Origin of the sequence: Cognatundibacterium luofuense, from assembly GCF_018139685.1 — a bacterium.
In the GTDB taxonomy this organism is placed as follows: domain Bacteria; phylum Pseudomonadota; class Gammaproteobacteria; order Burkholderiales; family Burkholderiaceae_D; genus Undibacterium; species Undibacterium luofuense.
In genome coordinates this window covers 692,059-778,215 of record NZ_JAGSPN010000001.1, presented here as the reverse complement: position 1 = coordinate 778,215, position 86,157 = coordinate 692,059, and the positions used below count along the sequence as shown (strand labels likewise).

The 86,157-nt window shown below is 50.6% G+C and carries 82 protein-coding genes (1 of these 82 only partly in view); 34 read left to right on the top strand and 48 right to left on the bottom strand.

Going from position 1 to position 86,157, the window contains the following annotated elements:
* Positions 1–332 (top strand): ExbD/TolR family protein (locus KDM89_RS03515; RefSeq protein WP_212686527.1); only part of this gene is annotated, 332 nt, incomplete at its 5' end.
* A gap of 106 nt (positions 333–438) precedes the next feature.
* Here the strand turns inward: KDM89_RS03515 and KDM89_RS03510 are convergent.
* The 7 genes from KDM89_RS03510 to KDM89_RS03480 all read right to left on the bottom strand — a co-directional run bounded on the left by KDM89_RS03510 (position 439) and on the right by KDM89_RS03480 (position 11,941).
* On the bottom strand, positions 439–720 hold the full coding sequence (locus KDM89_RS03510) for a hypothetical protein (RefSeq protein WP_212686526.1): 282 nt from the start codon (positions 718–720) through the stop codon (positions 439–441).
* Positions 717–1,547 (bottom strand): DUF6348 family protein, encoded by an 831-nt coding sequence (locus tag KDM89_RS03505; protein ID WP_212686525.1) that lies wholly within the window; start codon positions 1,545–1,547, stop codon positions 717–719. The genes KDM89_RS03510 and KDM89_RS03505 overlap by 4 nt, the downstream gene beginning before the upstream one ends.
* A gap of 52 nt (positions 1,548–1,599) precedes the next feature.
* Positions 1,600–3,453 carry a glucokinase gene (locus KDM89_RS03500; RefSeq protein WP_212686524.1) on the bottom strand — a complete coding sequence of 618 codons (1,854 nt, stop codon included), beginning with the start codon at positions 3,451–3,453 and terminating at the stop codon, positions 1,600–1,602.
* 89 nt (positions 3,454–3,542) lie between these two features.
* Positions 3,543–5,954: a glycoside hydrolase family 31 protein gene (locus KDM89_RS03495; RefSeq protein ID WP_212686523.1), complete on the bottom strand. Its 2,412-nt coding sequence runs from the start codon at positions 5,952–5,954 to the stop codon at positions 3,543–3,545.
* Positions 5,951–7,669 (bottom strand): alpha-amylase family glycosyl hydrolase, encoded by a 1,719-nt coding sequence (locus tag KDM89_RS03490; RefSeq protein ID WP_230427629.1) that lies wholly within the window; start codon positions 7,667–7,669, stop codon positions 5,951–5,953. The genes KDM89_RS03495 and KDM89_RS03490 overlap by 4 nt, the downstream gene beginning before the upstream one ends.
* Before the next feature lie 55 nt (positions 7,670–7,724).
* Positions 7,725–9,044, bottom strand: coding sequence for an MFS transporter (locus tag KDM89_RS03485; RefSeq protein WP_212686522.1), 1,320 nt, complete (start codon positions 9,042–9,044; stop codon positions 7,725–7,727).
* A gap of 221 nt (positions 9,045–9,265) precedes the next feature.
* Complete coding sequence (locus KDM89_RS03480; RefSeq protein ID WP_212686521.1) at positions 9,266–11,941, bottom strand: TonB-dependent receptor; 2,676 nt, start codon at positions 11,939–11,941, stop codon at positions 9,266–9,268.
* Between the two features lie 378 nt (positions 11,942–12,319).
* Here KDM89_RS03480 and KDM89_RS03475 point away from each other — a divergent pair, with 378 nt between their 5' ends.
* A complete protein-coding gene (locus tag KDM89_RS03475; RefSeq protein WP_212686520.1) occupies positions 12,320–12,676 on the top strand; it encodes a hypothetical protein in 357 nt (118 codons plus the stop codon).
* A gap of 408 nt (positions 12,677–13,084) precedes the next feature.
* Here the strand turns inward: KDM89_RS03475 and lnt are convergent, their stop codons facing one another.
* From lnt to KDM89_RS03440, 7 genes are all read right to left on the bottom strand, one after another.
* A complete protein-coding gene (gene lnt / locus KDM89_RS03470) occupies positions 13,085–14,677 on the bottom strand; it encodes an apolipoprotein N-acyltransferase (protein WP_329604611.1) in 1,593 nt (530 codons plus the stop codon).
* The gene (locus KDM89_RS03465; RefSeq protein ID WP_212686518.1) at positions 14,661–15,542 is read right to left on the bottom strand and encodes an HlyC/CorC family transporter; all 882 of its coding nucleotides are present in this window, start codon (positions 15,540–15,542) and stop codon (positions 14,661–14,663) included. The genes lnt and KDM89_RS03465 overlap by 17 nt, the downstream gene beginning before the upstream one ends.
* Positions 15,543–15,662: 120 nt before the next feature.
* Positions 15,663–16,514 (bottom strand): ion channel, encoded by an 852-nt coding sequence (locus tag KDM89_RS03460; RefSeq protein ID WP_212686517.1) that lies wholly within the window; start codon positions 16,512–16,514, stop codon positions 15,663–15,665.
* A gap of 59 nt (positions 16,515–16,573) precedes the next feature.
* A complete protein-coding gene (gene ybeY / locus KDM89_RS03455) occupies positions 16,574–17,044 on the bottom strand; it encodes an rRNA maturation RNase YbeY (RefSeq protein WP_212686516.1) in 471 nt (156 codons plus the stop codon).
* Complete coding sequence (locus KDM89_RS03450) at positions 17,031–18,128, bottom strand: PhoH family protein (RefSeq protein ID WP_212686515.1); 1,098 nt, start codon at positions 18,126–18,128, stop codon at positions 17,031–17,033. Before KDM89_RS03450 ends, ybeY begins: the two co-directional genes overlap by 14 nt.
* Positions 18,125–19,465 (bottom strand): tRNA (N6-isopentenyl adenosine(37)-C2)-methylthiotransferase MiaB, encoded by a 1,341-nt coding sequence (gene miaB / locus KDM89_RS03445; protein ID WP_212686514.1) that lies wholly within the window; start codon positions 19,463–19,465, stop codon positions 18,125–18,127. The genes KDM89_RS03450 and miaB overlap by 4 nt, the downstream gene beginning before the upstream one ends.
* Before the next feature lie 20 nt (positions 19,466–19,485).
* Positions 19,486–19,863 (bottom strand): hypothetical protein, encoded by a 378-nt coding sequence (locus KDM89_RS03440; RefSeq protein WP_212686513.1) that lies wholly within the window; start codon positions 19,861–19,863, stop codon positions 19,486–19,488.
* A 171-nt stretch (positions 19,864–20,034) separates the two neighbouring features.
* On the opposite strand from KDM89_RS03440, the gene KDM89_RS03435 reads away from it, so the two are divergent.
* Both KDM89_RS03435 and KDM89_RS03430 read left to right on the top strand, forming a co-directional pair.
* On the top strand, positions 20,035–20,544 hold the full coding sequence (locus KDM89_RS03435; protein ID WP_212686577.1) for a flavin reductase family protein: 510 nt from the start codon (positions 20,035–20,037) through the stop codon (positions 20,542–20,544).
* Positions 20,541–20,801: a SemiSWEET transporter gene (locus tag KDM89_RS03430; protein ID WP_212686512.1), complete on the top strand. Its 261-nt coding sequence runs from the start codon at positions 20,541–20,543 to the stop codon at positions 20,799–20,801. Before KDM89_RS03435 ends, KDM89_RS03430 begins: the two co-directional genes overlap by 4 nt.
* A gap of 38 nt (positions 20,802–20,839) precedes the next feature.
* On the opposite strand, the gene KDM89_RS03425 is transcribed toward KDM89_RS03430, so the two are convergent.
* From KDM89_RS03425 to KDM89_RS03385, 9 genes are all read right to left on the bottom strand, one after another.
* Positions 20,840–21,874 carry an L-threonylcarbamoyladenylate synthase gene (locus KDM89_RS03425; RefSeq protein WP_212686511.1) on the bottom strand — a complete coding sequence of 345 codons (1,035 nt, stop codon included), beginning with the start codon at positions 21,872–21,874 and terminating at the stop codon, positions 20,840–20,842.
* Positions 21,871–23,088, bottom strand: coding sequence for a 5-(carboxyamino)imidazole ribonucleotide synthase (locus KDM89_RS03420; protein ID WP_212686510.1), 1,218 nt, complete (start codon positions 23,086–23,088; stop codon positions 21,871–21,873). Before KDM89_RS03420 ends, KDM89_RS03425 begins: the two co-directional genes overlap by 4 nt.
* A gap of 114 nt (positions 23,089–23,202) precedes the next feature.
* A complete protein-coding gene (gene purE, locus KDM89_RS03415; RefSeq protein ID WP_212686509.1) occupies positions 23,203–23,697 on the bottom strand; it encodes a 5-(carboxyamino)imidazole ribonucleotide mutase in 495 nt (164 codons plus the stop codon).
* A complete protein-coding gene (locus KDM89_RS03410) occupies positions 23,694–24,596 on the bottom strand; it encodes a phosphoribosylaminoimidazolesuccinocarboxamide synthase (protein ID WP_212686508.1) in 903 nt (300 codons plus the stop codon). The genes purE and KDM89_RS03410 overlap by 4 nt, the downstream gene beginning before the upstream one ends.
* A gap of 80 nt (positions 24,597–24,676) precedes the next feature.
* The gene (fba, locus tag KDM89_RS03405) at positions 24,677–25,741 is read right to left on the bottom strand and encodes a class II fructose-bisphosphate aldolase (protein ID WP_212686507.1); all 1,065 of its coding nucleotides are present in this window, start codon (positions 25,739–25,741) and stop codon (positions 24,677–24,679) included.
* Between the two features lie 84 nt (positions 25,742–25,825).
* Positions 25,826–27,256: a pyruvate kinase gene (gene pyk / locus KDM89_RS03400; RefSeq protein ID WP_212686506.1), complete on the bottom strand. Its 1,431-nt coding sequence runs from the start codon at positions 27,254–27,256 to the stop codon at positions 25,826–25,828.
* A 37-nt stretch (positions 27,257–27,293) separates the two neighbouring features.
* Positions 27,294–28,487, bottom strand: a complete 1,194-nt coding sequence (locus tag KDM89_RS03395) for a phosphoglycerate kinase (protein WP_212686505.1) — start codon at positions 28,485–28,487, stop codon at positions 27,294–27,296.
* A gap of 181 nt (positions 28,488–28,668) precedes the next feature.
* The gene (locus KDM89_RS03390; protein ID WP_212686504.1) at positions 28,669–29,013 is read right to left on the bottom strand and encodes an AzlD domain-containing protein; all 345 of its coding nucleotides are present in this window, start codon (positions 29,011–29,013) and stop codon (positions 28,669–28,671) included.
* Positions 29,006–29,707, bottom strand: coding sequence for an AzlC family ABC transporter permease (locus tag KDM89_RS03385; protein ID WP_212686503.1), 702 nt, complete (start codon positions 29,705–29,707; stop codon positions 29,006–29,008). The genes KDM89_RS03390 and KDM89_RS03385 overlap by 8 nt, the downstream gene beginning before the upstream one ends.
* A gap of 245 nt (positions 29,708–29,952) precedes the next feature.
* Here KDM89_RS03385 and KDM89_RS03380 point away from each other — a divergent pair, with 245 nt between their 5' ends.
* The 4 genes from KDM89_RS03380 to KDM89_RS03365 are packed head-to-tail and all read left to right on the top strand — an operon-like array spanning position 29,953 to position 32,143.
* The gene (locus KDM89_RS03380; RefSeq protein ID WP_212686502.1) at positions 29,953–30,150 is read left to right on the top strand and encodes a zinc-finger domain-containing protein; all 198 of its coding nucleotides are present in this window, start codon (positions 29,953–29,955) and stop codon (positions 30,148–30,150) included.
* 7 nt (positions 30,151–30,157) lie between these two features.
* Positions 30,158–30,598 (top strand): YybH family protein, encoded by a 441-nt coding sequence (locus tag KDM89_RS03375; protein ID WP_329604610.1) that lies wholly within the window; start codon positions 30,158–30,160, stop codon positions 30,596–30,598.
* The gene (locus KDM89_RS03370) at positions 30,598–31,548 is read left to right on the top strand and encodes a YheT family hydrolase (protein ID WP_212686501.1); all 951 of its coding nucleotides are present in this window, start codon (positions 30,598–30,600) and stop codon (positions 31,546–31,548) included. The genes KDM89_RS03375 and KDM89_RS03370 overlap by 1 nt, the downstream gene beginning before the upstream one ends.
* A complete protein-coding gene (locus tag KDM89_RS03365; RefSeq protein WP_329604609.1) occupies positions 31,460–32,143 on the top strand; it encodes a DUF2946 family protein in 684 nt (227 codons plus the stop codon). The genes KDM89_RS03370 and KDM89_RS03365 overlap by 89 nt, the downstream gene beginning before the upstream one ends.
* Positions 32,144–32,152: 9 nt before the next feature.
* On the opposite strand, the gene KDM89_RS03360 is transcribed toward KDM89_RS03365, so the two are convergent.
* The 10 genes from KDM89_RS03360 to KDM89_RS03315 form a co-directional block, all read right to left on the bottom strand.
* On the bottom strand, positions 32,153–33,160 hold the full coding sequence (locus KDM89_RS03360) for an aromatic ring-hydroxylating oxygenase subunit alpha (protein WP_212686499.1): 1,008 nt from the start codon (positions 33,158–33,160) through the stop codon (positions 32,153–32,155).
* The gene (locus KDM89_RS03355) at positions 33,160–33,807 is read right to left on the bottom strand and encodes an acetyltransferase (RefSeq protein ID WP_212686498.1); all 648 of its coding nucleotides are present in this window, start codon (positions 33,805–33,807) and stop codon (positions 33,160–33,162) included. Before KDM89_RS03355 ends, KDM89_RS03360 begins: the two co-directional genes overlap by 1 nt.
* A 6-nt stretch (positions 33,808–33,813) precedes the next feature.
* Positions 33,814–34,572 carry an SDR family NAD(P)-dependent oxidoreductase gene (locus KDM89_RS03350; RefSeq protein WP_212686497.1) on the bottom strand — a complete coding sequence of 253 codons (759 nt, stop codon included), beginning with the start codon at positions 34,570–34,572 and terminating at the stop codon, positions 33,814–33,816.
* Positions 34,572–35,633 carry a ketoacyl-ACP synthase III gene (locus tag KDM89_RS03345; protein WP_212686496.1) on the bottom strand — a complete coding sequence of 354 codons (1,062 nt, stop codon included), beginning with the start codon at positions 35,631–35,633 and terminating at the stop codon, positions 34,572–34,574. The genes KDM89_RS03350 and KDM89_RS03345 overlap by 1 nt, the downstream gene beginning before the upstream one ends.
* Position 35,634: 1 nt before the next feature.
* Complete coding sequence (locus tag KDM89_RS03340; RefSeq protein WP_212686495.1) at positions 35,635–35,862, bottom strand: acyl carrier protein; 228 nt, start codon at positions 35,860–35,862, stop codon at positions 35,635–35,637.
* A 10-nt stretch (positions 35,863–35,872) separates the two neighbouring features.
* Positions 35,873–36,907, bottom strand: coding sequence for a 3-oxoacyl-ACP synthase III family protein (locus KDM89_RS03335; RefSeq protein WP_212686494.1), 1,035 nt, complete (start codon positions 36,905–36,907; stop codon positions 35,873–35,875).
* The gene (locus KDM89_RS03330; RefSeq protein ID WP_212686493.1) at positions 36,904–38,028 is read right to left on the bottom strand and encodes a DegT/DnrJ/EryC1/StrS family aminotransferase; all 1,125 of its coding nucleotides are present in this window, start codon (positions 38,026–38,028) and stop codon (positions 36,904–36,906) included. Before KDM89_RS03330 ends, KDM89_RS03335 begins: the two co-directional genes overlap by 4 nt.
* Positions 38,018–40,060 carry an O-linked N-acetylglucosamine transferase, SPINDLY family protein gene (locus KDM89_RS03325; protein ID WP_212686492.1) on the bottom strand — a complete coding sequence of 681 codons (2,043 nt, stop codon included), beginning with the start codon at positions 40,058–40,060 and terminating at the stop codon, positions 38,018–38,020. The genes KDM89_RS03330 and KDM89_RS03325 overlap by 11 nt, the downstream gene beginning before the upstream one ends.
* A gap of 65 nt (positions 40,061–40,125) precedes the next feature.
* Positions 40,126–40,425, bottom strand: coding sequence for a hypothetical protein (locus tag KDM89_RS03320; protein WP_212686491.1), 300 nt, complete (start codon positions 40,423–40,425; stop codon positions 40,126–40,128).
* 124 nt (positions 40,426–40,549) lie between these two features.
* Positions 40,550–42,151, bottom strand: a complete 1,602-nt coding sequence (locus KDM89_RS03315; protein WP_230427627.1) for a beta-barrel assembly-enhancing protease — start codon at positions 42,149–42,151, stop codon at positions 40,550–40,552.
* Positions 42,152–42,163: 12 nt separating this feature from the next.
* Between KDM89_RS03315 and moaC the strand changes: the two genes are divergently transcribed.
* Positions 42,164–42,664, top strand: coding sequence for a cyclic pyranopterin monophosphate synthase MoaC (gene moaC, locus KDM89_RS03310; protein ID WP_212686490.1), 501 nt, complete (start codon positions 42,164–42,166; stop codon positions 42,662–42,664).
* Between the two features lie 30 nt (positions 42,665–42,694).
* Here the strand turns inward: moaC and KDM89_RS03305 are convergent, their stop codons facing one another.
* The 11 genes from KDM89_RS03305 to recA form a co-directional block, all read right to left on the bottom strand.
* Positions 42,695–44,407 carry a PglL family O-oligosaccharyltransferase gene (locus KDM89_RS03305; protein WP_212686489.1) on the bottom strand — a complete coding sequence of 571 codons (1,713 nt, stop codon included), beginning with the start codon at positions 44,405–44,407 and terminating at the stop codon, positions 42,695–42,697.
* A gap of 9 nt (positions 44,408–44,416) precedes the next feature.
* On the bottom strand, positions 44,417–45,196 hold the full coding sequence (locus tag KDM89_RS03300) for a pilus assembly protein (protein ID WP_212686488.1): 780 nt from the start codon (positions 45,194–45,196) through the stop codon (positions 44,417–44,419).
* Positions 45,197–45,226: 30 nt separating this feature from the next.
* Positions 45,227–45,688: a pilin gene (locus KDM89_RS22365; protein ID WP_329604607.1), complete on the bottom strand. Its 462-nt coding sequence runs from the start codon at positions 45,686–45,688 to the stop codon at positions 45,227–45,229.
* Between the two features lie 153 nt (positions 45,689–45,841).
* Positions 45,842–46,303: a pilin gene (locus KDM89_RS03290; RefSeq protein WP_329604606.1), complete on the bottom strand. Its 462-nt coding sequence runs from the start codon at positions 46,301–46,303 to the stop codon at positions 45,842–45,844.
* Between the two features lie 70 nt (positions 46,304–46,373).
* Complete coding sequence (locus KDM89_RS03285) at positions 46,374–46,823, bottom strand: pilin (RefSeq protein ID WP_212686487.1); 450 nt, start codon at positions 46,821–46,823, stop codon at positions 46,374–46,376.
* 165 nt (positions 46,824–46,988) lie between these two features.
* Positions 46,989–47,579 carry an FHA domain-containing protein gene (locus tag KDM89_RS03280; protein ID WP_212686486.1) on the bottom strand — a complete coding sequence of 197 codons (591 nt, stop codon included), beginning with the start codon at positions 47,577–47,579 and terminating at the stop codon, positions 46,989–46,991.
* A 23-nt stretch (positions 47,580–47,602) separates the two neighbouring features.
* Entirely contained in the window at positions 47,603–48,409 is an 807-nt protein-coding gene (locus tag KDM89_RS03275) for a Stp1/IreP family PP2C-type Ser/Thr phosphatase (protein ID WP_212686485.1), read from the bottom strand.
* Positions 48,410–48,651: 242 nt separating this feature from the next.
* Positions 48,652–49,533 carry a succinate--CoA ligase subunit alpha gene (sucD, locus tag KDM89_RS03270; RefSeq protein WP_212686484.1) on the bottom strand — a complete coding sequence of 294 codons (882 nt, stop codon included), beginning with the start codon at positions 49,531–49,533 and terminating at the stop codon, positions 48,652–48,654.
* Between the two features lie 18 nt (positions 49,534–49,551).
* Complete coding sequence (gene sucC, locus KDM89_RS03265) at positions 49,552–50,730, bottom strand: ADP-forming succinate--CoA ligase subunit beta (RefSeq protein ID WP_268977842.1); 1,179 nt, start codon at positions 50,728–50,730, stop codon at positions 49,552–49,554.
* Positions 50,731–51,346: 616 nt separating this feature from the next.
* Complete coding sequence (gene recX, locus KDM89_RS03260) at positions 51,347–51,805, bottom strand: recombination regulator RecX (protein ID WP_212686482.1); 459 nt, start codon at positions 51,803–51,805, stop codon at positions 51,347–51,349.
* Between the two features lie 47 nt (positions 51,806–51,852).
* Positions 51,853–52,890 (bottom strand): recombinase RecA, encoded by a 1,038-nt coding sequence (gene recA, locus KDM89_RS03255; RefSeq protein WP_212686481.1) that lies wholly within the window; start codon positions 52,888–52,890, stop codon positions 51,853–51,855.
* A gap of 197 nt (positions 52,891–53,087) precedes the next feature.
* Between recA and KDM89_RS22350 the strand changes: the two genes are divergently transcribed.
* The 6 genes from KDM89_RS22350 to KDM89_RS03225 are packed head-to-tail and all read left to right on the top strand — an operon-like array spanning position 53,088 to position 60,405.
* A complete protein-coding gene (locus tag KDM89_RS22350) occupies positions 53,088–53,597 on the top strand; it encodes a type IV pilin protein (protein ID WP_212686480.1) in 510 nt (169 codons plus the stop codon).
* Complete coding sequence (locus KDM89_RS03245; RefSeq protein ID WP_212686573.1) at positions 53,591–54,115, top strand: GspH/FimT family pseudopilin; 525 nt, start codon at positions 53,591–53,593, stop codon at positions 54,113–54,115. The genes KDM89_RS22350 and KDM89_RS03245 overlap by 7 nt, the downstream gene beginning before the upstream one ends.
* Positions 54,109–54,537: a type IV pilus modification protein PilV gene (gene pilV, locus KDM89_RS03240; RefSeq protein ID WP_212686479.1), complete on the top strand. Its 429-nt coding sequence runs from the start codon at positions 54,109–54,111 to the stop codon at positions 54,535–54,537. Before KDM89_RS03245 ends, pilV begins: the two co-directional genes overlap by 7 nt.
* Positions 54,534–55,598, top strand: a complete 1,065-nt coding sequence (locus KDM89_RS03235; RefSeq protein ID WP_212686572.1) for a PilW family protein — start codon at positions 54,534–54,536, stop codon at positions 55,596–55,598. Before pilV ends, KDM89_RS03235 begins: the two co-directional genes overlap by 4 nt.
* Positions 55,595–56,200, top strand: coding sequence for a pilus assembly PilX family protein (locus tag KDM89_RS03230; RefSeq protein ID WP_212686478.1), 606 nt, complete (start codon positions 55,595–55,597; stop codon positions 56,198–56,200). Before KDM89_RS03235 ends, KDM89_RS03230 begins: the two co-directional genes overlap by 4 nt.
* Before the next feature lie 17 nt (positions 56,201–56,217).
* Positions 56,218–60,405 (top strand): pilus assembly protein, encoded by a 4,188-nt coding sequence (locus KDM89_RS03225; protein WP_212686477.1) that lies wholly within the window; start codon positions 56,218–56,220, stop codon positions 60,403–60,405.
* Positions 60,406–60,643: 238 nt separating this feature from the next.
* Here the strand turns inward: KDM89_RS03225 and KDM89_RS03220 are convergent, their stop codons facing one another.
* Complete coding sequence (locus KDM89_RS03220) at positions 60,644–63,967, bottom strand: TIM-barrel domain-containing protein (RefSeq protein ID WP_212686476.1); 3,324 nt, start codon at positions 63,965–63,967, stop codon at positions 60,644–60,646.
* A 358-nt stretch (positions 63,968–64,325) separates the two neighbouring features.
* Here KDM89_RS03220 and KDM89_RS03215 point away from each other — a divergent pair, with 358 nt between their 5' ends.
* The 8 genes from KDM89_RS03215 to KDM89_RS03180 all read left to right on the top strand — a co-directional run bounded on the left by KDM89_RS03215 (position 64,326) and on the right by KDM89_RS03180 (position 73,143).
* Positions 64,326–65,039, top strand: a complete 714-nt coding sequence (locus tag KDM89_RS03215; RefSeq protein ID WP_212686475.1) for a response regulator transcription factor — start codon at positions 64,326–64,328, stop codon at positions 65,037–65,039.
* A complete protein-coding gene (locus KDM89_RS03210) occupies positions 65,039–66,535 on the top strand; it encodes a sensor histidine kinase (RefSeq protein ID WP_212686474.1) in 1,497 nt (498 codons plus the stop codon). Before KDM89_RS03215 ends, KDM89_RS03210 begins: the two co-directional genes overlap by 1 nt.
* Positions 66,522–66,806 (top strand): DUF4212 domain-containing protein, encoded by a 285-nt coding sequence (locus KDM89_RS03205; protein WP_230427626.1) that lies wholly within the window; start codon positions 66,522–66,524, stop codon positions 66,804–66,806. Before KDM89_RS03210 ends, KDM89_RS03205 begins: the two co-directional genes overlap by 14 nt.
* Positions 66,803–68,842 carry a sodium:solute symporter family protein gene (locus KDM89_RS03200; protein ID WP_212686473.1) on the top strand — a complete coding sequence of 680 codons (2,040 nt, stop codon included), beginning with the start codon at positions 66,803–66,805 and terminating at the stop codon, positions 68,840–68,842. The genes KDM89_RS03205 and KDM89_RS03200 overlap by 4 nt, the downstream gene beginning before the upstream one ends.
* A 159-nt stretch (positions 68,843–69,001) precedes the next feature.
* A complete protein-coding gene (locus tag KDM89_RS03195) occupies positions 69,002–70,420 on the top strand; it encodes a circularly permuted type 2 ATP-grasp protein (protein ID WP_212686472.1) in 1,419 nt (472 codons plus the stop codon).
* A gap of 1 nt (position 70,421) precedes the next feature.
* Positions 70,422–71,372: an alpha-E domain-containing protein gene (locus KDM89_RS03190; RefSeq protein WP_212686471.1), complete on the top strand. Its 951-nt coding sequence runs from the start codon at positions 70,422–70,424 to the stop codon at positions 71,370–71,372.
* A gap of 35 nt (positions 71,373–71,407) precedes the next feature.
* Entirely contained in the window at positions 71,408–72,220 is an 813-nt protein-coding gene (locus KDM89_RS03185; protein WP_212686470.1) for a transglutaminase family protein, read from the top strand.
* A 122-nt stretch (positions 72,221–72,342) separates the two neighbouring features.
* A complete protein-coding gene (locus KDM89_RS03180) occupies positions 72,343–73,143 on the top strand; it encodes a proteasome-type protease (protein WP_212686469.1) in 801 nt (266 codons plus the stop codon).
* A gap of 18 nt (positions 73,144–73,161) precedes the next feature.
* Here KDM89_RS03180 and KDM89_RS03175 read toward each other — a convergent pair whose 3' ends face one another.
* The 3 genes from KDM89_RS03175 to purM all read right to left on the bottom strand — a co-directional run bounded on the left by KDM89_RS03175 (position 73,162) and on the right by purM (position 76,803).
* The gene (locus KDM89_RS03175) at positions 73,162–73,716 is read right to left on the bottom strand and encodes a DNA-3-methyladenine glycosylase I (RefSeq protein WP_212686468.1); all 555 of its coding nucleotides are present in this window, start codon (positions 73,714–73,716) and stop codon (positions 73,162–73,164) included.
* 429 nt (positions 73,717–74,145) lie between these two features.
* Positions 74,146–75,591, bottom strand: a complete 1,446-nt coding sequence (locus tag KDM89_RS03170; protein WP_212686467.1) for a S41 family peptidase — start codon at positions 75,589–75,591, stop codon at positions 74,146–74,148.
* 168 nt (positions 75,592–75,759) lie between these two features.
* A complete protein-coding gene (gene purM, locus KDM89_RS03165) occupies positions 75,760–76,803 on the bottom strand; it encodes a phosphoribosylformylglycinamidine cyclo-ligase (protein ID WP_212686466.1) in 1,044 nt (347 codons plus the stop codon).
* A 152-nt stretch (positions 76,804–76,955) separates the two neighbouring features.
* On the opposite strand from purM, the gene KDM89_RS03160 reads away from it, so the two are divergent.
* The 11 genes from KDM89_RS03160 to kdpB all read left to right on the top strand — a co-directional run.
* Complete coding sequence (locus KDM89_RS03160; protein ID WP_212686465.1) at positions 76,956–78,038, top strand: AI-2E family transporter; 1,083 nt, start codon at positions 76,956–76,958, stop codon at positions 78,036–78,038.
* Entirely contained in the window at positions 78,038–78,712 is a 675-nt protein-coding gene (gene hda, locus KDM89_RS03155) for a DnaA regulatory inactivator Hda (protein WP_212686464.1), read from the top strand. Before KDM89_RS03160 ends, hda begins: the two co-directional genes overlap by 1 nt.
* Positions 78,713–78,719: 7 nt before the next feature.
* On the top strand, positions 78,720–79,394 hold the full coding sequence (locus KDM89_RS03150; protein ID WP_212686463.1) for a histidinol-phosphatase: 675 nt from the start codon (positions 78,720–78,722) through the stop codon (positions 79,392–79,394).
* A complete protein-coding gene (pcnB, locus tag KDM89_RS03145; RefSeq protein WP_212686462.1) occupies positions 79,391–80,773 on the top strand; it encodes a polynucleotide adenylyltransferase PcnB in 1,383 nt (460 codons plus the stop codon). Before KDM89_RS03150 ends, pcnB begins: the two co-directional genes overlap by 4 nt.
* Positions 80,770–81,243, top strand: a complete 474-nt coding sequence (gene folK / locus KDM89_RS03140) for a 2-amino-4-hydroxy-6-hydroxymethyldihydropteridine diphosphokinase (RefSeq protein ID WP_212686461.1) — start codon at positions 80,770–80,772, stop codon at positions 81,241–81,243. The genes pcnB and folK overlap by 4 nt, the downstream gene beginning before the upstream one ends.
* Positions 81,244–81,266: 23 nt before the next feature.
* On the top strand, positions 81,267–81,614 hold the full coding sequence (locus KDM89_RS03135; RefSeq protein ID WP_212686460.1) for a DMT family protein: 348 nt from the start codon (positions 81,267–81,269) through the stop codon (positions 81,612–81,614).
* Between the two features lie 49 nt (positions 81,615–81,663).
* Positions 81,664–82,476, top strand: coding sequence for a 3-methyl-2-oxobutanoate hydroxymethyltransferase (gene panB / locus KDM89_RS03130; protein ID WP_212686459.1), 813 nt, complete (start codon positions 81,664–81,666; stop codon positions 82,474–82,476).
* Positions 82,477–82,726: 250 nt separating this feature from the next.
* Complete coding sequence (locus KDM89_RS03125; protein WP_212686458.1) at positions 82,727–83,491, top strand: TorF family putative porin; 765 nt, start codon at positions 82,727–82,729, stop codon at positions 83,489–83,491.
* Positions 83,492–83,755: 264 nt separating this feature from the next.
* Complete coding sequence (gene kdpF, locus KDM89_RS03120; RefSeq protein WP_212686457.1) at positions 83,756–83,845, top strand: K(+)-transporting ATPase subunit F; 90 nt, start codon at positions 83,756–83,758, stop codon at positions 83,843–83,845.
* A 1-nt stretch (position 83,846) separates the two neighbouring features.
* Entirely contained in the window at positions 83,847–85,670 is a 1,824-nt protein-coding gene (gene kdpA / locus KDM89_RS03115; RefSeq protein ID WP_212686456.1) for a potassium-transporting ATPase subunit KdpA, read from the top strand.
* 12 nt (positions 85,671–85,682) lie between these two features.
* Positions 85,683–86,157 carry the start of a potassium-transporting ATPase subunit KdpB gene (kdpB, locus tag KDM89_RS03110; RefSeq protein ID WP_212686455.1) on the top strand. Its footprint extends 1,607 nt past the window's final position, so the window shows 475 of its 2,082 coding nt (coding positions 1–475); its start codon is at positions 85,683–85,685; its stop codon lies beyond the right edge, outside the window.

The window sequence follows — 86,157 nt, the reverse complement described above, 5'->3', positions numbered from 1 at the left end:
TCATGTTCATCATTACGATCCCGATTCAGAACCACTCGATCAACCTGAATCTGCCGACCGGACCATCGAGCCCGCCGACCACAGAACCAGTCGTGATTAACATCGACGTGGACTTTGACGGCACGGTGTTGTGGAACGGAGCAGCAGTACCGACCCGTGGTGAACTGGAAGCGAAGCTGAGTGAAGTAGCAGCGCAGCCGAATCAGCCGGAAGTGCATCTGCGCCCGAATGCGGTCGTAGAGTACAAATCGGTTGCTGCGGTGATGGCCTCGGCACAGCGTCTGGGTGTAACCAAGATCGGTATGGTGGGTAATGAGCAGTTCCTGAAATAAACCATTTCAGGCGACACAATAAAAAAGGCAGAGTTTTTACTCTGCCTTTTTTATTGCCTGCAATTCTTAACAAACTTCCTACTCTCGATACCTGATGCAAACACAACTACGGAGTTAGATAATCTGCATTGTTTTTCTTGCGCTTTACACTGCTGATGATCTGAAAAAGCCCGGCTAGCACCGCAAAAATACCGAGTGAAGGAATCAGCACACGCAGAAGCCACAATATCGTCTCTTGCCGCTCATGCGAAAGGCCGCTGTACCATTGATCGGCGAACGGCAACGCATACTGCACAAACAAAGAAGGCAGAAGCGCAAGCAACACTGCGACGAATGCTGATACAGCGAGGATCACAAAGCGCATCAACAAGAGATTTACTTTATTCATTTTGCCGCAGGATGTTCAGCAGTTTTCGAGCTGAGTGCGGACGTACGAATCACCACAAATTGCTTACGAAATTCAAGCCCCTGTTGCGGCCAGCCTTCAGCATATGTGGTCAACGCTGGCACCAGCGCATCCAGATTTTCACCGTTTGCGCGACAGTCTACCGCCAGTTTTCCACTCTGATCACGCGAAACAAAAAAACGTATTTCAATCGTTGTCTGACTCTGCAACTCTTTGTGCAGATGGTCCATGGCTTCTGTCATAAAACAGCAGGGACAAAACGGATGCGCTTCTTTTTTTCCGGATGGCTTTTGAACCAAATGTGCGACCGGTCCCAGCAATATCTGACGATATCCGGCAATCTGCCCCTCTGTCGATCCGCTGACTGGTAATTCAATCACCGCACAATCTCCTGGCGTCTCACGCACTGCATCAGCGATAACGATCCAGTCCTGCGCCAGCCATTGCTGAATGCAGGCGGCGAAAGCGTCTGCTTCTGTTTTACCCAGCGCATGCTGATATTCGGTCAACCCATCAGGAAACCACTGTGGATGCGATACAGTTACACGAATCGCAGTGCGATACCGGTCTGCACCAAGTGCGACCGATTCCTTTGCCAGCATACTGACCGAAACCTGATTGGACGCCGTCAGGAATCCATCCGCCAGCGTTACAGAATCGCCTTGTGCAGTCAGTGCAGTACGTAACATTTCCAGCAATAAGGGGTCGCCTGCCTGATGGCAAACTGACTGGCTGATGTGCTGGCTTGCAGGGCCGGATTCGCTGCGCTGTTTTCCTAACAGCGCCTGGATAAATCGTGGAAGACGCATAATCGTCAGATCAGATAAAAGTGCGTCATTGTATGCCACTAACGCATTCGCGTCAGTTATCCAGATGTGAAATCAACAGCTGGCTGATACGGCCACTCTCTGCGACAACATTTGCGGATGCATTATCCATCGATAAGCCAACCGCCAGAATATCAATCAGCAGTAGTTGTAATATCCGTGAAATCATTGAAAGGAAAGTGGCATTATCTTCTGTATGATTCACTGCCAGACATACCGTCGCCAGCTTTCCCAGAGGTGATTGCTGCGGCGCGATCGCAATTACGCTGGCACCTGATTTCAGCGCAACTTCTGCTGCTTTGACGATTTCGGGTAATTTACCTGAATTAGATACGGCGATGACAACATCTCCGGGACCAAGTATCTCCGCGGCCATCATGAACAAATGCGCGTCACCATAATTAGCAGTCGGAATCCGGAAACGGAAAAATTTATGCTGCCCGTCAAGAGCGACGGCACGCGCATTTCCCATCGCATAAAATTCGATTTTGCGCGCCTGACGCAGCAGAGACAACGCATGCTCTATCGCGTGCACTTCCAGCTGATCGCGAAAACTCAGAATGGCGGAAACCGTATTATCAATAACTTTCGCGCTTAGATCATGGGTACTGTCACTGCGCCTTACCTGACTGTGACGAACCGGAATCGTGCCTGTCAGGCTGCTGGCGAATTTCAGTTTAAAGTCTGCCAGACCCGCAAACCCTAAGGAGCGGCAAAAACGGATTACTGTGGGCTGACTGACATCCGCCAGACGTGCAATCTCAGCAATCGCTTCGTTCAGCACGGTACGCGGATTATCGAGCACGAGTGACGCAACTCTTTTCTCTGCCGGCGTCAGTTCCGGCAAAATTTGCTGAATCCGGTCCAGCAAACCGTTATCACCGGATTTACCACGCAAATGCTCAGACAGAATCGCTGATACCCCGTAAAACGCCGGGATTTGTGTAGTAATCACATACACCGGAATCTGGCGCAGATACTGGCTGAAACGCCCTTTGGCTTCAAACCGCTGCCGGAACTGGGATTGTTTAAACAGCGACAAAATGCGGGGTACGATGCCGCCACCAATATAGATACCGCCAAGTGCACCAAGCGTCACCGCAAGATTTGCAGCAAAACTGCCAAGCATACCGCAGAAAACCTCGATCACTTCCATGCACAAAGCATCCTGATCGTGCACGGCTTTTTCAACGATATCGCGCGAAGAGATTGCGACATCCGGTTGCCCCTGTAATTGCGCAAGCGCACGATAAATCAGCTCTATCCCGGGACCTGAAATCAAACGTTCAGCCGAAACGTGCTGCCATTCCTTCCATGCAAATCGCAACACCCCGTATTCACGTTCGTCACATGGAGCAAAATTAACGTGACCACCTTCCGAACCCAGCGTGACAAAACCGTCCGCTGTCGGAATTAAGCCGGATACCCCGAGTCCGGTTCCGGGCCCGAGCACGCCGATCACCGATTTTGCCACGGGTGCTTCGCCACCAATCTGCAAAATGTCGTTGGCTCGCAGCTGAGGCAGCGCCATTGCCAGCGCCGTGAAATCATTCACAATCAACAGCGTATACAGCCCGAATTCACGGCGCACGGATTCAATCGAGAAACGCCAGTCACGGTTTGTCATTTGTACCGCGTCGCCATCCACCGGATTCGCAATCGCGAAAGCGGCGTGCTGAATTTTGACGTTCGGCACCTGTAATAAATACGATTTAATCAGCGGAACAATGCCTGCATAGTCCGCGCAAGGCAGCACCTGCACATGTTCGAAATGACCGACCGAAGTTTCCAGCGCAAAGCGCGCATGGGTAGCGCCGATATCGGCAATCAGCCGAGGGCCACCGGATAAAGCAACTACTGGTAAAAGCGGATTCTGATGTTCGGTCATACAACGGCCCTGATGAAACTGAGATGTGCCGGACAACTTGCCGGAATGAAAACTGGCAGCAATTTACCACAGTGCTGCCAGCATGCCTATCAACCCCGCGCCTGCTGCAGACCAGGCAACCGGATCTGATGCTGACTACCGGGTGCAAAAGTCAGCGTAAAACGCAGCGTTTTCTTTTCTTTGTCGTAACTGAACGGCTGAGACTTTTGATCAACGTAGACTGCCCGTGGCGGTTGCGTCACACCGTGCAGATACATGGTCCACTTGCGGGGAACAGAGCGGTAGCGCTTCCCGGCCTTTTCAGATACTGACAGCACCACACCCTCTGCTGTCAGTTGTTGGATAACATGCGTCAGCGCATATGCCTGCTGCTCCCAAGCCATTCTGGTTTTACCATCGTCGTCATAGAACTGACTTGTGGCTGCTTGCACCTGACCGGCGGCCACAGGGTAAATATGCCAGTTAAGATCCGCAACACGAAAATCTTCTGTACTCTGCAATCCTTCTGCCATCGGTATCATTGCACCGGATTTCACGAATACCGGAATGGTATCCGTATTCAGTGTCAGCTCATGCTGACTACCGCCCTTGTAACGAACACCGCTGTAAAAATCTATCCAGTCATGACCTTGGGGAAAGCTAACCTGCATCGTTTTCTGACCTGCGTTCAGAACAGGAAAAACGAGAAAATCATTACCCCAGAAATACGCACTGGCAGTGATCTGCGTCGTGGCACTGCCAGCTTCGGTAAAGAACAGTGGTCGCATCAGCGGCATACCGCTGCGATGATTTTCAAATGCCAGCGTATAGTTGTACGGCAGCAAGCGGTAACGCAGTTCGATAGCAGACTTTGCAAGCGCTTTAGCTGCATCACGACGGTACACCGGTTCCGCAGGAACCTCTTCCTGAGCATGAGGACGGAATACCGGCTGAAAAACGCCGTACTGCAGCCAGCGCGTATACAGTTCGTCATCATCTGTAGCACCGGCAAAACCACCGAGATCCGAATGCATATAAGCCATACCCTGCATCCCCATTTGCAAAGCAATTTCCGGCTGAGAACGCAATCCTCCCCAGCTGCGATTCACATCGCCTGACCAAGGAATCATGCCAAAGCGCTGCGAACCGGAATAGCCCGCACGCATTAAAATAAACGGACGTTCTTTCGGCTCAGACTGCGCGGTTTTTTCTGCAATCAGCTTCGCCCATTCATGGCCGTAGATATTGTGTATCTGTGCTGCAGAGCCGCCTGCATGCTGAATATCATCAGGATGTACTTCGGGCTCGCCAAGATCGCCCCACCAGCCATCGGCACCGAGTTTTTTTAACTCCGCGTAGCGCTGCCAGAACCAGTCGCGCGCTGCAGGTTTTGTGATATCGATCAGGCCGGTATGTCCGAAATAAAAATCATATTCGTATGGCTTACCATCTTTGCCTGTTGCGAGAATAGCGTTCTGCTTCGCTTCCTCCCAGCGCTTTGATGAGGTCAGAATAAATGGTTCTGTAATCAGCACGGTACGTACCTGCTGTTTTTTCAGCTTCGCCATCATGCCGGCAGGATCAGGAAAGTTATCCGGGTCAAATGCCAGATTCCCCATTGTCCCCTTCACTTCTTTACCAAACCAGAACAGATCAAACACTATCGCATCCAGCGGAATTTTCTCTGCACGGAACAAAGCCACTGTACGCAAGGCTTCTTCAGCCGAGTGATATCCGAAACGGCTCGCAAAATTGCCCAGCGTCCAGCGTGCAGGCAACGGCTGGCGGCCGGTCAGGGCGGTGTATGCCTCCATCAATTGCGGCCATTGCTCAGCGGCGATAACCTGATATGTTCTGACATCTCCGCTGGCAGCGTATGAAACACGATTATCTTTCTTGCTATCCAGATCCAGAAAGCCAGTTGCCGGATTGTCGAAATGCACTGCATATTTTTGTGATGACAAAAATAAAGGCATCGCAAAATTCATTTGCAGCGAATGCTCTTCGTAGCCGTAGTGAGCTTTATTGTATAAAGGCAGACGATGTCCGCGCCGGTTCATGCCAAGTGCGCGCGCCCCACCACCGTACAATACCTCATCCGGACGTACCATCAGTTCAGTGACAGGCATCCCCTCTTCGCTACGGTCTGAGACCATATCTTCAAACAAAAATCTTCCCTGCGCGTAATAACGCAAACGCAGCGGTGCTTTCTGCACTTCCACCGTCATTTGTCCTGCACTTAAGCGAAGTACGGCGGCGTCCTGGCGTAACTGCATACCACTGAGCGCGGTACTCAGTTGCACTGCGTGTGAAGGCTGTGCGACGGATGTGAATTTGCCTTTCGGAACAAACCGGTTTTCCAGAATATCCTGGCGTAACATGCGTATCTCAATACTGCCTTTTTGCGTCTGCAAAGACAGCACATTATTTTTCAGAGCAAAATCCTGCAGAACCTGATCATCCGCAACTGCTGTTGTGCAGATTGCCAGTCCCGCGATACTCAGTAATACAAATTCTTTCATTCATTCACTCCTTCCAGCAACACAGCACGACTGGCGGATAGCACAGTAAGGTAACCATCTTTTACCGGTAGTAATTGTTTGCTGTAAAAATCCTTTAATCTTTGCGCTGCCGGAAAAACATCTCCGACAAAAATGCGCTGACCTGCATTTACATCCAATGCGATCACTACCGCATCTTTCGTATTTATCGTGCTCAGACGTCTGCTGAACACATACGGCAAAGAAGAAATTTGCTGATGCACGCCAGCCCCGATTGCCGGATGACGCTGGCGGAATTGCCCCAGCAACTGCCAGTGCTTGAGTATTTGCGGTGCAGGTATGCCGGCAATTCTGGTTTTCTGCGTCAGATCATCCCAGTTCATCGGCGAGCGCAGTTTTGCATCGCCGATTGCTTCCGGATCGTCCATATTGCGGCCTGACTCATCACCATAATAAATTTGTGCAGCACCGGGGCTGAGCAGCAGCCGTTCCGCTGCCATGAGAGGAAACTTGCGCTGACGATCAAACGAATGTTCATCATCATGCGATGCGAGATAATTCAGAACCGAGACGCCCTGCAAATCCTTTGATAAGAATTGTTGATATTCAGAAAACTGAACTTCGGCGTCTTTGCTGATATCACTGCGGAACGAAAAGTTAATCAATGCATCAAATCCGGCATCAAACAATGCCAGCTTGCTGCCACCATCCATTTGAAATAATTTCCTTTGCTGAATGCCATAGCCGTAAGCTTCACCAACCATGTAAAACGGTGTCCCGAAGCGGACTTTTTGCGGATTATTCTTTTTCCATTCAGCATACGCATCACTGGCTACCCGCTTCAATTCCGCCCACAATTCCGGTTCTACATGCTTGACCGTATCAGCACGAAAACCGTCGATACCAAAACGGCGAACCCAGTCCGCATGCCAGCTCATCAGGTAATAGCGCGGTGCACGGGCAAACTGGTAGCGCTGAAAAAAAGCATCGAGACTCTGCATTTGCTGCTGCAAACGTCCCTCTTCCTGCCATTTTTTCAGCAGAAAAGGCGGCAGGGCGACATTGGTCAGCATTTCTGTACGGATGTCGGGTAAGCCTTTCACCAGTGCGCATGACACCGTGGTCGGAATATCACGGTAGCTGCAAACCGGTTCATCCCTGACCCACTCCTGCGGCCAGGCGCTGTCCTGCGTTGTGACCGGCCCGACATGGTTCATCACCACGTCCAGTAATACCCTGATCCCTTTTTCATGCGCAGCATCAACCATTTCACGGAATGCTTCCTCGCTACCGAGCGCACGATCGGTTGTGGTGAAGTCACGGGCCCAGTAACCATGAAAGCCATACGATTTCCCCGTACCTTCATCGGTATAACCGTGGATCTGCTCGACTGGCGGCGTAACCCATAATGCAGTAACGCCAAGCGCATTAAAGTAACCTTCGCGGATTTTTTTTGTCAGCCCGGCGAAGTCACCGCCCATGAAGTAGCGTAACGGTGCGCCGTCTTTTTGCCGGCCATATGCGGCATCATTACTTTTATCACCGTTAACAAAACGGTCCGTCAGTACAAAATACACCGTACCGTGTTTCCACCAGTCTGCATCGGTATTTATCTCCATGCTTCCGGTATTAACAGAAGCGGCGACGGGCGCAGAAAAAGCGGCGGAATGCGACAGCAAGAGCGCAAGCGCAATCGCCCGCAGTGGCTGTTTCAGCCAGACTCGATTGAACATCATTGCATCATCCAAAAAGAAACGGTGATCCGCAGATCACCGCATTACACAAGCTGGTTCAGTTTTGTTCCGGCTCCGTGATCAGCGCACTGATCAGACCAGCAATCAGCATGCAGCCGCCGCCAAGCACCAGCGTTTTAATCGTTTGTCCGGCAAACCAGTGTCTGGTCACCCAGCCCAGCAGCAAACCGCTCAGGATTTGCGGAATGACGATGAAGAAGTTAAACACGCCCATGTAATAACCCATACGGTCTGCAGGCAGAACCGATGCCAGCATAGCGTAAGGCATGGTCAGAATGCTGGCCCAAGCCAGACCGACCGCTACCATTGGTACCCACAGAAAATCTGCTGCGCCAATCAGATATAAACTCATCAGGCCAAGTCCACCTGCCATCAGACACAATGCATGAACCAGACGCTTAGCGATAAACTTCGCGAGCAATGGCAACAGGAATGCAGCAATTGCAGAAACACCGTTATACACAGCGAACATGTTACCAACGCGGTTTGCAGCATCCTGAAAGCTTTGTGAGCCAGCGTCAGTTACGTGAAATAAATGATCCGCGATCGCTGTCGTTGTATAAATCCACATCGCAAACAATGCGATCCAGGTAAAAAACTGTACCACCGCCAGCTGACGCATCAGCTTTGGCATACTGAGTAAGCCTGCAACGATTTCTTTTACTGCGTGCGACACCGACCCGGCCTGCTGACGATTACGTTCAAATGCCTGCATATCAGCTGGTGGCGCTTCCTGAGAAGTCAGCACTGTCCACATCACTGCAGAAAAATAAATAGCGCCGCCGGTGTAAAACGCAAAGCGCACACTGTCGGGAATGCCACCGTTCACCGGTACATTACTGACGTACATGACATTGGTAAAAAATTCCGGCAGTAACGAAGCAATCACCGCGCCGCAGCCGATGAAAAATGTCTGCATGGCATAACCGGCTGTTTGCTGCGAACTGTCCAGCTTATCGCCGACGAAAGCACGGAAAGGTTCCATCGACACATTAATCGCGGCATCCATCATCCATAACACCAGTACCGCCATCCAGACGGCAGAAGCGTTCGGCATCAGGAACATCGCGATGCTGGCCAGTAAAGCACCGATAAAGAAAAACGGACGACGGCGTCCCCAGCGCGGATGCCAGGTATGGTCGCTGAGATAGCCAATCACCGGCTGCACCAGCAAACCGGTAACCGGTGCCGCCAGCCAGAACAGTGGCAAATCATCCGGGCTGGCGCCCAGCGTCGAAAAAATCCGGCTGGTGTTCGCATTTTGCAAAGCAAAACCAAACTGAATGCCGAAAAAACCAAAGCTCATATTCCATAACTGCCAGAACGTCAGTTTTGGTTTCTGAATTGAATTTTGCATCTCTACCGTCTCCAAGGATTCCCGCCTGTTTCGCAAACTGCCAGGCAGCGATCACCGCCATGCGGTCTTTTTGTGGTGTCAGTCTGCACGACTGAGGTCTGCCGGACAACATCAGAATACCTGCTGTTTGCTGTTCCGGCAGCCATTGTTTCTGCTGCATGCCAACAAAAAACCCTCCTCAGACTGGGTCAGAGAAGGGTCAAAGGACACACTGGAGTGAATTACATTTTGTAGTTCAGGCCAACAAACATCTGACGTCCGTATTGCTGATAGCCACGTGGACGATCAGGAGAACCGGAGTAAGTCTGGAATGCAGTGTCAGTCAGGTTATTTACCTGGAACAGCACGGACATCCCTTTTGCCCAGCCAGAGTTAAAGTCGTAACCCAGTTGCATGTCGACGACGCGGTCAGATTTCACGAAGGTCAGTTCGTTTTGTCCACCCGGACCACCGATTTCACCCACGAAGTCAGAACGGCGACGCTGGCTGATACGCGCAGAGAAACCGTCTTTTTCATAGTAGGCGGTTATATTCAGTACATTTTTCGACAGACCCGGCAACGGCACATTCATGCTGCCGAAGCGCTGGTCTTTAATCGCGATCGAGCTGTTGGTCAGCGCCAGATTCGCGGTCACACCAAAGCCACTGAGTACCGGTGTTGCCAGATCCAGTGGCAGCGATGCCGCCAGTTCCAGACCCTGCAACTTACCACCCTGACCATTGACTGGCTGAGTGAATGTACCTGTATTGGTTGTTGCGCCCGGAATTGCCATCGATGAGAAATCGTATGGTGTGGTCTGACGATAGATATAAGATTTCAGTTGCTTGTGGAAAATCGCCGCTGCAACGTAAGCCTTTTTACCGAAGTATTTTTCGTAAGACAGATCGACATAATCTGCACGCCACGGATCGAGCTGCGCATTGCCGCCGTTACCACTTGGTGTACCGGTTTTACCGTTAGACAAGCCAACTTCACGTGCTGCATTCAGTTCATCCAGCTTGGCACGTGCCAGCGATTTACCGAAGCCCAGACGAACGATTTGTTCGTTCGACAGCGTGGCTGCCAGATTCACGCTCGGCAAGACATCGGTGTACACCTTGCCGTCTGTGACCGGTACCAGTGCAGCGATTGGCCATGCCAGCAAGGCATTCGATGTGGAAGACTGATCGGTACGGATCACTTGCAGACCAACATTACCTGTCACAGGTACGCCGGACACATTCGTATCAATATTCAGTTTAGAATAACCGGTAGTGACTTTTTCAGTCAGTGTCCAGTTCTTCGTTGCACCCCAAGGGTTCAGCAACACCGGTGTGAACGGGCCAAAGTTCGCAGCCAGAACGCCAGGGATATCCCATGCCAGCGTACCCGGCATATTGATAAACGACAGACTCTGTGTACCGTAAATGACCGTTGGAGAGAAAGAACCATCGCCTTTTTTATCGAAACCGGTTTCCAGATGTTCTTTGGTTTTATCGCGTTTCGCGTAGTTCACGCCGAATTCCAGACTGGAGAACATGCCGTCAGAAAATTCACGCACTGCGCTCAGGCGAATCGCATTCAGTTTGTCATCCAGCGAAGGCTGGTTCACATAACCGTCACCGAACTTACCGCCAATTTTGATCGCGGAAGCATCCGCCAGACTGTTCGCAAATGTGAAGGTCGGAATCGGATTACCGTTCAGGTAGTTAAAGCCGATATCCATTGCGCCACGGCTGGAGTTAATTTCCACCAGACGTTCGCGGATTTTTGCTTTGGAGTGGCTCAGATCTGCGGCCAGCGTCCATGCATCCAGCTTGTATTTATTGTTCCAGCCGATTGCAGTGATTTCGCTTTCTTTAGTGAACCAGTTATTACGGATCACAGGGCTGGCGTTAACCGTGCCTGCCAGTGCCATACCGTTCGCAATCGTCAGATTGGTGAAGTTCGCGTCAGACCACGATTCAAACGGCACTTCAAAGCCGCGGCGTACTTCATCCTGTTTCAGTTTGGAATAATAAGCATCAACGGTCGATGTGAAGTTTTTGGCTGGTTTCCATTCCACCACACCAATCAGACCATCACGCTGAGAATTACCGGTGATTGCCAGCGCTTTGATACCCTGCGGTGCTTTCACGCCCGCTGGCACGCCTTTGTTACCTTCAACCCAGTTCCAGGTTTCAAAGAAATTATTCACGTTCGGTTTGTCGCTGTGGGCGAAACCCAGTGCCACACCGACGGTGCGGTCAGCAAACTGATCAATATACGATGCACTGATGCGATTACCTGTACCTGGCGCACCAACGCTTTCGCTGCCGTAAGAGTTACGTTCGCCGCGTACATTCACAGCGATGGTACGACCCGGAAACGCCAGCGGCTTCACGGTTTGCAGATCTACTGTACCGGACAAACCTTGTCCGACCAGAGAAGAATCACCTGTTTTGTACACAGTCACATTGCTGATCAGCTCAGACGGATACTGATCGTATTCCACAACACGGCTTGCGCTGGTACTGGCTTGTTCACGGCCGTTCAGCGTCACAGTAGACAGATCGCCGGAAGTACCACGGATACTGATTTGTTGCGCCTGACCATTCACGCGCTGCGCGGACAAACCCGGCAGACGTGCAATCGATTCTGCAATACTGGTATCCGGCAGTTTGCCGATATCTTCTGCAGAAATAGTTTCAACGATGGCGTTGGCATTCTTTTTCGCGCTGATCGCGTCTTCAATACCCTTACGGATACCGGTCACGACCACGGTATTCGTTTCTTTTGTTTCTTTCGCTTCCTGTGCAAATGCGGCTGCAGATGTTGTCATCATCAGAATTGCGCAACCCATCGCTACCGGATTGAGTCGAAACACTTTCTGCTGATGTGCAGCACCGCACATCACACCTTCTGTAGTTTGTTTCATTGCTGTCCCCTCGATCTTGTTTGACTGCTACTAAAGCTACATATCTACCTGTTCAGAACTGCAAGACCCCTGCGTCCCAAGAAGAATTTTGTACTAAAACTAGATTCTCAGTCAAACCTCAACTACAAAAAACTACATAAATATGTACGTTTATTGTGCAGTGTCGTCTTTTTTACGCACACTTTTTCAGCACCAAGCCTCATTTCGATGCACAAATGTAACTCAACTACCTTATGTAGTTTAACTACCAAACCGATGAATACCAGTCGGCCGGTCGTACCGGTGCGCAGCATCAACTGAACAGCAGAAAGCGAGGATTCACTCGCTGCATGTGATATGCTCCGTCCTCCGCAATACAGCTTCACTCACCCACCACTTATGAATTTCAAACTGAATCAGGACGAGTTCCGGATACTCCGCCGCATCTACGCCGCAGGCCGCAAAGCCAAAGCGCCCAGCGGCATGCACATCCAGTATAAGAAACTGGCAGCCCAGAAGCTGATCATCTTCCGCCGCGACGGCAGCGCCGAACTGACTGCACAGGGCGAACAGGCAATTTTTGCCGATTTGTGCCTGACCGCACTGAAAGACCTCAGAGATGGCAAGCCGGTACAACTGACACCGGAAATCCGCGATTATTTGTCGCGCAAATCCATGATCTGCCGCGATGAAGAAAACAACTGGAAAGTGACCGACAAGGCACTGGAAATCCTGACCGACGCCGGCATGGTCTGACCCGCACGGCGGGCTCGTCCCGCCTGCACCACCTCTGCATCGCCCTCCCCTCTCCCGTATCACCCTCACTGCAAGCAGCTCAGCACATATGCGCCGGATAAGTCATTGGCACTGCCTGTGAATCACCGCTGCACTGCCAGCGGGATGCCCGCAAACGCCGAAAACTGCCCTTTTTTGCCTCAAATGCGGACTTTGGCACAGCACCCCGGCGGTCGTCGGCAGAAAGTCTGGCTCTCCGAAAATGGCAGATGCGGATATCTGCACAAGCATGGGCTTTTACGCCTCGCATTGGATGCTGACGGACAGCAGCTTTGGCTGCGTACATCCAGTACGAAAAGCAAAAAGCCACACCGGAAACTGGTGTGGCTTTTTCTGTTACTACGAAGGACTGCGTTGTGAAACCAGATCTCAGACTGAAATGCCCTGATTTCTGAAGCGCAGAATCGCCGCTGCCAGCATCAGCACGCTGACCATCAGCGCAATCAGATTACCGAAACGGATATACGGCGTGGCGCCGCTGTAGCCCTGCACGCTGGTTTCCAGCACGCCCTGCGTCAGGTAAGGTAGTTGCGCATAGACTTTGCCGTCCGCATTAATCGCGACCGTTGCACCGGTATTGGTGGTGCTGATCATCGGGCGGCCGGTTTCCAGTACCCGCATCTGTGCAAACTGCAAATGCTGGGGCATCGCAATCGAATCGCCGTACCATGCCAGATTGGAAGCATTCAGAAGAATGGTCGCGGCGGGAGCGCCGGTTTGTATCTGATGGCGAATCTGGTGAGCGATTTCCTCACCGAACAGACTTTCATAGCAAATATTCGGCATCACCCACTGCTCTTTGACCGGCATCGCCATCTGCAATTCACCGGCACCGGTAAAGTCACCGATAGGAATTTGCATCATCCTGACGAACCAGCCGAATCCGGCAGGCACAAACTCACCAAACGGCAGTAAATGATGTTTGTCGTAACGGTAATAGCTGTTCGCTGCAATGGCGGGACCGTAGCCGATCAGACTGTTTGCATATTTTTGCGGGCCGTCGTGCATGCCCAGCCCCAGCAATACGGCGGTTCCGCTGCGTTCAGAAAACTGGCGCACCGAAGACAGATAATCCGGCGGCAGCATCGATGACAATACCGGCAGCGCCGTTTCAGGCATGGCAACCAGATCTGTTGCTTTGGCGGTCGCCATCTGGTGATACAACGCCAGTGAATCATTCACATGCTGCTGATCAAACTTAATCGTCTGATCCACATTGCCCTGCAATAAACGTACTTGCAACGGTTGCCCGCTGGCCTGCGTCCAGTGCTGATGGCGCAAAGCACTGCCCGACAGCGACAAGACACACAAGGCAGCTACCGCGCCCTGACGACAGCGCGCAGGTGCATCACCGATCAGGAACAGCGCCAGCACCGCGGCGGCAAATGCCGCGATCAGACTCAGTCCGTACACACCGGCGACCGGTGCGAAGCCTGCAAATACACTCTGACTGTGTGCATAACCGGAAATCGCCCACGGGAAACCGGTCAGCAACCAGCCGCGCAACCATTCGGACAACATCCAGACAGGCGGTGTCAGTAATAGCAGCGCGGGTGCAAGCGGGATACGAAACCGCAGACGCAGCTGATGAATCAGTAATGCAGCCAGACCGGCATACAAAGCAAGGAAAGCACACAATACCACCAGCGCCAGCACCGCCAGCACCACGGGCATGCCGCCGTAACGCGACATCGCAATCACCAGCCAGGCGATTGTGCACAGCATCCAGCCGAAACCGAATGCCGCACCGGTCAGAAACGGGCGTTTCTTTTCCGTGCTTTCCGTCATGCTCAGCAACTGTGCAAACAGTATTGCCATACTGACGACCTGTACCGGCCAGACGTAAAACGGCGCGAAAGAAAACACAGCGCTGCTACCGGCTGCCAGCGCCAGCAGCAGTGTTTTCGGAAGCGAGAGTTGCTGGAGTTTTTGCCCTATACCCAGCTCAGTCTTCACTGTCACGCTCTTCAGGGATAATCTGCTCAATTTGCAAAAGCTGCACTTCGGTAGCATCGGCCCGCAGTACTTCGATATGCAAATCTTCCCAGTCAAATTCATCGCCTTTGTGCGGAATTTCACCGAGATGTGAGACGACAAACTCACCCAGCGTACGGTCGCTGGCTTCTTTTAACAGCTCGCCGGTTTCTTCGTAGAATTGCGCCAGCGTGGTTGTGCCTTTCACGCGCCAGCGCTTGGCATTACCTTTGTAATCCAGCGCAATGACGTGATCTTCTTCCTCTGAATCGTACTCATCATCAATATCACCGACAATTTGTTCGAGTACGTCTTCGATGGTGATCAGGCCAGCAACGGCACCGTATTCATCCACCACCATCGCCATATGATTGCGGTTTGCGCGGAAATCACGCAGCAACACGTTCAGGCGTTTGGATTCGGGAATATAGGTGACAGGACGCAGCATTGATTTCAGCTCAAACGTTTCACCGGCGTAATAGCGCAGCAAATCTTTGGCCAGCAGCACGCCGACGATCTTGTCCGGATCATCATCAATCGCAGGAAAGCGGGAATGTGCGGTATCGAGGACCTGATGCATCCATTCTTCAATCGGACGTGAAATATCAATCACATCCATCTGTGCAAGCGGCACCATGATGTCGCGAGCGCATAAATCGGATACCTGAAATACGCCTTCGATCATTGCCAGTGCATCGGCATCGATCAGATTGCGTTCTTGTGCTTCAGTCAGGATTTCAAGGAGTTCTGCCCGGTTTTCCGGTTCCGGAGAGATCAGTGCGGTCAGTTTTTCAAACAATGTCCGCGGAGGTTTAAGGTCAGCCGGTCTGACCCTGCGCGAGTGCTCTTGCATAGCGGGCTTTAAAGCCGTAGTTGGAATCCTACAGGATACAACAAATCAGACAGAATCCCAAACCGCCACCAGCCGGTGTTCTGACTGACAACAAATCCGGCAGTCAGTGCCCTGATGTCATCAGGGTGTCATCGCAGAATGCTTCTCCGCAACGGGTTCCACCAGTTCCACTTCATGAAAATGTTTGTAATGCAAATGCGGTGTGTGCATCAGACCAGACATGATGTCCTTATACCGGTAACCCCATTTGATATCCGTCACCGGATAATGGTGACGCGCATGCTGCACCAAAGCGGTGGCATCATCCAGGCCATTAATAGTCACGATCAGTGCAGCACCGGCACTTTCCAGTGCTTCAGGACTCAGGCGTGCCAGCGGACTATCGTCATCGAGTACATGGATCAGCGTCCAGCCCAGCATGAAATCCGGATGCACCGAGCGCTCCAGCTTCAGATCATAAATCCGCCGGAATAAGCCCATGTCCTCCGTCTTTTCATTCAACATCAGATACAGACTGGCGTTGGCTTGCGAAATCACATTCAGCCTCGCATTTGCCAGACGGATCATCAGCAACCGGCGGTTTTTAGCCTGATAGCAAACGGGATGGCGCGCGAAAATAACACTGGAGCGAGGGCGGGAAAAACGTGCAAACACCACACCGGTTGCCAGCGCAACGCTGGCCATTCCGACAAAAATCTCGATGGTGGCAACAACGTGGGCATACATGGTCTGAGGATGCATATCCCCGTAACCCACTGTCGCCAGTGTTTCGACACTGAAAAAGAAAGCACCGAGAAAGTTATCCGGCGCCATATTGGCAATCGGCGCAGCGCCCAGCACATAGAGCGTGGCGAAGACCAGATTAAAAATCAGAAATACGATACCGACAACAACAAAAAAAGCTGGCCAGCTGGAGGTCAGCGCGTAGTAATACACATCCTGCCAGATAGGGTGTTCAAGCCCGAAGACCATGATTTCACGGTCTCTGACTCGCACCCGCCTGCCGCGTTGCCGGTTCAGCAAATCTGGCCTCACTGTTCCAGATAAGGATTTGCTACACCCAGCGTAGCCAGCATTTCCGCTTCCAGCGCTTCCATTTCATCGGCCTCGTCATCATCCAGATGATCGTAACCCTGCGCGTGCAGAACACCGTGCACAATCAGATGCTGCGCATGGGCAATCACCGTTTTATTTTGCTCGGCGGCTTCGCGTAACAGCACATCGGTACACAGAATAATGTCGGCCTGCGTGACTTCCGCTTCTTCGTCTTCGGTATAGGCGAAAGTCAGCACGTTGGTCGCGTAGTCTTTGCCACGATATTCGTGATTCAACTGCTGACCTTCTTCCGCATCGACAATCCGCAGCGTAATTTCTGCCGGAAATAACAATGCAGCCTGAACAGTTTTGCGAATCAGCGGACGTGTCAGCTGATCCTGCAAGCGTGTATCCGCATACTGTACCGACAGGCTGAGTTTTGGTTTGACTGCTTTATTTTCTGCCATGATGTAATTGCTCAAATCGTTTACTGATCAGGCTTTTTGCCGGTTCCGTGTTTTCATTCAGTCTGGCGCTTTGCTCGTAAGCATCCACGATACGGCCAACCAGGGGATGACGCACCACGTCAGCGCTGGTGAAACGGGAGAATGCAATACCGCGCACATCTTTCAGCACCTGCACCGCATCGGTCAAACCACTGCGTTGTCCGCGCGGCAAATCGACCTGCGTTGCATCACCTGTTACCACTGCTTTACTGCCGAAACCAATCCGTGTCAGGAACATTTTCATTTGTTCCGGCGTGGTGTTCTGCGCCTCATCCAGAATAATGAATGCATGATTCAGTGTGCGACCACGCATGTATGCGAGCGGCGCAATTTCGATTACCTGTTTCTCGAACAGTTTCTGTGTCTTATCGAAACCAAGTAAGTCGTACAGCGCATCGTATAAAGGGCGCAGATACGGATCGACTTTTTGCGATAAATCACCGGGCAGGAAACCCAGCCGCTCGCCAGCTTCCACCGCCGGGCGCGTCAGAATAATGCGCTTGACCTGATCCCGTTCCAGCGCATCTACAGCACAGGCAACTGCCAGATACGTTTTACCGGTTCCAGCAGGTCCCAGACCGAAGGTCACATCATGCTCAATAATGGCGCGCAGGTACTTAATCTGATGCGGGGTTCTGCCACGTAAATCACTGCGCCGTGTTTTCAGCAGCGGGCTTTCAGCAGAATCAGAATCATCCGCAGCGACTTCATCTACCTCTGCAACAACGGGCGCAGCACCCGGAATTTCATTAGCAGCACCTGCTGATACCCCCTGGTGCGCACGCTGCTCAACCAGTGCCAGCTGTACTTCATCGACCGATACCGGTTTCTTCGCGACTGCGTAAAACTGTTCGAGTAACTCCAGTGCACGCGCGCACTGATGTCCGCTGATAATGAATTTTTCACCGCGGCGAAAAATAGTCACATCCAGCGCTGCTGAAATCTGACGCAAATTTTCATCCAGCGGGCCGCACAGGTTTGCCAAGCGATTATTGTCCAGCGGTTGCGGGACAAAGTGCAGCACAGGAACCGGCGTTTTGATCATGATGCGGAGGTTTCCTCAATCAGTTCGCCACGCAGCGAGTAGTTATAAACCTCGGTAATTCTGGTGTGCGCGAACTGTCCGATCAGCGATTCAGGGCCGACAAAATTGACTACGCGGTTATTTTCCGTACGTCCCTGCAATTCAGCAGGATTACGTGCCGACGGACCATCAACCAGAATTCGCTGTACGGTTCCCAGCATTTGCTGACTGTATTTGCGGGTGTTTTCATCGATCGCTGCCTGCAGGGTTTGTAAGCGGCGCAGTTTGATTTCCGGCTCTGTATCGTCAGTCAGATTTGCCGCAGGTGTGCCGGGGCGCGGACTGAAAATAAAGCTGTAGCTGTTGTCGAAACCGACATCTTCGACCAGTTTCATCAGGGCACGGAAATCTTCATCGGTTTCGCCCGGGAAGCCCACGATAAAATCTGACGAGACCAGAACATCAGGACGAATCTGACGCAGCTTACGGATTACCGATTTGTATTCAATCGCCGTATAGCCACGCTTCATCGCAGACAGAATACGGTCTGAACCATGCTGCGCCGGCAGATATAAATGGCTGACCAGCTTAGGTACTTTGGCGTAGCAATCGATCAGACGCTGGGTAAATTCTTTCGGATGGCTGGTTACAAAACGGATACGCTCAATCTGCGGAAACTCTGCGATGTATTCAATCAGCAACGCAAAGTCGGCGATTTCGCCATCCGCCATTTGTCCGCGATACGCATTTACATTCTGTCCCAGCAGGGTAATCTCTTTGACGCCCTGCTCGGCCAGTCCTGCAACTTCTGCGAGTACGTCTTCAAACTTACGTGAGACTTCTTCACCGCGAGTGTATGGTACTACGCAATAACTGCAGTATTTGCTACAGCCTTCCATAATCGAAACGTAGGCAGTTGCACCTTCTACTTTTGCCGGTGGCAAATGATCAAACTTTTCAATTTCAGGGAAACTGATATCCACTTGCGGACGGCCGGTAGTACGACGCGCGTCCATCAGCTTTGGCAAGCGATGCAGGGTTTGCGGGCCGAATACCACGTCCACATACGGCGCACGTTTGATAATGGCTTCACCTTCCTGTGAAGCGACACAACCACCAACCCCGATCAGCAAATCCGGATTTTTACGCTTCAGCTCACGGATACGTCCGAGATCAGAGAATACTTTTTCCGACGCTTTTTCGCGCACACTGCAGGTATTCAGCAGGATCACGTCGGCATCTTCCGGCGTGTCGGTTTTCACCAGACCTTCGGATATATTCAGAACATCTGCCATTTTGTCTGAGTCATACTCATTCATCTGGCAACCAAATGTTTTAATAAAGACTTTCTTTTGCATTTCTCTGACTGACTACTTAATTATTTAATTTCGGTATTCTTATACGGCACGGGCTGAAATACTTGCTCCACCGGCAATTGCTTGCCGATTTCCGAGCGTGTCAGTATCCAGATACGGTCAACATCACCCATAACATTCAGCGTGTAATTGACGATAATTTCTTTCTCATCCAGCGAAGCAGGTACGACAAACATATTCTCTGCATTAAAGATTCTGCAGGACGGAGCGAGGTAGACGGCTTTGCCATTCAGCCTTACGTCCGGGTAAGCAGACATGTCCAGCTTGCCGCGCTGTGTACCTTGCGGAAACTGCCTGTCTGCGGCGACCTGCGCAAAGCTCAGCGATTGCATTTGTGCAAACAACAGAAATATGACCAATTGGCATAACTTGCGAAACATATGCATCCCTGCCCCTGTCAAACAAAAAATATGTGAAGAATCAATTACTTAAAACCGCCAGATGAAAGGCAGCAAGTTTAACACAGAGCTGCACGGCAAACAGATTTCCAATCCACGGATCAAATTCGCGGGTATTTTCTGGGATAATGGCGAAAAAAACGCTATTTCATGATGCAAAACAAACACATACTTACCGAACTCAGTCCGTTTGACGAAAGTTATTTCCGCAAAGCTTTGTCGCAGTTTGCTACCGGCGTCACGGTGATTACCGCACGCATCGCTGATGAACATTACATCGGACTGACCGCAAGTTCGTTTAACTCCGTTTCACTGGCCCCGCCGCTGGTACTCTGGAGTCTCGGCAGCCGTGCAAACAGCATGCCGGTGTTTGCATCGTGCAGTCACTATGCGATTAATGTGCTGTCGGCAGGACAAGAATGGATTGCCCAGCAATTTGCCAGCAAACGTGAAAACCGGTTTGAAGGCATCAGCTTCAGTCTGTCACCAAACGGCTTACCGGTGCTGGACGGTGTTTCAGCCTGGTTTGAGTGTCAAAACCGCAGCCAGTACCCGGAGGGCGATCACGTTATTTTTGTCGGTGAAGTTACCCACTGTTTCGCAGACCCGAAAAACGCCATGGTATATCACTCCGGTCAGTTTATTCAGGCAGGCCAGCAATGAACTGGCTGAACAGCGATCTGGTCGGCTACATCGCCGCCACACTGACCACCAGCGCATTTATACCGCAAGCCCTGATGACCTGGAAAAACAAACGGGCAGAAGGCGTTTCTCTGAGTATGTATGTGATTCTGATCACCGGAGTTATTCTGTGGCTGACTTACGGCATCATGCTTTCGGCCTGGCCCGTCATCATTGCCAATGTAATCACACTATTTCTGACGATCTTCATCCTACTGATGAAGATCGTCTATAAATAATACTGCAAATGGACGGAATGGCTTTCGTCAGCACACCATCACGAAAGCCACTCTCCGAGTACATGCCTGGAATCAAAAGCAGCACGACGCAAGCGGTCATTCACACCCTGCCATGCCGGATCAGACGGTAATTGCTCAACCAGAATCAAATCAGCCGCAACCTGATCGAGCTCACGCAAACCCGCATACAATCCGAACGCATAGCCTGCCGGATCGGTTGGCAATTGCGTCCAGGCTTTTGCCTGCAATTCAGGATGCGACTGGCAACTCATCAGCGCGATCGTTTTACCCTTATTTTCCAATACCGCTACAACCTGATCCAGCTCATCAGGATTGACCAGAATAACTGGAGTACGCGGTGCATAATGCGACTCCAGCGTACCTGACGCACGCGGCGCAGCGGCATCCGGCGTTGCCGGAACAACACCGAGCACTGCACTCAGTTGATCTACTGAAATATGGCCAGGACGCAGTAACACTGGTCCGTGTGTTGCCAACCGGCTCAGGTCGATGATAGTAGATTCAATACCCACATCGCTCTGTCCACCATCCAGTACGCTGGCTATCAGCCCGCCCGGACCGAGTTCCTGCTCAAACTCTTCAATCACATGCTCTGCTTTTGTCGGGCTGACTCGTCCGAATTTATTTGCTGATGGTGCAGCAATGCCGCCGCGTCCGGCTTTAAAGCTTTTCAGCAGCTCCTGTGCAACCGGATGCGAAGGGCAACGTAAGCCTACCGTATCCTGTCCGCCGGACACGGCATCGGGAATGTGGTCTGCACGTTTCAGTATTAATGTCAGCGGACCCGGCCAGAATGCTTTGACAAGCAAATGCGCAGCTTCAGGAATATCTTTCGCCCAGTAAGACAGATCAGCACCCGGAGCAAGATGCACGATCACCGGATGATCTGAAGGACGCCCCTTTGCTTCGTAGATACGGGCAACTGCTGCCGGATTTTCAGCATCAGCGCCGAGGCCGTACACAGTTTCCGTCGGAAATGCGACCAGCAAACCTGATTCCAGCGCTTCTGAAGCCTCTGCAAGATTACATGGTGTACAGTCTGCTGCCCTCATACCCACTCCGGCTCCTGAATACCCAGAATTCTGCATGCTTCAACCAGATGTTTTTGTGCCTGTGCAAGCTCAGGTGCAACAAACGTAATATGTCCCATTTTACGTCCGTGGCGCGCCTCTGCCTTACCGTACAGATGCAATTTTGCCCCCGGCAAAGCGAGTATCTGATCCCACGGAGGATCGACAGGCTCGGTATCCGAAAGACGGAACCAGATATCACCAAGAATATTCAGCATCACTGCCGGCATATGCTGTGCCGTACTGCCCAGCGGCAATTGTGCCGTAGCACGAACCTGCTGTTCAAACTGGCTGGTGACGCAAGCGTCAATTGTATAGTGACCACTGTTATGCGGACGTGGAGCCATCTCGTTCACGACGAGTGAACCATCTTTCAGGACGAAAAATTCGATACACAGAACACCGACATAACCGAGCTCACTGATGATATGCAGCGCTGCTTCCTGCGCTTTCTTCGCAACATCAGCAGTCACATTCGGGCTTGGTGCCAGCGTGACAAACAAAATACCATCGCGATGCATATTTTCCGCGATCGGATACACAACAGACTCACCGTCGACTCCGCGTGCAACCAGCACCGAAACTTCGTAAGCCAGCGGGAGCATTTTCTCGAGTACGCAGGTCTGATGCTTTAACGTATCAAACGCTGCAGATAACTCTTCGCGTGTATTCACACGAATCTGCCCTTTACCGTCGTAACCCATCCGGACAGTTTTCAGAATACCTGGCAGTAACTCATCTTTTACCGCTGCAATATCCTTGGCATTGGAAATGCCCCAGTGCGGTGCCGGATAAACACCGGTGTTTGTGCCGCAACGGGTGAAAAAGTGCTTCTCAGCCAGACGATCCTGAGCAACCGAAACGCATGCTGCGGAAGGTGCTACGGGGCCTTCATAGCCCAATAACTTCAGGCTTTCAGCCGGTACATTTTCAAATTCAGTCGTAAAATGCCGCGCATATTTGACCAGCTCGCGCAATCCATCCTTACTGGTGTAGGCCGCACTGACATGATGCTGCGCAATTTGTGCCGCAGGACACCCTTGTTCAGGTTCAAGCACCGCAACCTGATAACCCATGGCATTTGCCGCCTGGGTAAACATACGCCCGAGCTGACCGCCACCCATCATGCCCAGCCATGCTCCGGGCTGGTTCGGCAACAGCGGCTTGCGTGGCAATACCTGTTTTTCTATCGTCATAATTTGTCAAACTTTCGCTAATTCGCGGAATTACACCATAGTCTATTTTTCTGATAGCGGAAACCAGAAAGCCGGAGCAAGTCCGGCTTTCGGTGTTACCTGCTCTTCTGAAAATTAAACAGGTAACGTCATGTCACGTGCAGCCTGTGTCTGCTTTACACGGAATGCTTCCAGCTTTTCTGCCAGAGTTTCATCGGTCGTTGCCAGCATCGCAATTGCTGATAACGCAGCATTTGCTGCTCCAGCCTCACCAATTGCAAATGTTGCGACAGGAATACCCTTTGGCATTTGCACGATGGATAACAATGAATCCTCTCCGCGCAGATAGCGTGAAGGCACAGGAACACCAAATACCGGAACAATCGTTTTCGCAGCTATCATGCCAGGCAAATGCGCCGCACCGCCCGCACCGGCGATAATCGCACGGATACCACGGCTGCGCGCTGTTTCCGCGTAATCAAACATTTCATCCGGCATACGGTGCGCAGAAACTACTTGAGCCTCAAACGGGATACCAAACTCTTTCAGAACGCTGACCGCATTCTGCATCACGTCCCAATCCGAAGATGAGCCCATGACTACGCCTACAACCGGTGTGCTCGAATTCATTGTGCATCCTTCAGAGTTTCACCAGTCAGGCGCTCCAGTGCCTCGCGATATTTCGCTGCAGTTTTTTGCACGACTTCATCCGGCAGTGCAGGAGCAGGTGCCGTTTTGTTCCACTCCGTAATTGTTTCCAGATAGTCACGAACGAATTGCTTGTCAAACGATGGCGGAGAAATACCCACTGCGTAAGAATCCGCTGGCCAGAACCGGGAAGAATCCGCAGTCAGCGCTTCGTCCATCAGATGCAATACACCCTGATCATCCAGACCGAATTCAAACTTAGTATCCGCGATGATGATGCCGCGTGTTGCAGCATATTCAGATGCTTCTTTGTACAAACGGATCGAGATTTCACGAATTTTTTCCGCGAGTTCCTTACCAATACGGCTTTCCATATCCGCAAAACTGATGTTCTCATCGTGTTCGCCGACATCTGCTTTGGCAGCAGGCGTAAAGATTGGCTCCGGCAGTTTTTCAGCCTGCTTCAAACCTTGTGGCAAGGTAATTCCGCAAACAGCACCAGTTTCCTGATAGTCCTTCCAGCCGGAACCAATGATGTAACCGCGCACAACCGCTTCCACCATAATCGGTTTCAGGCGCTTCACTACTACACCACGTCCTTTGACTTGCTCTGCTTCGTCTGCTGACACAACAGATTCCGGTGCCATACCAGTTGTGTGATTCGGAACAATGTGTGCCAGTCTGGTGAACCAGAAATTAGCCATCTGGTTCAGCACCTTACCTTTATCAGGAATTGGCTCTGACATGATGACATCAAACGCAGACAGGCGGTCACTGGTAACGATGAGTAATTTATCATCGCCAACCGCGTAGTTATCACGAACTTTTCCACGGCCCAGCAACGGCAGGGAATGCAAAGAGGATTGAATCAGGGTAGTCATAAAAATATCAATTTATTACTGCAAATGTCGGCATCATAAGCACACAGGGCGCATGACGCGCCCTGTGCTGTTTTTGCTGATTAGTTCACGATCTGTGACAACAAACCTTTTTTGTACTGTTCTGCGACTTTTTCCAGCGAAACCGGTTTGATCTTGTAAGCCTGACCTTCGCAACCAAAGGACAGATAGCGTGCTTTACAAACTTCTTTCGCTGCTGCACGTGCAGGTTTCATGTATTCACGCGGATCAAACTTGCCCGGATTTTCGAACATGAAGCGGCGGATTGCACCGGTCATTGCCAGACGAATATCGGTATCAATATTGATTTTACGCACACCGTGCTTAATACCAGTCACGATTTCTTCAACCGGTACACCATAGGTTTCTTTCATGTCACCACCGAACTGGCGAATTTCTTCCAGCAGCTCTTGTGGAACGGAAGAGGAACCGTGCATGACCAGATGCGTATTCGGAATACGTGCATGGATTTCTTTAATGCGGTCGATCGCCAGAATATCGCCGGTTGGCTTACGGGAGAATTTGTAAGCACCGTGGGAAGTACCGATAGCAATCGCCAGCGCATCACACTGAGTTGCTTTCACAAAGTCAGCGGCCTGATTGACGTCCGTCAGCAATTGTTCACGGGTCATTTTACCTTCTGCACCGTGACCATCTTCTTTATCACCCATCATCGTTTCCAGCGAACCAAGAACGCCGAGCTCTGCTTCTACTGTCACGCCGATTGCGTGAGAAAACTCAACGACTTTACGGGAAACTTCAACGTTGTATTCATAGCTGGCGACAGATTTACCGTCTTCCATCAGAGAGCCGTCCATCATGACAGATGTGAAGCCGGATTTGATCGCAGCCATACAAACTGCAGGAGACTGACCGTGATCCTGGTGCATCACCACAGGAATATGAGGATATGCCTCGACCGCAGCCTCAATCAGGTGACGCAGGAATGCTTCGCCAGCATATTTACGTGCACCAGCGGATGCCTGCATGATGACTGGAGCGCCGACTTCATCGGCTGCTTCCATAATGGCTGTAACCTGTTCCAGGTTGTTGACGTTAAACGCTGGCAAACCATAACCATTTTCAGCAGCATGGTCCAGCAACTGGCGCATGGAAACGAGTGGCATATATAACTCCAAATATAAAATAAAAAATAAAAACTTTTTCAGCAATCAGCAACTTCAGCACCCGGAAAACTCACGGGTAACGGCTTACTCACCAACTCTGACGATCTTCAGTGCATTAGTGCCGCCAATTTGGCCCATCGGCTCGCCCCAGGTCATCACGATCATATCGCCACGCACTACCACGCCTTTCGCCAGCAAAACACTTTCTGCTTCACGCAAAACGAAATCACGATCCGTGGATTGCGGCAAATCGAAAGTTGTCACGTTGCGGTACAGTGCCGCTTTACGTCGTGTCGCATTGCTCGGGGTCAGCGCGAATAAGGGAACGTTAATATCATGGCGACTCATCCACAGGGCTGTTGAGCCGGACTCTGTCAGTGCGACGATCGCTTTTACGCGCAGATGATGCGCCGTAAACAGTGCTCCATAAGCAATCGACTGGTCAATGCGGGTAAACGTCTGATTCATGAAATCCGCATCCAGCCGGGACTCCTGAAATTTTTCAGCTTCCAGACAGATTGCCGCCATGGCCTCTACTGTCTCGACAGGATATTTGCCGGACGCTGTTTCGGCAGAGGTCATCACGGCGTCCGTTCCATCCAGTACAGCGTTTGCAACATCTGAAACTTCCGCGCGCGTAGGCACAGCATTAACGATCATCGACTCCATCATCTGCGTTGCAGTGATGGCGACTTTGTTGGACGCACGCGCCATGCTGATCATACGTTTTTGCAATGCCGGAACAGCGGCAACACCAACTTCAACAGCCAGATCACCGCGTGCCACCATAATGCCATCAGACGCATTCAGGATATCCTGCAACACCGGAATTGCTTCGGCGCGCTCAATCTTTGCAATCATCATCGGGCGATGGTTATATGGCTCGCCGGCAATATTCGCCAGTTGACGTGCCATTTCCATATCAGTCGCATTTTTCGGGAACGATACGGCAACATAATCCGCCTGAAACGACATCGCTGTTTTGATGTCTTCCATGTCTTTGGCTGTCAGCGCAGGCGCCGACAGGCCACCACCCTGGCGATTGATGCCTTTATTGTTCGACAATTCACCGCCAATTTTTACAACAGTATGTATCTCGTTACCTTTGACCTCTTCAACCACCATAACAATCAGGCCATCATTGAGTAACAAGACATCACCGGCTTTTACGTCACGCGGCAATGCTTTGTAATCCAGACCAACGCGCTCCTGATTGCCAAGCTGACAGTCTGCATCGAGTACAAACTTATCACCGTTAGCAAGCTGAATGCGCGAATTTTCAAACTTTCCGATCCGGATTTTAGGACCCTGCAGATCCGCCATGATGGCGATCTCACGACCACATTCCGTTGCTGTCTGACGAACCATCGTTGCACGATCAATATGATCCTGTGCTTTTCCATGGGAAAAATTCAGACGTACTACGCTAACGCCTGCCATGATCATTCGTTTAACGATTTCCGGATCACTGGATGCCGGACCTATCGTTGCAACAATTTTTGTGGCGCGTGACATCGGGTCTCCTGTTGTTATGGTTTAAGTACGATGAAAATTACTGCGCTGCGCGTTGCAAAAGGACTTCAACTGCAGGCAAGGTTTTGCCTTCCAGGAACTCCAGGAAGGCGCCGCCACCGGTGGAAATGTATCCGACTTGTTCAGCGATCTTATATTTTGCGATTGCAGCGAGCGTATCACCACCACCGGCGATCGAGAATGCAGGCGACTCAGCAATTGCTGCTGCCAGTGTTTTTGTGCCGTTAGCGAACTGATCGAATTCAAATACACCAACCGGGCCGTTCCAGACGATCGTGCCGGCTTTTTTCAGTTGCTCCGCCAGTTTTGCAGCGGTCACAGGACCGATATCAAGAATCATGTCGTCTTCTGCAACGTCTGCCACTGCCTTCACGGTTGCCGTCGCGGTCGGGGAAAATTCTTTCGCACAGACAACATCTTCAGGAATCGGAACGACCGCACCACGGCTTGCCATCATATCGATAATCGCCTTTGCGTCGCTGACCAGATCCGCTTCAGCCAGGGATTTACCGATTTTCAGGCCGGATGCCAGCATAAATGTATTTGCAATGCCGCCACCAACGATCAGATGATCGACTTTGTCTGCCAGGGATTTCAGGATCGTCAGTTTTGTGGATACTTTGGAACCGGCAACAATCGCAACCAGAGGGCGTGCCGGTTGTCCCAGTGCTTTTCCGAGAGCATCCAGCTCCGCTGCCAGCAACGGACCCGCACAAGCGATTTTTGCGAATTTTGCGATGCCGTGGGTTGTCGCTTCTGCGCGATGCGCGGTACCGAAAGCGTCGTTCACATACACGTCACACAGCGCCGCCATTTTCTGCGCCAGCGCGTCGTCATTCTTTTTTTCACCTTTGTTGACGCGGCAGTTTTCCAGCAATACAACCTGACCAGGCGCAACATCAACACCCTCCAGCCAGTTCTGGCGCAACTCAACCGGTGCACCCAGTAACTCAGCAAGACGTACAGCAACCGGTGCCAGAGAATCCTCTGCTTTAAATTCACCTTCAGTCGGACGTCCGAGGTGTGAAGTCACCATCACCGCAGCGCCAGCTTTCAGTGCTTGCTGAATCGCAGGAACAGAAGCACGGATACGGGTATCTTCGGTGATATTGCCGGCGTCATCCTGAGGAACATTCAGATCTGCACGAATGAAAACACGTTTACCCTGAAGCTGATTAGCTGCGACCAGGTCGCTGAGTCGATTGAATTGCATCGTTGTCTATTGATAAGTTAGTAAAATCTGCGACCTGCAAGGGTGAGCAATATTTCAATATACCCAGGAGGTTAATAGCGCGATATTTTACCAAAGCAAACGCTGCCGCCCCAAGGGTTTCTTATGCAGATACCACTTTCCTGTGCAGCGACAACTCAGCAGCAGGAAAAAACCGTCTTTCTCAGTGCGGAAGCACACCAGCCTGCATCAGCAAGCGCAGCACTGTGAATACCAGCATACCGAACAGAATGGTCTGCAGCATATTCTTTCGCCACTGAAAAAAAACTGCCGCAACTATCCCCGCCAGCAAACGGGGATTATGCAAACTTAGCTCGGGCTGACCCTGCACAAGAATCAGATCGGGAAAAATAATCGCTGCCAGCGCGCAAGCCGGAGCATAACGCAGTGCTCCTTGCAAAGTTTCCGGCAAGCGTACGCGTGCACCCGCGAGCCAGAAGCCGCTGCGCGCAATAAAAGTCGCGAGAGTCAGCAGAATGATGGCGCTCCATATTTCAAGATCACTCACGGTTCGCTCCCTTTTTTTCCAGCATCATTGCAACCACCACACCCGCTAACACCGCACACAATAAACCCAGCTTGTAAGGCAATGCATGTAAGGTCAGACTCACAACGCCTGCGACCAGAACACCGGCGGCAGCGATACGTCCAATCATCAGCGGCAACATGACACACAAGATTGCCAGCGTTCCGGCGAATCCCAGTCCCCAGTTTTCCGGCACCTGACTGCCTGCAAGAATTCCCGCAACAGAACCAATCTGCCAGGCAGTCCAGTTGGGAAAAACAAGGGCTTTCAGATACGATAATTTGTATTTCCCGTTCTCCAGTTCAGGATATTGCTGAACAAACAAACTAACGGAAACGTCGCCGGTCAGAAAGCCCAGCCATGCCCGTGTCCGTAACGGCAAATGCGCGAAGTGCGGGGCGAGAATTGCCGAAAAAATGACAAACCTTAAATTCACCACGAGCGCTGTGGCAAAAATTACCCAGAGCGGTGCGTGCGCGGCGATCAAGGGCAAGGACGCAAGTTGTGCTGATCCGGCAAAAACCAGCAAAGTCATACCCAGCGCCTGCGGGACGGACAGCCCTGCCTTGATCATGGCAACGCCAACAACCAATCCCCAGGCTCCGATCCCGAACAAGGTGGGAGCACCGGCTTTCAGTGCATGCTGCACTGCTTCTTTTTCAGTTTGAAACGACATAGAGGAGTAGGACAGACCGGAAACCTGTCTGGAGCCTGTTTTTTACGGAAAATGCGGCAAACTGCACAGGGGCTTCTGGAAGTCCAGTTGTTCTGCGGGCGTCCGGGGTGGTCGCCGTTTTTGCCATGCGGAAAACAGCACATATTGTACCCAGATTCGCTTTTCCTTGCCGGATACTGCCGGGAAACAGTCAAATCCGCTAAAATCGCGGTTTATTGTTTCAATCTAACAATGCGGAGTTTTTTATGACCACCAATAACGCACAGGCGCCAGTCGAGCTCAAAGCAGAAGATCTGCCGGCATATTGCCCTAATCCGAACATGCCGCTCTGGTCATCACACCCGAAAGTTTTCCTGGATATGTCTCACGGTGGCAAAGCGACCTGCCCTTACTGCGGCACACAGTATCAGCTTGCGCCGGGCACCGTTATCAAAGGCCACTGATCTCCGAATGCCGATCATGCCGGATAAAAAGCAACTCAACAGTACGCCCGACGAGGCCGAAGCCGCTTTTTATGAAGCCATCAGCAAAGCGGACATTGACGCCCTGATGGCGCTGTGGGCTGATGACGAAGAGATCGTCTGCATACATCCCGGCGCACCACGCCTGATCGGCCATACTGCGATCCGCGCATCCTACGAGGCAATTTTTGAACGCGGCACGGTCAGCATACAAGCCACGCAGCTTCACTCAGTGCAGCAACTGATGAGCTCAATACACAGTGTGGTTGAGCATGTTTCCCGTCAGAATGACGACTTACCTGACATCCACATCATTGCAACGAATGTGTTTGTCAAAACCCCGCACGGCTGGCGCATCGCCATGCACCATGCTTCTGTGGCCGCAGGTAAAGCTCCGCTCGATTTATTCAAAGCAAGCGTTTTGCACTGATGTCTGAGTACCGATCACCGTTCTGGATGCCCGGCGGACATCTGCAGACCATTCTTCCAGCCCTGCTCAGTCCCCGCCCCGCTGTTGCTTTCCGCAGAGAACGCTGGCAAACACCGGATCAGGATTTTATCGATCTGGATTTTGTCGATGGGCAGGCTGGCAAGCCTGTACTGATTTTATTTCACGGCCTTGAAGGTTCGAGTAACAGTCATTACGCCCGTGCATTGATGGCGCAGGTGCAGTCGCTGGGCTGGCACGGTGTTATCCCGCATTTCCGGGGGTGCTCCGGTGAGCTGAATCTTGCGCCGCGCTTTTATCATTCCGGGGACTCTCAGGAAGTTGGCTGGATATTGCAGAAGTTACGTACACAGTTTCCTGCAGAACAGCACCGGCGTTTTTTTGTCTGCGGTGTTTCACTTGGCGGCAACGCTTTACTGCGTTATCTGGGTGAATCTGGCAGCGAAGCGAGCTACATTGATGCGGCCTGCGCAGTCTCAGCTCCGTTGAATCTCAGCGCAGGCGGCGCTGCATTGTCGCGAGGATTAAACCGGATTTATACCCGGATGTTTCTGAATACACTGAAGCCAAAATGTCTGAAGAAACTTCACCAGTATCCGGAATTATTCCCCCGCGACCGAATGCTGAGCGCACGCAATCTTTACGAATTCGACAACGTCGTTACTGCGCCGTTGCATGGCTATAAAAATACCGACGATTACTGGCATCGTGCCAGTGCCTGCCACATCCTGCCAGATATACGTGTGCGGACGCTTGTGTTAAACGCCCGCAATGATCCGTTTCTCCCCGGCATCCATTTACCGGCAGCATGCTCTGATTCCGTCACACTGGAATATCCGGATCATGGAGGACACGTCGGATTCGGCACTGGATTCCTCCCGGGTAATCTGGACTGGCTGCCACAAAAAATTCTGTCTTTTCTGGAGTCCTGACATGGATGACATCGTCAAAGCTGCCATGCTGAAATGGCCGGACGTACCTGACTGTTACGGCTGGCTGGCACTAGATGCCCGTGGACAGTGGCGAATGCGGGATGAGGCATGTCAGAGAACGGGCGGCGCCGGAGACATTATCCGTAACCCGGCATTGCAGGCCTTTATCGGACGTAATTACCAGTCTGATGAGGCGGGAAACTGGTACTTTCAGAACGGTCCACAGCGTGTATTCGTAGAACTGGAAGTGTGCCCGTGGATTTGCAGCCTGACTCCTGAAGGGATTCGTCTGCATACCGGTGCGGCACTCACCTCGATATCAGCCGTTCTGATCGATGAACAACAACGTTTTTACCTTACCGGTGAGAACAAACTGTGCCTGCTGGACGATAGGGATACTGAACTTCTGATTAACTGCATACAGGCAGAATCACCTGAAAATGCTCTCGAAGTATTGGATATTTGGCTGGAGAATCCTGCGGGGGGCTCGCTGCATGTTCGTCTTCCGGGGCAGCGAAACACACTACCCGTCCAGTTTGCCAAAACTACCGAAATGCAAGCGCAGTTCCCGTACATCCGGAAACCTGCGCCTTAATCAGTTGCCTCAATTCGGCGCTATAGCTTGCAAACTGCGACGGAAATGGGCGATTTTTTCTTCATCCTCAGACAATCGGGATAAGTCACGCCAGTCGTAGCGGGAAAAATCTATCTGACGGCAAACAGCGTGATCTTCCTCAAATACCATCCGGTTAACTTGCGCCGTTGAGTCAAAAAAATGCTGCAAGGCTGCAGCATCCAAGCCTGGGCGCAATACTCCCTTTAGTAAACGACTGTAAAACCCGGTCTGGCCGGATTCCTTCGCGGGAAAAAAGTGCTGCAACGAATAAGAATAGCCAAAAGTTGATGTCAGCATCGTAAACGGGAATATGAACATGCTCATATAACCTTGAAACTGTTCCGATAGCTGGAACAGTTTTCCGACAGTCTTCAGGCGCCGCAACATTTGTGGGTCAGCGATTTCGAAGCATGCAAGTGAGTTTGCAGCTTCATAATAGTTGACAGGATCAGACAAGTGCAAACGCCCAAGAGAGTTCGTATGAACGAATGGTGTGTGCAGCGAATCAAGGCCATTCTCAATTGCGATTTTCCAGTCACAGTTGTAAGTGTAAGCATTCCAGTCGTGACGTCCGTAAATGTCCATTGAGATTGCTGCAAGCCTGTCAAACATGCCTGCCAGTTGACTCTCCAGTGACTTAAGCGGCTTCACCGAAGCAAACAAAAAATCGCCACACCACGCGAGATTCAGCGAACCGATATGCAATCCGTTAAGCTCTTGCTCACGAAATTTGTGGCGACACGGAATATGCAACTCGCCGCCACGAAATGTCCAGCCGTGATACGGGCAACTGACAGGTCCATTACCGGAGTCATTCGAAAAGAAACGCGCTCCACGATGGGGACAAACATTATCAAATACGATCAGGTCTCCCTGATCATTGGCCACGACAACATCTTCACCCAGCCACTGTAAGCGAAGGTAGTCACCACTTTCCGGAAGCTCAGTGCGGTGACACAGCAAATGCCAGTAACTGTCACGCAAAAAACGATTCATTATTCTTCTGCCTGTTTTAAGGTACGCGCAGGCTGGGCAAAAACCGTTGCATGTGCTCTGACGCTTCGTACAACAATAGAACCCGCGCCAATCTTTGCGCAGTCTCCGATACGTACTTTGGGAAGCACAGAAGCATGAGACCCGATCAGAACTGCTTCACCAACCTGCACAAAACCTGTTAAGTCAACGTGCGCACAAATAACACTGCCGTCACCAATCACAACATCATGTCCCGCACCAGAATGCACATTAATCAGCACAAAATCACCCAGTCTGGTATTCGCCGAAACCAGTGAATACGGATAAATGACGACTCCGGCCCCCAGCTTCGCATCAGGAGCAACTATGGCGGTTGGATGAATAAAGCTAAAGAAACGGCAACCGCGTGTACTCAATTCCCGGCCCAGCTTCAGCCTTGCAGCCGGATCGCCGATGGCCAGCAACAATAAATCGCTTTCCTGCGGTTTGAAAGTAGCGATATTCCCGAGGACCGGATACGGATATCCAGGGAAAAAATCCTCACCCAAAGGCAATGTATCATCAATGACACCGCGAATCCTCACCTGACCACTCTGAATCACCGGATTCATCAAGGCGATGACTTCGCGGGCCATCCCCCCGCCACCAACGACCACAATTTGTTTCATATACCCTTACCTGACGGTATAGCCGCCATCAACTACAATCGACGTCCCTGTAATCCAGCGTCCGCCCTCACCGATTAAAAACGCAACCGTATTTGCAACATCATCAGGCACGCCAAAACCGAGCAAATGCTTGTCTTCGTATTCTTTGACAGACTCTGCACTGAGTGAGCTCACCAGTTTTTCGTGCATCGGTGTATGCACCGCACCGGCGCACAATGAATTCACTCGGATACGTCTCGGGGCAAATTCAACTGCGAGCGACCGCGTCATTCCATCAATCGCGGATTTAGCTGCGGAATATAATGCCATGCCTGCCTGACCACGAAGAGATGCCACAGAAGACATCAGGACTAATGCACCACCATCTTCTAGCACGCCACGTAAAGATACAGCCCGTGCAATAGCCATGGCAGACTGAACACTGCTAGAGAAAACATCATGAAACTGTTTTTCTTTACATAACTTTGCAGGCCTGACCATGCTGATGCCTGCACCGTGGAAAACACCCCAAAATGCACCCGAAACCTCAGCATCATTTCGGATAGCATCTGTCACAGCATCCGATCCATTCAAGTCCAGACACAGAACAGAATGACCTTCACCGTATAAATCCTTCTCCACCGAATGCAAGCGTTCAAGATCGCGTCCCGTTACGCAAATTTTTGCACCACAAGCGGAAAGCACGAGCGCAACCTGCCTGCCGATGCCGGATGATGCACCAGTCACTAATATGCGCTTCCCCGAAAGATAACCGTTGCTGAACATCACGACTTTACCTCAAGTAAATCACATACCTCCAGACCGTTCAGCGAAAGCTGAACAGCGGCCCATGAATATCCGACACCAAAACCAGCCAGCACAACATCATTCGCCGTTCGCACTTCACTTCCCAGAGATGCCAGTAGCAACGGAATTGAAGCGCTCGAAGTATTTCCAAAACGATCTATATTCATTGGAAACTGATCCGCACGCAGCGACAATTTCTTTGCAATATGCTTCAGCATAAATGCGTTTGCCTGATGAAATAAAACATATGTCAGGTCAGAAATATCCTTATCTGAAACTCTTAAGACCTGATTGATGAGCGGAGGAACACTCCGAATCGTAAAATTAAACACTTCCGCGCCATCCATGTACAAATGATCAGGTGAGGCAGCAGACAATTTTTCACCTGCTGGAAGTGCACTACGATATTGGCTTCGCGGAAATATCAGATTTTTTTCGCCTCCGCCATCTGTCCCTAATACATACCAGGATGGCGCCGCAGTTTCATCAAATTCAATTGCAGTCGCAGTTCCTGCGTCACCAAAAAGCATTGATGTAGCGCGATCTTCCGGATTGACCAGTTTGGTTGATGTGTCGCCTGCGAGTAACAGCACACGGCGAACACCTGCGCCATCAATTAATTTAGATGCAACCCATAGTCCGTACACATAACCGGAACATCCTAAATTGATATCAAACGCAGCACAATGTGCAGGTAATTGCAACCTTGCTTGTAAGGCACATGCGGTGGCCGGTAATCGATAGTCCGGTGTCTGGGATACAAATACGATTGCATCAACGGACTCGGAATCCCATTGGAGTTTTTGCAGCAATTGCCTTGCAGCTGCTTCAGCGAGATCTGCTGTTGTTTGATTTGCAGATGCAACTCTCCGGCTTTGAACACCTGTCATCCGTGAGATTTCAGCAACGGCTTTTGCACCGAACTTTTCCTCGAATACAGCATTTCCGACGACGGCATCAGGAACTGCACTGACAATCCCGCGCAAGGCGACACACTGAACATTCAGTGCCTTGCCAATATCGGTAACAGGGTTTTCCATTTTAATTACCACTTGCGACTGCAATTAAATTCTGTATATCTCCGACAGTCTGACACTTTGCCAGGGCTTGCCCATCGAGCATGACCGAATACACATCATCCACGAGTGCCATAGTTGAAACTACGGCAAGCGAATCCCAGGCAAAGTTACCCAGCAATGTGTCAGGCTGAATATTTTCAATCTCAGTTTCAAGAATTTCAGCAAGTCCTTCAATAAATTCATTTAACATTTTATTTTCCTTATATAAAAGCACGGATTTCACCTGAATGAATCACGCAACCTGCCCATGAATATCCCACGCCAAACCCGGCAAGTATGGAAGTCATACCAGGCTTTAAGCTTCCTTTGCGTATGCATTCGATCAGCGCAAGTGGAATTGTGCAGGAAACAGTATTCCCAGTGAGTTCAAGTTCAATCGCAAATTTCTCTTGTTTCACTTTCAGTTTTTTTCTGAGCGCATCCAGCAAGAACCGGTTGGCCTGATGCAAAACCACCAAATCAATCGCATCTAAATCCAACTGCGATTTTTCGAGGATGGTCTGACACAGCACGGGAACCTTCTGCAGAGTGAACTGCAGAATTTCAGGCCCATCCATATATAAATATTCAGCCGATCGATACTCTCCAGAATTATCACGAAACACCGATTTCTCTGAATATTCTTTTTTACAAGCACTGTGGTGAACAATCAGATTCTTCGCGCCATTTCCTTCTGTACCAAATGCAAATCCGTGAATACACGGTTTTTCAGATTCGACCAGCTCGACCATCACTGCTGCCCCCGCATCACCGAAAAGAGGCATAACACTACGATCACCTGGCTGTATCAATTTACTGTATGTATCAGCACACAACACAAGTACGCGCTGAACCATACCGGATTCAATCATAGAAACAGCAACAGACAAACTGTAAACAAATCCTGAACACCCCATATTGATATCAAGCGCACCACAATCGGATCTCAACGCAAGCCGCTGGTGAATAAGACAGGAAGATGAAGGAAGTAAATAATCAGGCGTCTGAGTGCAAAACAATAGAAAATCTACAGAATCCGGAGAGATTCCCGTGCCGTCAAACAATTTGACTGCAGCCTGTGTCGCGAGATCCGACGCCATCGTATTTTCTGCAGCAATACGGCGCTCAAGAATTCCGGTTTTCTCATAAATTTTCTCTGCACTCCACTCTGGAAAAATCTCTGACAATTCAATATTTGTCAGTTTTGCTTCCGGTAAAAAGCGGCTAATCGCAGTAATACCTGCATATCGTTTCATTTATTCCCACCGGTAGGATTTTGAACCAACGAAATAATTCGCTGCAGATCCTCATCATTCAGTTCCGGATAGATCGGAAGACAAAGCACTTGGCGGGCAACCTGACTAGCTACCGGAAGATTTGCCGGATCCGCTGATGGAAAATGCTGGTACATAGCAAAATTCGAAATCAGCGGAAAAAAATATCTGCGCGCGAAAATACCGTTTTCACGTAGCAACGCATACAAAGCATCCCGCGAAATCGGATAAGCATCATTGATCAGCACAGGAAAATAGGCGTAATTGGATGCTGCATCTTTAAACACTGCCATACAGTTAACACCCTCAACCCGGTGCAGCGCTTCCCGATAGCGAGTATCAATTATTCTGCGGCGGGACAATGCATCATCAAGATAACTCAGCTGATGCAATCCGATTGCGGCCTGCATCTCATTCATCTTGCCGTTAATACCAGCTTCTACAACCGTTACTTCATCGACGAAGCCAAAATTTTTTAAATGATCAATATGACGCTTCATTTCAGGCGTACGACAAACGATAGCGCCGCCTTCGAGGGTATTAAACACTTTGGTCGCATGAAAGCTCAGTACAGAGATATCACCCTCAGCAAACAAATTTCCCGAATTTCGCTTTACGCCAAAAGCATGCGCAGCATCATAAATCACGCTTAACTTGTACTTATCTGCAATCTTCTGAATAGCTTCAGTATCACAGGGAACACCATAGCAATGAACGGGCATAATTGCCGTTGTATGTTCGGTGATTGCGCGCTCAATCGCATCAGGATCAAGATTCAGTGTAACTGGATTTATATCTGCAAATACCGGACGTATATTATTCCAGAGCAGCGAGTGTGAGGTTGCAACAAACGAATAAGGAGTAGTCACAACTTCACCACTCACCTTCAACGCTTGCAAAGCCGTAACTAATGCGATAGTTGCATTGCAAAAAAGGCTCACGTATTCGACTTCAAGATATTCGGCAAGTGCCTTTTCCAGCGCCTGATGATACGGACCACTGTTTGTCAACACCCGGCTATCCCAGATTTCTCTGAAATCCGGCATTAATTCATCCAAAGGTGGCAGGTACGGACGGGTCACATACACTGGATCATGACTCATCTTTCACTTCCTTATCAGATTTGTCCTGTATCGTACAAAACTTAGTACCATCCCATTGAACAGAAAAATGTTCAGGTGTCTGTTCATTGGTCCATCGCTCCATCATGTATACAAATGCATGCTTAAGTGAGGCGGCAACAATATCCGGACGACAAAATAAGGATTCTTCAAACTTAGAGCGTAATGTCTTTCTGAGCTCAGATAACCAATCTAACCTGGTTGAAAGTACTACAGCCTTACGAATAAATTCCTCGTGACTGGAAGCATAAAATTCATCGCCTAATCCGACATGGCGCATATTTGCATATGATTGCCGTCCCGGCGCAGTAGTACCTACAAGAGTCAGCGTCGGTACGCCCATCCAAAGCGCGTGATTTGTTGTGGTGCCGCCCGTATAGGGAAAGGTGTCGAGACAAACATCTACACGTTGATGCAGTTCAAGATATTTGCCCATATCCATACGATGATGAAATTCGATACGATCAGCACTGATTCCTGATGATTTAAACAGCTCTGCAAATTTGCTCGTATCCATTTTTTCCGGCAGACCAGCCAGAATAAGTCTGCTTCCCGGAATCGCTTTTAAAACTTCTGCCCAAAGCATCAGCACATGGTCGGACAATTTTTCGATCCGGTTAAAACTACCGAACGTCAATATTCCGCCTCCTTTCGCTGGCAGATCTTTGACAGGATCAGCATAAGGAACTGGAGAAAAAGTCGTCGTAATCGGAAGTCTGGCAAATTTTTCCGTAAATTGTTTTTTTAGACTGTCATCAACAAAGAATGGATCACAGAGAAAGTAATCCATTGAGTGCATACCAGTAGTACCCGGATACCCAAGCCAGCTGATCTGAACCGGCGCAGGACGACGCGCAAATACTGGTAACCTGTGCCCGCTGGTATGACCAGACAAATCGACAAGCACATCAATCTCATCGGATTCAATCTTAGTCGCGAATTCCTCATCGCTAATCGACACAACATCAAACCAACGACGATACTTCTCACGTAGCCGCTGGTTCACTTCATCTGCTACGACGTTATTGTAGTAAATAAAAACTTCAATATCCTGATCTGCTTGCAACTGATCAAGCAATGGCTCCAGAAACTGCATAACAGCATGCCGGAAAAAGTCGGCGCTGACGAAACCAATTCTCATGACGCGACCAGAAGCTGGTTGTCGTAACGCCCTTTTCCAAGTATCCGAAAACGGAGACTCCATTTGCAATCCGAGTCGACGATGAGCATCAAATAACTCAACGGGACTAACCTTTTCGCTGTGGGCCATACAAAACAACAATAAAGTTGCCATCATGGCGCTGTGTGGATTACGGTGTAAATATCCGCGACATATATCCATCGCTTTGTTCAGCAGACCCAACTCACGATAAACGACTGCCAAATTCCCGTAAGCTTCAAGAAACTCATTATCTCGCTCAAGAATTAACTCATATTCAGCAACCGCAGCCTCTCTGTCTCCCAGCTCTCTTAAAGCCAGCGCAATATTACAGCGAACGTTGTGATAATCGGGAATCAACTCTAACGCTTTTCTGTAACTGATAATGGCAGCATCTTTACGACCAGTATCGCTTTGCACATTTCCAAGACCGACATATGCATCTGCAAAATCAGGCTTGTGGCGAATCGCTTCCAGATAGCTGATCTCAGCATCAGATTTCTGATTGAGCATATCCCGTACATTTCCCAGATTAAAATGGGCTGCCGCATATGCTGGATCAAGGCGAACGGCGCGTTTGTATTGCTCGCTCGCAGCATTCAGATTTCCCTGATGCAGAAAGCTATTACCTAAATTCAATGCCACCTTCTGGAACTCTGGCGCAAGCCTGTCAGCCTGCAAATAACACTCAAAGGCACCGGCGAAATCACCTGCCGATTCTTTGTCGTGCCCACTCGCAATCAACAACTCTGCTTGATGTATTTTTACTGCCAAAAGGCTTCCGTTACTTGTGTCTGACTCATCTTTCGACTCAGCATGCTGGCGTGCAATCAGAACCTCCAGTCGACGATTCATCAACTTTTGCAGCTTGGCGCTGAATCTTGCAATAATTGACATATTTAGGCGATATATGTGGGTATTTAGAGGCCGCGAACCAACCAGGCTGTCAGCTCATCAACATGAGATCTTTCTAATCCAGCTTCCAGCAGGCGCCATTTAAAAGCATTGCAAAGTTGTGCTTTCTTATAGATGTTTAACTTCTCTTTTTCTTTAAAAGATACAACCCTGTTGACCACCTGAACCAGAACTTCCTTTTGTTTTTTATCATTCTGCTTTAGGGAACGTTTGACCTGATCAAATTTCATTCCGCTTAAATAGTAGTCGGCAAGCGCCGCACCAAAATTCTTGGACTCTTTTGCATTAAACCAACCAAATATCATATAAACACTCTCTAACCTGATCGAATCAGGGCTTCAACAACAAATGCGACAGAAGGAAATGAATTGCTCGGTACTGAAAAAGCAAAGATAGTGCCAGAATAAAGAATTCCATCAAGACATTACGCTATTGCGACAACTGTTTCGACTGTTTCTTCTCTGCGGCTAGTTCTTCTTTATGCACTTCTTTCCACTCACGCTCTTTAGCATCAATGACTGACATATCATAATAACCTGCGTCTTTTTGCTGTCTTGCAATCTCAAGTTGATGGATTGCAGCGCTCCATGCCCCTTGCACAGCAGCCTCATCTGCCAATGCGATATGTTGCAATGATTGCTTTCCTAACTGAGCATAGGTTTTTGCCAACAATTTGTGCAATTTCGGCTCAGTACGATAAAGTGAAATCTGATCCCGAAGAAAACTTTCTGCTCGTCCAGCTGCCCCCTTACCCATTAATGCTTCCGCATAGATATATGCAATGCCACGTGACAATGGCAACTCTGTCATCGCGCGCTCCGCTCTTTGAATAACATCTTCGTAGGACTTTGCAGCAAATTTTATTTCAAGCTCCAGGCATGCAAACATACAACTCGCCCTGGCCTGAAGTGAAAGCAAATCATTTCCTTGTACGATATCCAAAGATGTCTTGTGATATTGAAGTGCTTCAGAGTACCTACCTTGCTTCATTGCAACAAATGCCAGTCCATAATTTGCCATCACAAGATCTTCAATGCGCCCTGTGCGCTTCACTTGCTCAAACCATGCGCGCGCATCAATAAGACCTTGTGTCCCAGGGTCCTGTAAAACCTTGATTCTCGCCTTCGCCAACAGGAAATCGAGGCCGTCCGGGACCTGTTTATACCGCTGATCCGCAACACGCCCTTGAATATCGGCAATTCGTTCACTGGTAAGTGGATGACTTCTCAGAAATGCGGGCGCGTTATCCGAATAATTTCGCATCGAGCTTTGAAGACGTCCGAAAAAACTCACCATTCCGTTAGTATCAAATCCCGCATCTCGTAGAATTAAAAAACCAATTCTGTCAGCCTCCCGCTCAGCATCGCGGGAAAAGTTAAGTTGTTTCTGAATAGCCAACCCTTGTCCACCACTAGCAACTGCGATCGCTGCATCCGGACTGCTTCTGGCAGCAAGGATGGCCAGCGCCAATGCTGCAATCGGAATAAATGCGTCATATTTTTGAGCTGCCAGCATTCGAGCAATATGCCGTTGTGCGACATGTCCGATCTCATGCCCCATAACAGAAGCAAGCTCAGACTCAGACTGGGCGGACAAGATAAGCCCAGAGTGAAACCCAATAAATCCACCGGGAAATGCAAATGCATTCAGCACCGGATCGCGAACCGCAAAAAAGTCGAAATTAAAATTAGCTTCACCTCTGGCATCAGGCCTAGCCTCAAGCATCTTATTACCCAACCGGTTCAGATACTCCGATACCGCCCAGTCATCAATGTAATCGGGATCACGGCGCACAATATACATAATTTGCTCGCCAAGACGCCTCTCCATTAAAGGTGAAAGCTCTTCACGTGCGGTATCACCGAGCACAGGTAAATTTTGAGCAACCGCATCTTCGCATATCGACGCCGGAACAACCCCAATGAGCCAAGCCAGCCCCAGACTTAACAATCCCCGTTTCCAGATCAAGAATTTATCACCCGAGCTGGTAACAAAAAAATTCTGCCGATATACTCCGGACATGACTTTCATACTCCCGATACGATGAATAAAACTCAAACGAACCACAATGAACTCACGCATTTCGACCAAGCTGGCCAAGCGCATATGGTAGACGTGGGTAACAAAGATGTCACCCACAGGATCGCAAAGGCTCGCGGGCTAATCCGTATGTTACCGGAAACGCTGGCGTTAATTCTCAGTGGAGACCACAAGAAAGGTGATGTGATCGGTATTGCCCGAATTGCAGCCATTATGGCAACGAAACGCACGTCAGAGCTAATCCCGTTGTGCCACCCACTTGCCCTGACAAAAGTCGCGGTTGATTTTGAAACGAGTCAGGACACATCAACCATCAGTTGCGAAGCTCGTGTAGAAACGTTCGGAAAAACCGGTGTTGAGATAGAAGCGTTAATGGCGGTACAAGTTGGCTTGCTGACAATTTACGACATGTGCAAAGCTGTAGACAAAGGCATGACAATCGCCGAAGTGAAGCTTCTCGAAAAATCGGGCGGCAAATCCGGCACTTGGCGTGTAACTGAATAGTTCTAACTGGGTCAATAGTGTTTGGAATAGCTACAGTGCGCTTCGCCCCGGAATTTTTGCCACAACCTTTGCATATTTCGGGTCTGACAGTCCCTTCGCATACCAATAATCGTAATATTCGGCGTAACGTTCTGGATGCAATTTTTGCAACGTAACCATATCTCTAACCGCTGCGTCCTCCATGCCATTTAATGCATGTACTTCAGCAAGCTTGTTAAGGATGTGAACAAATCCGAACCGCAGGCTCCAGCGTTCAAGAAACCGAATATCCGACGGAGTCATACTTTCCGTCGGCTCAATTCTCATCATCTCAAAATATCGATAAAAATAAGGCAATACTGTTAAAGTTGGTTGCTCAACTATGGATGGTGCCTTTAGCCTTTCAGAGCCCACATTTCTTAGCTGATTAAAACCAGCAACTACATTGCTGTGATCATTAACCAAAAACACAGAACAAATAATAACGACTAAAGATACTGCAATTCCTGAAACTCTACTGATCTTAAATTCACTGCATTGCCAAATGTTGCTATGCGCAGCTCCCATCAACACAGTTACCGGTATCAGAACATATGCATACCAAAGTGGGAACTCAACCATACTATGTACGCCAACGGCCATCAGGCAAGCAAATACAAACATGAGTCCGTCAGATTTTTTCGCTTCAACAAAGACCTTTAAACTCCAATATCCAAGGGTGCCCAGGATCATACATGTTGGTATTAACCCTAACTCGGCAACAAATTGAAAAACAATATTATGCGCGTGCTCTGAATACGTCGTCGCAGGGAACTGACTGGCAATCATTACCTGATGCTCACCGAACTGTCCCCATCCCACCCCCAGAAACGGATGCTCCCTCAACATTGCCAAAGCATGTAAATATAATCCGAGTCGCTCCGACCTCCCGCCAATCCGTGCAACAACACCACTCGCATTTTCCTGACTGAAGTACGAAAGCAAAACAGGTAGTCCGAACACACAGAAGAAATAAAACATCAAAATGAATATTGCACTCAACCGTGCGGCTTTCCTATCAAGATTAGAAAATACAAAGAATAGAAAAAACATTACGGGAAGAATGATCCAGCCAATTCGAGACTGGGTCAGTGCAATACCGAACACGAGGAACATAGCAATAAGGAATGCGCTTGCGCCTGAAAACTTCTTACTTTGAAATAAATACCAGGTTCCGCTCAAACCGAAGGCAATCCAAAGTGCAAGTTGGTTCGGTTGACCTAAATTTGCATATGGCCGGATATTCCAGCCTGAGACCGGCATTGCCATCATCCACGGAGAGAATCGAATACCAGCGATCTGCGTAATTTGAATACCAACCGAACAAAATGCCGATATAACGAAGGCATAACTGATAATACGAGCGAAAAAGCTGAACTCTTGGTCACTTGATGAGATGGTTGCCCCGAACCCAAAGGCAAACGGCAAGGCGAGAAAGTAAAGTGCTGGAAGAACCAAATCCCAGCCGAAGATTCCATCAATAAAAACACACTGGATAGTTAACAATCCAGTCAGTGCAATTGGCAAAAGGGACAAGCCAGTCCACTTCCATCTCTTCAACCCCGAAAACAACAATAAAAGAAATGCACCGAATAATGCATAGAATGCTACAAAATCATTCCAAAAACTTCTCAAAGGATGAATATGAAATGGAATCAACACAGAAAGTGCTGCACCAAGAGAGAAAGCGACTACAGCACTTCGTGAGATAAAATGGCTTTTCATTGCAACTGCTTAAGATTTTGCTGCAAGGTCGAAAAAACCATCTTTGGGAACAAAAGCCATTGGAAGAAGAGTACTGGCAGACAAGACTACCACCCAGTCTCCGGTTCTGGTGATGACAGGTATAAAGATCAATTGCTTCGAATCATGCCCGAGTAAACCTGGTAATTCGCGTACTTTTGTATCCGATGGATATTTTTTGATAAGCACATCGTAAGGACGTGCAACCTTCCTCAATTGCATATCAGCCTTTAAATATGGTTGCCAGAATTTGGGCTGTACACCGACATCCGCACCTGCAAGACCTTTCTCAACAGCCGCAGACTTTTCACGATCATCCTTAAAATCCCGAACGGACAATAACACCGGACCGGACAGAGACAAATACGGAATCTCGCTTGCCGCATCCTGCGGCTCAGACTGATCAACCTGAATAAAACTAACTACCCTGAATCTGGACTGTTCGAAAACGAGGGCCACAGGTCTTGCAAGATACACAGTATGAACACCATAAACCAATCCGCTCACTTGCAACATGCAAATAATAAACAAATCGCGAATCAGTTCTGTACGTGGCTTAGAAATGTTGAATGCCACAAACGTCAGTAGAGGTCCCAAAACGACATCTACGCTAATAATTAGAAACAACAGGTGATTTCCACCGGCTATTTCACTGTACTGCCCGGGAAACCAGAAATATAAGATCAATATCGCACAAGATGATGCAACAACAACCGATGCAATCAAATGAATCAATGCCGCCTTGAGCCTGATGTATGTCTCACTTTTCATGTTTAACTTCTGTATTTCAAGTTACTGACATTACTGACAAGCAACCGGACGATATTTTTTGTCGACAGTTCCGCCACGGCAATCCCAAGTATTGCCACCATCTGCAGTCGACATTTGTATGGTTTTTCCAGTTGCCTGGCCAGCATTCATTGTGGCAGTCATTGTGCCAGATGGATAACTTCCTGTCATCGGAGAATTTACGGTACTGTATTTACCGTTAATCGTGGCAATAATTTCAGTTTGTGCAGGTGTTGAACTCGACAGTACAAATGCTGTAGGCCAGGCATTACGCTGAGCGGCAAACTCCGATGTTGTCTCCTTCATTCCACTAAGCAAATTCACCGCCTCAATCACCTGAGTCCTTGTCACATAATCATTATATGCTGGCAACGCAATAGCTGACAAAATGCCAATAATTGCCACGACAATCATTAACTCGATCAACGTAAAGCCTGACTGAACAATTTGATTGAATCGTCTGTTATTTTCCATAGCAATTTTCCGGAAAAGAAATGATGACTCCTGAAATGGAATCAGTAAATGTGTTGATCTCTAGCATATTTTGTTCCATCTAAAGAGAATTTCCCTGAAAACAAATAAAAAAGCCACAACCTTCGTTGTGGCTTTTTTCACATTGGCTAAAAATTACTTACATGCAACAGGACGATATTTGTTAGCAACAGTACCGCCGGTACAGGTCCAGGTATTTCCACCATCAGCTGTTGCCAGCGTAACAGTACTACCATTTGCCTGACCGGAAGTCATCGTCGCGGTTAACGTGCCAGAAGGAAATGTCCCAGCAACGGAGTTAGAAACTGTCGAATACTTGCCGACTAACGTTGCGGTTAACTGAGTAGCTGTTGGTGTGCCAGTGGACGCCACCAAACCTGTAGGCCAGGCATTCTTTTGATATCCATACTCAGCGAGGGGTCCTTTTAAACCACCCATCAATTCGATACCTTCAGAAACTTGGGCACGTGTTGTGTAATCATTATACGCAGGCAATGCGACGGCCGCCAGAATTCCGATAATCGCAACAACAATCATTAATTCGATTAAAGTAAAACCTTGCTGCAATTGCAAAGAACGCTTATTTAATTTACTCACTGAAAATCCCCCCGGAAAAAACAGATAAATAAAAGGCGCCGCAAAGGGCGCCTTTTAAATTCAAAACAAATTATTTACATGCAACTGGGCGATATTTATTTGCAACTGTACCACCAGTACAAGTCCAAGTATTGCCGCCGTCAGCTGTTGCCAGAGTTACTGTACTACCATTGGCCTGGCCGGAAGTCATAGTTGCTGTCAGTGTGCCGGAAGGGAAAGTACCAGCGACAGAGGCACCAATTGATGAATATTTACCAGTCAGCGTTGCTGTCAACTCTGTTGCTCCCGGAGTACCGGTAGAAGGGATCAAAGCTGTTGGCCATGCATTTTTTTGATATCCGTATTCAGCGAGTGGGCCTTTCAATCCACCCATCAATTCGATACCTTCTGAAACTTGGGCACGAGTTGTGTAGTCGTTATACGCAGGCAATGCAACTGCAGCCAAAATACCGATAATCGCAACAACGATCATCAGCTCGATCAAGGTAAAACCTTGTTGTACTTTTTTTGCAACTTTCATATTTGCTCTCCAAAAAATGTAGAAAGAGGATTCCCCCCAGACATTTAAGAGAGCAACTCTTATGCCAGCTATGCAAAATGCATATTTTTGCTCAAGTCTCTTTTATTGACATTTGATGTCACAAATTAATGCCATTTTTTGTCAATTAACTTGCCTGAATTTGGCTCAAGAGAGAAAAAATTGCATCTGTACACCCAACATTTCAATAATGTCACCACCTTTTAGCAAAACAGGCTCAGAACCAACTAAAACTCCATTTAACTTTGGAGCATCGCGACCTTCCACGTGTCGCAAAAAAAACTGATCCGTCTGTTTTGAAATTGCCATTACCAAAGTTGCTGGTGAGCCAATCGTCGTTAATGGTTTTGTGAGCGCAAGCTCCTTACCGGCATTTGGTCCGTTAAGCACCTTTATTTTACCTGTTAGAGCATTATGAGCAGTTACCGGTATATTGTGCGCCTGAGCAGAAGCATCCTGCTGAAATCTCAACTTATATTTTCCAATGTCAATTACGTCACCATGTTGCAACAAGTGCTTTTTAACTGGCTGATTATTGACCATCGTTCCATTTGTACTACCTAAATCCAATACGAAAGATCCACTACTGGTAGTATCAATCGCCGCATGCTGTCCGCTAACCGTCAAATGATCAATCACCAGATCATTCCCAGGACGACGCCCAACTGTAACTCTGGATTTGGTAATGCCGTACTCTTGCTGCACCAACCCGTTAAATGTGACGATAATTTTCGCCATAGCACTCTCTGAAAACGTTCAATTTATCGTTTAAAAATACGCCGAACCCATGATCTTTCCGGCAAAGGTTCCGCTTTAAACAGAACGACAGAAATGTTGTCGGCCCCTCCAGCAGCATTTGCCTTGGCAATTAATGTGGAAGAACATCGATCCAGATCATCTTGGTTTTTGATGAAAATTCGTTCAATTTCATCATGATTGAGCATATCGGTCAATCCGTCAGAACAGACTAAAAACAGGTCGTGCTCATGTGCGCCATGCAAATGCAGCTCAGCTTCCAAATCCGGTTGAGTCCCGACGGCTCGTGTAATCAAATTCTTTACTGCTGAAAATCTTGCCTGTTCTTCACTAATGTATCCGGCATCAATCTGATCCTGCAAAACTGAATGATCATGCGTCAACCTCGTTAGCCTCCCCTGCCTGAATACATATGCGCGAGAATCCCCTACATGCGCTACCAGTATTTTTTCTTCAAATAAGCATGTGGCAACAATTGTCGTCCCCATCCCCGAACATTCCGGATTTAATAGTGATGATTCGAGAATCTGACGATTTGCCTCGGATATTGCCTCACTCATCCAACGCTGCAATGGCTTAGCACGAATACCAACATGTCGCAGCCAAAGCGTATCCAGTTTTTCACAAAGAAAATCTGCAACAATCTGTGTTGCCATCGCACTTGCGATTTCACCGGCATTGTAGCCCCCCATCCCGTCAGCAAGCACAACGCAGCCATATTCAGCACAAACAATGATTGCATCTTCATTGTGCTCTCTGACTTGCCCGGTATCGGACCGCGCTGAAAATTCAAGGATTTGTCGGTGACTCATTGAATGGAGTGAAAATAGAAACTTGCTTATGATTAGCTAAACCGGAAAAAGTTTCCAAAATTCAACATTATCTCTCTTTGAAATAGCTTAACACTAAGAGAGTTGCTTTGCACTCCGCTTGATCTGAAAGTTGCCCGCAAGCCTCACGCAGCCAATACAATCCATGTCAACACGACCGATTTTTAATATTTGTAAAAAAAAACGGCTTCCAAATGGAAGCCGTTTTTCTGAAATTACAGCTATTACAACATTGCTTTCAACAAACGCGCCATTTCTGACGGGTTTTTAGTAGTGCGAATACCGCAAGCTTCCATAATTTCCAACTTAGCTTGCGCAGTATCTGCTCCACCGGAAATCAGTGCACCTGCATGGCCCATACGTTTTCCCGGAGGTGCTGTTACACCTGCGATGAAACCAACAACTGGTTTTTTCATGTTTTCTTTGATCCAGTAAGCAGCATTTGCCTCGTCCGGACCACCAATTTCACCAATCATGATCACTGCATCAGTATCCGGATCATCATTGAACATTTGCATTACGTCAATGTGCTTCAGTCCGTTGATCGGATCTCCGCCGATACCAACAGCAGAAGACTGACCCAGACCCAAAGCTGTCAACTGACCGACTGCCTCATATGTCAGTGTACCTGAACGTGAAACAACACCGATACGGCCTTTTTTATGAATATGGCCAGGCATGATACCGATTTTGATTTCATCAGGAGTGATCAGACCTGGGCAGTTAGGGCCGAGCAGCTTGGTTTTGCTGCCGGCTTTTGCCATACGGTCCTTCAGCATCATCATATCGCGGACCGGAATGCCTTCTGTAATACAGATAGCCAGATCCAGCTCAGCTTCAACTGCTTCCCAAATTGCGGCTGCAGCACCTGCTGGCGGAACATAAATAACGGAAACAGTCGCGCCAGTTTCTGCCTTAGCGTCTTTTACAGTCGCATAAATCGGAATGCCCTCGAAATCTTCACCAGCTTTCTTAGGATTAACACCTGCTACGAAACACTCTTTGCCGTTTGCATAGTCACGGCACATGCGGGTATGGAACTGACCAGTTTTACCAGTGATACCTTGGGTAATAACTTTTGTATCTTTATTAATCAGGATGGACATGTTATTTCCTTGCAAATATTAAGCTTTAGCCGCTGCGACAACTTTTTGTGCAGCTTCTTCCATCGTGTCTGCAGAAATAATCGGCAAGCCGGAATCAGCCAGCATTTTCTTACCGATATCTTCGTTTGTACCTTTCATGCGTACGACCAGAGGTACTTGCAACGAAACTGCCTTCGATGCAGCGATCACGCCTTCTGCGATCACGTCACAACGCATAATGCCACCAAAAATATTGACCAGAATAGCTTTCAGGCCTGGGTTTTTCAGCATAATTTTGAAAGCTTCGGTCACTTTCTCAGTTGTGGCACCACCACCAACGTCCAGGAAGTTTGCAGGCTCACCACCAAACAATTTAATTGTGTCCATTGTTGCCATCGCCAGACCAGCACCATTTACCAGACAGCCGATATCACCGTCGAGGGAGATATAAGCCAGGTCGAATTTTGATGCTTCGATTTCGGCAGGATCTTCTTCATCTAGGTCACGATAAGCAACGATTTCCTGTTGACGGAAGAGCGAGTTTGCATCGAAGTTAAATTTTGCATCCAGCGCGATTACCTTACCAGAGCCTGTCAGAATCATAGGATTAATTTCCGCCAGAGAGGCGTCAGTTTCCATGAATGCTTTGTACAAGCCGTGCAATTGGGTGCGCATATCTTCAACAGATGCGTCCGGAACGCCGATTTTACGTGCGATATCGTCGGCTTCCTCATCTTTCAGGCCGACACCCGGATCAATCGCGATAGAGTGAATCAGTTCAGGATGTTTTTCAGCAACTTCTTCAATATCCATACCGCCTTCAGACGAAGCCATCAGGACAACGCGCTGGCTAATACGGTCAGTCACCATAGAAATGTACAATTCTTTTTTGATGTCTGCGCCTTCTTCGATCAGAAGACGACGCACTTTCTGACCTTCCGGACCAGTCTGGTGGGTCACCAGTTGCATACCCATGATTGCGTCAGCGTATTCACGAACTTGCTCGATAGACTTCGCAACTTTAACACCGCCACCTTTACCACGGCCGCCGGCGTGGATCTGTGCCTTGACGACCCATACCGGTCCGCCCAGGGTTTCTGCAGCCTTTACTGCTTCATCAACGGACAAGCATGGGATACCGCGCGGTACAGTCACTCCGAATTTACGGAGGATTTCTTTACCCTGATACTCATGGATTTTCATACGACTTCCCTTCAGACACTGAGGTATAAATAGTTAATAACAAACAAACTTATTGAGCACTACAATTCCCGACTTGATCAGAAACTGATAATGACGGAATGATCAGCAACAGCAGTCCAGCATTTATTGATGTTCCCGGATCACGCGTTCCCCTGATTTACCGGCTGCATTATAGACTGTTGATTCGATAAATTGAAAATCGTCAGTACATGCAAGCGGTATTCGTTCAGAACTGGTTGTTTGGGTATTATGCAGAATTGAAAATGGATTGAGCTGCGAGGGAAGAAGACAGTTAACTTCACTTTTCTGAAAATGAAAAGCAAAACAACTGTCAGAACGCGCATCCTGAAAGCACGCACTTTTCTCATGCGAAAAACCTGACCTGCGCAATGTAAAACATAAGCGCCGGTAGCGGAAGTGAGCAGAAATAACTGCAGGCTTAACGATGTAAGTGGTTCTGATGGCATAAAGCCTTCTGGCGGCTAATCTTTTCTAGCCACAATTGCGTGTCGTCTCCACAGTTTCTATGAAGACAGCCGCTCCTGCGGCGCTGCAAAACTTCGAAATTCTAGCACAGCTGCAAACGGTTCTGACAATTCGCAAAAACTTTCCTGATTCCGGAACCGAACCTTTATTCCGGTTGATTTTCAGCGATCCAGCTCTTTATTGCTCGCTGTACAAGATTACCTGAAAAACCCCTTTGCGCTAAAAAGCGATACATTCTGGCTTTTAGTTCCGGTGTAATACTTTGCAATGCAAATTTTCTCTGCAATAGCTGGAACGCACGCTCATACTCCGACTCTGTAAGAGTCATACGACATTCAGCCATTAAATCCAAATTCAAATTATGCTGCGTCAGTTCATATAATATGCGCTGATTGCCATACCGGTTTTGCATACGATGCACCAACGACTCAGCAAAACGCTGATCTGACAGATATCCGCACTTTTGCAACCATCCGAGCACTGTTTCAAGTTCATCCTCTGATTCAGCGTAGGGCCTTAATTTTTTATATAGCTCAGGCCGGCTATATTCCCTTCCGGAAAGGTAACGCAAGGCTCTTGCCTTCAAACTAAGTTTCTGACGCATAAAACAAAGGCCGGGAACTACCCCGGCCTGTATTCATTATTCGGTTATCACTCAGCACTCATTGGTGCCAACAACGGCACACCCAAGTGAGCTCGTACTTTGTTTTCGATTTCACGTGCGAGTTCAGGATGTTCTCTGAGGTAAATACGTGCATTATCTTTACCCTGACCGATTTTCTCGCCACCATAGCTGTACCAGGCGCCGGATTTATCAACGATTTTCGCTTCCGCACCCAGGTCCAGAATTTCACCTTCGCGAGAAGTACCTTCTCCGTACAGAATATCGAAGTGAGCCTCTCGGAATGGTGGCGCAACTTTGTTTTTAACGACTTTTACTTTTGTCTCATTACCAATTACCTCATCGCCTGACTTAATAGAGCCGACGCGACGAATGTCCAGACGGACAGAAGCATAAAACTTTAATGCATTACCCCCTGTTGTGGTTTCAGGGCTACCGAACATCACACCGATCTTCATACGAATCTGATTAATGAAAATTACCAGAGTATTGGTTCGCTTGATACTACCGGTCAGCTTACGCAGTGCCTGAGACATCAGACGTGCTTGCAAACCAGGCAGACTATCACCCATATCGCCTTCGATTTCGGCGCGCGGGGTCAGTGCCGCAACCGAGTCAACGACCACCAAATCAACACTACCGCTGCGAACCAGTGCATCGGTAATTTCAAGCGCCTGCTCGCCAGTATCTGGCTGAGAAATCAGCAACTCAGAAATATTTACTCCCAGCTTCTGTGCATAACCAACATCGAGTGCGTGCTCTGCATCGATAAATGCGCAAGTTCCGCCGAGTTTTTGCATTTCAGCGATCGCCTGAAGTGTCAGCGTCGTTTTACCGGAAGATTCAGGACCATAAATTTCTACAACGCGACCGCGCGGCAAACCGCCCACACCTAAAGCAATATCAAGCCCGAGTGAGCCCGTAGAAACAACCTGTACTTCCTCTTTCGCTTCATCGTCGCCCATACGCATGATAGAACCCTTACCGAACTGCTTTTCAATTTGCGCGAGGGCAGCCGCCAGAGCCTTACTTTTTTCAGAAGCATTATCAGGTTTTTTATCGTCCATGATGTCTTTCGTCGGTTAATGAGCAGAAAAGTCTGGCGGCAAAATCGCCATGAACAGCACTGTATAAAAAATCAGTGATTTTTGCAAGCGTTTGTTCGAGTGTTTGCTATCACGCTGACTGACGGCGAATTGAGAGCTGTTGTCAGTATCTTCGTCGGCTGAAAACGACCTTTTATCAATGTCATAACAACAGGCCGGTGGAAGCGTGCTACATTCATAAAATTCAAATATATTTAAAACATATTTATGGAGAGCAACTTATGATGCCGCTCAAATCAAAAGGATTTACGCTGATCGAAGCACTGGTGACAGTTGCACTGATTTCAATACTCAGCAGTTTTGCATACTCGAATTACAAAGAGCAGATGGTGCGCGGCAAGCTGATGGAGGCAACCAAAGGCCTGACTGAAGCCCAGATGAGACTGGAACAACGTTTTCAGGACGCGCGCACCTACCTTAATTATGCAAAGGCCGATTGCAGTCCTGAAAACAGCGCCTTCGGAACAATCATTCAGCCAAGTCAGTATTTCAGTTTTGAGTGCACTACTACTGACATGACTTACACGATCACAGCCCGGGGTAAGGCCACAGGTGGCATGAAGGATTACGTACTGACCGTCGATCAGGACAGGCAAAAGAGCAGCCAGTTTCCCGGCATGACATCTACTCAACCCTGCTGGATTTCAAAGGCTAGCGAAACATGCTGATTGCAAGACACAAAGGCTTCACGCTGATTGAAATGCTGGTTGCCATTGCAATTTTAGCGATTTCCATGGCGTTTGCCGCACCTGCATTTCAAAGCTGGATCGGTAATTCACAAATCCGGTCTGCCGCCCAGCAAATAACAACTGGCGTTCAGTTGGCAAAAAGTGAGAGTCTGCGCCGGAATGCGTTGGTCAAATTCACCATTGATGCATCCAATTCATGGACCATTTCCTGTGTCACGGTGACCCCTGACTGTCCTGCAGTTATTCAATTGCAAAAATCCGGCGAAGCAAAAACCGGACGGCTGGTGACTCAATTCAGCGAAGGCAATATCGTTGTTTTCAACTCCCTCGGCCAACTGGCTACCACTCTCGTGAATCCCGGCCCTCTGTTTATCGCGGTCAAAAGTCCGGATGCAAAAATTAACAGCCAGATTCGTATTCAAATTTCCCAAACCGGAAACATTCGCCAATGCCCGAAAGAACCTATTCCTTCGACACCTGTTACAACGCCATGCTGATAAATCACGTACAAACGCACAATGCGCAACGCGGTATCGCGTTGATTGAATCTCTGGTTTCGCTCCTTCTCGTTGCGATCGGCATTATTGCACTACTCAATATGCAATCACTGAATGTCAGAAATACATCTGACGCGAAGTATCGCTCTGAAGCTGCGCAGTTGGCTCAGAAACGTATCGCGGAAATATTTGTAAATCAGGAAAATCTTAACAATTATCTCGAGTCGGACACCGACATTTCAACTCAGACCACACTTCCCGCGGCGAAGCGAAGTACTCAGCGCGCTACTGCTGACTGCGACTCAGACGCATCGAACACAAAAAATGCTGAATGCTTTGTTGTCACGATTCATTGGAAAATTCCCGGCTCAGCAGAAACCCGCACTTTTGTGCGTACGGCCTACATGACAGGTGGTGTATGAGCAATCGCCTGTATGTCAACAGATACAGTGGATTCAGTCTGATTGAACTGATGATTGGTCTGACGATAGGCCTCGCTGTAGTGTTAGTCAGTACCAGTCTTTATGTCAGCTTTATACAAAGCCGGGAACGCAATAGCGGTGTGACCAATGCACAGACCAGCGGCAATATCAGTCTTTATCTGATACAGCGACGGGTAGCAAATGCCGCTTTCGGATTGCCACTTCAAAATAAAAACAATCCGGCAATGCGTTGTGCATTAGGCACTGGTCTGGATCACGATAATAATCCGGGCACAGATGCAATCGACTATTTTCCGGTTTCGATTATTGATGGCGCCAATGGCGCCAGCGATACCCTGATCGTCCATCAGGGCGATGCTGATACCGGCGGCATTCCAGCCCGTATTAACAGCATGGTGGGTAACACCCTGACACTGAACAGTAACTTTGGTTGCAAGAACGGTGATGCAGTCATGATCAGCAACGGGTCAGCCTGTTCGATGACCAAAGTGACGAGCGTGCCAACTGGCAACAATACCGACATTGTGACGACAGCAGCAACGAACGCTGTAATTGGCGCATCAGTCGCCTGCTTAGGGAATTTCAGTGAATTTCGTTTCGCCACCACTGTTTCACAAAAGCTCACCGAAAATCAGCGCGAAATTGCCAGCGATGTTGTCAGCCTCCAAGCGCAATACGGTCTTGCGAATGATGTCAATTCGAATCAGGTCACCAGTTGGGTAGATGCAAAAGGTAACGATTGGGCGTACACCGCAACGACCCCGACACTCGCCAACCGGAACCGGATCCGCGCCGTTCGGATTGCACTCGTCGTTCGCAGCGGCCAGCCCGAACGTGAAGAGATTCCGGAAGTGGTGAATTGCAGTTCACTGACTGCTGCAAAACCGAACGGTATCTGTGCATGGGCTGGGACATCTGCAGATCCGGCACCACTGATGAATCTTGCATTACAGGACCCTGACTGGCGTCACTATCGTTATCGCGTATTCGAAACCATTATTCCCTTACGCAACGTCATTTGGGCGAGAGGAAATTTATGAATATTTTACTTAAGCCAATCCATCATCAGAGCGGCATTTCGATGTTCTTCGCGCTGATTATCCTGGTTATTATTTCTATCTCGATGGTTGCGCTGGTCAGAATGACCGACATCAACGCAATTATCGCAGGCAATCTTGCTTTCCGGGAATCTGCGACCAGCGGCGGGGACCGCGGCATTGAGGTAGCAATACGCTGGCTGCGCGCGTCGGATAACGGTGCGACTGGCCTGGATCCCTGGCAAAGCACTGCTCATCCGCTGAATACGGACCGTGCTGCGAACGGTTATTACTCCAGCATGGATCTGCAAAAAAACCTGACCAGTATGTCCTGGGATAACACCAATAGTGTTGATGCCGGAAAAGATGCGGCGGCAAATCAGATTCGCTATGTCATTCAGCGCATGTGTCGTAGCCCCAACCAGGTGTTGAGCGATTCCAACTGCCTGTTCAGCGATTCTGCTGAAGATAACGACGGTCATAACGTCATCAATGCAACGCAGGCGGGTGCCGTCAAAAACGGCAAAAGTCCGGTCTACCGGATTACCGTCAAAGTCAGCGGCCCGCGTAACACCATCAGTTATGTACAGGGCTTTATTTACTGATCATGGATAAAATCGCTATGAAGAAGTCTGTTTATCTGCTGTCTTTTTCTCTGGTTACTCAACTGGTTCACAGTCAGCTGGTATTTGCTGCGACGCCACTGACTGTTCCACAGGCGCCTCTGTCAACAGCAGCAATCAGTCAGGTTAAGCCAAACCTGATGTTCATTCTTGATTCGTCCGGAAGTATGGGCGAAAAGTATTTACCGGACTGGGCCGGGTGGGTGTACTGCTCTTATCAGTTGGACGGAACTGTTTACTTCGGTCAGGATTGCCGTCAGCTCCCTCCTTACTTCAGCGGAGACTTCAATGCTGTCTATTACAATCCGGAAATTCGCTACCAGCCACCGATGGACAGCTCAGGCGTTGAGTATCCGTCAATTACAAGTTACAACAGTGTCAGACAAAACGGGTTTGATACAAATTCTGCAGCAACGAATCTGCTGACCGATCTGGATGATTTTGTCTGGTGTGACGACAATAATCCCAACAACTGTCTGCGGAATAACAATTTTGTACTACCGGCGACCATTGGTGGAAAACGCTATGCAACACAGAGTGCCGTAAAAGCGACCGGAACATCAAAATTTGTATCTGGTACACCGGCAAATCCCGTTATTAGCGCATCATCTGCCGTTGGCCCGTACTACTACCGCATCAACCCCGGAGAATATTGCGCGGACGATGCACTGACTGACTGCATCCTTAGCAGCGGACCCAGTGCAGCCTATCCTTACCCCGCGCGGGTTCGCTGGTGTGATTCTGAGACCAATGCAAAAACAGCGATTCCGCCTGTCGGTGCATGCCGTGCAACCCAGTCAGCAACCTTCTATAACGTTCGCTATCTGACGGGCCAGTTCAACAGTGGCGCACCCGCAGCAGGTGCCAGCGCAGCCAGTGTCACTATTCCGCTTGCTCTCAGCAACTGCAGCGGATCAGATCAAACTGGCGTGGATCGTATTGAAGTTGATGGTGTAGGCAATATTCTGAAGGCGGCAACCCGACTCAGAAAAAATGCGGCAAATCTGATCAGTGACATCATCAGTGGTGGTGCGAGTTCCGGCTACAGCTTCAGCAAAGATAGTGCCGGCAATCTGGTCATCGCCGCGCCGCTGACACTCACTCGAGATACCAGCGTCAAACTGGTTAAGTCTGCAGCCTCTACCGGAAACTGTGGTGTTACTCCCGATCAGGTGGTGCTGAGTGGCTATCGTGCAGCAAGGGCAGCAATCCCGGCTGGGAATTATGGCAACTTCAGCCGCACAGATATCGTGCCGGGCAAAACCTATCCGCGCTACCCCGGACGCTCGGATTGCATCAGCAGTACAACAAGTTGCAGTTACACCGAAGAAATGACCAATTTTGCCAACTGGTTCACGTATTACCAGTCTCGTATGCAAACGATGAAAACTGTGGTCAGCCGCAGCTTTAAACCCATTGATAACCGTTTCCGTGTCGGATTTATTGATATTTACGGACAGAATTATCTCGCACCTAAAGTATTCAACAGCGGCACAGGCAGTCAGAAAGAGGCATGGTATTCACAACTGTTCGGTGTCACACCTGGTGGAGCAACACCTTTGCGCTCCGCACTCGCCCGCGTCGGCAGAATTTTTGCGGGCAAAGGTCCTGCCGGTACCGGCGATCCGGTGGAATACTCCTGCCAGCAGAATTTCGCACTACTCACAACCGACGGTTTCTGGAATACCGATAAAGAAGCGGATGTGCAGAATATCAGCGGTGGACAAATCGGCAATCAGGACGGCGGTGTAACAGCAAGGCCAAAATATGAAGGCCCTGTTGCCAGCACCAATTCTTTAGCAGACGTTGCCAAGTATTATTACGAAACCGATATCCGGAACAGCAGCTTCAACAATTGCACGGGCGCACTGGGCAACGACGTCTGTACCGATAACGTATTCACTTCGGCCAAAGATCCGAACAATAAGCAGCATATGACTACTTACACGCTGGGCCTTGGTGTGGATGGCGAGTTGCGTTACCGTCCGGATTATGCCAGTGCCGGCACCGGTGATTTTGCAAAAATCAAGAACGGTTTGCTGAACTGGCCGGAACCGGTCAGCAATACCAATTCGGCAGTTGATGATCTGTGGCATGCTGCCGTCAACGGTGGCGGCAGCTACTTCAGTGCCAAAGATCCAGCCCAGCTGACACGTTCCCTGACGGCCTCTCTGAATGAAATTTCGGCAAAGACTGCCAGCGGTGGCGGTGCCGGCACAAGTAGCCTGAATCCGGTTGGTGGCAATAACTATGCGTATATCTCAAGCTACACTTCGGTCAAATGGCAGGGAAATATTGAGCGCAGAACGATTGATACGATGACCGGCCAGATTAGTAAAGCGGCGGGACGTTGCGTGGAGAATGTGGTGCCGGGCAACTGCCCGCTACCCGGTGCTGTGCAGCAATTCGTGGAAAATGACAGTGTGATTTACCGCTGCGTCACCCCCGGATTGCCGGATGTGGAATTGCCGGTAGGATGCACTGGCAGTATGAATAATAAAGTCCGCCCTGACAGTGATACACGAAACATTTATATCGCAGGCGCAGGCAATACATTGCTGCCGTTCACCGCCACAGGATTGCAGACAGCAGGCAAAAACAGCAGCTTTTTCAGCGCAGCCAATCTGAGTCAGTACAGCAACCTTGATCCTGTCACACAGCAACCGGCTGTTTCACTGACGAATCTGGTCAATTATCTACGCGGGCAATCACAGTATGAGGACAAACTGTCTAACCCGCAGCTGAATCGCTTATTCCGTGCACGCGAAGCAATCCTCGGCGACATTACAGAGTCACAACTGGCTTATGTCGGCAAACCGACTTTCAGTTATATCGACGCTGGTTACGATGCCTTTAAGACTGCGCAGGCAAGTCGTACACCAATGATTTATGTCGGTGCTAACGATGGCATGCTGCATGCGTTTGATGCAGATTCGCTGGAAGAAAAATGGGCGTTTATTCCCAGTGCTGTATTAGGAAATTTATGGAAGCTGGCAGATATTAACTATGGCGGAAATCACCAGAATTTTGTCAACGGATCGCCGGTGATTGCGGATGTGTATGACGGCACTACCTGGAAGACCATTCTGGTGGCAGGTCTGAACGGTGGTGGACGCGGTTATTTTGCGATGGATATTACTAATCCGCTGTCACCTTCATTGCTGTGGGAATTCGGTGCGACGAATGATAATGACATCGGCTACAGTTTCTCGCCACCGGTGGTTACCAAAACAGCCAGCGGACAATGGGTAGTGTTACTGAGCTCCGGTTACAACAACGGCAATCCTGGTTCGGGTAACGGATGCGTCATTGCACTGAACGCCAGCAGCGGTGCAGTCAGCAAGAAAATTTGCAATGGTTCCGGCTCGGCAGTGGCCCCTAGCGGTCTCGGTCCGTTGGCAGCATGGGCAGACAGTCCGCAAACGAATAATGTGACCGAACTGGTCTATGCCGGTGATCTGAACGGTGACGTATGGAAATTCAATCTGACGACAGAAGCGGTCAGCCACCTCGCTACACTGAAAGATAAAAATGGAAACCGTCAGCCGGTCACCACGGAACCTGCTCTCGGCAACGTCAGAAATGCCAAAGTTATTTTTGTCGGTACCGGTAAATATCTGGAACTGGCAGACATCAGCAACCGTTCGGCGCAATCGCTGTATGCACTGAAGGATGATCCGGCACTGGACAGTCCGGCCGGTGTCAGCGCACGTACCAAGCTGGTTCAGAAAACCATTACGCAGTCCGGCAGTACACGTACTATCAACAGCAGCAACGTGGATTACAGCACGGATCTTGGCTGGTATCTGGACTGGCCGGACAGCGGTGAACGGATCACCTTATCGCCTAAACTGGATATGGGCACGTTGATTGTGCCGAGCAATGTTCCGTCCGACGAAGCTTGTTCGCCCGGTGGTTATGGCTGGCTGAATCTGCTGGATTACGCCAGCGGCAATAACAAGTTCACCACCTCTGGCGGTGTACTGGCGGGAAAAATGTATTCCAGTCAGATCGTCGGCTACAACGTGGTGTACACCAAAAATGGCAAACGTGTTATTTCGATTATTAAGGAAAATGATCCGAATCCGGAAAAAGCCAGTGAAGATGATGCCGGTACGCAGCGCTTCATCGGTAAGCGTATTGTCTGGCGCGAACTAGTGCCGGATCTGGTGATGCCTAAGCCTTAACACGCGACTGAGCAGCATCCGCAAAAACGCCCCGGATTCAATGTCCGGGGCGTTTTGTTTTGGCAGTATCAGAAGCATGCAGTGAGCAGTGCCGACTCAGATGCCATCCGGGGCCGCAAAACCACCCGAAAAGGGCTCAAATGCGGTGTTCAGCATAGCGATCCGGCTGTCGTCGGCAGAAACTCCGGCTCTCCGAAAAAGCAAGATGCGGAGTTCTGCACAATGCTGACCATCAGACTCAGTCTTTGCGGCTGGCGCTGTCACCTTCGTAGCCGGTCAGTATTGCGTTCGCCCAGTTAGCGCAGGCGCTGGCAGCCGCCTTGTCGCTACTGACCGTGCGCAATTCCAGCTCACGCACACCGCGCACATCCAGTTCCGGCTTCACCACGGCCGGTGCTTTGATCAGGCCGCTGCTGAACAGCAAACGCCCGTCGCCGAAAATGCGGAACTGTACGCCGCTGTGCGCGCTGCAACGGTCATCAATGCCAACATCCGCACGGAACCATTGCCAGTTCCCGTTCAGCGTATAACGCTGGCTGGCATTACCGGTCATTTGCAAGCCCTGACGGAATTGCAAACCATTCATACTGATCTGTGGTACCGGCAATACTTTGCCGCCGCTGACAGGCAAAGTATTCAGCGCCAGCTGCAGTGCCGGTTTTTGCGGCGCTGCAGCTTCAAGGACCGCGAATTCAGAAATCGTGACCGGTGCCACGGTTTTCGGAATCTGTGCATTCACCGCCTTGGCCTGATCTGCATTGCCGGAGGCATTCAGTATCATCGGGTCTGCTGCGACGCCATCGTCATTCTGATCATGCGTGCTCAGAATACGCAGACGCAGTAAGCGTCCGGCCACCGGTGTAAATGTGCCTTGCTGTTTCTCTTTTTGTTTTTTCAGCTGTCCGCTGAACACCGGCTTACCCCATTCGCCATTGCTGTCGCCGACATAAATCTCGATTGCTTTCGGCTGACCGTATTCCCAGTGCTGATCGGTGCGTCCGGTGATTTCTATTCCCTTCACCATGCGACGCTCGCCCAGCGCCAGCGTGAACTCATGCGCACCGGTTTTCTGTGCCTGATCACGCACGGTGCGGAACCAGGTTTCCGGTTTGCCATCGAAGGCGTTTTCCAGCGGATGTCCTGGCTCTTCTGCCGGACGGCTGATAACCAGCAAGGCATCCGGCGGAATGGTTTCGCCAAGCGCAGGTGCAGCCGGATAGTCTGCTGTTGCCGTGAGTTGCGTACTGGCGGCAATATCGAACGTGAATTCCTGAGCCTGACGGATATCCAGCGCCGCCGTCTGCACATGCACCGTACCGTAACGCTCATCCGCCGCATACCACCAGCCGCTCTGCCCTGCCTGTGCCTGCGCTGCGTCCAGCTGCGCCAGCACTTTTCCGTTTTGCATGACTTGCTGCGGCAAAGCGCGGGTATGCACTTGCAGGCTCAGGGCACGCTTCGTTTCCTGCCCCTGATAACTGCCAGTCACCGCACCGACCTGAATCTGCACTTTGCCCGCGCCTTGTGGAGGCGCATCGACACGGATTTGTTGATGACTGAACGCGCCTTTTTCAAACTGACGGGTTTCGCCATCATCTTCATACAAATCGAACTGCGAACTACCTTTTGGATAGATATCCAGCGTCAGCCGGTCTTTCGGTTTTTGTCCGTCATACAGTGATTCCGGGTACATCGGCAGAATCGCACCGGCACGCACCATCACCGGTAAGCGATCCAGCGTAACCTGCTGATCAATCAGACGTCCCGCCGCCCCCGCCTGCACCACGCGACCATCCCAGTAATCAATCCATTCACCCTGTGGCAGATAGATATCGCGCCGCCAGCCACGGCTGGCCGCCTGACTCTTGTACACCGGTGCCACCAGCAGATCACGGCCTAAGAAAAACTGATAGCGGTAGCGTTCGTCCATCGCATGCGCATCCTGCGGGTGATCCCACATCAGGCCACGCACCGGCGGCGCACCGGTTTGCTGCGCTTCACGTACCAGGGTGTACATGTACGGCATCAAGCGCATTTTCAGTTTCAGATAACGGCGGTTAATGCTGCGGTAAGGTTCATCGAACCACCACGGATGTTTGCGCTCTGCTTTAGACCAGCCCGACATTCCCATCAGCACCGGCGTGAAAGTTTTCCATTGCAGATCGCGGGTATAGGTTTCCGGACTGCCGCCGAAAATGCCATCCACATCGCCGGTGGCATACGCTTGTCCCGACAAGCCGGAACCGATCAGCGTCGGAATATGCCAGCGGATATAGTCCCAGCTGCCGGACTGATCGCCGGTCCAGGTCACGGCATAACGCTGTACGCCCGCCCAGCCCATCACAGTCCACACAAACGGACGACTGTCAGAGGCAGACAAAATACCGTTGGCTGCAGCATGATTTGCATCCATCGCAAACTGATACCCTTTACCAGTCCACGCCACATCCAGCTTTTGCGCACGCGTTCCGGCAGTACCGACTTCCCACTGAATTTTATCGACACCGTTTTCTGTCCACAGACCGGTGCGGAAGCCATACTGCTTCAGACCCTTAACGGTTTCCGGTAATCCGGTATAGCCGCAGCCGTAACCGTCATTCGGCAAAATCCAGCCACCCGGCATATCGTGTTTACGATATTGCGCCGCAACCGACTGCACCACGTCGGGCGTGGTGCCGGTCGGGCCATCGCTCCAGCCGGCTGGTACTGTCCCCGGTTTTTTACGGTTATCGCCATCGTTATAACAATCCGCATCACCGTACTCCAGCGCCCAGCGCGGCAGCAAAGGCACGCGTCCGGTCAGCGCTGTGTACTGGCGCAGTGCATCGTGCAAACCGCCGACCATGTAATAGGCATCAAAACCGCGCTCCTGATGGCTGGCGGTCAGATAGTTTTGCTGACGGAAATCATAGACGCCCGGCGCAAAGGTATTGCGCAACACGGCGTAACCCTGCGAGCTGATAAACACCGGAGCCGGATTCGGGCGGTCGCCCTCTTCCCAGCCGCCGGAGTACGAAATATCGAGCTGCTTGCCCTGAAACGCGAACTGACCGTTCTGCTGACCACCGCCCCAGAATGCCTCACCTGCTTTCGATGATAAAGTCTGATAGCTTTGCTTCTCGCCCAGATCCAGCGGCTGCAGTTCTTCCCAGATACGCTGCTGATTCCCGGCCTGATAAAGCGCCAGCCTCAGCGGCTTTTTATAGATGCGCAGTGCGAAGCGCGTACTTTCCCACAACAGATATTCACCCTGATCACGCAAATTCACTGCTTCCGCAGTCGCGGTTTGCGGCAGCACAATCGGTGTGCTTTGCGGCTTCACGCTGCTCCAGTCCCCTTTCCATGCCGCTTCGACGCGGAAGATACCATCCTGTATCAGACTGATACGCAACTGATGGCCCTGATCCGTATGCAGAGTCAGTACCCGGTTCGCTTGCGCAGCCGGTGCCTGCCAGCTTTGCAGCGTACCGATAGCAACAGCCTGTGCGGGGGAAGAATAAGCCAGTGAAACCGCTGCAGCGATAGTCAGCAGCGGGACGGAGAGCAGGTTCAGGGATCTCATAGATGCGGGAAAAAGTGAGGAAACTGCGGTTGTGGAATCGCGATTTTGCATTTAGTTCCGGAGAAAACAGGGTTTTATGCACAAACCGCGTTTTATACGGAAAACACCCTGCTTTGAAAATTTTTCATGCAAACAGCATCACCAAAAACCGGGATTGCCCGACTGCAAGAGCAGAAAATCAGGTAAAGTTAGGTAAACATCAAACTTCGGTGAATGGCATAACAGGCAACAGGAGTGAACTCACTACAATCATTCCTGCACCGGGCCTGCCAGCGCCTTCCGCCGGGGGATTCAAAACAAACGGACAGGCTGCCGCAGACACCGGTGCAGCACTGCCACCGGAGACAAGAAGTTCACCATGCGTATATTGCTTGCCGAAGATGACAGCGTGCTGGCCGACGGCCTCACGCGCTCACTGCGACAGTCCGGCTATGCCACCGATTGCGTCAGCAATGGTCAGGAAGCCGATTCCGCGCTGTCCACACAGGATTTCGATTTACTGATACTGGATCTGGGCTTGCCCAAGATGAACGGGCACGAAGTCCTGCGTCGCTTACGCGCACGGAATTCACATATCCCGGTGCTGATCCTGACTGCAGCGGATTCCGTGGAACAACGGGTCAAAGGTCTGGATCTGGGCGCCGATGATTACATGGCCAAGCCGTTTGCTCTGTCCGAACTGGAAGCAAGGGTACGCGCACTGACGCGGCGCGGCGCTTGTGGTGCGCCGACCATGATGAAGCACGGCCCGCTCAGCTATGATCAGGTCGGGCGTATCGCCTACAAACACGAGCAAATGCTGGACTTATCCGCGCGAGAACTGGGTTTGCTGGAAGTCTTACTGCAGCGCACCGGACGACTGGTTTCCAAAGAACAGTTAGTCGATCACCTGTGCGAATGGGGCGAAGAAGTCAGCAACAATGCGATTGAAGTTTACGTTCACCGGCTGCGCAAAAAAATCGAAGGCGATGGTGTTCGCATCGCAACCGTACGCGGCCTCGGCTATTGTCTGGAAAAAATCCAGCCTGCCGGTAACAGCCGCCCACAGGATCAGGTCAGCGGGCAGGAATAATGGCAGCAGCGCCGGGCGAACCCGATCAGGATACCCTGAACAGCCTGCTGCAACAGCCGGACGAACCGGCGCAACGCTCGCTGTTCGGTGAGATTCTGGACTGGATGCTGGCCCCCTTGTTATTGCTATGGCCCGCCAGTATTGTCATCACCTATCTGGTGGCGAAATCCATCGCCAACCAGCCATTCGACCGCGGACTGGAAGATAAGGTACTGGTACTGGCTCAACAGGTCAGACAGCATGACGGGCAAATTCATATCAACCTGCCACCGGTAGCCAAAGATATTCTCAGGGCAGATGACGCTGACCACATTTACTTTCAGGTGCGCAATCAGAAAGGCGAACTTCTGGAGGGCGATGCCCAGTTTCCCGCGATCAGCGAAGAAGAAAAGCCGCTGGCAGGCGGTATTCAGTTTCGTAATTTCAGCCTGAACGGCACCGAAATGCGTTCAGCCTATACGCTGATTGAGTCCGTATCGAAAAATAACCAGAACCCTGTCCTGATTGAAGTGGCAGAAACGCTGGAAAAACGCGGCGTACTGGCGAACGAAATCATCAAAGGCGTTGTGCTTCCGCAGTTTGTTATCCTGCCAGTGGCACTGGCTCTGGTCTGGTTTGCACTGACCCGTGGCTTATCGCCGGTGACGGAATTACAGAAACGGATTCACGCGCGCCGTCCCGACGATCTGAGTCCGGTGGATACCAGTCAGGTACCCGAAGAAATCACGCCGCTGGTGGAATCCATGAATGAAATGCTGCAACGGGTGGAGCAATCGATCGCCGTACAGAAAAGCTTTATCGCTGATGCGGCACACCAGATGAAAACACCGTTAGCCGGTATGCGCATGCAATCGGAACTGGCGCTGCGGCAGGATGATCCCGAAGAAATCCGGCGCTCCCTGCAGCAACTGGCGAAAAGTTCAGAAGCAGCCACCCGTCTGATTAATCAGTTACTGACACTGGCTAAAGCAGAAAACCGCGAAGCCGCCGGACAAATCCGTGAATCACTGCAACTGAACGATTTTGTGCTCGATATCGTCAGCGACTGGCTGCCGGCAGCATCGCAAAAAAATATTGATCTCGGTTACGAGCAGTGCGACAGCCAGCTGACACTGTTTGCCAGCCCGGTCATGCTGCGTGAAGTGATCAGCAATCTGATCGACAATGCAATTCGCTATACGCCGTCAGGCCGCAGCGTGACCGTGCGACTGGATCTGGACAGCCAGCAGGCGCTGGCAATACTCGAAGTGGAAGATGAAGGTCCGGGCATTCCCGAAGAACACCGCGAAAAAGTGTTCCAGCGTTTTTACCGCATTCTCGGCAGCAATACACAGGGCAGCGGGCTTGGTTTAGCGATCGTGCGTGAAATTGTGCAGCAGCACGGCGGCAGCATCAGCATCCGCGATCACCACCCGGGTGCAACACCGCCGGGCTGTATTTTCCGCATCGTGTTCCCGATCAATCCATTTAATGAGCTTCAGTATGACGAACAGTAATATTCCGGCGGGGTCAGATACCCCGCAACTGATGTTCTGGAAACGGACCTGCCAGCTGACAGGCGGGCTACTCCTGATCTGGTTTTCCCTGATTATGGCCGCGCTGTTTTTTGCACGTGAACTGGCAAACGTACAGTGGTTTGGCTGGAATTTGTCGTTTTATCTTGCAGCGCAAGGGCTGACCTTATCCTTTGTGATCCTGATCGGCATTTACGCACTGGCCATGCGGGCACTGTCGCGCCGGCTTGCGGACAGCAGGGAGCATGCATGACTCAGAAACGCTTCCGTCAAAAACTCACACTGTACTACCTGTGGTACACCCTGCTGTTCATGGTATTTCTGATCAGTTTGTCGATTCTGGAAAAAGAAGGTGTACCGCGTGTCTGGATCGGCTACCTGTTTATGTTTGTGACGGTAGTGATTTACGCAGGCATAGGTCTGGTCAGCCGCACTTCAGATCTGGCGGAATATTATGTGGCTGGCAGACGTGTTCCCGCCGTCTTTAACGGCATGGCAACCGCGGCAGACTGGATATCCGCAGCGAGTTTTTTAAGCCTGGCGGGCGGTTTGTATCTGCAGGGGTTTGATGGCCTCGCGTATCTGGTTGGCTGGACTGGCGGATTTTGTCTGGTGGCGATGCTGATTGCGCCCTACATCCGTAAATTCGGGCAATACACGATTGCCGATTTTCTCGGCACGCGCTTTCGCGGACCGGAAGAAACCCATCTGGTACGTATTCTGGCGGTAGCTGCAACCGTATTTATTTCTTTCATTTATGTGGTCGCCCAGATTTACGGCGTGGGACTGATTACTTCACGCTTTACCGGTGTTGATTTTTCTGTCGGCATTTTCCTCGGCTTGGCCAGTATTCTGGTTTGCTCATTTCTCGGCGGCATGCGGGCAATTACCTGGACGCAGGTGGCGCAGTACATCATCATCCTGATCGCATTGATGATTCCGGTCAGTTGGTTATCGCTGAAACATGCAGACAGCCTGCTGCCGCAGATCAGTTACGGACAGTTTTTAAATAAACTCTCTGACAAAGAACAGCAGTTCCGGACAGACCCGCATGAGCAACAGGTACGCGACCTGTACATGCAACAGGCAGCGGCTCTGAAAACCAAAATTGAACAATTACCCGAGTCCTGGCTGAATGACCGCGCAGCCTTACAGCGCCGTCTGGATGAGCTTAAATCCGGCAAAGGATCGCTGATGGACATCCGGAAAGCAAGCAGTCAGCTGGCACGTTATCCGCAAAGTGCAGCAGAAGCGGCGCAGCGCTGGAGTGATGCGCGTCAGCAGTTACTGGTAAAAGCCCAGCCGCCGCTGTCGCAATTTGCGCCATATGCCGCGGCAACACCCGCCGACTCTGTCATTAAACGGAATAATTTTATTGCACTGGTGATTTGTCTGATGCTGGGCACGGCTGCATTACCGCATGTCCTGACGCGCTACTACACCACGCCCAGTGTGACGGAAGCGCGCGACTCGGTCTTCTGGTCGCTGTTTTTTATCATGTTGCTGTACGTCACCATTCCTGCACTGGCGGTGCTGGTTAAGTACGATTTGTACACCAATCTGGTTGGCAGCAGTTTTTCTCACCTTCCTTCCTGGGTCAGTTACTGGGCGCACATTGATAAAACCAATCCTCTGGTCAGCATTACCGATATCAACCATGATGGTCTGGTACAGCTCGCAGAAATCACGCTGGATGGCGATATTATCGTCCTCGCGACACCGGAGATTGCCGGCTTGCCGTATGTGGTGTCGGCGCTGGTGGCTGCGGGTGGTCTGGCGGCGGCATTGTCCACGGCAGACGGTTTATTACTGACGATTTCGAATTCACTGTCCCACGACATTTATTTCCGCATTATTGACCCGCATGCATCCACGCAAAAGCGCGTCACCATTTCGAAATTGTTTTTGTTACTGATTGCCTTGCTGGCGGCGTATGTGGCATCGCTGAAACCAGCCGATATTTTGTCGCTGGTTGGTGCTGCATTTTCTGTTGCGGCATCTACTTTATTCCCCGCACTGGTATTGGGCATTTTCTGGAAACGGGCGAACCATCAGGGTGCAATCGCTGGCATGATTGCGGGGTTTTCCATGTGTGTGTTTTACATGCTTTACACCCATCCGCTGTTTGGCGGCAGCGTCAGCCACCAGTGGTGGAATATCGCACCGATCTCGGCCGGTATTTTCGGCGTACCTGCCGGATTTATCGTCATGCTGGCCGCCAGCCTGATGACACCGGCACCGGATAAGCACGCAGCTGAATTTGTGGATTACATCCGGATTCCGGATTAAGCCGCCTTCATTCCGGCTTTGCCACTTTTTTTGCGAGTGCAGCAATAAAACACCAAATGCAGGCACAGTTCTTGATATAGTCAGAACCGTGCCTGTTTCATTTTCCCCGATGAAGCATTCTGAACGGCACCCAGACTGTCTTTTTCCGGAGAGTTTCCTATGCCCGGCTTTTTCGATGAAATGTATGCGGATGACCGCCAGACCGAAGTCCGCGCCCATTACCGACGCTATACCGACTGGCTGGCTCAGCAAAAACCTGAACGGCTTTCCAGAAAACGGGCCGAAGCTGACCTGAGTTTCCGTCGCGTCGGCATTACTTTTGCGGTCTATGGCGATGATGCCGGGACTGAACGCCTGATTCCGTTTGACCAGATTCCGCGCATTATTCCGGCACGCGAATGGGCCACGCTGCAACGCGGTCTGGCGCAGCGGGTGCAAGCGCTGAATATGTTTATTCACGATATTTATCACGACCAGCATATTGTGAAAGCAGGTCTGATTCCTGCCGAACAGATTTACCGCAATGCGCAATACCGTCCGGAAATGCAGGGCATTCATGTCGCGGAAAACATTTATGCGCACATTGCCGGTGTGGATATTGTGCGTGTCGGTGAAGGCGAATTTTACGTACTCGAAGATAATCTGCGGGTACCTTCCGGCGTGTCTTACATGCTGGAAGACCGCAAAATGATGATGCGGCTCTTCCCTGAATTATTCAGCCAGAATCAGATCGCGCCGGTCGATCATTATCCGGACATGCTGCTCGATCATTTGCGTTCAGTCGCTCCGCAGGGAACCGATGATCCTACCGTGGTCGTGATGACGCCGGGTATGTTTAACTCTGCGTATTTTGAGCATGCGTTTCTGGCGCAGCAAATGGGCGTGGAACTGGTTGAAGGCAAAGACTTATTTGTCAACGACAACACCGTGTATATGCGCACCACACGCGGCCCGAAACGGGTGGATGTGATCTATCGTCGTGTCGATGATGATTTTCTCGATCCGCTGGCTTTCCGTCCGGACTCATCGCTGGGCGTACCGGGTTTACTGGCCGTCTACCGTTCCGGTCGCGTGACCTTAGCGAACGCAATCGGTACCGGCGTGGCCGATGACAAATCGATTTATCCGTATGTCGGTGATATGGTGCGCTTCTATCTGGATCAGGATCCGGTGCTGAATAATGTACCAACGTATCAGTGCCGCAAAGCGGATGAACTGACATATGTGCTGGCAAATCTGGACAAATTAGTGGTGAAGGAAGTCCACGGTGCCGGTGGTTACGGCATGCTGGTCGGCCCCGCTGCCAGCAAGGACGAAATCGAACAATTCCGTCTGCGGGTGAAAGCGAATCCGTCTGCCTATATTGCACAACCAACGCTGGCGCTGTCCACCTGCCCTACTTTTGTGGAACAGGGGATTGCACCACGCCATATCGATTTACGGCCGTTTGTCTTGTCCGGAAAAACCACGTCCATGGTACCGGGCGGACTAACCCGTGTTGCGCTGAAAGAAGGTTCACTGGTCGTCAATTCGTCGCAGGGTGGCGGCACCAAAGATACCTGGGTACTGGAGAATTAAGATGCTGAGTCGCACCGCTGACCATTTATTCTGGATGGCCCGTTATATTGAGCGCGCCGAAAATACAGCACGGATGCTGGATGTGCATGTACAAAATTCGATGGTACCGCAACCGGTGGAAGTCGCCGAGCGCGGCTGGCGCGCGCTGCTCAGTATTTCTGAATTACTGGAAGCCTTTGATCATAAATACGGCTTACTGAGCCGCCGCGACGTACTGGATTTTATGGTACGCGATCCGGATAATCCTTCTTCGATTGTGGCCTGCATTGAACAGGCACGTGAAAATGCGCGCGCGGTACGCGGCACGCTAACCACCGAAGTCTGGGAAACCCAGAACGCGACCTGGCTGGAACTGAAAGAAAAATTAAGCAGTGGCGTACTGGAACAGGATCCTGCGCAGTTTTTTGAATGGGTGAAGTTCCGTTCGCATCTGGCGCGCGGTGTGATTCAGGGGACAATGCTGCGCGATGAAGCCTGGAACTTTTTGCAGCTCGGTGCCAGTCTGGAACGGGCGGATAATACTGCGCGTATTCTGGATGTGAAATTCCACGGCGCATCGGATAAGCAAATCAGTGATCCGCTGCGCATTCCGCGTGATTTTTATTACTGGGCAGCCCTGCTGCGCTCGGTATCCGGCTTTGAAATTTACCGCAAAGTGTATCGCGATGTGATCACACCGGAGCGTGTGGCTGAATTGTTGATGCTGCATCCGGACATGCCGCGTTCCCTGCTGGCTTGCATGGATGATGTGATGTTTCAGCTGTCCGAAATCAGAAACGATGTTTCCTCAGATACCGAGCGGTTTGCAGGCCGCTTACATGCGCAGCTGAAATTTTCCCGCATCGAAGAAATTCTGGACAGCGGCCTGCACACCACGCTGACTGAATTTCTTGAAAACATTTATGAACTGGGCAATCGTATCAGCCGCGACTTTCTGGTTCCTTTAGCCTGAGCCTGCCGCCTGCTCCTGACCTGTGAAATGACATTATGGATTTATACATCGAACATCTGACGCGCTATCGCTACTCTCAGGCTTTCAGCTATTCGATACAACAGCTGCGCCTGACACCGCGACAGGAACAGTTTCAGCAAGTCAGACAATGGTCTGTGCAGACGCAGGGACGGCAGAATGCGTTCCGCGATGCGTATCAGAATCCTTCTCATTTGCTGACCATGACCAGCTGGCATGATGATATTTCGATTATAGCTCGCGGCACTGTCAGTACCAGCACGCCACCGCAAGGCAGAGTCAGCGACGGCACCGGCTTGTCTCCGCTGATTTTCATCAACGAAACAAGGCTGACCTGCGCAGACGATGCGATTCGTGCGCTGGCGGCAAGCTGCAGACCACCGCAGCACTTTCGTACCGAACATGCGCTGCAACTGGCAAAAGCCATCGAAGCCGCTGTCAGTTATCAGCCGGGCAGTACGGAAGTCAGCAGTACCGCTGCGGAAGTGCTGCAACAGGGCCAGGGTGTTTGTCAGGATCATACCCATGTCTATCTGGCATGCTGCCACGCACTGGAAATTCCGGCGCGCTATGTGTCCGGTTATCTTGATCCGGAAACCGGTGAAACCGCGCAAACGCATGCCTGGGTGGATGTCTGGGTGGAAGACCATGATTACGCTGGCTGGATCAGTCTGGATGTCACCCATACACGGCTGATGAACAGCTCTTATTGCCGCCTCGCCATTGGCCGTGATTACGATTCCGCTTCACCGGTGCGCGGTGTGCGCCGTGGCGGTGGCAGTGAACAACTGGAAGTGCAGGTCAGCGTTGCCCATTTCGACGGGCAGTGATGACCTGTGGCACTCATCACAATCTGTGTTCGCCATACAAACACGTGTTGCAAGTGTTGCAGACACTGACAGCGCCGGATGATCTCGCTACAATCAGATCAGTCTAACTTTGAAAGTGCAACATGACGTATTGTGTGGGCATGCGCTTGCATGCCGGTCTCGTATTTTTGTCGGATTCCCGCACCAATGCCGGTGTCGATCACATCGGCACCTTCCGAAAAATGTCGGTCTATGAACAGCGCGATGACCGCGTGATGGTACTGATGACTGCCGGTAATCTGTCGATCTCGCAATCGGTACGCGAATTGCTGAATACCTATACCGATGCGCAGGGTTTGTCAGTCTGGAATGCGCCGAATATGTATGAAGCGGCACGCATCCTCGGCGAAACCGTGCGGCTGGTGAATCAGCGCGATGCCAAAGCCTTATCCGGCTTCGGGATAGACTTCAATGTCAGCCTGATTTTCGGTGGTCAGATCGGTAATGAGCGCTGCCGTTTATTTCAGATTTATGCAGCCGGTAATTTCATCGAAGCCCATGATGAAAATACTTACTTCCAGATCGGCGAAGCAAAATACGGCAAACCGATTATCGACCGCGTCGTGAATCCGGATACAAGTCTGGACGATGCTGCCAAATGCGCGCTGATTTCAATGGATTCTACCCTGCGCTCGAATATCTCGGTCGGCCTGCCGCTGGACTTGCTGGTGTATGAAGCCGGCAGTCTGAAAGTTGACCGCTTCGCCATCATTGATGAAAAAAATCCCTACTTCCAGATGATACGCAGCAGCTGGGGTCAGCAACTGAAAACCGTGTTTGAAGGCATTGAAGCACCGGACTGGGAACCGCATAACGATGCTTCGCAAACCGAAACACCGGGCCAGCATCAGCCGGTACGTGTTACGCCACCGGCAGTGGAATAAGCAGCAGCGAGAAGCGAATCAGGCAGGCGTGCGCCAGTCACAACCGGCATCGTGATCGCAAATGATGCCGGTCGCCTGCAGATAGGCGTAAATAATCGTAGAGCCGACGAATTTGAATCCGCGCTTTTTCAGGTCTTTGGAAATCTGATCCGACAAAGGACTGGTGGCGACATGCACGCCATCGGTATGAATGGTTTTGCCCTCCGTCCATCGCCACAGATATGCATCCAGCCCGCCGGTTTCCTGCTTTAACTGCAGATAGCAACGGGCATTGCTGATGGTCGCTTCAATTTTGCGCCGGTTGCGGATAATGCCGGCATTCTGCATCAGCGCTTCCACCTTCGCTGCATCATATTCAGCAATCAGCTCTGCATTCCAGCCATCAAACGCCACGCGGTAAGCCTCGCGCTTGTTCAGCACGGTTTCCCAGCTCAGTCCGGCCTGTGCGCCTTCCAGATTCAGCATTTCAAACAAGCGTAATTCATCATGGCAGGGCACGCCCCACTCTTCATCGTGGTAACGCAGGTACAGCGGATTCGCCGGATTGGCCCAGCGACAGCGTTGCTTTTGCATACAGAGTCCGTTCGTCAGTGATGGCAATCGCAGCATGATATCGCGTCATGGCGCGTCACGACCAGTCACGGCACACCAGCGACAGTAAGGTTCGCATGCTGGCTGGTAACGAAAACCACGGCGCAAGCACCGCTGATTGTGCAAATATCGTCATTTGCCATTTTCTGAGGCCCGGACTTTCTGCCGACGACCGCCGGATTGGTATGCTGAACTCCGCATTTGAGCCTGTTTTGGCCATTTTCAGGCTTTTTCCGGACATGTTCAGCGCCCTGCGGACAAAGCTGGACTGCGTGCCATGTATTCGTGAACTTTGTCCGCGTACTTTCTTCGTATATAAAAAAACACCGGCATGAGTGACACACCGGTGTTTTTGATGGCACAGCCAGTTTGCTGCCACAGCGCTGATGCGCTGAACAGCCTGCAGGCAGGTCAGCGCGCGACTGACGGGCTCAGCAAACGCATTTCTTTCGACAGCGGACGTACCAGCGTAAAGTCTGTCCACGCTGCAGGAATAGCACGCGCTACGCTGACCGGACAAACGCCGGTCTGACGATAGCTGAGCGCAGCAGACAGCATGGATTCCGCTGTATCACCGCGCTGGCGGGTAAAGTCATCAGCGACAGTACAAGTTGCAGCAAAACCGTCAGGATAATCGCCGAAGCCTTTCTGATTCACGCCTTTGAACTGAATCGCGAAATAGGTGTAGCCACAGTTATCCTGCGGAACAAAACCGTAAGGCTTACCACGGGTGGTGTTACCGATCAGATTCACAGAAACATCGACGCCGCGCAGCGAGTTAATCAGAGATTCACTGGCAGAGGCCGTACCTTGCGACACCAGCAGCGTGACTTTGTTCAGACCGAGGTAAGGCAATACCGTACCGTTGACTGCGGTGTTATAGAAAGGATACTGCTTGTTCAGATAAGTCAGTTTGTCGTTATACGTCAGCTGCTCAAACACTTTGCCGGATGTCGGGCCAGGTCCAGCAACCATATAAGCCAGTTCGCTGGCTACATACAACAAGCCACCACCGTTGTAGCGCAGGTCAATCACCAGATCCGTGACATTCTGTGCTTTCAGCTGGCTGATGGCGCTGATCAGTTCCGTTTCGGACTGCGCGATATGCTGGTCAAACACGAAATAGCCGACATTGCCATTCAGCGTAGGAATTACTTTTACCTTGCTGACGGTGGCAACAGAATAAGTTGCCGGTGTCAGGCTTTGCGCTGCTTTACCGGAGAAAGCCAGCTGGTGCGCCGCTAACACGGATGGGAATAATGCTTCATTGATTTTAGCAATGCCGGTGGAGGTAGCGTCATTCACAAAATCGACGCCGTCCACTGCCAGCAATCTGTCACCGCGTTTGATACCGGCTTTGTCGGCAGGCGAACCGGCAGCCACTTCCGCCACAACCCAGTTACGCGGTGGCGCACTGGCTTGCGCCGCCCACTGAATACCGTAATCCTGTGCAATACCCTGCGATTGTGCCTGCCATGAGGCGGTGGTTTGCGACCAGTGGAACTGATCGACCGGCTTGCCGGAAGTTGTCAGCTTAGGAGTTTTCAATACATCGAAATACGCCTGCGGCGTTGCGTAGCTGGCCGGATTGATATTGGCTGGCACGTCCTGATACCACAGATAAGTGTCATTGACGAAAGCCTTCAGATAAGCTTTTTCGGTATCCACCGAACCCTGACGGTCTGCTGTACCGGCTCGCGGCGCAGCGCACTGATTCGCCAGTGCGACAGTGCCATCGTTCTGACCGGCATTGGAACCGCTGCTGTCACTGCTACCGCCTCCGCCGCCACACGCACTGAGCAATGCGCTGACCGCAAGTAAAAGAACCCCAGACTTCAATACAAATTTCTCATTCATCATCGTTTCCTGATTTACTGCACTGAAAAAATCCGTCGCCGGAACGACAGCCACACTTCGCACACATACCAGCACCGGACAGGTTACCGGAATTTTAATTTATAACTTATTAATAAAAAAGCCGCTTCCGAATGAACGGAAGCGGCTTTCACAGTCATACTGTCAGTATCAGACAACAATCGTCTGATGCTCATCACCTTCACGCGCACGGATTTCACCGATACGGGAAACAGTTTCACCGGCAGCCTGCAGATGGGCAATCGCTGCATCCGCATCCTGCTGCGATACAACCACGATCATACCGATACCGCAGTTGAACACGCGGTGCATCTCAGCGTCAGCCACACCACCGTGCTGTTGCAGCCAGGTGAACAGCTTAGGCATTTCCCATGCATCTTTGTGCAATACCGCGGTCAGCTTATCGCCCAGTACACGCGGTACATTTTCCACCAAACCACCGCCGGTGATGTGTGCCATGCCGCGTACTTCGATTTTTTCCATCAGGGACAGCAAAGGCTTCACGTAAATGCGGGTTGGTGCCATCAGTGCATCACCCAGTGTGCGGCCGTCGAATTCTGCGCTCAGATCCGGATTCGCGACTTCGATGATTTTACGTACCAGCGAGAAACCGTTGGAGTGGATACCGGATGAAGCCAGGCCCAAAACAACATCACCCGGCTGAATTTTGGTACCGTCGATAATGCGGGATTTTTCTACCGCACCGACTGCAAAACCAGCCAGATCATATTCGCCGTCAGGATACATCGAAGGCATTTCAGCGGTTTCACCACCGATCAGTGCGCAGCCAGCCTGTTCGCAACCTGCAGCAATACCTTTGATCACAGTGGCTGCAGTGTTGACTTCCAGCTTGCCGCAGGCAAAGTAATCGAGGAAGAACAGTGGCTCAGCGCCCTGTACCAGAATGTCGTTCACACTCATCGCCACCAGATCGATACCGACGGTGTCGTGTTTGTTCAGGTGGAAAGCCAGTTTCAGCTTGGTGCCCACACCGTCCGTACCGGAAACCAGAACCGGTTCCTTGTATTTTTTACTAACTTCAAACATCGCGCCGAAGCCGCCGATGCCAGCCATCACGCCTTCGCGCATTGTACGTTTAGCAAAAGGTTTGATTGCATCAACCAGTGCATCACCGGCGACCATGTCGACGCCAGCGTCAGCATAGGAAAGAGAAACAGGGTTAGAAGTGCTCATGATATTCGTCAGTAGGGACCTGAGGCGGTAAAATAGTGAAATTGCCAGAAATCTGGCGCTGGGCAGTATTCTAACAAAACGACCCGTTATTGACCCGCTTTTTGGGCTCTGGCCTCCGAAAACACAATTAAATTAAGCTTGAAGACCTGAAAATGTCCTTTTCTTTTTCCAGTGAGCAAAAACAAAGCATCATCTGGCTCGGCGTCGGACTGGCACTGCTGCTATTACTGTTTTTACTGGCACCGGTGCTGATGCCCTTCATTGTGTCTGCCATTCTGGCTTACATCCTGAATCCTGCCGTTGATCGCTTAAGTCAGATCCGGCTGCGCCGTTTCAGTATTTCGCGCAGCATGGCCAGTTCGGTAGTGATTTTGTTATTAATTCTGACCAGTCTGGCCATGGTGCTGATACTGGTGCCGGTACTGAAAAAAGAATTACCTTTACTGCAATCACAATTACCGCGTTTTCTGGACCGGCTCGATCAGTTCTCGGCGCCGTTACTCGCGAAATACCACATTCCGGTGCGACTGGACGGCGCAGGCCTGAAAGCCCTGCTGACGGATCAGCTCAGCACCAGCGGTGAGGAAATCGGCAAGGCGATCCTGTCTTCACTGAAAGTCGGCGGTACAGCAGTGATCGGCATCATTGGTAATTTATTATTAATTCCTGTTGTTTTGTTTTACCTGCTGCTCGACTGGCACCATTTGATTGGCCGTATCCGGCACTTTATTCCGCGTCGCTGGATAGACAGTATTACCAAAGCTGTCACGGAAGTCGATGATCTGATGGCGCAATATTTACGCGGACAAATTCTTGTCATGGTGATACTGGCTGTGTTTTACGCCGCTGCGCTGGCGCTGGTCGGCTTTGATCTGGCGCTGCCGGTTGGTATCATGACGGGTTTGCTGGTGTTCATTCCTTATATCGGTTACGGACTCGGCCTTGCGCTGGCAATGATCGGTGCAATACTGCAGTACGACAGTATGAATGGCATTCTTGCAGTTGCCGCCGTCTATACCGTCGGACAATTACTGGAATCCTTTATCCTGACCCCGCGTCTGGTTGGCGAACGCATAGGCTTGCATCCGCTGACTGTGATTTTTGCGCTGATGGCGTTTGGTGAGTTATTCGGGTTCACCGGCATACTGATGGCACTGCCCGTTTCCGCAGTCATGTCGGTTGGTGTCAGTTATCTGCGCCGTTATTACCTCAACAGTTCTTTTTATCGTCAGTGATGAAGCAATTACTTCTGGATCTGGACAGCCAGATCCTGCCTTCCCTGACTACCTTCGTGGTGGGTCAGAATGCGGAACTGGCGCAGTTACTGGGCTTGTTTGCACAACGCACGCCCAGCCTGTACGGTGAACGGTCTGTGTACATCTGGGGCGAAACCGGTGCCGGCAAAACCCATTTGCTGCATGCACTGGCAGACCACCCGCACTCGCGCTACATCCCCGCTACTGCGCCGGAACCGGCATTTGAATTCAGTCCGGACATCAGCCTGTATCTGGTGGATGACTGCGATCAGCTGAACCGGCTGAATCAGATTGCTGCATTTAATTTATTCAACGAAGCCCGTTCACGCGGCGCTTATTTTGTCGCTGCCGGTAATCATCCGCCTATGATCCTGAATGTGCGTGATGACTTACGCACCCGCCTCGGCTGGGGCCTGATTTACCAGTTACACGGTCTGACCGATGAAGACAAAATTGACGCCCTGGAACGTGTTGCCGCTGCCCGTGGCATGCAGGTTTCGGCCGGTGTGATTCCTTACCTGATCACACATTACCAGCGCGACATGAGCAGCCTGACTGCGATGCTGGATCAGCTCGATCATTATTCGCTGGTCACCAAACGCCCGATCACGCTGCCTTTGCTGCGTGAACTCATGCTTCAACAACAAACCTGATACCGCCATGCATCTCGCTTTATTTGATCTGGACCATACGCTGCTGCCCATTGATTCTGACTACGAATGGGGCCAGTTTTTATGCCGTCACGGCATTGTGGATGCAGAACAGTTCGGTCGCCGCAATGCGGATTTTTTTGCGCAGTACCAGGCTGGCACGCTGGATCCGGTTGAATATCTGGAATTCGCACTCGGCACACTGGCTGCGATTCCGCCGCAACAATTGCAAGCCCTGCGTGAGCAATATATGGAAGAAGTCATCCTGCCGGTATTGCACCCTGCTGCTGTCCGCTTACTGCGTCAGCATCAGGACAAAGGCGATCTGACTGCCATCATTACCGCAACCAACCGCTTCGTAACCGAGCCTATCGCCGCTGCTTTAGGTGTGCCGCACTTGCTGGCAGCAGAACCGGAACGCGATGCAAGTGGTAATATCACGGGCAAATTATCCGGCGTTCCCACTTCAGGCAAAGGAAAAGTGACGCATTTACAGCATTGGCTGGCTGCGCAGAACAAACAACTGGCCGATTTCGCCAGCAGTCACTTTTACAGTGACTCACACAATGACATACCGCTGCTGGATGTGGTTACCCATCCGGTCGCAACCAACCCGAACGCAAAATTGCAGCAATATGCTGCTGCGAAGGGCTGGCCTCAGATTACGCTGTTTGAAAAACAATGATTAAGAAATTGATACGAAAAATTCTCGGTGTGCGCTCTGCGGAGCAGACACCCCGTGAGCCCGTGATCCTGAAGGCAAAGGAACACGGCATCGACCGCTCACTGGTTTCCCCGAATGCCATCCGCGTTACCCAGACTTTGCAGGAAGCCGGATTTCAGGCATTCATCGTCGGTGGTGCAGTACGTGACTTGCTGACCGGCGTCAAACCAAAAGACTTCGACATTGCCACCAATGCCACGCCGGAACAGGTAAAACGCTTATTCCGCCGCGCTTTCATCATAGGCCGCCGCTTTCAGATCGTGCATGTGATGTTCGGACAGGAATTGCTGGAAGTAACCACTTTCCGTGGCGCCAGTAATGGTCAGGTACAGAAAGATGCGCATGGCCGTGTGCTGAGCGACAACCACTTCGGTGAGCAGCATGAAGATGCGGCGCGCCGCGACTTTACTGTCAACGCGATGTATTACGATCCGGCATCAGAAACCGTGCTGGACTACCACAATGGCATCAGCGATATCCGCCGTAAAACCCTGAGAATTATCGGTGTACCGGAAGCCCGTTTCCGCGAAGATCCTGTGCGTATGCTGCGCGTCGTGCGCTTTGCTGCCAAGCTGCAATTCAGTATTGATCAGTCCACCCGTGCGCCGATTGCGGTCATGGCACCACTGATCAATAACGTCCCGGCTGCCCGTTTATTCGATGAAATGCTGAAATTGCTGACCAGCGGCCATGCTATGGCTTGTCTGCAGCAATTGCGTTCCGAAGGTTTGCATCACGGTACCCTGCCTTTGCTGGATGTGGTGCTGGAACAGCCTATGGGCGAAAAATTCGTCAAACTCGCACTCAGCAATACCGATGAACGTGTACGTCAGGGCAAAACCGTATCGCCGAGTTTCCTGTTTGCCTCTTTGCTGTGGCATCAGGTACTGGAAAAATGGGAAGCTTACAAAGCCGCCGGTGAATTTCCGATTCCGGCTTTGCATCAGGCCGCTGACGATGTGCTGATGGCACAAACCGATGCGCTGGCGATTCAACGCCGTATTGCTTCGGATATGCGTGATATCTGGGCAATGCAGCCGCGCTTTGAAAAACGTGCAGGCAAAGCTCCGTACAAAATGCTGGAACATCAGCGCCTGCGCGCCGGTTACGATTTCCTGTTACTGCGCTGCGAATCCGGTGAGCTGGACCCTGCGCTCGGTGAATGGTGGACGGGCTTCATGCACGGCGATAACGCAGAACGCGAACGCCTGATTCAGCAAAAGCTGCGCTTACCGGCACATTCTGCAGGCGGTGCAGATGCAAAATCCGGTGCTGCGCGTAAACGCAAACCACGTAAGCGTGGTCCGCGCCGTACCGGCACAGGTAACAACGAATCATGATACGTGCCAGTATCGGTATCGGTGCTAATCTCGGCGATGCGGTGCAAACGGTACAGACCGCGATACAGCGTGTTGGGGCATTGCCGGAAACCCGCCTGATCGCGGCATCATCGCTGTACACCTCTGCCCCGATTGATTCCAGCGGCGATGACTACGTCAATGCCGTGATTCAGATAGACACCGGACTTCCGGCGGAACAATTACTGACGGCTTTACAAGCAATCGAACAGCAGCACGGACGTGAGCGTCCGTACCGGAATGCACCGCGCACGCTGGATCTGGATGTGTTGCTGTACGGTGATCAGCAAATTGCCAGTGTCACGCTGCAGGTTCCGCATCCGCGCATGCATGAACGGGCATTTGTCTTGCTGCCCCTGACGGAAATCGCACCGGAAACACTGATTCCGGGTATCGGCGCCGCATTACCTTTATTGCCGTCGGTCAGTGACCAGCGCATACGCCGGATGTAAATCTCAGCGCGGAAAGGAAGAACATGCAAATTCCCGTTATCGCACAGACCACCGGTCTGCTGATTATGTCGAATGTGTTCATGACCATCGCATGGTATGGCCATCTGAAAAGTCTGTCGGATAAACCATGGTGGATTGCAGCAGTAATCAGCTGGGCGATTGCCTTGTTTGAATACCTGCTCCAGGTACCGGCGAACCGGATCGGTTACACTGAGTACAGTCTGGCGCAGCTGAAAATTCTGCAGGAAGCGCTGACGCTGATTGTGTTTGTTCCGTTTGCCGTATTTTTTATGGGACAACCATTCAAACTTGATTATGTCTGGGCTGCGCTTTGTCTGGTCGGCGCGGTGTATTTTATTTTCCGGAGTTAACCGGACTATGACTGCTGGCAACCAGCTTGCCGCAGGCAGGAGAAATCTGATGGCTGAATATTTACAAGACCGCAAAGCGGTCAGCGTTCCCGGCTTAAAAGCCATGCGCCAGAACGGCGACAAAATCACCATGCTGACATGCTATGACGCCAGCTTTGCGGCGCTGATGGACAGGCATGGTGTGGACATGCTGCTGGTCGGTGATTCACTGGGCATGGTTTGTCAGGGACATGACTCAACACTGCCGGTAACGACCGATGATGTTGCATATCACACTGCCAGTGTGGCGCGCGGCAGCAAAAAAGCGCTGATCGTGGCAGACATGCCATTCGGCACCTGCGGCAGTCCGGAAACTACGTATCAGCACGCTGTTAAGCTGATGCAAGCCGGCGCGCACATGGTCAAAATTGAAGGCGGCAGCTGGTTAGTGCCGACCATACGTTATCTGACCGAGCGCTCAGTACCGGTGTGCGCGCATCTGGGCCTGACGCCGCAATCGGTGCATCAGCTCGGTGGCTACAAAGTGCAGGGCAAAACGGATGCGGCAGCAGACTTGCTGAAGAAAGAAGCGCTGGCAGTACAGGAAGCCGGTGCAGCAGTACTGGTGCTGGAAGCGATTCCGGCAGAACTGGGCAAGGAGGTAACTGCCCTGCTCGATATCCCGACCATAGGCATCGGTGCGGGCCCGGATTGTTCCGGCCAGGTACTGGTCATGCATGACATGCTGGGTGTGTTCCCGGGACGCAAGGCCCGCTTCGTGAAAAACTTCATGGATGGTCAGACCAGCATAGGCGCCGCAGTCGACGCTTATGTTGCAGCCGTCAAGGATGGCAGTTTCCCTGCACCGGAACACTGTTTCTGAAGCTAGCTAAAGCTAACACTAACGGCACCTGCGGGTGCCGTTAGCATTTGAAGCAGACACCTCCAATGCACAGGATATTGCATCAGCACATCTGGCTGACAATGGGAAACAACATTAGAAGTCCACTCAACATTTCTTCATGACTCCCCGTTTACAGCACTGATCGAAATTTTTACAACATCTTAATACTTCGAAGACTAAGCTTATCCATCTGAATATTTTTCTTCATTCTGATGAATAAGGAGTCTCAATGAAATTAGCACTTGCCACTGGAGCCGCATTATTTTGTGGTCTGTTAAACAATCTGCACGCAGAAGAAACCAAGCCCGAGCATGAATTCAGCTGGAATGCCGGTATTGCCAGCGAATATCGCTATCGCGGTATTTCTCAGACACGTCTTGATCCGGCGCTGCAAGGTGGCGCCGATTATGTACACAATCCAGATGGTTTATATTTGGGTACATGGCTATCGACAATCAAGTGGATTAAGGACACACCGGGTGCTGGCAGCACTCCTGCTGAGTGGGATATTTATGCCGGCAAAAAGGGGCAACTCGGTGCTGACATCAGTTACGACGCGGGCGCACTGGCCTACGTTTATCTGAATAACAAGCTGGATCAGGCAGGATTAAAAGATGCGAATACCCTTGAATTTTATGGCCAGCTGAGCGCAGGTCCCGCCTATCTGAAATACTCGCATGCGGTGACAAATCTGTTTGGCATCCCCGACAGTAAAAACAGTGGATATCTGGATGCTGGTCTGAATTTTGATCTGGGCGCAGATTACACGTTCAACATGCATGCCGGTTATCAGAAAGTACGGGGAATGAATTCTCAGGCAGCAACGTACACCGACTTTAAACTCGGCGTCACTAAAGAATGGAAACAGCACGGCGTCACTGTCAGCCTGGCTGTCATCGGCACAAATGCAGATAAAGTGTTTTACGCATCACCGGCCAACGGACAATTCATGGGAAAAAGCCGCCTTGTGATGACTGCAGTCAAATCCTTCTGACCACACATTTTCAGTACGATCATGAAAAAGCGCCTGACGGCGCTTTTTTTTCGCCCCCTGCATACCTGCTGCAATCCGGGCATTTACGCTTTTTTTACGCTGCCCGAAAAAAGCTATACACCGTCTTTACTGCGATTTTTCTATCGTAGAGGCTCCTTCTATACAGGAGTCTGAAATGGATTTGATTTACATCGGGTACACCCTGCTGTTCGCAGCAATCACATGCGCACTCATCGCCGGATGCCATCGTTTAAGAGGTGGCAAATGAGTATTTTCCAGATCATCGCAGCCATTCTGGTGCTGCTGCTCGCCGCATATCTGATTTATGCGCTGATACAACCCGAGGATTTTTAAGATGCATCATTCTGCTTTTTTTCAGATCGCACTGTACCTGCTGGTACTGACTGCGATCGCAGTTCCACTGGGAAAACACATGGCCCGTGTCCTCAGTGGTGAACGTCACTGGCTATCCACTGTTCTTGCTCCGGTGGAAAAACTGATACTGCGTGCTGCAGGTGTGCGCGCAGAGCAGGAAATGCACTGGAAACACTATGCGCTGGCACTGATTGCATTCAATTTAACTGGTGCAATTGCTGTCTATCTGCTACAGCGTTTTCAGGATGTTTTGCCACTGAATCCGCAACAGCTGGGTGCCGTCAGTCCTGATTCTGCATTCAATACTGCCATCAGCTTTGTGACGAATACTAACTGGCAAGGCTATGGCGGCGAATCCACGATGGGTTACCTGACGCAAATGCTGGCGCTGGCTGTTCAGAACTTTTTGTCGGCAGCAACAGGTATTGCCGTAGTCGCAGCTCTGATTCGCGGCTTTGCCCGTCACAACGCTTCGGAAATCGGAAACTTCTGGGCTGATGTTGTGCGCGGCACCGTCCATATCCTGCTGCCTTTGTCCTTGATCACGGCCACGCTGCTGATGAGTCAGGGCGTGATCCAGAATTTCGATGCCTACAAAACTGTCAGCCTGACCGAGAAAATCGATTATCAGGCCGCAAAGACCGATGCACAGGGCGCACCCTTGCTGGATAAAGAAGGTAAACCGCTGACAGAAGCTGCCTCGACTGACACCCAGACTTTACCTATGGGGCCGGTTGCATCGCAGGAAGCGATCAAAATGATCGGCACCAACGGCGGTGGATTCTTTAATGCGAATTCCGCGCATCCGTTTGAAAATCCGACACCGTTCTCGAATTTCATCCAGATGCTGGCGATCTTTGTAATACCCGCCGGTTTATGCATCACTTTCGGTACGATGGTAAGCGACAGACGTCAGGGCTGGGCTTTGTATGCAACGATGACGATTCTGTTCACCGCCTTTGCCTTTATCGCGATCAATGCAGAACAAGCCGGTAACCCGCTGCTGAATGCATTACAGATTGACCAATCAGATCACGCGCAAATCGCCAGCTACACAGCACAAGCAGGCGGCAATATGGAAGGTAAAGAAAGCCGCTTCGGCATCGTGGCTTCCGGCTTATTTGCAACCGTCACCACCGCGGCTTCCTGCGGCGCAGTGAATGCGATGCACGACAGCTTTACGCCGCTGGGCGGCATGGTGCCTATGGTACTGATGCAGCTTGGTGAAGTGGTGTTTGGCGGCGTCGGTTCCGGCTTATACGGCATGCTGATCTTCGCATTGCTGGCTGTGTTTATTGCCGGACTGATGATAGGCCGCACGCCGGAATATCTCGGTAAAAAAATCGAAGCCTATGACATGAAAATGGTATCGATTGCGATTCTGACCGGGCCTTTACTGGTACTGGCCGGAACAGCTATTTCCGTGATGCTGACCGATGGAAAAGCCGGGATCGCCAATCCCGGGGCGCATGGCTTCAGTGAAATTCTGTATGCCTTCGTTTCCGCTGCAAACAACAATGGCAGCGCATTTGCTGGACTCTCTGCCAATACGCCCTATTACAACCTGATGCTTGGCATTGCGATGTGGTTCGGACGTTTTCTGATGATCGTACCGGTACTTGCAATTGCCGGGTCGCTGGCATCAAAAAAACGTCTGACGCCGAATGCCGGAACGCTGCCGACGCATGGCCCGCTTTTTGTCGCTCTGTTGCTCGGCACCGTCATTATCGTAGGCGCACTGACGTACATCCCCGCGCTGGCACTTGGCCCTGTGGTGGAACATCTGATCATGATTGCGCAGTAAGGAAGAATCCAAATGAATCATCAACATCAATTATCTTTGTTCAGTAAGCAATTGCTGATGCCCGCCATTGCGGGGGCATTCCGCAAACTGAATCCGAAAACACAATTAAAAAATCCGGTCATGTTTGTCGTTTATGCCGGCAGTATTCTGACCACCGCGCTTGCAGTTCAGGCGCTGACTGGCGAAGGCGAAGCACCTGCTGGTTTCATTCTGGCGACTTGTCTGTGGTTATGGTTCACTGTTCTGTTTGCCAATTTTGCCGAAGCACTGGCAGAAGGCCGCAGCAAAGCACAGGCAGAATCATTGCGCAGCGCAAAGCAGGATGTACGCGCAAGAAAACTGAATACAGCTGCACGTAATGCCACGCAGATTCTGGTCAACGGATCTTCGCTGCGCAAGGGCGATATCGTGCTGGTTGAGGCGGGTGATGTGATTCCTGCCGACGGTGACGTCATCGAAGGTGTTGCGTCCGTTGATGAATCTGCGA

Excerpts from the sequence above, each read along its gene's own strand:
- KDM89_RS03510 (WP_212686526.1), bottom strand. The coding sequence starts at position 720 with ATGAATAAAGTAAATCTCTTGTTGATGCGCTTTGTGATCCTCGCTGTA.
- KDM89_RS03505 (WP_212686525.1), bottom strand. The coding sequence starts at position 1,547 with ATGCGTCTTCCACGATTTATCCAGGCGCTGTTAGGAAAACAGCGCAGC.
- KDM89_RS03500 (WP_212686524.1), bottom strand. The coding sequence starts at position 3,453 with ATGACCGAACATCAGAATCCGCTTTTACCAGTAGTTGCTTTATCCGGT.
- KDM89_RS03495 (WP_212686523.1), bottom strand. The coding sequence starts at position 5,954 with ATGAAAGAATTTGTATTACTGAGTATCGCGGGACTGGCAATCTGCACA.
- KDM89_RS03490 (WP_230427629.1), bottom strand. The coding sequence starts at position 7,669 with ATGATGTTCAATCGAGTCTGGCTGAAACAGCCACTGCGGGCGATTGCG.
- KDM89_RS03485 (WP_212686522.1), bottom strand. The coding sequence starts at position 9,044 with ATGCAAAATTCAATTCAGAAACCAAAACTGACGTTCTGGCAGTTATGG.
- KDM89_RS03480 (WP_212686521.1), bottom strand. The coding sequence starts at position 11,941 with ATGAAACAAACTACAGAAGGTGTGATGTGCGGTGCTGCACATCAGCAG.
- KDM89_RS03475 (WP_212686520.1), top strand. The coding sequence starts at position 12,320 with ATGAATTTCAAACTGAATCAGGACGAGTTCCGGATACTCCGCCGCATC.
- KDM89_RS03465 (WP_212686518.1), bottom strand. The coding sequence starts at position 15,542 with ATGCAAGAGCACTCGCGCAGGGTCAGACCGGCTGACCTTAAACCTCCG.
- KDM89_RS03460 (WP_212686517.1), bottom strand. The coding sequence starts at position 16,514 with ATGGTCTTCGGGCTTGAACACCCTATCTGGCAGGATGTGTATTACTAC.
- ybeY (WP_212686516.1), bottom strand. The coding sequence starts at position 17,044 with ATGGCAGAAAATAAAGCAGTCAAACCAAAACTCAGCCTGTCGGTACAG.
- KDM89_RS03450 (WP_212686515.1), bottom strand. The coding sequence starts at position 18,128 with ATGATCAAAACGCCGGTTCCTGTGCTGCACTTTGTCCCGCAACCGCTG.
- miaB (WP_212686514.1), bottom strand. The coding sequence starts at position 19,465 with ATGCAAAAGAAAGTCTTTATTAAAACATTTGGTTGCCAGATGAATGAG.
- KDM89_RS03440 (WP_212686513.1), bottom strand. The coding sequence starts at position 19,863 with ATGTTTCGCAAGTTATGCCAATTGGTCATATTTCTGTTGTTTGCACAA.
- KDM89_RS03435 (WP_212686577.1), top strand. The coding sequence starts at position 20,035 with ATGCAAAACAAACACATACTTACCGAACTCAGTCCGTTTGACGAAAGT.
- KDM89_RS03430 (WP_212686512.1), top strand. The coding sequence starts at position 20,541 with ATGAACTGGCTGAACAGCGATCTGGTCGGCTACATCGCCGCCACACTG.
- KDM89_RS03425 (WP_212686511.1), bottom strand. The coding sequence starts at position 21,874 with ATGAGGGCAGCAGACTGTACACCATGTAATCTTGCAGAGGCTTCAGAA.
- KDM89_RS03420 (WP_212686510.1), bottom strand. The coding sequence starts at position 23,088 with ATGACGATAGAAAAACAGGTATTGCCACGCAAGCCGCTGTTGCCGAAC.
- purE (WP_212686509.1), bottom strand. The coding sequence starts at position 23,697 with ATGAATTCGAGCACACCGGTTGTAGGCGTAGTCATGGGCTCATCTTCG.
- KDM89_RS03410 (WP_212686508.1), bottom strand. The coding sequence starts at position 24,596 with ATGACTACCCTGATTCAATCCTCTTTGCATTCCCTGCCGTTGCTGGGC.
- fba (WP_212686507.1), bottom strand. The coding sequence starts at position 25,741 with ATGCCACTCGTTTCCATGCGCCAGTTGCTGGACCATGCTGCTGAAAAT.
- pyk (WP_212686506.1), bottom strand. The coding sequence starts at position 27,256 with ATGTCACGCGCCACAAAAATTGTTGCAACGATAGGTCCGGCATCCAGT.
- KDM89_RS03395 (WP_212686505.1), bottom strand. The coding sequence starts at position 28,487 with ATGCAATTCAATCGACTCAGCGACCTGGTCGCAGCTAATCAGCTTCAG.
- KDM89_RS03385 (WP_212686503.1), bottom strand. The coding sequence starts at position 29,707 with ATGTCGTTTCAAACTGAAAAAGAAGCAGTGCAGCATGCACTGAAAGCC.
- KDM89_RS03380 (WP_212686502.1), top strand. The coding sequence starts at position 29,953 with ATGACCACCAATAACGCACAGGCGCCAGTCGAGCTCAAAGCAGAAGAT.
- KDM89_RS03375 (WP_329604610.1), top strand. The coding sequence starts at position 30,158 with ATGCCGATCATGCCGGATAAAAAGCAACTCAACAGTACGCCCGACGAG.
- KDM89_RS03370 (WP_212686501.1), top strand. The coding sequence starts at position 30,598 with ATGTCTGAGTACCGATCACCGTTCTGGATGCCCGGCGGACATCTGCAG.
- KDM89_RS03365 (WP_329604609.1), top strand. The coding sequence starts at position 31,460 with ATGGAGGACACGTCGGATTCGGCACTGGATTCCTCCCGGGTAATCTGG.
- KDM89_RS03360 (WP_212686499.1), bottom strand. The coding sequence starts at position 33,160 with ATGAATCGTTTTTTGCGTGACAGTTACTGGCATTTGCTGTGTCACCGC.
- KDM89_RS03355 (WP_212686498.1), bottom strand. The coding sequence starts at position 33,807 with ATGAAACAAATTGTGGTCGTTGGTGGCGGGGGGATGGCCCGCGAAGTC.
- KDM89_RS03350 (WP_212686497.1), bottom strand. The coding sequence starts at position 34,572 with ATGTTCAGCAACGGTTATCTTTCGGGGAAGCGCATATTAGTGACTGGT.
- KDM89_RS03345 (WP_212686496.1), bottom strand. The coding sequence starts at position 35,633 with ATGGAAAACCCTGTTACCGATATTGGCAAGGCACTGAATGTTCAGTGT.
- KDM89_RS03340 (WP_212686495.1), bottom strand. The coding sequence starts at position 35,862 with ATGTTAAATGAATTTATTGAAGGACTTGCTGAAATTCTTGAAACTGAG.
- KDM89_RS03335 (WP_212686494.1), bottom strand. The coding sequence starts at position 36,907 with ATGAAACGATATGCAGGTATTACTGCGATTAGCCGCTTTTTACCGGAA.
- KDM89_RS03330 (WP_212686493.1), bottom strand. The coding sequence starts at position 38,028 with ATGAGTCATGATCCAGTGTATGTGACCCGTCCGTACCTGCCACCTTTG.
- KDM89_RS03325 (WP_212686492.1), bottom strand. The coding sequence starts at position 40,060 with ATGAATCGTCGACTGGAGGTTCTGATTGCACGCCAGCATGCTGAGTCG.
- KDM89_RS03320 (WP_212686491.1), bottom strand. The coding sequence starts at position 40,425 with ATGATATTTGGTTGGTTTAATGCAAAAGAGTCCAAGAATTTTGGTGCG.
- KDM89_RS03315 (WP_230427627.1), bottom strand. The coding sequence starts at position 42,151 with ATGAAAGTCATGTCCGGAGTATATCGGCAGAATTTTTTTGTTACCAGC.
- moaC (WP_212686490.1), top strand. The coding sequence starts at position 42,164 with ATGAATAAAACTCAAACGAACCACAATGAACTCACGCATTTCGACCAA.
- KDM89_RS03305 (WP_212686489.1), bottom strand. The coding sequence starts at position 44,407 with ATGAAAAGCCATTTTATCTCACGAAGTGCTGTAGTCGCTTTCTCTCTT.
- KDM89_RS03300 (WP_212686488.1), bottom strand. The coding sequence starts at position 45,196 with ATGAAAAGTGAGACATACATCAGGCTCAAGGCGGCATTGATTCATTTG.
- KDM89_RS22365 (WP_329604607.1), bottom strand. The coding sequence starts at position 45,688 with ATGGAAAATAACAGACGATTCAATCAAATTGTTCAGTCAGGCTTTACG.
- KDM89_RS03285 (WP_212686487.1), bottom strand. The coding sequence starts at position 46,823 with ATGAAAGTTGCAAAAAAAGTACAACAAGGTTTTACCTTGATCGAGCTG.
- KDM89_RS03280 (WP_212686486.1), bottom strand. The coding sequence starts at position 47,579 with ATGGCGAAAATTATCGTCACATTTAACGGGTTGGTGCAGCAAGAGTAC.
- KDM89_RS03275 (WP_212686485.1), bottom strand. The coding sequence starts at position 48,409 with ATGAGTCACCGACAAATCCTTGAATTTTCAGCGCGGTCCGATACCGGG.
- sucD (WP_212686484.1), bottom strand. The coding sequence starts at position 49,533 with ATGTCCATCCTGATTAATAAAGATACAAAAGTTATTACCCAAGGTATC.
- recX (WP_212686482.1), bottom strand. The coding sequence starts at position 51,805 with ATGCGTCAGAAACTTAGTTTGAAGGCAAGAGCCTTGCGTTACCTTTCC.
- recA (WP_212686481.1), bottom strand. The coding sequence starts at position 52,890 with ATGGACGATAAAAAACCTGATAATGCTTCTGAAAAAAGTAAGGCTCTG.
- KDM89_RS03245 (WP_212686573.1), top strand. The coding sequence starts at position 53,591 with ATGCTGATTGCAAGACACAAAGGCTTCACGCTGATTGAAATGCTGGTT.
- pilV (WP_212686479.1), top strand. The coding sequence starts at position 54,109 with ATGCTGATAAATCACGTACAAACGCACAATGCGCAACGCGGTATCGCG.
- KDM89_RS03235 (WP_212686572.1), top strand. The coding sequence starts at position 54,534 with ATGAGCAATCGCCTGTATGTCAACAGATACAGTGGATTCAGTCTGATT.
- KDM89_RS03230 (WP_212686478.1), top strand. The coding sequence starts at position 55,595 with ATGAATATTTTACTTAAGCCAATCCATCATCAGAGCGGCATTTCGATG.
- KDM89_RS03225 (WP_212686477.1), top strand. The coding sequence starts at position 56,218 with ATGAAGAAGTCTGTTTATCTGCTGTCTTTTTCTCTGGTTACTCAACTG.
- KDM89_RS03220 (WP_212686476.1), bottom strand. The coding sequence starts at position 63,967 with ATGAGATCCCTGAACCTGCTCTCCGTCCCGCTGCTGACTATCGCTGCA.
- KDM89_RS03215 (WP_212686475.1), top strand. The coding sequence starts at position 64,326 with ATGCGTATATTGCTTGCCGAAGATGACAGCGTGCTGGCCGACGGCCTC.
- KDM89_RS03210 (WP_212686474.1), top strand. The coding sequence starts at position 65,039 with ATGGCAGCAGCGCCGGGCGAACCCGATCAGGATACCCTGAACAGCCTG.
- KDM89_RS03205 (WP_230427626.1), top strand. The coding sequence starts at position 66,522 with ATGACGAACAGTAATATTCCGGCGGGGTCAGATACCCCGCAACTGATG.
- KDM89_RS03200 (WP_212686473.1), top strand. The coding sequence starts at position 66,803 with ATGACTCAGAAACGCTTCCGTCAAAAACTCACACTGTACTACCTGTGG.
- KDM89_RS03195 (WP_212686472.1), top strand. The coding sequence starts at position 69,002 with ATGCCCGGCTTTTTCGATGAAATGTATGCGGATGACCGCCAGACCGAA.
- KDM89_RS03190 (WP_212686471.1), top strand. The coding sequence starts at position 70,422 with ATGCTGAGTCGCACCGCTGACCATTTATTCTGGATGGCCCGTTATATT.
- KDM89_RS03185 (WP_212686470.1), top strand. The coding sequence starts at position 71,408 with ATGGATTTATACATCGAACATCTGACGCGCTATCGCTACTCTCAGGCT.
- KDM89_RS03180 (WP_212686469.1), top strand. The coding sequence starts at position 72,343 with ATGACGTATTGTGTGGGCATGCGCTTGCATGCCGGTCTCGTATTTTTG.
- KDM89_RS03175 (WP_212686468.1), bottom strand. The coding sequence starts at position 73,716 with ATGCAAAAGCAACGCTGTCGCTGGGCCAATCCGGCGAATCCGCTGTAC.
- KDM89_RS03170 (WP_212686467.1), bottom strand. The coding sequence starts at position 75,591 with ATGAATGAGAAATTTGTATTGAAGTCTGGGGTTCTTTTACTTGCGGTC.
- purM (WP_212686466.1), bottom strand. The coding sequence starts at position 76,803 with ATGAGCACTTCTAACCCTGTTTCTCTTTCCTATGCTGACGCTGGCGTC.
- KDM89_RS03160 (WP_212686465.1), top strand. The coding sequence starts at position 76,956 with ATGTCCTTTTCTTTTTCCAGTGAGCAAAAACAAAGCATCATCTGGCTC.
- hda (WP_212686464.1), top strand. The coding sequence starts at position 78,038 with ATGAAGCAATTACTTCTGGATCTGGACAGCCAGATCCTGCCTTCCCTG.
- KDM89_RS03150 (WP_212686463.1), top strand. The coding sequence starts at position 78,720 with ATGCATCTCGCTTTATTTGATCTGGACCATACGCTGCTGCCCATTGAT.
- pcnB (WP_212686462.1), top strand. The coding sequence starts at position 79,391 with ATGATTAAGAAATTGATACGAAAAATTCTCGGTGTGCGCTCTGCGGAG.
- folK (WP_212686461.1), top strand. The coding sequence starts at position 80,770 with ATGATACGTGCCAGTATCGGTATCGGTGCTAATCTCGGCGATGCGGTG.
- KDM89_RS03135 (WP_212686460.1), top strand. The coding sequence starts at position 81,267 with ATGCAAATTCCCGTTATCGCACAGACCACCGGTCTGCTGATTATGTCG.
- panB (WP_212686459.1), top strand. The coding sequence starts at position 81,664 with ATGGCTGAATATTTACAAGACCGCAAAGCGGTCAGCGTTCCCGGCTTA.
- KDM89_RS03125 (WP_212686458.1), top strand. The coding sequence starts at position 82,727 with ATGAAATTAGCACTTGCCACTGGAGCCGCATTATTTTGTGGTCTGTTA.
- kdpF (WP_212686457.1), top strand. The coding sequence starts at position 83,756 with ATGAGTATTTTCCAGATCATCGCAGCCATTCTGGTGCTGCTGCTCGCC.
- kdpA (WP_212686456.1), top strand. The coding sequence starts at position 83,847 with ATGCATCATTCTGCTTTTTTTCAGATCGCACTGTACCTGCTGGTACTG.